We start from the raw sequence: 115,343 nt of genomic DNA, 5'->3' as shown, positions 1-115,343 counted from the left end.
CCTGACGTGAAGGCCTTCGACCCGCCCGCCCCGATCGCAAAGCAAATGAAGATTGTACCGGTTCCAGGTCAGGTTGCGGTGTTCTTCCCGGCCGAGAAAGAAACATCCGGCCTGCGGTTCCATCTTCATGCTCCATTTGTACCGGAACTAAGCCGAGCGAGCATCAAGGAGACACCTGCAAACGAACCGCTGTTCGAGCAACTGGCAGGTCTCGCCGCAGCTTCCCTTCACGAGGTCCGCGACCATGGCTTGCTGACGTTGGATTTTTTGTCGGTCTTGCCGAACAAGCAGGATTCAATCCCTGCTCGATATCAAGCGATACGGACGGCAATCTTTGATGAAATGAACAATGAGGCGCTTACGCCTACGCACGGAAAGTCTCACGCTCCCGCCAAAAGGCTTTTGCAGGCGAGGGCGTCATTGAAAAGCCTTCTCTCCGAGAAAGATCTCGAGTTTCTTGTCGGAGATGCTGATGCACCTCTCATCTGGTCAGTTGGCGCAACGCAAAAGAACACCAATGCGGACCGATTTCTCGAATCGCTGGAAATTCAGGAATGGGGACTGGAAGAGTTCGTTGATCTTCTCACTGATCGCACATCGCACGGCCAGCGCTATGTGCCTCACCCACCATATTGGGTGAGTGGCCCAGACGGCGAATTCATGAAGTGGCTTTCCTCAAAGCCGAATGATTGGCACCAGCAGCTCTACGCCCTCCTATATAGTGAGCTCGCAAGCGAAGGTGGACTTTATCAGTTCAGGAATTCAAAGATCGTTAGAGCCTGATCCGAAATTAAGTTGAGTGGTATCAGCGGGTTAGCTTGACAGCGTTCCCTATCGGTGATTCAGGGGTTTCGCCAAAAACAACCGTGCATCTCCGATGTGGACTGATACCACCCGCGCCCTTCATGCCCGCAACGGCCTGGCTTTGCCAAGCGATTTGACCGATGCGGAATGGTCTTTGTTGGAACCGCTGCTGCCTGCTGCGTCCGCCGTAGGCAGGCCACGCAAATGGCCGCTGCGCCGGATCGTCGAGGCGATCCTTTATCTGCTTCGGGGCGGCCTGCCGTGGCGGATGCTGCCACCTTGTTTCCCGCCGGTCTCGACGGTGCGGCGCTGGTTCTACCTGTGGCGTGACAATGGTCTGTGGCTCACGGTCAACCATGTCTTGCTGATGGCGATGCGCGAGCAACAAGGCCGTGATGCCAGCCCAACCGCCGGCGTGATCGACAGTCAGAGCGTCAAAACCACGGAATCCGGCGGCCCGAGGGGATATGACGCGGGCAAGAAGATAAAGGGGCGTAAGCGCCATATCCTCACCGACACCCAAGGTAATCTCGTCCATGCCGTGATCCATACCGCCGATATCCAGGATCGTGATGGCGCACCGCTGGTGCTGGCCGAAATCGTCAAACCCTTCCCGTGGCTGCGGCACGTCTTCGCCGATGGCGGCTATGCCGGGGACAAGCTCAAAGACGCGTTGCGCCGCATTGGAAAATGGACCATCGACATCATCAAGCGATCCGACACAGCCCAAGGCTTCCAGGTCTTGCCACGACGCTGGGTCGTCGAACGCACCCTGGCATGGCTCAACCGAAACCGACGCTTGGCCAAAGACTTCGAGCAGACTATCGCTTCCGCAACAGCCTGGATCTTCATCGCCTCCGTACAAACCTTCGTCAGGCGTATCGCAAGGCATTGATGCAATTCAGATTAATTTCGAATCAAACTCTTAGACTTTCTTTTCACAAACCCCTGGTCAGGGCGCACCAGTCCGAAGGAACCATGCTCCGTCTCCCGCACGGTTCGCACGAATTCCAGGATTGAAATCTGCTCGTCGGCGCGATCCAACACATCGTGCAACTCGGCATATTCGTGTGTGCCTTTACGAAGGGCATGCGCCACCTGCAGAAGTTGTTCCGCCTTAACAAGGAATGCACGGCCCTCCGTTCTTGCATGCCATGCGAGCGCTGCACGGCGCTGGAAATAGGTGGATTTCGACTGGCTGCCTGCCACGACAACCGTTTGTAAGGCCCCCCAAAGGTCCCAAGCCTGGCCTGCGCGTACCAGTGCCCGGGCTTGTTCATGAAGGCGGTGCGCCACGGATTCATAGGTGCTGATCGTTGCCGGTGCCAGTTCCCCGGCGGGCGTGAATGCTGCGAGCCGGTTGTCTAGCGTCCGATATCGGACTGCTGGGTTGCTGAAAGGCGGAGGGCATCCTTGGAGCATAGTTAATCTCCGGTCCTGCCAAAATGTGCGTGTGAGAATGTGGGGGCAAGATCGACAACATAATCGGTGTTAACTTTTGCATTGACAATAGGGAATTTTCTGAATTTACATCATGTATGTTGTGTACATGATATGCAATGAAGTATTTTAAGAATTGATCAGGTGTAATTCAATGAATTTGGTTTTCATTTTTACTCATTGACTGGGTCGGGCTCGGATCAGGAGTAATTTAGGGCCCGACAGAATTTACCGAACCGTTCCATCAGCCCACCGCGTGCATGGGTGAGGCATGGCGCGTCCGTCGAAGTGACCGCTGCGGTCCGATCATGACGTCGAATTCTGAATGCCGGCCGGTGATCCGGATCGGACAGCGTACGCGGACGGGACATGGTTCACATCTTGGCCAGTGCTGCGGCCGGATACCAGCGCCGACCTAGCCATAGCGCCAACTGCACCATCAGGATCAGCACCGGCACCTCGACCAGTGGCCCGATGACGGCGGCGAAGGCCACGGGGGATGCCAGCCCGAAGGCGGCGATGGCGACCGCGATGGCCAGCTCGAAATTGTTACCCGCTGCCGTGAAGGCCATGGCGGTAGCCCTGGGATAGTCCGTTTCGATCAGCCGGCCCATGGCGAAGCTGACCAGAAACATGATCAGGACCGCCGCTGCCGGGCGATCTGGGCCGCCCCATCCTGGAACACCAGCGACGCCACGGTGCGGGAACGGACTGGCCGCCCACGGAGCCATCGCATCAGCCGAGCCCGGAACAGGTTCAGGCGAACCAGGCCCGACAATCCGGTCTGTTCTTCCGCAGCGAGCCGGAAACGGTGCCGTCCGCATCGGAAACTCGGAATCCGGCGATGCTGTCCGGCCCCAGTTTCATCGCAGATGCTGCCATGGCCGAACCGGATGCGCAGCAGCGCAAGCTGGACTTCCTGGCCCGTCCCGACGCGGCCGGCATCTATAATCCATACGCCGAGCAGCGGCCGGTATCGCCCAACCAGATCATGGCTGGCAGCGTCATTGCTGCGGCGCTGGTGACGGGCCTGAATTCCGACCTGCCGGGCACGGTCGTGGCTCAGGTGACGGAAAACATCCATGACAGCGTCACCGGCCAAATCCTGCTGATCCCCCAGGGCTCCCGGCTCATCGGCACCTATGACAGCCGGGTCAGCTTCGGGCAGGAGCGTGCCCTGCTGGTCTGGCAGCGGCTGATCCGTCCCGACGGTTCGTCGCTACAACTGGACAACCTGCCGGCCAGCGACACGGAGGGGCAGTCGGGTCTGGCCGACCGGGTGAATTTCCATACCGGCCGCTTGCTGAAGGGTATCGTTCTGGCGACCCTGCTGGGCGTCGGCACGGAACTGACCTTCGGGCAGCAGGAAAGCGAGCTGGTCCGCGCCGTCCGGGAATCCATGCAGCAGAACGCCGACCGCGCCGGCCAGCGCCTGGTTGAGCGCAACCTCGACATCCAGCCCACCTTGACCGTCCGGCCCGGCTGGCCGCTGCGCATCATCGTGTGGCGGGACGTGATCCTCTCCCCCTATCGAGGAGGCTGATCCATGCTGAAGCTGCCCAAGCTCCCCGACCGCACGCCCGTGAAACTGACTGCCACGCTGAGCCCGGATCTACACCAACGGCTCCTTTCTTATGCCGCCCTTTATAGGGCAACCTATGGCGTGGACGAGCCGGTGGCTGACCTGATTCCCTATATGTTGGACGCTTTCCTGAACAGCGACAGCGCCTACGCCAATGCCCGCAAGGAAGACCTGCCACCCATCAAGGAAGTCACCCGCCGCCGGGGGGCACCAGAAGGCAGGTGATACCGGCACCGTGACCGCAACAGAGGCCTGAGCCATGAGCATCATCGGTCATTTCAAGCTGGCCAAGGACGGTGGCTGGACGGGCGTCATCCGGACCCTGACCATCAACGCCAAGGTTCGCTTAGTTCCCAACGACAACCGCGACCAGGAGAATGCACCTGCCTACCGGCTGCTGATCGGTTACAACCGCATCGGTGACGCCTGGGAAGCAATCACCACAGGGGAAGAACCACGTTCCTATCTGCGAGTCCGCTTCGATGACCCGGTGCTGGCTGGTCCGTTCAGTGCCGCCCTCTTTCCGAGTGAAGATGGTATGTCGGCGAAACTTGTATGGAATCGCCGCTGACAGCAAGTTGCTCGATTATTTGGGGGCTTGGAGCTACTCGAGATAGGCTGGTTATTCGTTAAAATGTGCGCTGCTGTCAATCGTGGCTGGATGGAATGAACCTGTTGGCACCATGGGGGACGGAATGCTCACCATGGTTTGGATCTGGCACATGCGCCACACTCTCATGCGGTTGACATCGCGGGCAGGGATGGCTCATGAGCTGCTTCCAGTGCCGCTCCGTCCCGCGTTTGCATTGTCCGATCGGCACTGCGACCTGACTTCAGCTTTCATCCATTCCCTCAAGTTTTGCGATCTGACCGTCTGTTTCATTCGATGATGCAAAAAAGCCGGTGGAGCCACACGGAGTCAGTTCCAGCTGACTCTGCGCCGGAACCCTGTTGTTGAGGGCTGATCACGGACGAGATGGACCTGCATAACATGCATTCGTTAATTGGTGTAGAGTATTTATGAAAACTCACGAACAGATGAATGGAATTCTGTAATATTTAGAGAATCAAAATCTAAATTTGGAGTCGTATTAGAATATTTACTGAAAATCAAACAAATGCTACCGGTCTCATATTTCCGTTTTCATTTTTGGCTGGCGTTCGGCATCGTCCAGATTGGTACGCCGGTCATATCGGGAAGCCTGTGGGCGATGCCCTTGTGACAATCGATGCAGGTCGCTTGACCCGTGAACAGGAAACGCTGGTGCGCTTCGGCTCCACGTGCGCCCTGGCGGGTAATGTCCATGGAATCCGCACTGTGGCAGTTGCGGCATTCCAGCGAATTGTTGGCCTTCAGCCGTGCCCATTCATGGGAGGCCAGTTCCTTGCGCTTGGCCTCGAACTTTTCCGGTGTGTCGACCGTACCGAAAACCTTACCCCATACCTCTTTGGAGGCCTGCATCTTGCGGGCAATCTTGTCTGTCCAGTTATGTGGGACGTGACAGTCGGGGCAGGTTGCCCGCACGCCGGACCGATTGGAATAGTGGATCGTCTGTTTCAGGTCCGCATAGGGGTTTTCCCGCATCTCGTGGCAGCCGATGCAGAAAGCTTCCTTGTTGGTCATCTCCAGGGCGGTGTTGAAGCCGCCCCACCACAGCACGCCGGCCACGAAACCGCCAATGGTGAGGAACCCGATACCCAGATGTCCGGCCGGGCGGTTGAAGATTGCCCAGGCTATGTTGGCCCAGCCCAGGACGCGCCGAGTGATACCCATCATTTCCCCTCCCCGGTTGGGGGACCGTTCCCACGGATGACGCTGTCAACGTCGCGGAAGGTATTGGCCACGCGAGGTTGCGCGTCCGTCTGTGGCACATGGCATTGCAGACAGAAATAACGGCGCGTGGAAACAGCACCCAGGACCTGTCCATCGCGGTCCTGGAAATGGGTGACGGAGATCATGGGTGCCTGGCTGTCGCCCGTGAATTCACGGGCGTGGCACGTCAGGCATTTGTTGGCGCGCAGGTCCAACTGATAACCGACGACAGCATGCGGGATGACCGGTGGTTGTTCGGGATAATTGCGTTGGCGGCGCTGATCATCTGTCACGTCCTTGGGCATTGGGGGGGCCGCCTGTACGGTCAACCCATCGGCCCCGGAAAAAGCGGGACGGCCGCTGGCCTTGACATCGCGCGTGGTGGCTGCCGCGGGAACGGGATCGGTGGCCAGAGCCTGCCGGGCCAGCGGCATCGCCAGCAAAGGCAAGGCCGACAACAGGGCCAGGATTAAGGGGAGCTGGCGCTTTTTCATGTCTCAGGCCTCCCTGACCGGTGTGATGCGCACGGCGCATTTCTTGAAATCGGTCTGTTTGGAGATCGGGTCGGTGGCATCCAGCGTGACCCGATTTATCAGCACATCGGCATCGAACCAGGGCACAAATATCAGGCCGCGCGGCGGCTTGTTGCGGCCCCTTGTTTCCACCCGTACCCGCACCTCACCTCGGCGGGAAGCCACCAGCACCTCCTGTCCGCGTCGCACCTTCAATGCTTGGGCGTCATCGGGATGCATATAGCAAAGGGCCTGCGGGACCGCCTTGTGCAGTTCCGGCACACGGCGGGTCATGGAGCCAGAATGCCAATGTTCCAGTACACGGCCCGTACTCAGCCAGAACGGATATTCTGCATCCGGGCTTTCGGCCGGCGGTTCGTAGGGCAAGGCGAAGATACGGGCTTTGCCATCCTTGTAACCATAGAACCGGATGCCTTCGCCGGCCGGTACATAGGGATCGCTACCTTCACGAAAACGCCAGCGCGTTTCCTGACCATTCACCACCGGCCAGCGTAGGCCGCGTTCTTGGTGATAGGTGTCGTAGGAAGCCAGATCATGGCCATGTCCACGGCCAAAGCTGGCATATTCCTCGAACAGGCCCTTCTGAAGGTAGAAGCCGAACGCCTTGGCCTCCCGGTTTTCATAGGCCGGATCGCACTCGGTTGTGGGAAATTGGTCGACCTGCCCGTTGCGGTAGAGGATATCGTACAGCGTCTTGCCGCGATACTCCGGTGCCTTCGCCAGCAACTCCTCCGGCCACACTTCCTCCATCTTGAACCGTTTGGAGAATTCCACCAATTGCCAGAGGTCGGACTTTGCGTCGCCGGGTGCGTCCACCAATTGATGCCAGACCTGGGTGCGGCGTTCGGCATTGCCATACGCCCCTTCCTTTTCAACCCACATGGCGGCGGGCAGGACCAGATCAGCGGCCATGGTGGTGACGGTGGGATAGGCGTCCGATACGACGATGAAATTATCCGGATTGCGGTATCCGGGCCAGGTCTCGTTCCCGGAATTGGGAGCGGCCTGCATGTTGTTGTTCACCTGCACCCAGTAGCAGTTCAACTTGCCGTCCTTCAGCATCCGATCTTGCAGGACGGCGTGGAAGCCGGGCTTCGCCGGGATGGTGCCCTCCGGCAGTTTCCACAGATGTTCGGCGTGGGCACGGTGCTCGGGGTTGGTCACCACCATATCGGCCGGCAGACGATGGGAGAAAGTGCCCACCTCACGCGCAGTGCCGCAGGCGCTGGGCTGGCCGGTCAGGGAAAAGGGGCTGTTACCCGGCTCCGAGATCTTTCCGGTCAACAGGTGGATGTTGTAGACGAGGTTGTTCGCCCAGACACCGCGCGTATGCTGATTGAACCCCATGGTCCAAAAGCTGGTGACCTTGATCTTCGGGTCGGCGTAAAGTTCTGCCAGCGCCTTCAGTCGGGCCGCCGGCACGCCCGATTGTGCCGCAACCTTCTCCAGCGTGTAGGGGGCAACGAAGGCCGCATATTCGGCGAAGCTGATCGGGTCGGATTCATTGGCCTTGGCGGCGTTCTTGGCCGCCATTTCCAGCGGATTGTCGGGACGCAGCCCGTACCCGATATCGGTGCGGCCCTTCACGAACAAGGTGTGCTTATCCACGAATTCTTGGTTCACCCGCCCGGTCTGGATGATGTGGTTGGCAATATAATTCAGGATCGCAAGATCGGTTTGCGGCGTGAACACCATGGGGATGTCCGCCAACTCGAACGACCGGTGTTCGAAGGTCGACAGCACGGCCACCTTGACGTCCGGATTGGATAAGCGGCGATCGGTGACGCGGGTCCACAGGATGGGGTGCATCTCCGCCATGTTGCTGCCCCACAGGACGAAGGCATCGGCGGCTTCGATATCGTCGTAGCAGCCCATGGGTTCGTCGATACCGAAGGTGCGCATGAAGCCACCGACGGCGGATGCCATGCAATGGCGTGCGTTGGGGTCGATATTATTGGAACGGAAGCCAGCCTTCATCAGCTTGGATGCGGCATACCCCTCATGCACCGTCCATTGACCGGAACCGAACATGCCGATGGCTTCCGGCCCCTTGGTTTTCAGCGTGGCCTTCCACTTCTCGGCCATGATATCGAAGGCCCGATCCCAAGTGACCGGGGTGAAATCACCATCCTTGTCATACCGACCATTCTTCATCCGCAGCAGGGGTGTGGTCAGCCGATCCCGTCCATAGATGATCTTGGACAGGAAATAGCCCTTCACACAGTTCAGGCCGCGATTGACCTCCGCCTTTTGATCGCCGTGGGTGGCAACGATCTGTCCATCCTTCACGCCGACCATGACGGAACAGCCTGTGCCGCAGAAGCGACAGGGGGCCTTGGACCATTTCATCTTCGCATCCAGGCCTGCAGGCAATTGCGTGGCACCGGACTGCAGGGTCAGGCCGGCAGTGGCCGCAGCGGTCGCTGCCGCCTGGGCCTTCAGATAGTCGCGTCGGGTCAGGGGCATGGCATCGGCTCCGCGAGGGCTGCCGTTTGTTCGGCATGGTGGTAGACGGGCAAGGCGCTGTAGACACCGGGCAGGGCATTGATGGCGTCCAGAGCCTCGGCCACGGCACGGGTGCTGGAACGCTCGATCAGCACGATCAGACGACTGGCGTCCCCTTGGGTGGGGACGATTTCGCAACTCAACGCCAACAGATGGCGTGACAGGTCCGCCACGGTATCGGGGCGGGCGTGGACGATGACGCTGGAAATATGGCTTTCACCGCTCACGTACATGGCTCCACCTCGCCCGTCAGTTTGACGGCGTCAACCGGACAGGAGGCCAAGCAGTCGCCACAGCCGGTGCAGCGGTCGGTCTCGACATCTGCCCGCGCCCGCCCGCGCGGCAACAGATGGAAGCGGATGGCCCCTTCCGGGCAGGTTTCGGCACAAGTCCGGCAATAGGCACCATTTTCCGCCAGACACGTGCTAGCGATAACGGCCAGTCGCGTGGCGGATTGCGGCGCGGTAGAGGCCACGCGGGTGAACAGCGTGCGGCGGGAAAGAGATTGTTCCATCAGGTGGCCTTCCCTCATATGCCCGGTGGGCCGGCGACAAGCTGGTACATCCAGACGGCAAAGCCGTAGGCACCGACCACGCCAATGGAGAGGACGGGAACCAGTACGAAGGCGAGGAAGAGGAAAGTCAGAAATTCCATTCTTCTGCTTTCCGATTTGGGAAGGGCGCTCATGACATCCTGCCAGCAAGATTGTTTGCTTGGGAAACCAATGTGGCGAATAATGACTGGCGAGCGTTGATCTGGATCAAGTCCATGATGATGTATACAGAAAATATGAGCAGAGATCATCTGATAACGATTCTAAGTTAATTTGAAATTTGATAAATTCATTGTCCATAATTGATAAAAGTCAATTATGGACAGATAAAGTAATCAAGAATGAGTATTTTCTCTGGCCGATGGCGAAGTGAGCGTGGGGCGGCGGGTATGTCCACCCGCCGCAGCCCGCGTCGTTAGTATCCGGCCTCAGTCAGTAGCTTACCCATGCGCTCCTTGGCCTTCCCGGGCAATTTGGCCGCTTTGACTGCATCCAAGTTGACCTTGCCATCACCGACCACAATCAGCGCTACCATGCCCATGGGGTAATGAGGTTTGCATTCCACGCCATAGAGTCCGGGGGCCTTGACGGTGATTGTGTAGCTCTTGTTGATCTCGCCAGCGAAGGTCTCAGCTCCTGGCGGCAACAACCCGGTGATGGCCTGCGCATTGTGTCCTTTGTCCGTAATGGTAAATGTGATGGTGTCGCCGGGAGCCGCCCTTATCAACGCGGGTTCGAAAACCATCATGCCGTCGGTCCCCTTATTCAGGGCCTTGATCTCATGCTGGGCGGCCGAAGCCGCCGACAGGGAGAGGGCGTTGGCGAAGAAGGCCAGGAAAAGCAGTAGCAGACGCATGTCAAAACATCCTTGGTCAGGAGGAAAACCGGCCGCCGCTGACGGCCATTGGGGTAGTCGGCCGGTCAAACAGCCGCTTGCGGGATCAGGGTGATGCCACCCAGCTGCCCGGCCAGTCCTGCTGCGGCTGATGGCGGCATCAGGAGGAACGCGGTGGACAATGCATCAGCACGGCTGGCCGTGCCGGCCCGCACGCTGACTTGGCGTGGGCCGGGAGCGGGACGGCCGCTTCGCGGATCGAGAATATGGCCGAAGCGCCCTCCGGGGTCGAAGCAAGTGCCGTTGGTGGCGGAAGTGGCGAGTGCGCCGGTCAGATCCAATGACGGGCCGTCATTGTTGACCTGTCGTATCGATACGCGCCAGGGTCGGCCCGCGGGATGCCGGCCGAGGGCCCGGACTTCCCCCATATCCACCAGGACGTCGCTAAGCCCTTCATTCAACAACAGCTCGGCGATACGATCGGTGATATAGCCCTGGGCAATGCCGTTCAACGTGACGGCCATGCCTGGTCTGGCGAAAGTGATGCGTGACGGTTCCACCTCTACGGCGCGGAAATCGATCAGTGCCTGCACCGCTGCCACGGCAGAGACCGGTGGTCCCGCAGCATCAGCACCGTTCGTTGCGAAATGTTCAGCGTACAACGTCCACAGCGGCTGCGTCGTAATGTCGAAGGCGCCATCTGTCAGATGGCCGTAGGTTACCGCCTCCTGCATTACGCGCACCAGATCGGCGGGCGGCGCGTCAAGCCGGCCTTTGTGGTTCAGTTGGACAAGGGCGCTATCGGGACGGAAGAGGCTGAGCGCCCTTTCCAGGCGTGTCACTTCCTGCAGACAACGTTCAACCAGTCGATCTGCCATGCGCTCACTCAAACCAACGAGTTGGAGGCTCGCATCGGCACCCAGGGCCGTGCCCTGCCAACGGCGAATGCCGTCCCCGGCCAGAACGCGAGAGGAAGGCAGGAGGGCGGCTCCCGATGCGGCTGCGGCAATGGTCAGGAATTGGCGGCGGTCAGCGCGCATCTGACCCTCCTTGTGAAATAGAGGATGTCTCCATATCGCCACCGAGTACATCGTCGGGCCGGATGTCGGCGAAGCGGCGAAGCTGCCCGCCATAAACATGGATGAAGTCTCGGGCGTCGGCTTCCTTGGAAAAGGGGTAAAGTTCCGCTCCCGTCATGGCGGCCGGCGCCTCTGCCCCCGCGACGTACCAAGCTTCCTGCACGGCGACCCAACGTGTCGGGTCGGCTTTATCCGGACCGGTGGTACCGCCCATGTCGGATACAAAGGCGGCGCGGACATTCTTCGGTTCATCCGGCAGCATCAGGAAGGCGAAAGTGTCACGCACCGATGTCAGCCAGACGGGTGTCCCCCGGCTACGCAGATGCACCTGACCCTTGGGACCGGGATGATCGGACAGGTTCATACCGCAATATTGGCCAACGGCGTCGGCGGTGATTGCGGCGGGAACGACTGGCGGCTCATGCGGCGGTTCGGCGCCACACCCCGACAGGAACCCCATGCCGAGCAGCATGGCGGCAAGCATTTGGGACTTCATATCTGTCTCCGTGAAAGCACCAGGCCGGCAAGGGCCAGGGGCGCCAATGTCCAGGCGGCCAGGGCACCCAGTAATGGCAGGGGGCCAAGTGTAGCCCGTGCCGCCAGCCCGGCCATGCCAGCGTGGCGACCGACGTCGGCAAAGCCGGTCAGATTGAATAGACGGTAGGCGTCGGCGGGATTGGCCAACAGAAGGGTGTTCAACAATCCTTCACCCAACCCTTGGCCGCCGGTTGCGACCAGCAGCCCCAGCAGCCCCATGTCGTACAGCAGCACGAACAACAGCCAAAGGGCAACGGCAATGCCGGCGGCGGTGCCCCGGTCACGCACAAGCGTGCTGGCCAGATAACCCATGGAAACGAACGCTGCCCCTAATAGCACGCTGGACCCGATCATCGCGGCGAAGGCAGCCCAGGGCTCTCCGCCGTCCGGTGCCAGCAGATGCAGTACCAACCCCGCCATCCCATAACCGATGATGGTGGCGAAGGCGATGATGGCAACATGGCCCAGGAATTTGCCCAGCAGTGCCTGCCAGCGCGCCACGGGATAGCTGAGCAACAGCAACATGGTACCGCGGTCGATCTCCCCAACAATGGCATCGAAGGACAGCAGCAGGGCCAGCAGCGGCAGGAGGAAGATCGTCAGGCTGGACAGGCTGACGATTGTCACCTCCAGCCGGCCAATACCAACCGTGCCGGTCGGAGCGCTGCCAAGAAAGGCGAGTGTCACGGCCAGGGCTGCCATCAGAAGGGTGGTGGCCGCGACCCAGCGGTTGCGCAGGCCGTCGCGGATTTCCTTGGCTGCGATGATCAGGATGGTTCTCAAGCCGCGTCCTCCCGGGACAGGAAATGAGCGTAAATCTCATCCAGGCTGGGCTGGACCAGTTCCAGGTCGGTTACGGAATCCGATGCCAGCAGGGTGCGGATCAGTTCCAGCTTGCGCGACCGCTCGCAGGGAATGTTGACGCGATGCCTGCCGTCTACCGGTAGAGCTAGGCGATGAAGAGCACAGAGCCGGGTCGCAGCCTCGGCAGTCTGCAGGGTCACGGTCAGGCGTTGGGGCAGATCGGCCAGCATGCGCAGCGTATCCAGGCTGCCTTCCGCCACCTTGCATCCCCGGTTCATCACCACGACCCGGTCAGCCTGACCTTCCAACTCCGTCAGGGCGTGGCTACACAGCAGGATGGTCACGCCCTGATCACGCAATTCCCGCACGATGGCATAAAATCCTTGGCGCAGCGCCGGGTCCAGACCCGTCGTGGGTTCGTCAAGGAACAGCAGGCGCGGGTCACCCAACAGTGCCTGGGCTAAGCCCAGACGCTGTCGCATGCCCTTGGAATATGTAGAAATCCTCTGCCGAGATGCCGCCTCCGGCAGCCCGACACGGGCTAACAGCGCTGCATTGCCGGCTGGCGTCACGCCTTTCAGCCGCGCATAGAAGTCCAGGCATTCGTGACCCGTCATGCCGGGATGCAGGGCCACGTTTTCCGGCAGGAAGCCGATCCGGCGGCGCATGCCGGCTGCAGCCCGCCCGGCTGGGTCGTGACCCAGCACAGATAATTGACCGGCATCGCGGTATGTCAGCCCCAGCATCAGCTTGATCAGGGAGCTTTTGCCTGCGCCATTATGACCGACCAGGGCAACGCATTCGCCGGGTATCAAGGTCAGGTCCAGGTTGTGCACGGCGCGCTTGCCCCCGTAATGCTTGGCAAGTCCGCGCGCCTCGACGGTTGGCTGGTCGTTCATGGAGAAGCCTCCTGCTTAGTGGGGGCTGGAAGGGCAACGGGATCGGTCATCAGCGGGGCGCTGTCGGTTACGCCGCCGGGATGCAGGGCCGGGAACTGCTTCTGCGCCCAGCGGATCATCTGGATGCCGGGGCTGTTCAGCAGCAGCTTGGCCTGCGGGTGAGCCCAGATGATGCGGTCTACGACATCGTTGGGGCGATAGGGTTCATCGGCAATGCCATCGCCATCCAGGTCAAAGGCCGCATTGTCACTCCAGAAATTGCCCCGGCCAGCGTCTGACCAGTCCAACGCGCGGGTGCCAACATATTTCACCTGGGTACGGTTGGCGACAAAGGCATTGCCGGCGATGATGTTGCGTTCCGAACCCGCCGTGAAATGCACACCGATCTCACAGCCGGAGAAACGGTTACCCGTCAGCCGGTTCTTGTTGGCATTGTAGATGAAGACGCATTTGCCTGTGCCAGTACGCGGGGCAGTGGGATCCAGGTCGTCGGCCGGCATGTCTCGATCGCCTGACTCTTCGGTCCCGGCCGCTGTGCGAAGCTCGGGAAACCGCCCGTCAATGATGTTACCGCTGATCTGAGAACCATTGGTGTAGTTCAGCAGTAGTCCGTGCAACCGGTCGTGGCGGGAGATGTTGTCGCGCACTGTTAAGCGCTGCGAATACATGATGGCGTAGCCGACATGGTTGCCCTCCGACAGATTGCCGGAGACCTCGCTGTCGTTGGTATACATGTAGTGGATAGCGAAGCGGACACCGGTAAAGCGGTTGTCCTGGAACAGATTATGGTGGGAGGTGGTGACAAAGATGCCGTCGCGCCCTCCCTCCACTCGGTTGCCAATTACCCTCGTGCCCGGCGCGTTCCAGAGCTGGATGCCGTTACCGCGCTCGGACAGGCGGAGGTCGCTGCGGCCAATGATGTGGTTGTCGCGGATAACGACCTCGGCTGCTCCCCAATCATAGATGCCGATCAGGTTACCGACCAGATGGTTACCCTCCACCACGGTTGCTGTGGCTCCCTTGTCCAGGAAGATTCCGGCGTTCTGGTCGAACAGGCTGCTGCCGGAATTACGGATTTCCAATCCGCGCAGGACGACCCTGGGGGCCGTGACGATCAGGCTGTTGCCCTGACCGCCGCCATCAATAACGGCGCCCGGGTCGGCCGTCAGCGTCAAGGTCAGGTCCACCCGTACCGGCCCCGGATGGGTGCCCGGCAGCAGTCGCAGCACGTCACCCGGCCGGGCCTGCGCCATGGCCGCGGTCAGTCCTCCCGGTTTCACTGCCAAGGTGGCGGCAGGTGCGGGGACGGCAAAGAGACATGCCGCTGCCAGGATGAGGATGCGTGGGGACAAGGGATGATCCTGCGGGGATTAGGGTGGGCCGTTCCCGCCCGATGTCCCGGGCGGGAACGGTATCGTCGAGGCCAGAAGGCGGTGGTCAGGCGCTCTTCGGCTCAACGATCATGCGGCCGCCCATTTCCATATGCAGGGCGTGGCAGAACCACTGGCAATAGTACCAGTAGACACCAGCACGATCGGCCGTGAAGGTGACGGAGGACGTCTGCTGCGGCCCGATCTCCATGGCGATGCCATGGTTGGTCAGGGTGAAGCCGTGGGTCAGGTCGTCAACATCATCAATGTTGGTGACGTAGACTGTCACCTCGTCACCCTGGCGGACCGTGAATTCCTCCAGCCCAAAGGCAGGGGCGGAGGAGTACATATAGACGCGCACCTTGTTGCCGTCGCGGACCAGTTTGGTGTCGGTCTCCAGCGTCACACCGTCGGCGGCAGCCTGCTTCACGGCGTCGGCAAACATGGGGTCTGCGCGGTCATAGATGTTGCGCGGGTTCACCTTGGAGCGGTGGACGATCAGTGTATCATGCGGTTCAGCGAAGGTGGGGCCGTCATGGACCAGCTTCATCTCGTCGCCAGAAATATCAATGAGTTGATCGTTTTCCGGCTTCAGCGGCCCAACATTCAGGAACCGGTCCTTGGAGAATTTGTTCAGCACCATCAGCCACTTTCCGTCGGCCTCCTTGGTCTGCCCCATGGATGAATGCAGGTGGCCGGGCTGGTAGTGCACATCCAGCTTCTGGACAATGGGGGACACCTGCTCCCCCTTGTAGGCACGCTTGGCGGCTTCGATGTTCCATTTCACCACCTGGCTGTCCAGGAACAGCGTGGTGTAGGCGTTGCCACGCCCGTCATAGGCCGTGTGCAGGGGGCCGAGACCCAACTGCGGTTCCGCTACCACCGTGTCACGCGGTTTGATCTTATCGTCGAAAAGATCATCGAACCTACGCACGTCGAACACGGTGGCGGTAGGTGACAACTTGCCGTTGGCAGTGGCATGGATGCCGTCAGGCGCCATGTTGATGCCATGCGGGCTGTTCGGAACGGGGATGTAGCGAGTGTAGGGGGAACCCTTGCGCCCGTCGAGCACAGGTACCCCGTTTATCATCTGGGCCTTGCCGGCCTTCACAGCAGCTTCGATCCGCTTGAGATTGAAGACGACCAGCCAATCCTGCTCGTTAGCGGTCATTTCCGCCAGGGTCACGCCCTCTTCCGAGTTGTAGCAGGTGGACATGGCATATTTGCCCTGATAATCCGCCTCCGTATTGTCGAGATTGCCATCCACCCAGATCTGCCAGGCGACCTTCATCGTATCGCCGTCGATGGCGCTGAAATGAGAGCGGTATTTCTTGGGGTCATTGAGGTCGCGCCCGTCATTGGGGGTGGGTACCCGCTGTTCGCCATTGGCGAAGATGTAGCCCGTACGTGGATATTTCTGCAGACGCAGGCCATGGATGGCGGCGGCGTTGGGAATTTCAATAACCTTATCGACCTTCATGATGTCGCAGCGCACGCGCGCCACACGGGTATTGGCCTTGTCATTGCAGAACAGATAGCGCCCGTCATATGTGCCGTCGGTGAAGGACATGTGTGGGTGGTGTAGATCGCCGTTCAGATAGGTGCCACCGCGCTTTTCCAGAAATTTCCTGGTTTCCGGCAACAGACCTTCCGTGAGAATTTTGCGGCTTTCATTGGTTAGCCCCCATCCGGTGGCTGAACAACGGTTGAAGACGGGAATGCGCATGAATTCGCGCATGGAAGGCACGCCCATGATGCGAATTTCCCCCGACTGGCCGCCAGAATGGAAAACATAATATTCGTCCAGATCGCCGGGTTTCACCTCTGTACTATTCCTGCCGCTGGTGGCGGCGTCAGCGGCGCCGGGGGCCAGCAGCAAGCCGCCCGTGGCGCCTGCGCCCATGGCGGCTCCCAAGCCTGCAAGCGTCGCGGCCTTGGCGGTCCCGCCCAGCAGGGAGCGGCGGTTCATTCCCTGTATCGTATCGATATACTCCGACATCTCTCGGCTCCGTGTGTTGTCCCGTGATCGCACGGGGGAGTGAAAAAAAGGGGGGATCAGAGGGTCGCCGGCGGCACCGGATACTTGGCGCGCCTGGGATCGCTGGTCATTACGGCGGCTTGGCGTTCGGCCTTCTTCAACCGCGCCACCACCACCGGACAGATCTGGGTGTGGTTGTAGAGGACCTGGCAATGCAGGCATTGAATGCATTCATTGGGATTGATACGGCCGTCAGGATGTATGGCCTGTACCGGGCATTCGATGGCGCAACGATGGCACGGGTTGCCGCATTCGCGGTAGCGGCGAAGCCAGTTGAACATTCGAACGCGGCCTGGAATGGCCAATGCAGCCCCCAGCGGGCAAAGATAGCGGCAGAAGAAGCGTTCGATGAACAGGCCGGCCAGCAGCAAGGCGACGGCAAAGATCACATACCACCAGTCGCGGATGAAATGCAGGATGATGGCCGTTTTGAATGGTTCCACCTCCGCGGCGCGCTCTGCGTCGGCGAGACTGTGCAGCGACAGGCCAAAGATCACCATGAAGATGATGTATTTCAGCGGCCAAAGCCGTTCGTGTATAGCGAACGGCACCTTCACCTGCGGCACCCGCAGCTTTCTCGCCAATTTGTTGGATAACTCCTGCAAGGCGCCAAACGGGCACAGCCAGCCACAGAACGCGCCACGGCCCCAGAACAGCAGTGACGCCGTCACCGAAAACCACAGAATGAACAGCAGTGGATCCATCATGAAATAGTCCCAGCGGAAATCGTGACGCATGGCGTCCACGAAGGTCAGGACATTGACGACGGAAAGCTGTGCATGGGCATACCAACCAAGATAGAGCAGCGTGAACAGCAGGACGGAGATGCGCGTGCGCTCATACAGCTTTGGCCGGCGAACCAGAGCATCCTGAAAGAAGAAGATGGCTGTGACCGCCAGGACGGCCAATGCTGTCAGCACGATATCCACCCGGCGGTTGTCCCAGACGCGTTGCCACAGCGGCATGTCCGCCAGTGCATCGACCTGCGCAGCGGAGGCCGGAGGAGGGCTTATGGTGGCCGGAGCGGCTGTCAGGTATTTCTCCGGTGGGATGTAACCCAGGTCGAAGGTGACGAAGCTCTTGTCCAGCGCGGCCGTGGCCCGTTGTACCAGCAATTGCAGCCGCCAAGGCTGGGTTGGGTCGAACGCCATGTTGTCGGGGATCGTGAACAACGCGATCTCCGGAAGGTTTGGTGCGCCCGCCGCGATCAGGGAGCCTATTCGCCGATGGTTCTTGTCGCGAAAGCGGGTGCTGGCTTCTCCCTGGATCAGTTCGATCCGGTCGAAAATGCCACCGCGCACATAGCCAGATCCCTTGAAGGAATAGCGGCCCCGGCTGGCGATCAGCAGGGCCTGCTGGCCAGGCTTCAGTCGGGCACGTAGCGCCTCGTATTCCGCATCCCCCAGCAGGTTGCGGCCGATGGTCGGGATGGTGGCGAGCCCGGCATAAAGCTCAATAAAGCTGTCATCATCGGGGCCGGGTTCCGGCCGAGCGGCGGCGGCCGCATTGCCGGAGCGGGTAAAGGCAGCGTTGATGTCCGCCACGCTCAACACCAGCCGACGCAGCGAGCCATCGCCGACCAGGGTCTCCCAATCTGCCTGGTCCTGGCGGCTTTTATCGATCTGACGGGTCGGGGATGTCGATGATTGGAGGGTTGCACGCGTCAATATCTGTGACAACTTGCGGCCTGATCGCAACAGGCTGTCGCCAATCACCATGACCGTGACCGTGGCGCCCGACACGATATCAACCGGTGGCTTGGCGCCGTTGGTCAATTGCGGGTCGAAGACGTTGCGCCCGACATAGCCCTGGATAAAGGCCTCCACCCTCGCCACGGGTATGCCGACCAGCACGATGGGCTCGTGATGGCCGACCAGCTTGGCGCCCTTGATTACGCCCTCGGCGGTCAACCCGACCATCACGTCGATCGGTCGCCCGGAATAGCCCGTTGTGTCGACAAGATCGCTGGAGAGATAGGCGTAGCCCAGCAGTGTTTCGCCCTTAAAGACGGAATAGGCCGGGGCCCGTTCGCTGCGGGGGCCGAAACGCTCTCCATCCGGGAAAAGGTCACTGGGTTGAACCTTGTCAAGGTAGGTGTCGATGCGGAAATCTTTAGAATACGACGATGATGAGAATAATGTGAGTGACAGTAAAATAAATAATATGGCCAAAGATAAACTCAGGCCAGAACGTAAATTCAAAAAAGTCAACGACGGCATTGACATTTGTCAAGCACTCCAATCATCATGACAGTGAAGTTATATTCTTTGTCTACGGAACTGTATTTGATCCTGATCAATTCGCTGATTTGACGTGTTGGGGGCGTCAATCTGCGAACTTTTCCCGATGGACTATCCGATAGCGCGCCAACCCAGCTGGCTCTTTGCGCGCCGACAAATAGATACGAGGTCTACACCGCCTGGGAGGCGATAGCGGGGGCTTCACGGCGTTGTTTGCTCCAGCGCAAGGAAGGTCGGCGCCAGTTCTGCTGGCATGGGGCGTGTTGCCCTTAATTTTCCACTCAGGTGTCAGCATGAAAACTCAGCTTGTCCACTTTCGGCGCGATGTCGCTCACGGTCTGGCGCCGCCCGACAGCCCGCTAGGCTCACAAGCCGACGGCTCCATCATTTGCGCCATCAAGGATTGCCCCGACGCATTACCGCCGGAACGGCTGCTGGACCGTCTGAAAGGGCTTTTCCCGTCATCGAGTGTCAGCAGTGTGTCTTTCAGCGATCTACCCGCGCGCGATGGGGGCTGTTGTGGTGGGCACTGCGGCGGCTGACCTATCCCGTGCAGTGCCGGCTTCGATGGAGCAAGAGACCATCTCGTTGTTGCCCCTGCCCATTTCGTATGTCGATGCTACCGTGCCCACCGCCGCCGCAACGCTGGCTGACCTGTTCGATGCGATCTTGGTGTCATTGATCTTGGGATGGTTCCATACCAGACCCGGCGGGACCTGGACGAACCTCTTCACCTGTCGCAACGTGTGGAGAGCGTGCATAGCCAGCTCCGGCATGTTACGCAGGAGGCAGAGGAACATGTTTAGCTGGAAGACTATGCCCTGTTTCCAAGATTCTCCACCGAGGCGATGGCTGCGGCCGTCGCCTCGTGACATGGCGGCCATGGCCAGGGATGGTTGACGTCGGCCGGGGCGTGTTCCTATGCTGACTTCCTGCTGCTGGTATCCTGCCTCTATCTGATGATCGGCATCGATCCGTCACTATCCACCTTACCATTCCCAGTCCGGCCATGAGATCTGAAGACCTGACCCTGATGCGCAGCCTTCCTATGTTCGGCAAGGTGACGGAGGACCAACTCGCAGCGTTGGTGCCGCGTGGGTCGCTGCAGCGCTATCCGCGTGGCACCCTGCTGTTCCGGGAAGGGGACCAGGCCGATTTCCTTATGGTGTTGCTGGAAGGTGGCGTTGAGCTGTTCGCCCGCGACCATGATGAGAACGAGGCTGTGGTCGAGACGTTGTTCCCCGTCGACAGTTTCATCCTGGCCGCTGCTCTGACGGGGGCGCCCTATCTGATGTCGGCACGGACATTTCTTCCCTCGCGCGTGCTGTTGCTGGACGCAGAGATATTCCGCCGTGCCGTGGCGGCCGACCCCGATCTTTCCGCCCCCGTCATGGCAGAATTGGCTCAGCATTTCCGTCGCTTGGTTCGGCAGATCAAGAATCTGAAACTGCGCACCGGTGTTCAGAGATTGGGCTGTTATGTGCTGGGCTTGGCGGGGGCAGCTGACGAGGTTCTGCTGCCATTCGATAAGCGTACCCTGGCGTCGCGGCTGGGGATGACGGCGGAGAACCTGTCGCGCGCGTTTTCAACCTTGCGTGCTCACGGGTTGTCGACACAGGGCAACCGCGTATTGATCCAAGACCGTGAAAGGCTGGTCGCCTTTTCCAGGCCCGATCCCCTGATCGACGCATCCGACGGGCCGCTGTCCCTGACCGAATAGGTCATGCCGGAAGGTGCAGGTCCTCCGCGATGGCCACCAAGCTGTCAGGCTTGATCACTACGATCTGTTGCCGCCCGCCGGCCGTAATGCCCCCATTCTCCCATGAGGAGAGGATGCGACTGACTGTGTGCAGCGTTGTGCCCGTCATTTCCGCGAGATCCTGGCGCGTGAGGGGGAAGCTGATCTCCACGCCTGCCGATACTTCGCGTCCGGCCTGACGTGCCAGACGCAGCAGCGCATAGGCGACGCGGCGCTCCACACGTTGGGTGGACAATTGCCGTACACGGGTCTGCAGGTCTTCCAGCCGATCGCCCAGCATGGCCATGGTGTTCATGGCGATCTGAGGATAAGCCAGCATCAGTGCCTTCATCGTCTCAACGGACCACATCAGGTCGACACTGTCGGTCACGGCCAGGGCATCGCCTGGATAGCCCGACAGGAACATGGCCAACGTGCCATACATCTCCCCGGGTCCCACGAACTGCACCACCACCTGCTGTCCATCGGACCCTGCCTGCTGGATCTTGATGCGCCCGTCCACCAGAGCATGGCAAGTGGTGGCACTATCGCCTTGTTTGAAGACGATGCTGCCTTTGGCAACGCGTCGGGCCTGCGCCTTGTCCATCACCACACGCAGGGTATCGGCATCCAGCCCCGTGAACATGCGCATGGGTTTAAGCAGCGAGGGGTCGGGTTTAAGTTTTTCCATCGGGTCCGCCTTGGCGCCATTATGGGAAGGCACACCATAGGCCCGACGGCTACGTTCACACCAGACCAGTTCATCCCGGCCGCCCGTCAGCGCGTCGTGTCACCAGGATGGGAGCATAAACCAGAAGGTACAGCAGGAAGGAAAGCAACCAACTGCCCCCGGCCACGTCATAGGCTAAGCCAGCGTCTGGCAGGACCGGCGCCAGCACCCGAACCAGGGCCGCCAGGGTCAGCAGTAGATAGGCGGCGACGGTCGGCCGGGCAGCCACGATATCGCGGCCGGTATGGCCCAGAGCCGCCCGTGTCATGACGGCCAGGATCATGGTAGCGAAAGCACCAGCGGTCAGGGCGTGGATCCACCCCTGTCCGATCTCTGCGCCGGTGAGCAACCAAGAGGACTTCAGCAGCAGGCCGACCGGAATCCAAGCATAGGCCAGATGCAACACCCAGAGGATCGGCTGCGACAGCGTTCGCAGCCCGCGCCAACGGGCCAGCCTTGCCGCATGCGCGATGCTCGCCATCAGCGATGCTATACCCGGCATAGTTCCTTCGGGCTGCATCAAGTCGGCAAGAGCTAACAGGACCAGCGTGGCCAGGGCGGCACGATCGAACCATCCGAAGGTGGGGATTTCTGTCTTGCATCCGATCCGCTTCAAGGTGCTGCTCGTAAACGATGGCACGATACGCCCACCGATCAGCGCCACCATCAGCAGCAGCATGTCGATGGCCAGTGTCCGGCCCCGCTCCCAGGCCCCCGGAAGCCAGCCCAGCCGGTCGACATGATACTGGGCGCTAGCCAGGGTCAGCGTGATCAGCACTAGCAGCAATATATAGTTGCGGCGGTTGCGGGCCTTGACGATGGAGGGCAGCACCATGGCGCAAAGCGCGGGGAAGAAGGCCAAGTCGATGATGGCCGCCGGCAAGATGGGCAGGGGGATGAGAGGATTTAATGCAACGCGACCAGCCAGCCATAGGCCGACAAGTGCAACCAACCGACTCCCAGCATAGCCGCGCTCGCCGGTCCAGTTCGGCACTGCCGTCAGCAGGAAGCCCGCGATGGCTGCCGCCGCGAAGCCGAACAACATCTCATGCCCGTGCCATGCCGCCGGACTCCCCAGGCCATCGGGCCAGCGACCCGTCAACAGCACAGCCAGCCAGATGGTCAGCATGATGATGGCATGTAGTCCGGCAACCAGAAAGAACGGCCTGAACCCGTAGGCGAACAGGGCAAAGCGGGAGGGCCGGAGATGCGACATATCTTCGAAATGAGCGGTCATGGCGGCTTCGATCAACTAAGTGCAGTACGAGCTTTGGTACGTCTTTGACCAAAATCGGTCTTTGCGTTGGCACAAACACAAGGCATTTTTGTGCTGGCCGAAAGTAGTGGAGGACCGCTCGTGAAGAAGTGGCTGTCTGTTAATGCATCGGTTGTTGCAAAAAAGGCAGTTATGGCAATGACGACGCTTCCTCCTTTCAATCAGGCGTTTTCGTCCCGCGTCAGGTCGGCCGCAAGGTACTGGAAGCAGAAATCCTGCGCGAAGCGGCGGAAAAGTCGCGCTCAACAAAAGCCGATCTTGCCTCGCGCGGTCGCCGCTTCCACCCCCATTCCTGACCTCAAAATGCGCTCGCCCTGCGAGTTCATAACGACCTATCGTGAAACCGCCTGACTGTCTGGCCAAACAGGGGCCTGAACCGCGCCGGGATTGTCGGCGGCAAAAGTTCGTGAGTCATGCTGCCATTTGCTGAATGCTCACGGCGTCATGATAGCGTTGTTCGGCCTCTGCGGGCGGGATATTTCCGATAGGCTCGAGCAGGCGTCGGTTGTTGAACCAGTCGACCCATTCGAGGGTTGCGTATTCCACGGCTTCAAAGGATTTCCACGGTCCTCGCCTGTGAATGACCTCCGCCTTGTAGAGGCCGTTGACGGTTTCGGCCAAGGCATTGTCGTATAAATCGCCGACGCTGCCGACCGACGGTTCGATGCCGGCCAGCCCCAGCCGCTCGGTGTATCGGATGGACAAATATTGGCTGCCCCGGTCCGAATGGTGAACCAGTCCGGATTTCCCCTTCGGTCGGCGCTGGTGCAGGGCCTGCTCCAGGGCATCCAGGACAAAACCGGCGTCGGCCGTCCGGGACACTCGCCAGCCGACGATCCGCCGGGCAAAGGCGTCGATGATGAAAGCCACATAGACGAACCCGCTCCAGGTGGACACATACGTGAAATCAGAAAGCCACAGTTGATCGGGCCTGTCCGCCCGGAATTGCCGGTTCACCCGATCCAGCGGACAGGGTAAGGCCTTGTCGGCAATGGTGGTTTTCACCGGCTTTCCACGGATGGCACCGCGCAGGCCCATCTCCCGCATCAGCCGCGCGACCGTGCAGCGCGCCACCTGGATGCCCTCGCGCTGCAACTGCCGCCACACCTTGCGCACCCCATAGACCTGGAAATTCTCTTCGAACACCCGGCGGATAGCGGCCTTCAAGCCGATATCGCGCTGTGCCCGCGCCGGCAGTTTGGCCCGATCAGCGGCGCGGGCCGCATGCCGACGCACAGTTGACGGGGCGATTGGCAAAACCTCGCAAATCGGCTCGACCCCGTATTCCTGGCGGTGGGCATCGATGAAGCCCAGCATCATTTCTGTCGGCGGTCGAGCTCCGCCATCGCGAAATATGCCGATGCCTTGCGCAGGATCTCATTCGCCTGGCGCAGCTCACGGATCTCCCGCTCCTGCGCCTTCAACTTCTCCAGCACATCCAGCGGAATGCCAGCACGGCTGCCGCTTTCTACCTCGGCTCTCTTGACCCATTCATTCAGCGTGTGCGCCGAACACCCGATCTTGGATGCCACGGATGAAACTGCCGCCCATCGCGACGGATGATCCTTCTCGTGGTCCAGCACCAGCCGAACAGCCCGCTCGCGGACCTCAGCCGAAAATTTGTTCGTTGTCTTGCTCATCGTAGCCCCATCCTCTCAGGAGTTGGAGCCGCCGACAATCCCGGACCGGTTCAGAGGCACTCTCAAGCCACAGGCTATGCGTTTGAGCTATAATGTCGATGGTCAGGTCACCTCTAAGGAGTTGGGCACCGTCAACAGCCAATCCGACGCTGACTGGCCCGGGTTCAGCATGGTGCAGCAGGCATCCAGTGGCTATGACGGCATGGGCCGCAAAGTATGGGATGCGATGACCGGCGGTGGCGCCATCCAGGCATTGAGCCAGTACAGCTATGACAGTGCCAGTCGGCCCGATTGCGCCGCAGTGCGCCTGAACCAGGCAGCCTATCTCAGCTTGCCGGGTAGTGCCTGCACGCTGACAGCGGTGGGCGGCGACGGTTCTTATGACCGGATTTCCCAGAACACCTACAACGCCGCCGACCAGGTGACGAAGGTGACGGATGCGCTGGGTACCAGCGGCCTGCGGGGCACCCAGGTCACGACGCAGGAAGCCGTTTATCTGGCGACGGGCGCGGTGGACAAGCTGAAGGATGCCGGCGGCCGCACGACCCAGTATGAATATGACGGGTTCGGCCGCGTCACCAAGATCACCTATCCGCACCCGTCCAGTATCGGGCAGGTGAACAGCGGTGACTACGAGAGCTTCACCTATGACGCCGCCTCGCGCGTGACCGGCATGCGTATGCGCAACGGTGTGAATGCGACGCTGGCCTATGACGCGCTGGGGCGCCTGGCCCAGAAATCCACCCTGCCCGCTTCCGGTGGCGAGACCATCAGCTACACCTATGACAATCTGGGCCGCGTGCTGACCCTGTCGAACGGCAGCCAGACGATCACCTATACCTATGATGCGCTGGGCCGCCGCAAGACGGAGACCGGCCCGCTGGGCCAGGTGGCATCCGACTATGACGTGGCCGGCCGGCGGATCAAGGTGACGTGGCCGGGCGGGTTCCATGTCAATTACGATTACGACACCGCCGGCAACCTGAAGGCGGTGCGGGAGAACGGGGCGACCTCAGGCGCCGGGGTGCTGGTCGGCTTCAGCTACGACAGTCTTGGCCGTCGGACGGGCGCGGCCTTCGGCAACGGTGTGACGACGGGCTACGGCTATGACGCGCTCAGCCGTCTATCCAGCCTGACCCTGAACCCGGCGGGCACGGGCCAGGACCAGCATGTCGGGTTCAGCTACAACCGCGCCGGCCAGATCACGGGCCGCGACAGCAGCAACGAGAGCTATACGCGGCCGATCCCGTCGAAGGTGGACCGTTCCTATGCGATCGACGGGCTGAACCGGGTGACGTCGGTCACCAGCCACCAGACGGGCGGCAACAGCACCGCGCCCCTGAGCTATGGCGGCGGGCAGTCGCTGACCGGCGACGGTTCGGTCAGTTTCGGCTATGATCCGGAGAACCGGCTGACCAGCGGCAATGGCGCCACGCTGGCCTACGACCCGGCGGGCCGGCTTTATCAGGTCAGCAAGTCGGCCACGGCCCGCTTTCTCTATGACGGCCCCGACATCATCGCCGAATATGACGGGTCGGGGAACCTGCTGCGGCGCTATGTGCATGGGACCGGCCTCGACCAGCCGCTGGTCTGGTACGAAGGCAGCGGCACGGGCGACCGCCGCACGCTTTTGGCCGACGAGCGCGGATCGGTGGTGGCCGTGACCAACGGCGGCGGGGTGGCCAGCATCAATACCTATGATGCCTATGGCCAGCCCGGGGCGGCCAACCAGGGGCGGTTCCAGTACACGGGCCAGATCTGGCTGGCCGAGGTTGGGGTTTACCATTACAAGGCGCGGGCGTATTCTCCGACCCTGGGCCGGTTCCTGCAACCCGACCCCATCGGCTATGCCGCCGGCATGAACCTCTATGCCTATGTCGGCAACGATCCGGTCAACAGGATCGATCCATCAGGGTTAACGGATTGTCCGCAGCCGGCGAATGGGGCGACCACGTGCGGCGGAGGAGGCGGCGGTAGCACCTACATTCGCTGGTTTGGAAAATTCTTCGACAATGGCCTGGATTACAGGCAGATGGACGATGACTATGGTGGCGGCGAGGTCAGCATCCCTGATGATGTTTCTAATGCTTCTCAAATCACTCAGGTAGCTCAACAATATGGAATGTGCGAACAAACAGATGGCAATGCCAGAGCTTTGGACTATAGTAAAATGCTTTATAAAAGAGGCTCTCAAAGCGTTCAGGATCATATTATAGAAAGGCATTTGTCTGGAATGATTGGGGTTTCCCAATATTTTCAGAACTCCGGATGGAGAGGAGTTCTAAATAACAACTATTACACGTACCTATTTGGGGCGCAAACTTATGACCCAGTACGTAACCTTCATGTGTTCGATGCTCCTCATCCGCTAGCTTTTCTGGGCTACATTGGTATCAGGGCGGCTTATGGAACTGATGGATCCGGGGCGCCTGCGTATACCAATCACCTCGTGTTAAAAAGTGACTGCCGAACCGTAATAACGTCGTATCCAAAATAATGGGATGAGAACGATGAATAATAAAGAAATACACGCAGATGCAATGGCAATTCCAGTCTCCCCTAAAGGTGAATTGAATGAAGATTTTAGAAATTTAACCACTTATATTTCAAGTATAGGAAAATTCTATAACGAACTTGGTTTGTCTCCTGGTCGGTTCGAAGAATGGACTTCAAATTTTGGTGCAGATTGTTGTGGAATTTCTCCAGATGGAGAATTTCTTATCCCTGAATTTCCGGTTTTCTCTAGGCTTGCTTGGATGGATATAGATCCTGTGGTGTTATTTCACGATGATATTATAAATCTAATTATTGAATGCGACAATCTTATAGAAAAAACAAATAATATTGAAGTATCTTTAGAGGCAGTGAACATTAAGACTCTCGCTCAATCTGCAATAATTAATGATTTTTGTATAAAATTTGATTATGCCCGGCAGTTCTATAAAATGAAACCTAATAATTCTAAGATCTCAACAAAATTATTATGGTTTATATGTGGTATTATTCTCTGTTTGGTGTTTTTTATTCTGTTTATTATTGCTGTTTCAAACCAATTTACAACGGGTCTGTATATATCAATATGGGTGATAATTACTATTATATTTCTATTTATAATGGTGGGCTATTTTGGATGGAAATTATGGCAAAGAAAATAATAAGAAAAGCTGGCTGAGGCCGTTTATCTGGCGACGGGCGCGGTGGACAAGCTGAGGACCGGCCTCGACCAGCCGCTGGTCTGGTACGAAGGCAGCGGCACGGGCGACCGCCGCACGCTTTTGGCCGACGAGCGCGGATCGGTGGTGGCCGTGACCAACGGCGGCGGGGTGGCCAGCATCAATACCTATGATGCCTATGGCCAGCCCGGGGCGGCCAACCAGGGGCGGTTCCAGTACACGGGCCAGATCTGGCTGGCCGAGGTTGGGGTTTACCATTACAAGGCGCGGGCGTATTCTCCGACCCTGGGCCGGTTCCTGCAACCCGACCCCATCGGCTATGCCGCCGGCATGAACCTCTATGCCTATGTCGGCAACGATCCGGTCAACAGGATCGATCCATCAGGGTTAACGGATTGTCCGCAGCCGGCGAATGGGGCGACCACGTGCGGCGGAGGAGGCGGCGGTAGCACCTACATTCGCTGGTTTGGAAGATTCTTCGACAATGGCCTGGATTACAGGCAGATGGACGATGACTATGGTGGCGGCGGTGGCGGTGGTGATATGAGTAATGAGAGTCCGTTGGAAAAGAGCTTACTGGACTACGGCAGGGACATGCTCTGCGGTTTGCCTGCCATCAGCCCAAGCATCGGTGCCGATCTGTATGCCGGGCTGGGAATTTCGCTTAGTGGTGGACCGACCTTCGATCTTGCGCGCGGGCAGTTCGGTGTTTCGTGGTCAGTTGCGGTCGGCGTAGGTTTTGGCGTTGATATTGGCGTAGGACTCGCAGGGGGCCCCACCGAAAGCAACATGATTTCCGCAAATCTCGTGGTGGGAGGAGGCATTGCGATTCCTGTTGGACCTGCATTGAACCTCGGTGGCTCCGTTGGCTACAATGTGCTTGGCACCGATCCAGGCTTGTCCGGTGCTGCCATCGGGCGATTTGGGACGCCGCTCGCCTATGTGAACGGGGGAGTGAATGCCGGCTTCAATACTCCATCGCTCTATAATCTTGATTGCAAAGAATAGACCTTTCGGATTCCAAGGAGATTGATATGAAACCATGGATGTCATGGCTGGTATTTTTCTTGATTTGTGCAATGCTATCTTACTTTCTAGCGGAAGGGTGGCCTTCAAGGGTCCTTCTTTTTCTGATAATGTTTGTGCCAATCACAATTTGGGCTTTCCGGAATTTGAAATAATTTCCGGAAAAGAGCTTTCTGGGCCATGGCAGGGATATTCTCAGTGTCCGTCCGAGAAGGATCTGAATGAGATCAATGCGATATGAAAATGGTTTGCGGGCGGTGACACAATTGTGATTCTTTAATTGGCGTCATCATCAGGACAAAGGTCATGTGGACGCCCGAGAACCGCCCCCTGTACAACCGGGATCACCTTCGTTACCCAAGCGACCTGACCGACGCGGAATGGGTGTTGGTGTCGCCTTTGCTTCCTCCGGCCAAGCATGGAGGGCGCCAGCGCAGTGTGGACCTGCGGGAGGTGGTCAACGGGGTGATGTATGTGCTGGGCACCGGCTGCCAGTGGCGGGCGATCCCGAAGGACTTGCCACCGCGCAGCACGGTTTTCGACTATCTGAGCCTGTGGAGTTGGGACGGGACGCTGGACCGCCTCCATCACGAACTCTATGTCCGGTGCCGTGAGCAGGCTGGCCGCGATGCCAGTCCGACCGCAGCGATCATCGACAGCCAGAGCGTGAAAAGCGCTGAAAAAGGGGGCGCTGCATCGACCCGGCGGGCTACGACGCGGGCAAAAAGATCAAAGGCAAGAAGCGGCTGTCGCTGGCGGGATAAAACTCCCCAGAAGTGGCGAATGAAAAGTCCCCGATTATGGCAGGAAAAAGTACATCACAATAATCACCCCACGCAATGGTGGGCGTATCGTATGACAAGTCAACCCGACTAGGTTGTCCAAGGGAGTGTCGTAGCGATGTGTTCTGCTATGGGAAACGGAGACGGACTCTGCCGTTCGTTCGCCAATTACAGCGACTTGGTATATGGCATAGGCTTGCGAGACAGTGAGATTATACGCCTATCGGCGATCCGGAAGAAAATTCACGATTTGTTCTCATCTTGGGAGAAATCACCCCATTGAAGGTGGACACCGCGCCCAGGAACCGGCTTCGTATCGCCGCGTGATTTGGCAGAGTGGCAGACCGCTCAAGCCGCTATATCGTTGATACTCATGATCCCCGAGATCAGCGCCGCGAAGATTGTCCCGATCAGCCCACCCAGTACCAGCGTTAAGCCTGGCACCAGCAATGCAAGGAGCCTGCCAAGCGCAGTAGTCCGCTCCCGTTCCAGCAGGTTTGCCAGATTCGATAAGGCTCGCGGCAAGGCGGTCGCCTGTTCGGCCAATGCCACCAGCCGTGCCAGCCGCTGCGGGAACAGCGGTTCCGCCGACATGGCCCGGCTGAGCGACGTGCCTCCGCGCACGCGTTCCGAGGCACGTTGGGCAGCACCCGCCAGAGCGCGGTTGGACAGGCAAAGGCCGGCGGTCGCCAGCGCATCCGCAAGTGGTACGCCCCCACCCAGCAGGGCGGCCAACGTCCGGGTATAGACAGCGATCTCCGCGTCCCGAACCAATCGGCCCAGCGGCCCTGTCCGCCTCACTAACCACCCATCCATCGCCAACCTGACCACCGGGCGGCGGCGCAGCCTGACGATCGCAAGTCCTCCCATTGCCGGAAGCAGCAGCAGCCACGGCCCGAATTCCCCAAGGAAACGACCGGCGGCCAGGACCGCCGCCGTACTGGCGGGCAGCCGGGTCCCGCTGCCCTCAAAGAGGTTCTCGAACTGCGGGATGACATAGCCGCTCAGCAGGGCCAGCGCCGCCAGCGTCAGCAGGCCCACCAGCGCCGGATAGATCAAGGCCGAAACCAGCTTCTGCCGGAATGTCGTGCGGCCTTCCTCCAGGTCGGCCAGGTGGGACAGGCTGGCGGCGAGACCACCCGCCTGCTCGCCGGCGGCCACCATGCCCTGGGCCTCCGGCGGGAACAGTCCGCCCTGCGCCACCATAGCCCGAGCCAAACCCTCGCCGGCACGCACGCGGCGGCGCACGTCCTCCACCAGGCCCTGTGCCGATGCCCGTTCCATCTTCTCCCCAACCAACCCCAGGGCGGGCTCCAGCGCGATGCCGGCTTCCAGCAGGTTGGCAAGGTCCCGCAGGAAGGACAACCGCTCCGCCGATGTCAGCGCCGGCGGCCTGAACCAGCTGCGCACCGTCCCGGCTTGGGGAAGGGGCCGCAGGGTGACTGGCGTAAGCCCCCGCGCGCGAAGCTGCTCCAACGCCGACTTGTCGCTGCCCGCCTCCAGATGCCCGGTCTCGCGCGACCCATCGGCCCGCAGCGCCCTGTAGCGGAACGTCGCTGTTTCACCCGGCCTTGGCGACACGCATCACCTCCTCCGGCGTCGTATTCCCGGACGCCACCAATTCGGCACCGGCGCGAAGTCAGTGTCGGGAAGCCGCGCTCCACCATGAGGTGCTCAAGCGTTTCGGCGCCTGTGCCTTCCCGTATCGACGCGCGCACGACCTCGTCCACGGGCAGCCATTCGGCGAGCGCCCGCCGCCCGCGATATCCCGTCCCGCCACAGGCCGGGCAGCCCACCGCGCGCGGGACCGCATGGATACCGCCCGAAAGCCCCAGCGCGCGGATGTCCCGTTCCGTCACCTCGCGGGTACCCTTGCATTGCGGGCACAGCACGCGCACCAGCCGTTGCGCAAGCACGCCGTTGATCGTGGCCGACAGGAGGTACGGATCGACGCCCATGTCCATCAGGCGCGGCAGCGCCCCAGCGGCACTGTTGGTATGCAGAGTGGACAGCACCAGATGGCCTGTCAGCGCTGCCTGGACCGCGATGGCCGCCGTCTCCCCGTCGCGGATCTCCCCCACAAGGATGACGTCGGGATCCTGTCGCAGGAAGGAACGCAGGACGTGCGCGAAGGTCAGGCCGATGGAAGGTTTCACCTGCGTCTGGTTGACCCCATCCAGCACATACTCCACGGGATCCTCGACCGTCAGGATCTTGCGGCTGCCGGCATCCATGCCGCGAAGCCCGGCGTATAGGGTGGTGGTCTTGCCGCTGCCTGTGGGACCGGTAACCAGGACGATGCCATGCGGTCGTTCCAGTTCCGCGGCCAGCGCCTTCTCTACCGCCGGCGGCAACCCCAGCCGGTCCAGGCGCGTCCCTCCACCACCTGCCTGATCCAACACGCGCAGCACCACATCCTCCCCGTGGACCGTGGGCACCGTGGCGATGCGAAAGTCGATGTCGCGGCCGCCATAGGTCTGCCGGATGCGCCCGTCCTGGGGCAGTCGCCGTTCGCCGATATCCAGACCCGCCATGACCTTCAGCCGGCTGACCAGTCCAGCCGCGTCACGGCGGGGCAGGGTCTCCGTCTCGCCCAGCAGACCATCGACGCGGTACCGAACCACCAGACGGTCGGCCATCGGCTCCACATGGATATCGGTGGCGCGCATCTGCAGCGCCTTCTGGACGAGGTCGCCCACCTGGCGGACCACTGGCCCCTCGTTGGCAAGGTCCCGAAGGCGTTCTGCGTCGCCTTCCAACATATCCGCCGCGGAATCGCCCCCGCCATCCTCGGCCGGCAGGATGCGCGAGAGCGCCGCCTCGATTTCCCGCCCGGTCGCCACCGCCCAGTTCGGCGTACTGCCCAGAGCGAATTCCAGCGCCCGACGCAGGCTGGCGTCGAGCGGATCGGCAAGGAGTACTTCCACCCGTCCGTCGGGCCAAGCTAAGGGCAGGGCACGGTTCGAGCGAAGGAAGGCTGGGTTCAGGTGCGTGTCCGGCGGAAGGATCCCCTCCGCCTGGCTCCCGATATCTCGTAACGGCAGGCCAAGGACGGTGCTGTATGCGGCCGCCATGGCGTCGTCCGGCACAAGGCCGAGATCCAACAAGGCACGGTCAATTCTGGCTGAGCTGGTGGCTCGAGCGCGTGCAAGGGATGACGCAGGAAGCTGCCCCCGTTCTGACAACAGCTCCAGGACCCGGTCCAGCGGAGGGCTACCCTGAGCCGGATGGCTCCTTGTCGACATGCCGGTGCTGGTCATCGCGGTGGACATGAGGAATTGTTATCGCATAACGGGAGTCGTTGGCTAGTCTTAAGGAGATTGAGCCCGCTGGCGGACTTCCTGCTGCATTTTCGGGCATATTACTAATGCCAATGCACCGAAAAATGGGTCAAGGTCTGCAGGATCGGACTCCGCACCGGTTCGGTCAGATCGAGATTACGCTCAGCGGCGGCTTGTCCCGGCGCGCTTGCTAATCATCGTGGACACTACGGATATCAATGTTCACGACGTGCCCGGATGGGCCAGAACCCAACGTCGTTTACGTCCCTTACACAGCCAAAACCGCTCCGGGTATTTCCATAATTATCCTTACCGCGCATTTAGTTGTAGGCAAAGTTAAAATGTCAGTCCTGAGCAAGATAGAAATGTCAGTCTCTGGATCGGTTTTGGCCGGTTTTGGGGGCTGTCATGGGCTGGCTGATGATGAGCGATCGGGATGTCCGGCGTGTTGAGGTATTGGCAGAGATCGAGAGTGGTCAGCTTGGGGTTTCGGACGCGGCTGGGATATTGTGACCTGCTCCCTGGAAATGTGCCCGGCGTGAAGTAGAGTCCTTCCGACCGAGGAGGGCTATTTGATGAAGAAGAGCCGTTTCAGCGAGGAACAGATCATCGGGATCCTGCGAGAGCAGGAAGCCGGCCATAAGACGGCGGACATCTGCCGCCGTCATGGGATTTCGGAGGCGACATTTTACGCCTGGAAATCGAAATATGGCGGGCTTGAGGTATCAGAAGCCAAGCGTCTGAAGGGCTTGGAGGATGAGAACAGCCGCCTGAAGAAGCTGCTGGCCGAGGCGATGCTGGACAACGCCATGCTGCGCGAGGTTGCAGGAAAAAAGTGGTAAGGCCCGCCGCGCAGCGCCGGACGGTTGCCCACCTGCGGGCGACGTTCGGGGTGAGCGAGCGGCGGGCCTGTTCTGTCCTGAAGGTGCATCGCCGGACGATCCGCTACCGATCTCGGCGCCCTGATGACGGCGCCCTGCGGCAAAGGCTGCGGGAGCTGGCATCGGAGCGGCGGCGGTTCGGCTACCGACGTCTGGGATGTCTGCTGGCCCGGGAGGGGATGGCGGTGAACCATGGGACTATCGGGAATTTCGTGCTCGGCTGGGCGGTTTGAAATCAGGCGTTCATCGCCTTTGTGAACCTGTCGCCGAACAGGACGGCCATCTGCGCCTTGGCTGCCGTCCATTCACGTGCGGGCATCTTCCATTCTTTCTCGGCCCTGTTCAAGACCAGGAACAGCAATTTCAGCGCCGCCTCGTCATTGGGGAAATGCCCCCTGGCGCGGACGGCCCGGCGGAGCTTTGAATTCAGGGCCTCGATGGCGTTTGTTGTATAGAGTATGCGCCTGACCTCGCGGGGAAAGGCAAAGAACGGGATGACCTCCTGCCAAGCACGGCGCCAGGCCTTGCCGATAGCCTCATATTTCTGACCTCAGGGGCCTTCCTCGAATTCTGTCAGTGCCGCTTCGGCGGCCTTGTCATCCAGGGCGTCATAGACCTTCTTCAGGGCGGCGGCGACCGGCTTGCGGTCCTTCCAGGAGGCGAACTCCATGCTGTGGCGCAGCAGATGGACGATGCAGGTCTGCACGCTCGTCTCCGGGAAGGCGGCAGCGATGGCCTCGGGAAAGCCCTTCAGCCCGTCGACCACGGCCAGCAGGATGTCCTCCACGCCCCGGTTGTTCAGCTCGTTCAGAACCCGCAGCCAGAATTTCGCCCCCTCGTTCTGCTCAATCCACAGGCCCAGCACCTCCTTGGTGCCGTCCGCCCGCACGCCGATGGCGATGTGGATCGCCTTGTTGCGCACCAGACTTTCGTCCCTGATCTTGACCCGCAGCGCGTCCAGGAAAACCAGGGGATAGACCGCTTCCAGCGGCCGGGTCTGCCAGGCCGCCACCTCATCCAGAACCGCGTCCGTCACCGCTGAGATCAGGTCCGCCGACACCTCGATCCCGTACAGTTCCCGCAGATGGCCGGTGATTTCCCGCGTCGACATGCCCCGCGCGTACATCGAGATGATCTTGTCGTCGAACTGAACCGGTCCGGGATTGTCGGCGGCTCCAACTCCTGAGAGGATGGGGCTACGATGAGCAAGACAACGAACAAATTTTCGGCTGAGGTCCGCGAGCGGGCTGTTCGGCTGGTGCTGGACCACGAGAAGGATCATCCGTCGCGATGGGCGGCAGTTTCATCCGTGGCATCCAAGATCGGGTGTTCGGCGCACACGCTGAATGAATGGGTCAAGAGAGCCGAGGTAGAAAGCGGCAGCCGTGCTGGCATTCCGCTGGATGTGCTGGAGAAGTTGAAGGCGCAGGAGCGGGAGATCCGTGAGCTGCGCCAGGCGAATGAGATCCTGCGCAAGGCATCGGCATATTTCGCGATGGCGGAGCTCGACCGCCGACAGAAATGATGCTGGGCTTCATCGATGCCCACCGCCAGGAATACGGGGTCGAGCCGATTTGCGAGGTTTTGCCAATCGCCCCGTCAACTGTGCGTCGGCATGCGGCCCGCGCCGCTGATCGGGCCAAACTGCCGGCGCGGGCACAGCGCGATATCGGCTTGAAGGCCGCTATCCGCCGGGTGTTCGATGAGAATTTCCAGGTCTATGGGGTCCGCAAAGTCTGGCGGCAGTTGCAGCGCGAGGGCATCCAGGTGGCACGCTGCACGGTCGCGCGGCTGATGCGGGAGATAGGCCTGCGGGGTGCCATTCGCGGCAAGCCGGTGAAAACCACCATTGCCGACAAGGCCTTACCCTGTCCGCTGGACCGGGTGAACCGGCAGTTCCGGGCCGACAGGCCCGATCAGCTGTGGTTGTCCGATTTCACCTATGTCTCCACCTGGAGCGGGTTCGTCTATGTGGCCTTCATCATCGACGCCTTTGCCCGTCGGATCGTCGGCTGGCGGGTGTCCCGGACGGCCGATGCCGGTTTTGTCCTGGATGCCCTGGAGCAGGCCCTGCACCAGCGCCGGCCGGCGGGGAAATCCGGATTGGTCCACCATTCCGACAGGGGTAGCCAATATCTGTCCATCCGCTACACCGAGCGGCTAGGCCTGGCCGGCATCGAGCCATCGGTCGGCAGCGTCGGCGACAGCTACGACAACGCCTTGGCCGAAACCGTCAACGGTCTCTACAAGGCGGAGGTCATCCATAGGCGAGGACCGTGGAAATCCTTTGAAGCCGTGGAATATGCAACCCTCGAATGGGTCGACTGGTTCAACAACCGCCGCCTGCTCGAGCCTATCGGAAATATCCCGCCCGCAGAGGCCGAACAACGCTATCATGACGCCGTGAGCATTCAGCAGTTGGCGGCGTGACTCACGAACTTTTGCCGCCGACAATCCCGGCGCGGTTCAAACCCGGGGAACCGGCGCTGATACTTACCGATCAACTGCGGATCAAATGTCGAGGCCCGGTCACGCGGGACCGACAGTTCCACTGCCCCCGTATCCGTCAGCACCGTCTTGCGGCCATAGCCGTTGCGGCGGTTGCCGCTCTCGTCACCGGCAAGATGATGGTCCATCTCCGCCTTCAGCACCCGCTCTGCCAGCGCCTTCTTCAACTGGTCAAGCAGCCCGTTCTGGTCAAAAGCTGCCTTCGCGTCGCCGCCAGCCAGCAACTGGTCCAGAAGCACATCGGGGATAATCGGGTCCTTGCGTCGTGCCATCGTGAAGCTCCTTTCGCATCACTATGGCCCAGCCGAGCACGAAATTCCCGATAGTCCCCCGGGCCGCGTCACCCGGCCCAGGACACGCAAGCCCTTGAGATGCATAAAAAAACTTCGCCGCGCTGGTCGCCGCGGTAATCCCAGACCACGCAAGCGGCAAGCCTCTGGAATTATGGTGGCAGGATGAGGCCCGCGTCGGGCAACAGGGAACGCTAACCTACGCCTGGGCCGACAAGGGCAGCCGGCCCCGCCAGTTGAAGGACACCCGCTATACCTGGGCCTATATCTTCGGTGCTGTCTGCCCCGCACGCGATGTCGGTGCAGCCCTCGTCATGCCCCGCGCCAACGCAGAGGCCATGAATAAGCATCTGGCCGAAATCGCCTCCCAAATCCAGCCAGGAAGCCATGCCGTTCTCATTCTCGACGGCGCCGGGTGGCACCAGACAGGCGGAAGACTGAAGGTCCCCGATACCATCAGCATCCTTCATCTGCCACCCTATTGCCCCGAACTCAATCCCGTCGAAAATATCTGGCAGTACCTGCGCCAGAATTTCCTCGGCAACAGAATATTCAATGATTACGACGATATCGTTGATGCCTGCTGCAACGCATGGAACAGCATCATCGCACAAACAGGGAAAATTCGACAAATCGCTTCAAGGTAATGGGCAACGGTCAATCATTAGGGAGATTGGTATTATTTCGAAGACAAGAAGAAGCTGTTCGACGCCGTCTTCGCCCGCCGCGCCGCCGTAACCAGCGAGCGGCGGATGACGGTGCTGGAAGAGTATGAGAGGACCACCAACGGCAAGCCCACGGTGGAAGGGGCGCTGCACGCCTTCCTGGATACCGACCTGGACCTCTATATCGAGGGCGGGGACGCCTGGAAGAACTACGCGGCCCTGGGTGCGCAGGTGGCCAACACGCCCGAATGGGGGGCGGAGCTGATGGACAAGCATTTCGATCCCGTCGTGCGGCGGCTGATCGATCTGCTGAAGAAGGCCCTGCCCGACCGGGCGGAAGAGGACATCTTCTGGGGCTATCACTTCGTCACCGGGGCCCTGCTGCTGACCCTGGCGCGCACCGGGCGCATGGACAAGCTGTCGGGCGGCCTATGCAAATCCGACGATTTCGCCGCCGTGAAGGCCCGCATGGCCGCAGGCTTCAAGGAAGTGTGCAAGGTGCGGACATGAAATCGGCGGGCGCCTGACCGGGTCAGGCGCCCGTGATCCTCACCGTGCCACCGCCATCACCGGCTGGCTCCAGCCACCGCTGGCCAACTCGCGTTCGGCCTGCATGAAGCCGTAGCCGGGGACCAATTCATCCGCACGGTTTGTGACCTCGTCCAGCCGCGCCACCACGGCGTCGCCCGTGCCGGGACCGCTGCCGATATGGCAGCCCTGGGTCAGGGTGACATTGGCCGCCGCGAAGTGACCGCCGCCGGCGCACAGGATGGTTCGCGTCGGCGCGTCGGCGCCGACCAGCGGCAGCAGCGCCGGGCTGACCAGCGAAGGGTTCAGCCGTTCCAGGCTGTCGCCGGACAGGACGCCGTCGGTCATCTGCGTGGCCGCCGTCGGCGCCAGACAGTTGACGCGGATATTGTACCGCTCCCCCTCGATGGCCAGGGTCTGCATCAGGCCGACCAGCGCCATCTTGGCGGCACCATAATTGGCCTGGCCGAAATTGCCGTAGAGGCCGGAGGAGGAGGTGGTCAGGACGATGCGGCCATGGCGCTGGGTCCGCATGATCTCCCACACCGCCTTGGTGCAGATGACGGCCCCCATCAAATGCACTTCCAGCACCAGGCGGAAATCATCCAGCCCCATCTTGGCGAAGCTCTTGTCGCGCAGGATGCCGGCATTGTTGACCAGGATGTCGATGCGGCCCCACTGATCCATGGTGCGGCCCACCATAGCCGCCACCGCCGCCTCGTCCGTCACCGATCCGGCGATGGCCAGGGCGTCACCGCCCGCCGCCGCAACCTCCGCCGCCACCTTGTCGGCCGCCGCCTGGTTCAGGTCGTTGACGACGACCTTGGCGCCCTGGCGGGCCAGGAACAGGGCATGCTGCCGGCCCAAGCCGCCGCCCGCCCCCGTGACAATCGCAATCCGTCCCTTCAACGCCATTTTACGGCACTCCCTCCTGGTTTTTTCGATGCGTCAATATACGAGACAAAATATTCACTCCCAAGATAGTGAATTATAGGTCGCACCATTCCGGCGACCCCCTATCAGGTCACCCCGCGCTATAGGTGGCACGAAGCTGAAGCTTGTCGATCTTGCCGGTTGATCCGCGCGGCATGCTCGGCACCCGCACCACGGCATCGGGGATCCACCAGGACGCCACCTGCCCGCGCAGCGCGGCGAGCAGCTCCTGGTCGGTGATCTCCTGATCGTCGCGCAGTTCGACCAGCAGCAACGGGCGCTCGCCCCATTTCACGTCGCTGCGGCCGATCACGGCGGCCAGACTGACCTGCGGCAGGGCGCCGACTACCGCCTCGATCTCGGCGGGGTTGATCCATTCCCCGCCCGACTTGATCAGGTCCTTGGCACGGCCGGTGATCATCAGGTTGCCGGCATGGTCGATCCGGGCCAGATCGCCGGTATCGAACCAGCCGTCGGCATTGGTGGCCGGGCTTTCCTGCCCGAAATAGCGGTCGATCACCGCCGCCCCCCGCACATGCAGCCTTCCTTCCTGGTCGCGCTGTTCGGTCAGCGGCGTGCCCTTCTCGTCGGTCAGCATCAGGTCGACGCCCAGAGCCACCCGGCCGGAGATCGCCGCCGGGCGCTTCGGATCGCTCATCACCCCGAAGGTGCCGACCGGCGACAGCTCGGTCATGCCCCAACTGGTCTGGACCGGAATGCCCAACTGTCCCTCGATCCGTTCCATCAGGGCCGGCGGCATCGGCGCGCCGCCAACGGTGATCTGCCGCAGGGAGGGCAGCGCAGCGCCGGTTTCCTCCAGATATTCGCACAGGCCCAGCCACACGGTGGGCACGCCGACCGCGATTGTCACCCCCTCGCCAGCGATCAGCCGCGCCAGACTGGCGCCATCCATGTGCCGGCCGGGCAGGACCAGCTTGGCGCCGGCCGCGGGCACGGCGAAGGGCAGGCCCCAGGCATTGGCGTGGAACATCGGCACCACCGGCATCACCACATCGGTGCTGCGGATGCCCGACATATCGGTCTGCAACAGGCGCAGCGTGTGCAGGAAGCTGGACCGGTGGGTATAGGTCACGCCCTTGGGCGCACCGGTCGATCCGGAGGTGAAACAGAGACCGCTGGGGGCTGTTTCGGCGAAATCACCCCAGACCACACCGCCCGCCCCGGCCTCATCGATCAGTGGGGCCAGCGGCCGGATGGCGATGCCACCATGCGCCTCTATCGCCGTCTCCCCATCGATGACGAAGAGGTGCTTCAGGCCCGGCGCCTCATCCACGATCCGACAAGCCAGACCCAGCAGGTCGGCACTGACGATCAGGATGCTCGCCCCCGACTGGCCCAGCATCCAGGCCAGTTGCGTGGCGGTCAGCCGCGGATTGAGCGTGTGGCACACGGCCCCCATGCCCATGATGGCGAACCAGCATTCGACATGCGCCTGGCTGTTCCAGGCCAGGGTGGCCACGCGCCCGCCGACCTTCACGCCCCGCCCGGCCAGCAGGCTGGAGACCTTGCGGGCCCGGATGCGCAGGTCGGCATAGCCGATGCGGGCGACCGATCCGCCCTCGCGCGCGGTCGCCACCTGAACATCGGGATGCCATTTCGCCGCGTGGTCGAGGATGCGGTCGAGCGTCAGGGGGAAATGCTGCATGCTGCCGTCGTTCACTTGCAGGTCTCCTGTGCGGGCGGCAGCGGCGGTGCGATGAGCCCCATGTTCCAGTTCCAGGGAATGTTCCCGGCGGCGCGGCGGCGGCAGATCACCTGATCATGCAGCGCGTATTGCGCCGGCAGCAGGTCATACGCCACCTGCGGCTTGGCCGCGAACAGCATGTAGCCGGCCTTGGCGCCGTGCGACGGCCAGGAAGGTTGGTTACGGGCGGTGGGCACGCCGGTGCGGGCGAAGCTGGCCCAGTAATCGATCATGGCGTCGGACAGGGCGCGTTCGGTGTCCGTGTCGGGAATCGCCGGCCACTGGGCAGTGACGCGGTCGATCGTGCCGAACATGTAGGGCACTTCCGACGCGTGGAAAGCATGCATGCCGCGATCGTCGGCCGCCGGATAGCCATGGTCGAAATAATAGAGATATGAGGGCTGGCCCAAGGCCGCCTGTTCGCGCACCAGCCGCTGCGAAGTCCAGGCGAAGAACCCGTCACGGGCCGCGGCCAGGATGCTTTCGCGCATGTCGGCCGCCGGATAGAGAGAAAGGAAACGGTCGCCCAGTTCCCCATAATTGGCGCGGATCGCGGCCTCGTACTTCGCCGCGTCGAACTGTCCGGCATCGGGCAGGCCGGGCAGGATGGAGGCCATGGTGCGGATTTCGCCACTGGTGAAACCGGTCATCACCGGCACCCGCGCCTGCTCCCCGCGCTCGAACGTTTCCACCAACTGGCGGGGCAGCAGCTTGCCATCGACGATGGCGGTGGAGACGAAGCGCGCCTTGGTGGCGAGTGCCGTAAGCGTCGGGCCGTCAATGGCGCGCAGGTCGGCCAGCGTTCTGGCACCGAATGCCGTCGCGTAATAGTCGCTTATGGTCTCCGCCGACGGCAGACCGAAACGTGCCTGCTTCAGGTCGGGCAGGTTCATCAAGGACGCGCTCTGCACGATGGCCTTGGTGAACAGGCCATGGGCGCGCGGTGCAGCCAACAGATGCAGAATGGCCAAACCACCGGCGGATTCCCCCGCGATGGTGACGTTGGCGCCATCGCCGCCGAAGGAGGCGATGTTGTTCTTGACCCATTGCAGGGCGGCGATCTGGTCCAGCAGGCCGTAATTGCCGGAAATGCCCTCGGGCGATTCCGCACTCAATTCGCGATGGGCGAAATAGCCGAAGATGCCCAGGCGGTAATTGATCGACACCACCACGATCCCGCGTTTGGCCAGTGCGGCACCATCGAACATCGGCTGGCTGGAGGAACCACGGATCAGATTGCCGCCATGGATCCACACGAAGACCGGCGCGTTCTTCGCCTTGGCCGGGGTCCAGATATTCAGCGACAGGCAATCCTCGCTCATCGCCGGATAGGTTTCGGTATAGATGCTGCCGGCGGGATATCCGGGCTGCTGGCAGGCGGGGCCGAACTGCGTGGCGTCGCGCACCCCGTCCCAGGTCGGCACGGGCTGTGGCGGCTGCCAGCGCCGCTCCCCGACCGGGGGCAGCGCATAGGCGATGCCCTTGAACATCTGCTGCCCGTCGGCCTCGATGCCGCGAACGATACCGGCGGGGGCCTTGACCACAGGCTGGGCGGCGGCCTCAACACTCATGCCAAGACACAGGGCCGCGATCGCCGCGGCAAAACGCGCGAACGTCATTCATTCCTCCCGAACCTTATGTTTTGCGGCAGGACCTTGGGTCCTAGCCGATCACTTTCGTGAGCCGCTGCCAGAGCTGCTCGTCAAACGTCTTACTGTCACCCGCCGCTGCACCGGTGCGCACCACGATCAGCTTGGCACTGGGCACGACATAGAGGCGGCGGTCGAACGCGCCCAGGGCCGCGACCATGTCGGAAGGTGCGGCGGCAATCAGCGGACCCTCACGGCGATTGCCCATCGCACCCAGCGTGTAGGCGCTGCCATTCAGCCACCATAGCCGCCCATAGGCCGGGTTGGTGGCCGTGGGCGCCAGCATCGCCTGCATGCCGGCTTCGGAAACGATGCGCTTGCCGTCGCCGGCCAGCCCGCCGGACAGGATGATGAAGCCGAACCGGGCCGTGTCGCGCGGAGAGGTAACCAGCCCGGTATCATTGCCGATGCTGGCCAGCACCGCAGGCCGCTTGCGCCAGGCGGTATTGCTCATCCCCGCCGGCACGGTCAGCCAGTCGCGGGTGAGCGCATCCAGCGGCTGCTTGGCCGCCGCTTCCAGGATGCGCTTGGTCACGGCATAAACTGGCGTGTTGTAGAAGAAGGTGGTGCCCGACGGGGCGGTATAGGCGAACTTGTCGTCCAGACCCGAACTCATGGTCAGCAGGTCGATGACGCGGATCTTGGCTTCCTGGTCGGGGGCCGCCTTCGACCAGCCCGTGCCGATATAATCGGAAACCGGCTTCTCGACATTGATCAGGCCCTTGTCCACCCCGATCGCCATCAGCACGGCGATAAAGCTTTTCTGCTGGGAGGCCACATCCTCCAGCAGCGCGCCGTCCCCATCGCGCTCATAGGCGAACAGCGCGAACTGGGCATTGCCCTTGGGTGCGGGCCAGTTCTTCTCGATCAGCACCTTGCCGCCCTGGATGACCAGGAAGCCGGTGGTGTTCTGATTGCGCAGGTAATCCAGCAGCCGGGTCATCTCCGCGCTGTCCGCCGCGACAGCCGGCGTTGCGGCGAACGGGACCGCTAGTGCGGCCGGGCTTGCCAGGGCGGCGACAAGCAGCAGTGCCTTCATCGGGGATCGAGCCATTATTCAGCCTCCTTTGACGATGCGCGGCTTGCGGGCCGGGGACAGTGACGCCTCCCGCACCCGTGATCCATGGGCGAGCATGATCCGCGCGACCTCGCTCTGCATGAAATAGAGGATGTCCCGTGCCGCCTGACTGGCCTCGTTGGCATCGCGCTTCACCAGCGCGGCACGCACGCGGCGCCAATGCGCATAGGGACCGGGACCATCGGCGGAAAGCGCCAGGGCGACATAAGAGAAATGGAACCGCGTCTTGCGGCGGATGGACTCGATCATCCGCTGCGCATCGGGGCTGGCCACCTCGGCCATGTCGCTGAAGATCGCCTCGCTGAGCGCAATGATCTGTTCGGCGGAGGCGCCGGTGGCGGCATCGTTCAGCAACTGGTCAATCTTGACCAGCATGGCGCGGATCGCCATGTCCGAGGCGCGCAGGCAGGCGAAGCGTGCGGCAAGGCCGTAAAGGGCGGCACGCACCTCGTAGAGGTCGAACACCTCCTCCACGCTGGTGGATGAGACCCGCGCACCGCGATTTTCCTCAATCTCGATCAGGCCATCATCGGCCAGGGCGCGCAGGGCGCGGCGCACGATCGACCGCCCCACACCGAATTCGTCACAGAGCCGCGCCTCGCGCAGCCATTCGTCGGGTGCCAGTTCCTGGCGCTGGATGCGCCGGCGCAGTACCTGGGCCAGTTCGTCGGCACTGGGCGGGACACCCGCCACGCCCTCCTCCACCTCATCAAGGTTGGGATCGTGATCCGCCGATTTGGCCCTGTTGCTCAACGCCTTGTCCTCTCTGCCGACGCTCGCGTCCGGATGGGTGAATGCCGGTCCCGATGACGTCTTTCTATTGCTCCCACTCTCCCGGGGCAAGCAATTTGTCGTACGTCCAATTGAAAATTGTCGTACAATCCTGTTGACATTGAGACACAAAATGAACGACCACAATATCCGAGGCGCAGCAAAAAACGCCCTTAGGGAGGATCAATGCGACATATTCTGGCCGTCACCACGGCAACCCTGGCGCTCGTCACCACGATGCCCGCCATGGCGCAATCCCCGGCCCCCGGCGCGCAAGGCACCGAGGAGGTCAGCCTCAGCGAGATCATCGTCACCGCCCGCAAGCGTGAGGAAACGCTGCGAGACATTCCCAGCACGATCACGGCGCAGACCGCCGACCAACTGGAAGCCAAGGGCCCCGTCACCGGCGTGGGTGACCTGTTGCAACTGGTACCCGGCGTGCGCTTCAACGGCGTGCAGAGCGAGAACCTGGCTGAAGTGTCGGTGCGCGGATCGGGCACCCAGCGCGCCACCAGTGCCGATTCCGGCGTCGGCCTGTTCGTGAACGGCGCCTATGTCGGCAGCAGCACGCTGGGCGGGCGCAATTTCAAGCGCATAGACTATTTCGACATCGCCCGCGTCGAGGTTCTGGAAGGGCCGCAGGGCGGGCTCTATGGCCGCAATTCGGAATTCGGCACCATCAACATCGTGCTGGCCCAGCCGCAATTCCGCGACACCGGCCGGGTGCAGGCCACCTACAACGCCACCCAGAAGCAATTGCAGTTGGAAGGGATCGTCAACCAGGCGGTCAGCGACACGGTCGCCGTCCGGCTGGGCGCGCAGGTGACCGGCCAGGGCGGCGGCATCTATTACAATCCCAACCAGGACGAATATTACGACCATACCGACGGCTATATCGTCCGCGGCCAGATGCGGTATTCCAGCGGGGCGGTGGATGCCAAGCTGCTGGTCGATGCGATGGACATGAACCTGCCGACCTTCGTCAACCAGTGGGTTCTGCCGCCCGGCATGCTGGCCGCATTGCCGCAGGGCTATACCGGCCCGCGCTACGACGTGCCGTCCGACGTCAAGAATGGCGTCCACCAGAATGTCGTGCGCGCCATGCTGATCGCCGATGTCGATCTGGACGATCTGACCCTGACCTGGACCACGATGGGATCGCGGTCGGAATCGGCGCAGAGCTTCCCGGCGGCAGTCGATCTGGCCACCCAGGCGAATTTCCAGCGGCTGGGCCAGATCGGCCTCTACCCGCTGGGCCAGACCTCCACCTATGCCCGCAACAAGACGCTCTATCAGGACATTCATGTCAGCGGCGGCGACGACTTCATGTGGATGGCCGGCGTCGAAGGCATGATGCAGAACGATTATTACACCCGCGATGCCGTCACCAACCCCTGCCCGCTGACCGCCACGTCCAGCATCTGCGGCGGCACACCGACAACGCCGCTCTGCTACAAGCTGCTGCCGACCTCGCTGAACTGCCCGACCGTGTTCCCGCTGGCCTTCGGCGCCCGCCAGGTCACGCCCAGCAAGTACCGCTCGGCGGCGGCCTATGGCTCGCTGAAGCATGATATCGGCCGCCTGTCGCTGAGCGGCGACCTGCGCTGGTCCTATGACTACAAGGAAGCGACCCAGAGGAATTACCAGCTCTACACCAGCAACCTGTCCGGCACGCCAAGCTCCTTCGATTTCAGCCAGGACAGCATCAGCTATTCGGCCACCGCCAGCTATAATTTCGGCGAAGACCTGCCGATGCTGCTCTATGTCAAGACCGGATCGGGTTATCGCGCCGGTGGCGTCAATAACGGCACCTATATCGCGGCGGCCCCGAACCCGCTGCGCACATCCTATGATAACGAGACGACCACCAGCTATGAGGTCGGATTCAAGGGCAGCTTCACCCGCGACCTGTTCCTGCGCCTGTCGGGCTATATCTCCAACACCGACGATGCCATCACCAGCATCCTGGACGGCTGCACGGTGACCAATGCCTGCGGCCGGGCCGGCACCTATTTCAACCTGAATGGCGGCAAGGTCCGGGTAAAAGGGGTCGAGGCGGCGTTCGACGCCAAGGTCCCGCTGGGTGCGGGCGTGCTGGCCCTGGGCCTTACCGGGGCGCGTCAGGATGCCAAGTTCGTCTCGGTCGCGGCGGGCGTGTCGGGCCTGCCCGTCATCGGTTCCCCCGTGGCGCAGACGCCCGACTGGACCTGGTCGGTCAATGCCAATATCCGCCAGCCGATCGGCGAGAACCTGACCGGCTTCTTCAACGTCGCCTATAATGGTGCCCGCGGCGGCGGGCAGGATACGGTGACCCTGGCCACGCCCTATATCCCGCTGGAAGATATCGACAATGTCGACCTGCGCGCGGGCGTGGAGTTCGAGCGCATGACCTTTGCCGCCTTCGTCAAGAACGCCACCGACAATGTCATCCCGGTCCTGAAGCTTCAGTCGGGCTCCATTCCGCTGACCAACCGCTACAACAATCCGCGCACCTACGGCTTCAGCGCGTCCTACCGCTGGTAATCGCGTGCCGGTGCGGGCGGCCCGCCCGGACCGGCACTCCACCAACGTCAGGAGGAGAGAGACTTTGTCGGATCAGCAGCAGCCCGAGGGCAAGCCCAGCATAAAGGTCGCCGTGATGGCATCCGCCGGCGCCTCGGTCGAATGGTATGATTTCTTCATCTACGGCACCGCCGCCGCGCTTGTCTTCCCCAAGCTGTTCTTCCCGCCCGACATGCCGCTGTTCGTGGCGCAGATCGCGGCGTTCAGCACGTTTGCGGTCGGGTTCCTCGCACGCCCCCTCGGCGGCATGCTGTTCGGCCATTATGGCGACGTGCATGGTCGCAAGGGCGCCCTGGTGCTGGCCATGATGGTCATGGGGCTGGCGACGACCGCCATCGGTCTGCTGCCCACCTATCAGAGTGCCGGGATCCTGGCGCCGCTGGCCCTGATGCTGCTGCGTTTCCTGCAGGGGCTGGCGGTCGGCGGCCAATGGGGCGGCGCCGCCTTGCTGGCCATCGAAAGTGCCCCCGGCAACCGGCAGGGCTTCTATGGCAGCTTCGTCCAGGTTGGCGTGCCGATGGGTGTGGTGCTGGCCAACAGCGTCTTCCTGCTGGCCAGCACCCTGATCGATGCCGACAATTTCCTGGTCTGGGGCTGGCGGATCGGCTTCCTGCTCAGCGTCACGCTGGTCGGCATCGGCCTTTACATGCATTGGCATGTCGAGGAACCCGAGCATGCGGAACCCGTCCCGGCAGTCCAGGAAGCGGCGAAACCTGCCTCGCCCCTGCTCACCGTGCTGCGCAAGCATTGGGGCACGATCCTGCTGGCCGGCGGCGCATTCATCGCCAACAATGTCTGCTTCTACATCGCCATCACCTATGCCATCGCCTATGGCACCACGACGGTGGGCCTGTCGCAGGAGGTGCTGCTGGCGGCGGTGATGATCGGCAGCCTGGTGATGATCCCGGCCCTGATCGGGAGCGGCGCGCTGTCGGACCGTTTCGGACGGCGCGGCATCTTCATGGCCGGTGCCATCCTCTCCGGCATCTGGGCCTTCGCTGTGTTCCCGCTGATCGATGCCGGGTCGCCCGTGACGGTGACCATCGCCGTTTCCGTGGCGCTGATCTTCGTAGCCCTGATGTATGGCCCGCAGGCCGCCCTGTTCGCCGAGCTGTTTCCCCGCCATGTCCGCTATTCCGGTGCCTCGCTGGGCTATCAGGTCGGCACACTGGCCGGCGGTGGCTTCGCGCCCATCATCGCCACCGCCCTGTTCGCCCACTACGGATCGGCCATGCCGATCTCGTTCTATCTCGCCGCGACATGCGCGATCTCGCTGGTATGTGTCATGTTGCTGGGAAGAAATACATTGTCTCGGTGATCGTAACCGATCACCGCCCAATCGCCGGCGCCCACATCCGTTGGCTTGTGTTTTCGAAATGTCAGTAAGATGTGTGATCGCCGGCCGGGGCATGCCCCGGCCGGCGATCCGTCCGGAAGACCGCTCCGTGGAAAGGTAGATCATACACCGTAGCCAAGCATGGTTCTCCGGTCGGCCCCTTCATTGACCCGAACAGTTGCTTGGGGTTGCAGCCCCGTACGTGCAAGGCAGGGAGTATGAAGATGGCACAACAGGACTTTATCATCGCCCTGGACGTCAGCAAGGCCCGTCTGGACGGGTTGGATGCCGAGACAGGAGAGGCTTTCCAAGTCGAGAATGCCGAGGCTGGTTACAGTCTCCTTCGGCGACGGTGTGGCAAGCGCGCCGTGCAGGTCGTCCTGGAAGCCAGTGGTGGCTATGAGCGGCCGGTCATGGAGGCTTTATCGAAAGCCGGCATTCCCGTCCGCCTCGTCGATCCTCGCAAGGTCCGGCATTTTGCCAGGGCGCATGGACGCTGGGCCAAGAATGACCGGCTGGATGCCCGGATGATCGCCGCCTATGCCCAGGCGATCCCCGGAGCCGCCTACCAACCCGATCCGGAACGGGAGGTCCTGGCGGAACTGGCCACCTACCGGCGCCAGTTGCTCGACGAGCAGACCATGGTCAGGAACCAGGCCCAGACCCTGGCGGATCCGGAACTGCGCCGCTTGGCCAAGCGGCGCCTGGATGCCATCGCCCTGCTGATCCTGCGCCTCGACAAGCGCATTGCCGAGCAGATCGCGGCATCCAAAACCTTGAAGGTCAACGACAACCTGCTCCAGTCCATTCCTGCTGTCGGGCCGGTGCTGGCGGCCACCCTGCTGGCCCATATGCCGGAGTTGGGCACACTGACACGACATCAGGTCGCCGCCCTGGCCGGCGTTGCCCCGATGGATAACCAGAGCGGCAAACGCGATGGCCCGCGCAGCATCTACGGTGGAAGGCCCGTTGTCCGAACCGTCCTTTACATGGCTGCCGTCGTCGCCAGTCGGCGAAATCCACCCTTGGCCGCCTTCTATAAAAAACTCATCGCCGCTGGAAAGAAGCCAAAGGTTGCCCTCGTTGCCATCATGCGAAAGATCGTCGTCCTCGCCAATGCCATCATCCGCGATCAGAGAACTTACGCCGCATGAAAACAGTTGCTTGGCTACGCGGCACGAGCCGCGCGGCGGCAGTCGCCGCCGGGTTTCACCTTGTTCACGCGGGAGGTTCCTTCATGCTCAAACCCAGCAGACGCAGCTTCCTGGCGGCCGGTGCCACCCTGCCCGCGGCGTCGGCACTGGCCAAGATGCAGCCGGGGCAGGAGGAAAGGGTCGCCGCCGATCTCGCCCGCTATATCGGCTTCGGCAGCAAGCAGGCTGGCGGGACCGGCGACAATGCCGCCGGGGAGTGGCTGATAGCGGAGTTGGAACAGCTTGGTTTCAAGGTCGAACGGCAAAGCGTGCCCACGCCTTTCTTTGAAACGCAGCGCGCCGAACTGCTGTGTGGCGATGCCAGAGCCGCGGTGTGGCCGCAGCCCATCGTGATGACGACGGGACCCGACGGCGCCACCGGCCCGCTGGTATGCATCGACGTGAATGGACAGGCCGCCGGGCCGCTGCCGGGGGCTCTGGCCCTGATCGAGCTGCCGCATGGCCGCTGGTCCAGCGCGCTGGCCAAGCCGATCCGCGAGCCGATCAATGCCGCCTTCGCCGCCGGGGCCAAGGCGGTGGTGGCGATCACCAACGGCCCGACGGGCAAGGTCATCGCGCTCAATGCCGATGGCCGGGAGCCGATGTTCGCCGGTCCGGTCGCCCTGCTGGCACCCGACGATGCCAAGCCCTTCCGCGCCGCCGCGATCACCCGGCAGCCGGCCACGCTGCACCTGCAGGGGCAGACCGGACGGCGCCCGGCCTTCAATTTCATCGGCCGCATTGATCGCGGCAGGAAGCGCTGGCTGGCCGTATCGACGCCGCGTTCGGGCTGGTACATCTGTGCCGGCGAACGCGGGCCCGGCATCGCGGCCTGGCTGTGGCTGGCGCGGTGGGCCAGCGAAACGGTGAAGGACCATGATCTGGCCTTCGTCTGCCATAGTGGACATGAATATGAGAATTTGGGCGCGTCGGAAGCGTTGAAGGCCATCGCGCCCAAACCTGCGGAAACCCGCTTCTGGCTGCATCTGGGCGCCAATGTCGCGGCGCGCGACTGGCACGAATTGCTGGGCAAATTACGCCCGCTGCCCAGCGTCGACACCCAGCGCTTCCTGTCGGTCAGCCCCGACCTGCTGCCGGTCGCGCGCGAGGTCTTTGCCGGGCATGCCGGGCTGGAGGCAGCCTGGACCACCGATGAGATCACCGCAGGGGAACTGACCGAAATCGTCGGCGCCGGCTACGCCCCGGCCGCCGGCGTGTTCGGCATCCACCGTTACCACCATGTCGCCGAGGATGATGCGCGGTGCGTGTCCGCAGCCAGCGTCGCCGCCACGGCCGCCGCCTTCCAGTGTCTCGTCGAAACGCAGATCCGGGGCTGAACATGATCGAACTCTGGCACTGCGCCGATACGCGTTCGTTTCGGGCACTCTGGGCGCTGGAGGAGATGGGGCTTCCCTATCGCCTGCATCTGCTGCCCTTCCCGCCACGCATCCACCGACCCGACTATTTGGAGATCAACCCGCTGGGCACCGTCCCGTTGCTGGTCGATGGCGATGTGCGGATGACGGAATCCGCCGCGATCACCCAGTATCTCGCCACCCGCCATGGACCGACGCCACTGGCGGTGGCGGCCGATGAACCCGATTACGGGCTATGGCTCGACTGGCTGCATCGCAGCGAGGCGACGCTGACCTTCCCGCAGACGATCGTGCTGCGTTACTCACGGTTCGAGCCGGAGGAGCGCCGGCTGGCGCAGGCGGCCAGCGATTACACGCAATGGTTCCTGTCGCGTCTGCGCCATCTCACCCGGGCGCTGGCCAACCGCGAATGGCTGTGCGCCGGGCGTTTCACCATGGCCGACCTGTGCGTCGGCTTCGCCCTGCTCTCTGCCTGCGACCTGAACCTGGAACACAAGTTCAGCCCGGAAATCGCCGCCTACTGGCACCGCCTGTCCACCCGCCCCAGCTTTCGCGCGGCCAAGGCGGCGCAGACCGGCATGTACTGAGCCGGCGACATTCCTAAGAGTTTGATTCAAAAATAATCTGAACTGTATCAATGCCTTGCGATCCGTCGCACGAAGATTTGCACGGATGCGATGAAGCACCATGCGGTTGCAGATGCGATTGTCTGCTCGAAGTCTTTGGCGAGCCGTCTGTTTCGGTTGAGCCATGCCAGGGTGCGTTCTACGACCCAGCGTCGCGGCAAGACTTCGAAGCCTTGGGCTGTGTCGGATCGCTTGATGATGTCGATGGTCCATTTTCCGATGCGGCGCAGGGCATCTTTGAGCTTGTCCCCAGCATAGCCGCCATCGGCGAAGACGTGCCTCAGCCATGGGAAGGGTTTGACGATTTCGGCCAGCACCAGCGGTGCCCTGTCACGGTCCTGGATGTCGGCAGTGTGGATGAGGGCATGGACGAGATTGCCTTGGGTGTCGGTGAGGATATGGCGCTTGCGTCCTCTGATCTTCTTCCCGGCGTCATATCCCCTCGGGCCGCCGGATTCCGTGGTTTTGACGCTCTGGCTGTCGATCACGCCAGCGGTTGGGCTGGCATCACGGCCTTGTTGCTCACGCATCGCCATCAGCAGGACATGGTTGACCGTGAGCCACAGACCATTGTCACGCCACAGGTAGAACCAGCGTCGTACCGTCGAGACCGGCGGGAAACAAGGCGGCAGCATCCGCCAAGGCAGGCCGCCGCGCAGCAGATAAAGGATCGCCTCCACAATCCGGCGCAACGGCCATTTCCGCGGACGCCCGACAGAGGACGCAGCAGGCGTAACTGCTCACGGGGCTGGCGAAATGAGTTGCGCGCGCTCGTTGGATATGAGTCAACGTTCGGATGGAAGAGCGGTCGCGCTACCGTCTGAGTGAAGCCGAGAAGGACGCCCTGCTTTTGGAGCAGGCGGCGTTGATCGAGCGCTTGGCCGCGCGGATCAAGGAACTGGAGGCGCTGGTCGGCAAGCCGCGCAAGAATTCGTTGAATTCCCACACTCCGCCGTCGCAGGACGGTCCCGGCCGCCCCGGCCGCCCCGGCCGCCCCGGCCGCCCCGGCCGCCCCGGCCGCCCCGGCCGCCCCGGCTCGAAGGCGGTGGCCAAGCGCCGGCACAAGCCGCGCCTGTCCCGTTCTGGCGTATCGCGCCCGCTGGCCGAGGAGCCGGACAAGACGGAACGGTGCCTGGCCGCGATCTGCCCCCATTGCGGGATGGCGGCCTCAGGGCTGCCCCAGCGCTGCCGACACCGCTACGACCACATCGACCTTCCCGTCATCCGCCCGGTGGTGACGCGGGTGGAACTGTTCGGTGGGCGCTGCGGCGACTGCGGGCGGCGCTACCGGGCCGAAGCTCCGGCCATGATGCCGCCGGGCACGCCGTTCGGGCCGGGGATCCGCTCGCTGCTCGCCTACCTTCACCACAGCCATCACGTCGGCTTCGAGCGTCTGTCGCGGATGCTGAAGGAACTGTTCGGGCTGACCATCTCCGAAGGCGCCATCGCCAACAGCTTCCGGCGGATGGGGGCAACGTTCGACACGGCTCGCGCGGCGATCAAGGCCAGGCTGCTGACGGCGCCGGTCATCGCGTCCGATGAAACCACCACGCGGGTGAACGGCGTCACCCAGTGGCAATGGGTCTTCCATTCCGACAAGGCGGTGCTGCACGACATTGTCCCCAGCCGGGCCCGGAGCGTGGCAGCCCAGCTTCTCGGCGATCATCGGCCCGAGGTCTGGGTGTCGGATCGCTATGCCGGGCAGCAGGAACTCGCCCGCGCCCACCAGGTCTGCCTCGCCCATGTCCTGCGCGATGTCCAGTACGCCATCGACTGCGGCGACACCGTCACCGCCCCCAAAATCCGTGACCATCTGCGCTGGGCCATCCGCATCGGCAAGCGACGCCCCACCTTGAAGGATAGCACGCTCAAAGCCTACGCCGCCAGGGCCGACCGCGGCCTCGATGCCCTGCTCGGCGTTCCCGCCGCCCATCCCGCCGGCCGCGACCTGCAACGCCAGATCAAAGCGTGGCGCGGCAAGTTCTTTGTCTTCCTCGACGACCGCCGCGTCCCCCCAACCAACAACGGCAGCGAACGGGAAATCCGACCTTCCGTCATCTTCCGCAAGGTCACCAACGGCTTCCGATCAACCTGGGGGCCCGGCATTCATGCCGGTTACCGATCCGTCACCGGAACCGCTCGCTTGCATGGCCAGTCCCCCTGGAACGCCATCCGCGCGCTCATCGACGGCAACTTCGCCCTCGCCTGAAACCTCCCGCCGCCAGCCACGTGAGCAATTACCAAAGAGCTTCAGCAGGAAGGGAAAAAGGCCGAACAGGCTGGCCATCAGCACGACGCCTCCATCACGATCCTGGATGTCAGCGGCATGGATGATGGCGTGCATCAGGAAGCCTTGGGTATCGACGACGATGTGCCGCTTCTTGCCTTTGATCTTCTTGCCCGCATCGTACCCTGGCGGGTCGATGCAGCACCCCCTTTTTCTGCGCTCTTCACGCTCTGACTGTCGATGATTGCGGCGGTCGGACTGGCATCACGGCCAGCCTGCTCACGACAGCGGACATAGAGTTCATGGTGAATGCGGTCCAGCGTCCCGTCCCAACTCCACAGGCTCAGATAGTCGAAAACCGTGCTGCGCGGCGGTAAATCCTTCGGGATCGCCCGCCACTGGCAGCCGGTGCTCAACACATACATCACACCGTTGATCACCTCCCGCAGGTCCACACTGCGTCGGCGGCCACCGTGCTTGGCCGGGGGAAGGAGTGGCGACACAAGCGCCCATTCCGCGTCCGTCAGGTCGCTCGGATAACGAAGGTGATCCCGGTTATAAAGGGGGCGGTTCTCGGGCGTCCACATAACCATTGTCCAGAAGATGACGCCCGTGAAGGAATCACACCAGCGTAACCGCCTGCAACCCACTTCCTATCTCATTGAACCATTTCGGTAGCTTCCCGGACGGACACTGAGGGAAAGGTGGGCCAGGACGCCGCCTTCGGGGTGGTTGTCGATCTGGAAAAGACCGCCATGCGCGCGGGCTATGGCATCCACGATATGCAGGCCCAGGCCCGTGCCCGGTATGGGGCCGGCATTCGTGGCCCGGAAATAGCGCTTGATGACATCGTCCTTTTCATCCTCGGGAATGCCGATGCCCTGGTCGCGGATATCGATATCCAGTCGCCCGTCATGGCAAGCGCATGAGATCGTGATGGCGCGCGCGGCGTCGGAGAATTTCACGGCATTCTCGATCAGGTTGGAAAGTGCCACCGCCAGCATGTCGGGATCCAGCCACCCGGTCAGTGTCGCGTCCACATCTGTGCGTTTCAGGATGATGTCCCGTTCCGGATGAAGGTGACGGATCCGGTCAAGGATCATATGCAATGTGTGGGCGATGAATACTTCCTGCAGGCGGGCAGTGACGGTACTGCCTTCCATCCGGTCCCGCTGCAAGGATACATCCAGGATCTGGACAAGATCGCGGACGGCCGTCTGGATGCGCCCCACCCTTTCCCGTCCGGCCCAATCATCGGCCTGCATGGTGTGCCGCAGGGCTGTAACGCTGTTGCGGATGACGGCCAGCGGTGTCTTGTACTGATGGCGCACCACATCGATGAAGCGTAGCTGCTCCGACTGGCTTTCCCGCTCGGCGGCCAGGGCGTTTTCGGCTACCTCCTTTGCCGTCTGCAGCTCCCGCGTGCGTACCGCAACCAGTGCCTTGGCCTGTCCTTCCGCGCGTCTGGCCATGCGGATGGTCACGCTCTCCCGCCGCCGCTGCTCCAGCCATCGGGCCTGCAGGATCAGCGACAGGCTCATCAGCAAGGTGAAGGGAACGGCCCCGATCCAGTAGGTATATTCATAGAAGCCGTTGAAATCGGCCCCCCCCACGATCCAGAAGACCAGGATGGCGGCCGTCACGCATTGCACGATGGCGGCCAGGGCTGCCGCCAGGCTGCCAGGCCGGTGATAGCGGGCGCGCAGATGCAGGCAGCCATAGACGAAGAAGCACTGGACCAGCATGCTGGACAGCAGGGCTGGTGCCGCCACGGGGCGATAGAGGCCGAGGAAGGGTGTCAGCAGAGCCAGCGCCTGGAGACCGATCAGAATCTCCAGCCCGCGGTGCACACGTGGGAAATGCCTTCGTGTCTCCAGATATTCCCGGATGAAGATGCAACTGCTCAAGATCACCAGCAGAACCGAACTGCTCATGACCATGTCGTTCAACACGCCGTTGCCTGTCAGCGATCCCAGCTTGAACACGCCGCTATTGGCCAGGATGTAATAGCAATTTGCCAGCAGGTGCAGGCCGAACACCATGAAATGACGGCGGCGGTAATGGAACCAGTAGGTGAAACTGAGTATTGTGGCCCCGAGCGACAGCGCCACGGGCAGCAGTGCCGACACCACGCGGGTCAGGATGATGTCCTGCATCCCTGTGGGCGAGGCGATCCAGCCGCGCAGCACCAAGGCGCTGTCCGTCTGGATCATGACATAGATGTCCACCGCGTCCGCGTCGGGCAGGTGCAATGGCACCGCGTAGGACAATTGAAAGCGGCCCGGCTGGGCGGCCGGAAAGTGGTCGCCGCGCTGATGCAACAGAAAATCCGCCGCCGATGCGGGTGCCGCGACGCGCGGCACATGGATGTCCACGCGATCCAGATAGATGGGGTGGAAATGGAGATAGGGATCTTCCGGCCACCGCCCCCCTTCCCGCTTCACGGTGATTTTCAGCCACAGGGCGTCCGGCCGGTAACCCATGGCCACGTTGCGGGGCAGCGGTTCGAACCGGGATGCCGCCGGGCCGAAGGCCACATCCTGCAAGGTCAGTTCATTGTCGGGATCGACCAGCGCCGCAAAGTGTCCCGACAATTCCACACCGTCCAGCGGGTTGGAAAGTATGACCGGTGGCGCCTGCGCCAGACCTTGTCCGGGTAGCAGGACAGCGGTAAAGATTATTAACCAGATCAAGGATGCAATGACTTGTAAATACCGGCCTTTGCGCCCAGCTTGGGGCCATGCCGGTTCCGGTAGCGGCCCCGGCATGACAGGGCAAAATGGGGGGGGCGGGAGGGCCGCCCCCGGATGATCGGGCTTTACATGGTGCGTCGTGGCAAATGTCATATTGATTGAGGACAATATCTCTTTCCGGAATAGTCTGGCGGATTGCCTGACCATGTTCGGACACACGGTGAACGAGGCGGGCACCGCCATGGAGCTATACCAGCTTCTGGGCTCTGAAACCTATGATGTCGCTGTTGTGGATATCAATCTTCCTCATCATAGCGGGTTTCTGATCACGGAATACCTTTCCCGAAACAGTTTGGCTTCCGTGATCATCACATCGGTACGTGATGCCGTGGAGGACCGTGTGCAGGGCTATCGCTGCGGGGCCGATATCTACATGGTCAAGCCTGTAGAGCCGGAGGAATTGTCGGCGGCCATCACACGCCTAGCGCTGAAACGGCTTTATGGTCCGCCGGTATCGGAACAGGAAAGTTCCTGGTGCTGCGACGTGGATGCACAGCTACTGCACGCGCCCGATGGCACATGCATCAGGCTGACGCCGCGGGAGACGCGGCTGATCGACATTTTCATGGCGATCGGGAGCAATGGCGGCCATCGCGTGACGACGCGCGCCATGGTGCTGGCCCAGATGCAGGAACCCGACAACCGGGAGGCGCGGGGCAAGCTGGACACGCTGTTGAGCCGGCTGCGCACGAAGGTGCAGGCAAAGGCCAACATGCCGCTGCCCATCCTGACGGCCTACAATGCCGGTTTCACCGTTACCGCCCCCATCCATCGTCAATCCCGGGATGGCGGGCCGAACCTGTCCGGCGGGGAAGCCTGACATCCATAGGAAAAGGCGCCCGCCGGATGGCAGGGCGCCTTTTCGGTGGGGGCGTCCGGACCCCGGCTTGCCTGCTACCGGGCGTAGCGGGCGGCGACGGGAGCATAGAGGTCCCAGACCTGCCGGTCGCGGACCGACCGCAACAGCTTCACATATTCGGCGTGGCTCCAGGCCAGCGGCGTGGCGCTGTTCGTCCCCTGCCCCAGCACATAACCCGCAGGCGCCACGCCGACCCCGTCCCACACCTGTTCGGGGATCATAAGCCCTTCATTGGCGAACTTTTCCATGCCCCGCACATAGGTCATGCGGATATGGTCCAGGTCGGCCGGGGTGACGCCGCCGGGCTTCGCCCCGGCGCGGGCCAGTTCGTAATGGCCACGTTCGCCCGTGAAGATGGGCCAGACCCGGCCGCGCTGGCCGACGCCCATGCCGCCTTCCAGTTCGCCCGTGCCATAATTGCCGCCGTTGCGCACATCCTCGCCATAACCGTCATTGCCATAACGGCGCCAGCCCGGATATTCCATCGGGTCGCCTTCGTACCGGAAGACGTACTTCACGCGGAAATGGTCCGGGATGGACATATCGTCCAGTTCTTCCAGGCTGTCGGTGATGCTGGGGGCATCGGGAGAGCGCACGCCATAGCGTACCAGTTCCAGGAACCCGCCATCCAGATAGACATCCTCCGTCAGGCCCTGCTGGCCGTTGGCCGGGTTGACGGGACCCTTGTCGTTGGGATTCTCGTTCTGATTGACACGCAGGAAATAGCGGCCATTGCCATGGCTGCCGGCCGTGGTGAACATCAGCGCCTCGATCCGGTCATTGATCTGGTCCGCCGTGGCACGATAGGCGGCGGCATCTTCAGCCCGGCCCAGCTTTTCCGCCATCTCCCCGGCCGCCACCAATCCCGCCACGATCGCCGCCGTGGTGGAGGGGGAATAGCCTTCCTGTTCCTCCCAGCGTTCCTGCTGGGTGTAGGGCGGCTTGATGCTGGCCTTGTTCCAGTCCAGCCCGACCGTGCCACCCCTGACCAGGAAATCGGCTGCCGGCTTCAGCAACGACGGATACATCTGGTTCAATGCCGCCTCGTCCAGCACGCCGGCCTGCCACAGCTTCCAGCCCAGCATCAGGGGCATCGCCGTCTGGTCGAGCTGTACGGCCATCCATTCACGGGTGCCATCGACATGGGTCTTCTGCAGGAACCAGCCCGTGGCCCCCTTGTTGCCCTTGGTGGCGGCCGACACCTGGATCATCTTCAGATAATTGAAGGCGGCCAGCGGTGTCTCGGTGTCTCCCAGGGCCAGCATTGCCATGGCGCACTGATAGAAGTCGCGCGGCCATACGGCCTTGTACCCGGTCGCCAGCTTCTCCGACGACACGGTATCGCCCCAGGGGGCCGACAGCGAAGCGATCAGGGCGCCGGCATGTGTCTTGTCCTCCTGCGCCTTCAGCACAAGGGCGCTGACATGTGCCAGCCGGCCCCCGTCGGTGGCCATGGCTGCCAGGTCCTTCAGGGGGTCCAGCCCGGCCAGGTAATCCTGCCAGCCGATCCTGTCACCCTCCCCGTTGTAATGGGCCAGAACGGACGGATATCCTGCCTGCAGCGTTGCGTCGGCTGCCATCAGTGCGGCCGCATGGTCCGTACCGAAGCCCACGACGATGTCGTAGGTCGCCGTCTGGCCCTCCGACAGGGTGGGCAGTGCGCCGGCCAGGGCGACATTGCCCTTTCGCGACCCCGTCCTGTCATAAGCCTTCAGCACGCCATCGCGGCGAAGCTGTGTCAGTCCGTCTGATGTTCCGACAAAGCCCACGCTGGCCGTCGTGAAGGGCTGTGACGCCTTGATGACCAGATTGTGCCGTCCCTCCCCCGCGTTCAGCGTGCCCCCCTTCGTGTCCGCCTTGTCGCCATAGCCCGTACCCGCCATTTGCGGGTCGGCCAGCAGCACCGGCGTCAGCGATCCCTTCAGCGCCCGAAAGATGCTGCGCACGAACAGCACATCCCGGTCCGGATCGGTGAAGATATGCTTTTCGATTTCGTATCGGCCATTCCGGTCACGGTTTATAACCCTGTAGGCAAGCGACAGGGGCCGGCCGGCGGCATCGGTATGCAGGTAATCGACATGGCTTTCCATATCGTCATATTCGGTATGGACAAAGCCGTCCCCCTTGACGGCGAACTGCATTTCACGGAGCTGCGCTTCATGGATAAGCCCCTGCATGGTCTCCGTGATGACGCCATGGGCCAGGGAGAACCAGACGCGGGACACAGGACCCGTGGCGCCGCCATCCTGGTAACGCCCCTGCACATAGGCTTCGTAGGAGGTGCCGATACCCTGCTTGCCCGAATAGGCCAGCATCGGCTTTGCGCCCGGCGCTCCCGGTGCGGTCGCCGCCAGGGCCGTTCCGGCCAGCAGCGTGGACGTGAAAGCGGCGGCCAGGGCCGCGTGCCGGATGAAGCCGATGTTCCTGGTCATGTTCTCCCCAACTCCCGCATCTGTCTTGGGGGCCATCGCCGGCCCGTGGATGTTGGGGGCATCATTCGTTCATCCTGCCGCCGCGCGCCGGCTGAATACGTATGTTGTGCGCCGCAACGCGCGGCGAAATACGTATGCGGCACGGCGGCGGCAGGCCGCGTCGGGGGCTATTTTCCCGACATGTCGAGGACGTATATCTGGCCGATCTCCACCACCTGGCGCGCGGCGGCGATCTGGAAGCCGATGACGGCACCTCCCTGGCCGATGGCCCTGTCCGCCCGGGCCCTGACTTCGTGGATCTGCCAGTCGGGGCCGATGGACATCATCTTATCCCCGAACCCGGCATAGGGCGCTTCGTTCATCTGGATGCGCAGCCCCAGCCGTCCGTACCCGTCGGGTGTTTCTGCCGATACGGTCCGCGCCCAGAAGGCGACCGTGATCGGCTGATCCGGGATGACTGGAGCATTGAGCGGGATGTTCACCCCGATATCATAAGGGTTTGCCCCCGCATGGGGGGAGGAGACCTGCAAGGCGATGCCGCCGCCCACGCCCGGCGTCTTGATCCGCCTGTTCTTCTGTCCGCGGCCATAGACGACCCAGTCCATACGGGTGGGGTCATTCATCAGCTTACCCGGCAGGGCCGCCTGCAAGGCGGCCAGTGCATCATCATCACCGGCCGGTGCCGGCAAGGCCGGGCTGGTGATCAGCATGACAGATGCCAGTAATGGCGCAACCAGTTTGCGTAAATACATTGCTTCCTCCCTTCCCCCTGGCCGGGGGTCTTCTTGGTCCGGTCAGTAAACAACCGGAAGGACTGGCATTCAACGATAAATGGGAGCGCTATCAGACGTAGATTGGTGGGGGGTGACGATATCCGGCTTGTCTGAAATGTCCCGCCAGTGACAATAAAAATGACAACGCTATCCGTGCATGGTCCGACATTCTCGTCCGACGCGGGGGCAGATGACAATTCAACCCCTTATCCTGACCCTATGGACGCTTCGGGTCGAATTCCCGCCAGTCACCTCCGATGAGCCCGCGTGTGCCTTGCCGGACGGGTGTGCGGGCCGAAGCGGCGGAACGACCTGGCATCATGCTTGCCTGTGCTGCCGACGGCGTTGCCCGCAGGCTGGCATCACCGGCCGGCTGTTTACGAAATTACCGCCAACCCCCCGATTTTGGGTTGCGTTATTACGTGATTCAGCGGAGAAAGTGACTGTTCCTACAAAACAGTGTCGACAGCGTTGTCATTTTCTGCGACATGTCGACAAAACGAATTCCTTGGGAGGTCGCCTTGGCGCAGTCCGTACCGAATGCCGCATCGGGTGGGAACTCCACCTTCCCGGTGGCCCGCAAGATGCTGCCCTTCACCTTCATGCTGTTCTTCATCGTGGGTTTCGTGACCGTGCTGGTCGACCCGCTGGTGGCGAAGTTCAAGGCGGCTTTCAGCCTCAGCTACGCCGAGGCCATGCTGACCCAGTTCTGCTATTTCCTGGCCTATTTCCTGATTTCGCTGCCGGCCAGCCGGGTGCTGGACAAGTTGGGATATCTGCGCGGCGCCATTACCGGCTTCGTCACGGTCGGCATCGGCATCCTGCTGTTCATTCCCGCCATCGAAATCGCCCAATATTGGGTCTTCCTGGCCGCCCTGTTCGTGATCGCCACTGGCGTCACGATGATCCAGGTCGTCATGAACCCGCTGGCTTCCGGCCTGGGATCGCCCGATACGGCGCCGCAGCGGCTGACGCTGGCCCAGGCGTTCAATTCGGTGGCGACCTTCATCGGCCCGCTGCTGGCCGGTATCTTCATCTTCAACGCGATCACTGAATTGCCGGAAGGCATGGCGGGCACGACGGGTTCGCTGCGCGTGCTGGAAACGCCCTGCATCGTGCTGGCCCTGATCATGTTCGCCATCGCCATCCTGTTCTGGGTCCTGCGCCGGAACGAGACGGTCGTGCGCCGTGAGAGCGCGCATTGGCACATGCCCTCGCTGCGGGAGAATCCGCGTCTGGGCTTCGGTGCCCTGTGCATCTTCTCCTATGTCGGTGCGGAAGTCGCCATCGGCAGCCTGATGATCAATTATCTGGGCCTGGAAAGCACGCTGGGGCTGTCGGAGGAGCAGGCGACCACCTATCTCGCCTTCTACTGGGGCAGCGCCATGGTCGGCCGCTTCATCGGGTCGGCCGTGATGACCAAGGTGTCGCCGGCCCGTGTCCTGGCCTTCTGCGCCCTGATGACGGCGGTGCTGGCCACGACATCGGCCATGACCACGGGTGCCGTGTCGGCCTATACGGCCATCGCCATCGGCCTGTTCAACTCCATCATGTTCCCCACCATCTTCTCCTTGTCGGTGAAGGACATGGACGACCAGACGCCGGCCGCGTCGGGCCTGCTGTGCCTGGCCATCGTGGGTGGGGCGGTCGTGCCGGTGCTGACCGGTGCCTTCGCGGACGTGACCAGCCTGCATATGGCCATGTTCGTCCCTGTGGCCTTCTATCTGGTCATCGTCGCCTTCGGCCTGCTGTGCCTGAAGGGGGCGCTGGAAAACGGCCTGGGCCGGGTCCGGCCTGCCCCGGTCGGTGCCGCGGAATAATCCGCCCACCTTCCCCCTTTCATCGCGGAAGGCGTCGTGACCGGCGGCGGGGTATACGGAAGACCCCGCCGCCGCTTGCGGCTTTTGATGGACCCGGACGGGATTTATGCCGAAAATCAATCGTTCCAACCGGGAGTACCAGATGGCGCAGCCGCATCGCAAACCGACGATCAACGATGTCGCGGCCTTGGCCGAGGTATCGATCAAGACCGTCAGCCGCGTCATGAACAAGGAACCGAACGTCCGCGACGTGGTCCGCCAGCGTGTGCTGGCCGCCATCGCACAACTCGGCTACCAGCCCTCGCTGTCGGCGCGCAGCCTGGCGGGGGAGCGTTCGTTCCTGATCGGCCATTTCTACGGCGACACGGGCGGCCAATATACGCACGATATCCAGCTTGGCATGCTGAACCGCTGCCGTGCCGCCGGCTATCATCTGCTGATCGAGGAAATCGCCTACAACGCCCCGGATGTGGAGGAGCGGGCCGCCGCCCTGGTCAATCAGGTCCGCATGGCCGGCGTCGTCCTGACCCCCCCCGTCACGGACAATCCCGTGGTGCTGGGGGTCTTGCAGCGGGCCGGGGTGCCTTACGTGCGTATCGCGCCCGACCGGGATATCGACACCTCTCCCATCGTCCGGATCGATGAATGGAAGGCCACCCGGGACCTGACCGAACATCTGATCGGCCTGGGCCACCGCCGTATCGGATTCATCAAGGGCAAGGCGCAGCACGCGGCCACCCGCCTGCGCTATGCCGGCTTCTGCGAGGCGCTGGCCGATCATGGTCTGGCCCCCCTTCCCGACCTGATCGAGGTGGGCGAGTTCAATTACGGTTCCGCCCTGCCGGCGGCGCAGCGCCTGCTGGACCGGCCCGACCGGCCGACCGCCATCCTGGCCAGCAATGACGAGATGGCCGCCGCCGCCCTGGCCGTGGCCCACACGCTGGGCATCACGGTGCCCGACCAGCTTTCCGTTGTCGGTTTCGACGACATGCCCATCGCCACCATGGTCTGGCCACAGCTTGTCACCATCCGCCAGCCCGTGATCGACATGGCGGAGGCGGCGGCCGACATCCTGCTGGAACTGATCAAGCGCAAGGATGCCGGTGTCTGGGACAATCCCATGCCGCACCGGCAGCTCGACCACGCGCTGGTCATCCGCGGGTCCACGGGGCCGGCGCCGGACATGCCCGGCGCCGCGCTCCGCCCCATGCGCAGCGCCAGTGCCTGATCCCCTTCCCTTCGCCCTGAAGCCTTCCCGCCTGCCCTGGAACGACACCATGACTGACGGCCCCGCCCCCTTTCTGATCGCCGATATCGGTGGTACCAACGCCCGCTTCGCCCTGGTCGGGGCGACGGGCTCGCCCTTCAATGAACAGGTTCTGCGCTGTGCGGACTATCCGACCCTGCAGGAAGCGGCCCTGGCCTACCTGCAGGCGCAGGATCTGGTGGGGCGGGTGAAGACGGCGACCTTCGCCGTCGCATCACCCATTACCAGCGACCTGGTGCGCATGACCAACCTGGCCTGGGAATTCTCCATCACTGCCGTGGGCCGTGATCTGGGGCTGGACCGGCTGGATGTCATCAATGATTTCACCGCCGTGGCCCTGGGCATCCCCGAACTGGGGCCGGATGATTACACCCAGGTCGGCGAGGGGGAGCCCGTGAAGGGATCGCCCATCGGCGTGCTGGGTCCCGGCAGCGGGCTGGGCGTCTCGGCCCTGGTTCCTGCGGTCGGCGACGGCCATTTCATGGCGCTGGCCACGGAAGGCGGGCACGTCACCATGGCCCCCGTCACCGACCGGGAAAGTGCGGTGCTGGCCCAGCTTCGCAAACAGTTCGAGCATGTTTCGGCCGAACGGCTGGTCTGCGGCCCCGGTCTGGTGAACCTGTATGAGACCTTGTCCTTCCTGGACGGGATCGAGGCGGAGAAGCTGACGGCGGCGGAGATTTCCGATCGGGCGGTATCCAGGCGCTGCACGGTCTGTGTGGAGGCGCTGGACATGTTCTGCGCCATGCTGGGCACCGTGGCCGGTAATCTGGCCCTTTCGCTTGGATCGCGGGGCGGCATCTATATCGCGGGCGGCATCATTCCGCGGTTCCTGACCTGGTTCGGCCACAGCCGCTTCCGCAAGCGGTTCGTTGAGAAGGGCCGCATGCGCGCCTTCCTGGGGCCCATCCCCACCTATGTCGTCACCCACCCCTATCCAGCTTTCCTGGGGCTGGCGGCGCATGTGCGGCGGGTCGGGGTATAAGGCACTTCCGCCTCGATCCCCCCACCGCGACATCATGCGCCGCAATGCTGGCGGATGAAGTCGCGGTGGGTTGGCATGTAATCGGCGGAATTGGCGATGGCCTCGCGAATATGCGCCAGCCTGGTGCGGGTTTCCTCCAGGCTCAGGATATCGGCGACGGGATCGTAGCTTGCAGGCTGCATCAACTGGCCCAGCATGACGGCGAACCAGCTTGTATCGTTGAACAGTTCCTCGTTCTCCCGGAACGTGCGGCCATGGGCCAGGAACACCGCCATCTTCTCGGCCAGACGGTCGGGCACCGGCATGGTGCGGCAATAATCCCAGAAGGGGCTGTCGTCGCGTTCGGTCGCCTTGTAATGCAGGATCAGGAAGTCGCGGATCTCCGCATATTCCGTGGTCAGCACACGGTTGTAGCGGGCGATGGTGGCGGGGTTGAAATCCCGGTCCGGGAACATGGCCATCAGCCGGGACAGCCCGCTCTGGATCAGCCAGATCGACGTGCTTTCCAGCGGTTCCAGAAAGCCGGAGGACAGGCCGATGGCCACGACATTGCCAACCCACAGCCGGCGGCGATGACCCGTCCGGAAGGGCACGATGCGCGGATCGGCCAGCGGCTTGCCGTCCAGGTTGGACAGCAGGGTCGATATCGCCTCGTCGTCACTCATGTAGGCAGAGCAGAAGACATGGCCGTTGCCGGTGCGGTGCTGCAACGGGATGCGCCATTGCCAGCCGGCCTTGCGCGCCGTCGATCGCGTATAGGGCGTCATGGCCTCGGTCCCCTCGCATGGGACGGCCACGGCCCGGTCACAAGGCAGATGATGGGACCAGTCGACATAGCCCGCCTGCATCGCGCCTTCGATCAGCAGCCCGCGGAAGCCGCTGCAATCGATGAAAAGCTCGCCTTCCACCCGGCTGCCATCGGCCAGTTGCACCGACTGCACGAAGCCCGTCTCCGGATGCCGGTGGACGGCGACGATCCGGCCCTCCCGCCGCACGACACCGCGGGCCTCGGCATAGGAACGCAGATAGCGGGCATAGAGGCCGGCATCGAAATGGAAGGCGTAGGCGATGTCCGACAGGGGGGAGCGGCCGGCCTTGATGGCGCGCATGAAGCGCCCGCGCGCGCCGGCCGTGGCCTGCAGGGACCAATCCTCGATCCTGTCCACCAGACCCGCCTGCTTCAGGCGCAGCCAGTAGGCGTGGAAGGACACCCCCTCCATATGCAGCCCGATATGGCCGAACGGGTGGAAATAGGTATGGCCAAGCCGGCCCCAATCCACGAACTGGATGCCCAGCTTGAAGCTGCCCTTCGTGGCGCGCAGGAATTCATCCTCGTCGATGCCCAGCATGCGGTTGAAGGTGGCCATCTGCGGGATGGTCGCCTCGCCCACGCCGACAATGCCGATCTCGTCGGACTCGACCAACGTGATCTCCGCATAGTCCGGCCCCAGGATGCGGGCGAAGGTGGCGGCGCTCATCCATCCCGCGGTGCCGCCGCCGACGATGGTGATGCGGCGGATGCGGCGGTCGCTCATGGGTCTCTCCGTGCGGCGCAATGGCGGGCGATGAACGACCCATGGTCCGGCATGGCATCGGCGGCGCGGGCGAACAGGCTGCGCAGCCTGTCCAGATTATGGCGGACAAGGCGCGGATCGATGGTGTCGGCCACGGGGTCCCAGCGTTCCGGCAGGATGTCCTGGCCCAGCAGGACGGCGATCCAGCTATTCTCGCTGAACAGTTCGTCCTCGAACCGGAACAGCCGCCCGCCCGCCCGGAACAGGGCGATCTTCTCCGCCAGGCTGTCGGGAACGACCATGGCGGCGGCCCGTCGCCAGAAGGGTTCCGGCCGGTCATTGGCCAGGTAATGCAGGATGATGAAGTCCCGCACCTGCTCGAACTGCATCGCCGACAGCCGGTTGTAGGCCGCTTCATGCGCCGGGTCGAAGGATCGGTCGGGAAACAAGGCCAGCAGTTTGGAGATGCCCGCCTGGACCAGATGGATGGAGGTGCTTTCCAGCGGTTCCAGAAATCCGGAGGCCAGGCCCAGGGCCACGCAGTTGCGATTCCACATCCGCCGCCGCCGGCCCGTGGTGAAGCGCAGCATCCGTGGATCGGCCAGGGCCGGCCCTTCCAGATTGGCCAGCAGCGTCTCGGCCGCGCGCGCATCATCGATATCCCGGCTGCAATAGACGTACCCGTTGCCGGTCCGGTGCTGCAACGGGATGCGCCATTGCCAGCCGGCCTCCCGGGCCATGGCCCGGGTATAGGGCGGCGGCGGGCCGGCATTGGCCGACGGCACCGCCAGCGCCCGGTCGCAGGGCAGCCAATGCGTCCAGTCCTCATACCCCGTGTGCAGCGCCCCTTCGATCAGTAATCCCCGGAACCCCGAGCAATCGATGAAAAGGTCGCCGTCGATCCGTCTCCCGTCGGCCAGGATGACAGCGTCGATGAACCCGTCTTCGGCCCTCAGCGGCACGCCGGTCACCTTGCCTTCCACCCGCCGCACGCCCCGCGCCTCGGCATGGCGGCGCAGATAGGCAGCATAGAGGGCGGCGTCGAAATGGAAGGCGTAGGTCACCTGCGACAGGACGGAAGCCGGGTCGGCCGATGGACGCGCGAACCGGCCCTTGTGCGCCATCACCGCGCAGAGATTATAGTCATCCAGCGGGCCGGCCAGCCCCTGGCTGGACAGTTTCAGCCAGAACTGGTGGAACTTCACCGCCTCCATGTCGAAGCCGAAGGACCCGAACGGGTGCAGGTACCGGTGACCGGGCCGTGTCCATCCCTCGAACGCGATGCCCAGCTTGAAGCTGGCATGGGTCCTGGCGACGAAATCATCCTCGTCCAGGCCCAACAGCGCATTGAAGGCGCGGATGGGCGGGATCGTCGCCTCTCCCACGCCGACGGTGCCGATCTCCTCCGACTCCACAAGGGTGATGCGGGTCACGCCATTGCCGGACAGGCGCGACAAGGCGGCTGCAGCCATCCAGCCGGCGGTGCCGCCGCCCACGATGACGATGTCGCGGATGGTATCGGGGGGGCGCATGGGTCAGGTCCCTCCCGACAGATGGGCCAGCGCCCGTACATGAGGCGGCAGCCCACCGGCGGCCCGCAGCAGAAGGGTGCGCAACCGTTCCAGATGCGCCAGGATGGCCGTGTCGGGCAGGGCGGCGGCCTGGATGTCGCAGCGGCGTGCCCGCACACCCTGGCTGTCGAACAGGTTGGCCCAGTCGGACCGGCTGAACAGTTCCCCGTCCAGCAGCGGAATGCGGCCCCGGCTCTCATACAGCGCCATCTTATGGGTCAGGCTGTCCGGCACCGCCATGTCACGCGCGGCATCCCACAGCGGGTCGCCCCGCCGGCCGTTCAGCTTGTATCGCAGGATCAGGAAGTCACGCGCGCGTTCCAGTTCGTCGATCGTCTGCCGGTCGTACTCCCCCGCTTCAGCACCGTTTCGGGGGTCGACGGGGTAAAGCCCGACCAGACGCCCGATGGCCGATAACAGCAAGGAGAGCGACGCGCCGCCGACCGGGTCCAGGATGGCGGCGGCCCCACCCAATGCCAGAACGTTGCCCTGCCAGGGAGACCGGCGCCTTCCGCAGGTGAAGGACCGGGTGGCGGTATCAGCCGGGCCAACCGCACTGGCGGACAGACGCGCCGTCCACGCCCCCCGGCGCAATGGCAGCCGCCGGGTCCATCCCGCCGGCTCCGCCGCATGCAGCCCGTAGGGTGGCGGCGGGCCGTCGGGCGCGACGGGGACAATGGCGACCTTGTCACAGGGCAACCACCGTCCCCAATCCTGCCAGCCATTATCGGGCCGGCACAGCAGGGCCGATGGCCCCGTGGCATCGATGAACCAGTCCCCGGCCAGACGCGCCCCATCGGCCAGCACCAGGGCCGCGACATTGCCGTCCCCCGTCCGTTCCACCCCGGCCAGGGGGGACGATGCCTGCCGTGCGCCCGCCGCCTCCGCCCGCCGGCGCGCCAATGCCGCCAGCCCGCCAAGCTCCAGGAAGGCGCCATACGCCAGGGTGGACAGGACGGATCGCGTGTCCGCCACGGGCAGGCTGAACCGGTCCATCTGGGCGGCAAGGGTGGCCAGTGAATAATCCGTCATGCGCAGCCCCCGGCCGGTCTGACGCGCCCGCCAGACCAGTTGGGTAAAGCCGACACCGTTCAATTCCGCCCCGGTGTCACCGAAAGGCTGAAAGGACACGGATGACGGACCCGCCCAGCCGGTGAAGGCCGTGCCCAGGCTGAAGCCGCCACCGCCGGCCCGCAATACCTCCCCCTCCTCCAGTCCCAGTCGGGCGAAGGCAGCCCCGAAACCCGGCAGGGCCGGGGCGACGGGGCCGAACGGGTCCAGGCTGTCGTCGGGGCCGGACACGGGCACCAGCGTCACCGACCCGCCGCGGCCGGCATGCACCCGCGCCAGGGCGCAGGCCGCCAGCCAGCCGGCAAGACCCGCACCGGCAATCACGATGTCATGCAGCCCGGATTTCATGATGCCATCCCCTGGCGATATCGGGCCAGCACATCGCCATGCAGGGGCATGACGGCCGCCGCACGGCGGCAGCGCTCGGCCTCCGCCGCCATATGCCGGGATATTTCGGCATCAGGCACCAGGCCCGCGCGCGGGTCCACCCGGTCGGGCAGGATGTTCTGCCCCAGATAGACGGCCAGCCAGCTTGGTTCCAGGAACATGCCGTCGCGGTAGGTGACGACCACGCCACGTTCCCGGAACAGGTCCATCTTGGTGGCAAGGCTGTCGGGCAAGGCCATGGTGCGGCAATGGTGCCAGAAAGCTGTGTCGTCGCGCTGGGTGGCCACGTAATGCAGGATGATGAAATCCCGCACCCGCTCATATTCGAGGTCCATCAACCGGTTGAATTCCGCGGCGTCCAGCGGGTCCCAGCCCCCCGGTGCCGGGAACAGGTCCAGCAGACGGCCGATGCCAAGCTGGATCAGGTGGATGGACGTGCTTTCCAGAGGCTCCAGAAAACCTGCCGACAGGCCGATGGCCACGCAATTGCCCACCCATTGCCGCCTGCGCTTGCCCGTGGTGAAGCGCAGGCGGCGGGGGGTGGACGATGTCGGGCTTTCAAGCTGGTCCAGCAATGCCTGTTCGGCGGCATCGTCATCGATGAAGCCGCTGCAATAGACATGGCCATTGCCGGCACGGTGCTGCAGCGGAATGCGCCACATCCACCCCGCCATGCGGGCCGTGGCGCGCGTGTAGGGTGTGACGGGGCCGGCATTGGGGCACGGCACCGCCACCGCGCGGTCGCAGGGAAGCCAGCGGGTCCAGTCCTCGTACCCCGTGTGCAGCGCCTGTTCGATCAGCAGCCCGCGGAAGCCCGAACAGTCGATGAACAGATCGGCCGCAATTTCCTGCCCGTCCGCCATCACGACATGGTTCACGAACCCGTCGGGCCGCAACCGCACGCCGGCCACCTTGCCTTCCGTTCGCACCACGCCGCGCGCCTGGGCGAAGGCGGACAGATAGGCGGCATAAAGGCCGGCATCGAACTGGTAGGCATAGGAATAGGTGGAATAGAGGCTGGCCGGGTCCGGTGACGGGTGGCCGAACCGGCCGGCGCGGGCGGCCTGTACCGGCAGGGACATGCTGTCCAGCCCGGGCGGCACCAGTCCGGCCCGCCGGGCCCGCACCCAGTGATGATGGAACGGCACGCCGCCGATATCCTGGCCGAAGGCCCCGAACGGGTGGATATAACGGTCACCGATACAACCCCAGTCGCAGAACTCGATGCCCAGCTTGAAGGTGGCTTCGGTGCGCGACATGAAGTCGGCCTCGTCGAATCCCAGGCTGGCGTTGAAATGGCGTATGTGCGGCACCGTTGCCTCACCCACGCCGACAGTGCCGATTTCTGCGGATTCCACCAGCCGGATGGACACACCTGTTCCGGCCAGCTTATGGGCCAGCGCCGCCGCCGTCATCCAGCCGGCCGTGCCGCCGCCGACGATCAGCACACGCATGGTCGGCGCAGGACCTGTTCCCTCGTTTCCTGTTTCTTCGTTTATTGTCACGGCCCCTCCCCTTTACTGTATATGTTAACGCTCACGTCTGGATTTCGTCAATGTGTGTGCGCTGCGCCGTGATTTTGTTGCAATGCAAAACGAATAGAGAAAAATTTTGTTAGCCCTAACATCTGGAGACTTGACGCTGATGGGGGCTTTAATTACCAATTAACCTACAGAAGGCGCAAACAACAAAATGCTAGCGCTAACATGGTGGGAGGAAATGGGGATGGGTGTTGTGGTACGCCCCCTGACGGGGGAGCGGCGGCGGCCCGATTTCGGCCTGACGCTGCGGGATGGGGTATCCATTGCAGCCTTGTGCGCCATTGCGGCTGTTCTGCCCGTAAAGGCCCAGCAATCCGCGAGCGGGCAGGATGCGCCCGACACCCTGGTTGCGCAAGCCTCGGGTGACAGCGCTGTCCAGTCCGAATTGCTGGAAGAGATCATTGTCACCGGATTTCGCCGATCGCTGGAAAGCGCGCAGGACCTGAAGCGCTATTCCGAAAGCATCGTCGACAGCGTCACGGCAGAGGATATCGGCGCCCTGCCGGACCGGTCCGTGACGGAAGCGTTGCAGCGCATTCCCGGCGTGACGATCAATCGTTTCGCCGCCGGCATCGATCCGGATCATTTCTCGGTGGAAGGCTCGGGCGTGGTCGTGCGTGGCCTGACCTATGTCCGGTCGGAATTCAACGGCCGCGAGGCGTTCAGCGCCAATAACGGCCGTGCGTTGGGCTTCGCCGACGTGCCGTCCGAACTGATGGGCGGCGTGGATGTCTATAAATCGCCCACCGCCGACCGGATCGAAGGCGGCATCGCCGGCGTCGTCAACCTGCGCACACGCAAGCCCTTCGACAGCAAGGGCACCGTCATGGCGGCCTCGGCCGAGGCTTCCTATGGCGACTTCGTCAAGAAGGCGGCGCCGACGGGCTCCATCCTGCTGTCCGACCGCTGGGAGACGGGGGCCGGCGAGTTCGGCCTGCTGGGCAGTTTCGTGGGCTCCCAGCTCAAGACCCGTGCCGACCGGTTCCAGCTCTCCAGCTTTCGCGTCCGCAACCTTTATTCCGATGGCGACGTCGTCCAGAACGGGTCGGAGGAGGCGCCCAACGCCATCACAGATCAGGTGCTGTTCCCGCGCGGTGCCGTGGTGGGCAGCCAGGAATTCGACCGGCGCCGGTATGGCTATGCCGGAGCCGCGCAATGGCGCAGCCCCGACAACAGGATGGAGGCGGTGTTCACCTTCCTGCGTTCCGACGCGCGGCAGGCCTGGACCGAACATGCGGTCGAAATCGCGACCGACAACGTGGCCAACAACGGCGACAGCCGTCGTGTGCCGGGCACGGAATTGAAGTTCAGCAGCAGCGGCATGTTCGAAAGCGGTCTCATCACCGGGCCCAACGGCTGGCGCGACGATCAGCGGACCGAGGATGCCTGGGGCAATCCCGTGGTGCCGCGCATCACGGAATATGGGCTGCAGAGCAACAATATCCGCCGCGATCATGAAGAAAAGCTAGTCACCAACGATTACGGTCTGAATTTCCGCTGGGATGTCACCGACAATCTGGGCCTCAACTTCGATTACCAGCATGTGAAATCGTCAAGCTGGATCATCGATAACGGGCTTTGGACCTCCAGCTACCAGAATGTCCTGATCGACATGAATGGCGGCAAGGGATATCCGCGCGTCGAGTTCCAGCCGCCGCAGGTCTGCTCCGGCCCCTCCGCCAACTGGGCTTGTTCCGGCGTCCCCGGCAGCACGGGCAGCCCGACCTATTTCGGGGAGGGGCATAACAGCTTTGCCGACCCGTACAATACCTTCTACCGGTCCGCGATGGACCATATCGAGGATAGCACCGGCAATTCCGACGCTGTCCGTATCGATGCCGACTACAAGTTCGAGGATAGCAATTTCCTGAAATCGGTGCAGGTGGGTTACCGCTATGCCGACCGGCAGCAGACGGCACGCTTCTCCACTTACAACTGGGGTCGTCTGTCGGAGCAGTGGGGCAATAACGGCCCGGTGTGGCTGGACGATCCGCTGGATGGCAACCCGCAGACCAACGCCGTCGGCACGCCGGCCACGGCTTATCAATCCTACAAATACCCGAACTTCTTCCGCGGCAAGTTCCCCGATCCGCTGCTGGGCCAGGGCCGGCTGTTCTACTCCGGCAATTCCGCCAAGAACTATGCCGATTACATCGCCTTCGCCAACTCGATCAACCGCGAATGGGAACCGACGGTGACGGGCGAGGATGGCGTGGTGCGCAATGGTGGCTGGAATTCGCTGGCCGACCGGGCCGGGGTGGTGGCGGGCACGCCGTTCCTGCCCGGCGAGATCAATCCCATCCGGGAGGAGAACAACGCCGGCTATATCCTGGCCAAGTTCGACGGCGATATGAGCAATGGATGGAAATTCAGCGGCAATGTCGGGGTGCGCTATACCACCACCGACCGCACGTCCGATGGTTTCCTGGCTTTTCCCACGCCCAGTTCGGCTTTTCCGACCGACCAGAATTGCCTTGAATTGCAGCAGCAGATTGAAGAGACGGGTGAAGGCGCCCTGCCCGCCTTCTGCACTTTCAGTCCGGAGGTGCGGCAACAGGCCCGTAATTATACCAATAACGCGCTGATCCCCTCGCGGGTGAAGATCAACTATGATCACTGGTTGCCGAACCTGAACCTCAAACTGGCCGTGAGTGACGAGTTGCAGTTCCGCGCCGCCTATTTCAAGGGGGTGGCGCCGCCGGCCACGGGCCTGACCCGCAACTATTTCAACGTCAACCTGGAGACGGTCCAGAATGTGAACAGCGACGGCAGTGCCATTCCCGGCAGCTATCGCCTGCAGGGCACCTTCAATGCCGGCAACCCGTTCCTGCGGCCGACCACGGCCGACAATTACGACCTGACGGCGGAATGGTACTTCGCCAATGTCGGTCAGTTGACGGCATCACTGTTCTACAAGGAACTGAAAGGGGTGCTGACGAATGATGTCCGCCGTTATTCGCTGACCAATAACGGCGCCACGTTCGACAGTGTCGTGACCACGCCCGTCAATGCTGATGAGATCGGAAAGATCAAGGGACTGGAACTGGCCTATCAGCAGACCTACGACTTCCTGCCGGGCATCTGGGGTGGTTTCGGCCTGCAGGCCAACTACACCTATGTCCATTCAAAGGGGGTGCCGCAAAGCACATTGTCCGAAACGGACCCGGATGTGGGGGCGGGGCGCGTGACGACGGTGGACATGACCAAGCTGCCGCTGCAGGGACTGTCCAAGCACTCGTTCAACATCACGCCCTTCTATGAATATGGACCGATCTCGGCCCGCATTTCTTATTCCTGGCGGTCGGATTTCCTGCTGACCATCCGGGACGTGATCTTCCCCTATGATCCGATCGTCAATGAAGCAACAGGCCAGTGGGATGCCTCGCTGTTCTACAGCTTCAACGACAATCTGAAATTCGGACTCCAGGGGGCCAATCTGCTGAACGAGGTCACGAAGACCTCAGCCGTGGTTACCGGCCCCGATGGCGAAAATGTGAAGGTGCCGCGCGGGTGGTACATGAACGACCGCCGCATCACGGCCGTCGCGCGCTTCACCTACTAATACATGCGGCGGGCGGCCGGGTTCTTTCCCGGCCACCGGGGGCATGGGTCCTCATCAAGTCTCCTCAAGCAACTTGGGCGCCGTCGTTCCCGCGACGGCGCCATTTTCTTGCCCTCAATTTCCCTGTCGCTATGCCCGGCCATATCACGGCAACCGGTCGATGGGGCCGCCCGTGTCGATCAGGGGGGCGGCGTCGATATCCTCGGCATCCATCAGGCTGCTCAGCCGTTCCAGCATGGCGATGAGCATCGCCTGTTCCCAGTCCGGCAATTTGCGGAAACGGTTTGAAAACTGATTCTGCAGCATGTCCGGCGCGTCCGCCAGCACGTCCCGGCCCCGCGGCGTGATGGCGACCCATACCTGGCGCCGGTCCTGGCTGCCACGGCGGCGGGCGGCCAGACCCAGGCTTTCCAGCCGGTCGACCAGATTGGTCACGGTGGCCTGGCTGAACTGCACGGCTGCGGCCAGCGCACTGGGCGTCGCCTCCCCCCGCCGCGCCACTTCCTGCAGAAGAAGCAGTTGCGACGGCGTCAGGCCCGTGGCGGCGGCCAGCCGCCTTTCAGCCATTTCGGCGGCACGCATGATACGCCTGATGGCACGCAGGGCGGCTTCCGTTCGGGGATCTGACATGGGGGGAATCACTTCGGGGCCTGTCTGTACATTCTGGCTTTACCGGCTGCGAACCCGCCATGCAAGGCTGATTATATTTTTATAGATGAAGGACTTTTTCGGGCGGACATAGCTGCTTCCACCCGCTCTGGAAGCAAAAAGTCGACCCAAAAGGTTGACGTGACCTTGTTTTTGCGTAAGCCTTACCCACCTTCACGGCTCCGACACAGGCATGTGTCTGTGCCAGATGATTCGAATGATAAAATATCAAGGGGGTGAAAAATGGCTTTGCCAGGACACCAGCCCGAAAATGACGCCACCACGCCTTCCCGTCCCGGCCCTGCCCTGCGTTTGCGTCAACCGCTTACCGAAGATGGGGCCGCCATCCATCGGCTGATCGCCGCCTGTCCACCCTTGGACACCAATTCGCTGTACTGCAACCTTCTGCAGGCCAGCCATTTCGCGGATTGCAGCATCCTGGCCGAGGCGGATGGGCGCCTGCTGGGGTGGATTTCCGGATACCGGCTGCCGGCCGATCCGACGACCCTGTTCGTCTGGCAGGTCGCGGTACATCCGGACGCCCGTGGCCTGGGGCTGGGCCGGCGGTTGCTTTCCGACCTTCTGGCCCGTCCGGGCCTGGCTGATATCAAGACCATGGCCACGACGATCACGCCTTCCAACGAGGCAAGCTGGGCCCTGTTCCGCAGCTTTGCCAAATCCCAGGGCGCAGCCTTTCGCCATGACGCCCATTTTGAACGCGACCGGCATTTCGACGGCGCCCATGAGGCGGAACATATGGTCACCATCGGACCACTCCCTTCCGTCCGCGCCGCCGCCTGAGCCGGCCTCGCAAAAACGAGAGACAGATCATGACTATGATGCCGAAACCGACGGCCACCCTGCCCGACGTCTCCACCTTCGACCGCATGGAATCGCGCGTGCGCAGCTATTCGCGCGCCATGCCGCGCCTGTTCACCAAGGCGCAAGGTGTCTGGATGGAAGATGCCCAGGGTGGCCGCTATCTTGATCTTCTGTCGGGCTGTTCCAGCCTGAATTACGGTCATAACCACCCGGTGCTGAAGCAGGCGCTGATGGATTACATCGCCAGCGACGGCGTGACCCACAGCCTGGACCTGCATACCGAGGCCAAGGAGGAATTCCTGGCCGAACTGGAAAGCACGATCCTGGCCCCGCGCGGCCTTTCCTATCGCGCCATGTTCACGGGGCCGACCGGCACCAACGCCGTGGAGGCGGCCCTGAAGCTGGCCCGTAAGGTGACGGGGCGCCAGCATGTGATCGCCTTCACCAACGGCTTCCACGGCATGACGCTGGGTGCGCTGGCCTGCACGGGCAATGCCGGCAAGCGCGGCGGGGCCGGTGTGCCGCTGACCCATGTCAGCCATGAACCGTTCGACGGCTATTTCGGCCCCGACGTCGATACGGCAGAATTGCTGGAACAGCGCCTGTCCGACCCATCCAGCGGTCTGGACAAGCCGGCGGCCATTCTGGTGGAGCCGGTCCAGGGTGAGGGCGGGCTGAATGTGGCCTCCCCGGCATGGCTGCGCCGCATCGCCGATATCGCCAAGCGCCATGGCGCGCTGCTGATCCTGGACGAAATCCAGGCCGGCTGCGGCCGGACGGGTGATTTCTTTGCCTTCGAGGCAGCCGGCATCAAGCCGGATATCGTGACCCTGGCCAAATCGCTGTCCGGCATGGGGTTGCCCTTTGCCCTGACCTTGTTCCGGCCGGAACTGGACCAGTGGAAGCCGGGCGAGCATAACGGCACCTTCCGTGGCAACAACCATGCCTTCATCACGGCCGCGGCGGCCCTGCGCCATTTCTGGCGCGATGGTGCCTTCGAGCGGGAGGTGAAGGCACGGGGCGAATTCCTGGGCAAGTGCCTGCGGGAAATCGCCGCCCCCTATGGCGACCGTGTCCGGCTGAAGGGCCGCGGCATGATGCAGGGTATTGATGTCGGCTCCGGGGAGATCGCCGACCAGATCACCGCCGCCGCCTTTGCCCGCGGTGTGATCATCGAGACCAGCGGCGCGCATGACGAGGTGGTCAAGGTGCTGGCGCCGCTGACCATCACCGAACAGGAACTGGCCACGGGCATGCGCATCCTGCGCGAATGCACGCAGCAGGCCATGGCGCCGGCCTTCCAGGCCGCCGCTGAGTAATCGGACGGATTTTCTGGGAACGACCGGCCGTCGCAGGCGTTATCGATGCGACCCCCGCGCCTATACCGGTCGGGAAGCCGCATGGCTGCATGCATGCGGTGCCCCGCCGGCCGTTCCCGGCCATTCGTCTTCAGGGAATTATCCAGGGAACCAGAAAAATGATCGTACGCAATCTCGCCGACGCACGTTCGTGCGAACGCAATGTCGTCTCCAAGGGTTGGGAAAGCGCCCGGCTGCTGCTGAAGGATGACGGCATGGGATTTTCCTTCCACATCACCACCATCTATGCCGGCGCTGAGTTGCTGATGCACTACAAGAACCATCTGGAGTGCGTTTACTGCATCAGCGGCGAGGGCAGCATCGAGGATCTGGCCACCGGCCAGGTGCATGAGATCCGCCCCGGCACCATGTATGCCCTGAACCTGAACGACCGGCACATCCTGCGCGGACGCACGGAAATGATCATGGCCTGCACCTTCAATCCGCCCGTCACGGGGCGTGAGGTGCATGACGAAACGGGCGCCTATCCGGCGGAAGAAGCGGCATGACCCCAGCGTCCCGACCGCTTTCTCCGGACAACCGATACGAGGCCATCTCATGATCGACCATTATCCTTCCCGACAGACCGACCGCGCCAGCCTGCTGCCGCGGCTGGACCCCGTCGTCCATGGCACCTGGACGCCCCAGGCGCCGCTGACGCAGGAGCAGAGCCGTTTCTTCGATGAAAACGGCTATCTGGTGCTGGAAAACCAGTTCGACGCCGCCGAGATCGCGGCCCTGCAGGCGGAGGCCGCCACGCTGCTGGCCCATCCCGCCGGGCTGAAGCCGGAAACGGTGATCACCGAGCGCAACAGCAAGGAAGTGCGCTCCATCTTCGAAATACATCGCCAGAATGCGATGCTGGCCTGGCTTGCCGCCGATGCGCGGCTGTCGGAGGTGGCCCGTTACCTGCTGGCCGATGATGTCTACATCCACCAGTCCCGCCTGAACTACAAGCCCGGCTTCCAGGGCAAGGAGTTCTACTGGCATTCCGATTTCGAGACCTGGCATGTTGAGGACGGGATGCCGCGCATGCGCGCCCTGTCCATGTCCATCCTGCTGGCGCGGAACACGCCGCACAATGGTCCCCTGATGCTGATCCCCGGATCGCACAAAGAGTATCTGACCTGTGTCGGTGAAACGCCCGACGACCATTACAAATCGTCCCTGAAGAAGCAGGAATATGGCGTGCCGGACGAGGACAGCCTGGCCGATCTCGCCAACCGTCACGGCATCGTGGCGCCCACGGGCGAGCCGGGCACGGTCGTCATCTTCGACTGCAACATCATGCATGGTTCGAACGGCAACATCACGCCCTTCCCCCGGGCCAACGCCTTCCTGGTCTACAACGCCCTGTCGAACCGGCTGGAGAAGCCGTTCGGCCCGGCGACGCCCCGGCCGGATTTCATCGCGGCCCGGAAGGATATCGAGCCCGTCCGGCCCATGGCCGGTCCCCTGAAGCGGAGGGCGGCATGAGCATGGATATGAAAGCGGAGCTGACGGACCCCTCCCCTGTGATGGCCACCATGGCCAACCACACGGTTGAGAAGATCGGCGGCACCTCCATCACTGCCACCGACACCGTCTTGCGCAATGTGCTGATCGGCGGCCGCAGCGGCGATGCCCTCTATCGCCGCATCTTCGTCGTATCCGCCTATGCCGGCATCACGAACCTGTTGCTCGAACACAAGAAGACGGGCGAGCCCGGCGTCTACGCCACCTTCATCAACGATGGCACGGGTGACGAATGGGGGGGGGCGCTGGAACGGCTGAAATCAGCCATGCTGGAACGCAACGCCACCATCTTCACTCCCGGCCCCAGCCGCCATCAGGCCGATGCCTTCGTCGCGGAGCGGGTGGAGGGCGTGCGCCAGTGCCTGGACGATCTGCACCGGCTGCGCAGCCACGGGCATTTCCGTCTGGCCGAACCCCTGGCCGCCGTGCGTGAGATGCTGGCCGGGCTGGGCGAGGCGCACAGTGCGCACAACACGGCCCTGTTGTTGCGCGACAAGGGGATCAATGGCTGCTTCGTCGACCTGACGGGCTGGCGCGACACGGCCCAGCCAGACCTGGACACGCGCATCCGCGACGGGCTGGCCGGGATCGATCTGTCGACCTCCCTGCCCATCGTCACGGGCTATGCCCAGTGCAAGGAAGGCATGGTCGGCCGTTACGACCGCGGCTATTCGGAAATGACCTTCTCCCGTGCGGCCGTGCTAACCGGCGCGGCGGAGGCCATCATCCACAAGGAATTCCACCTGTCCAGCGCCGACCCCAAGCAGGTGGGCGAGGCCAATGCCCGCAAGATCGGCCTCACCAACTATGACGTGGCGGACCAGCTTGCCAATCTGGGCATGGAGGCCATCCACCCCCGGGCCGGGCGCGGGCTGCGTCAGGCGGGGATCTGGCTGCGCGTGAAGAACACCTTCGACCCGGCCGACGACGGCACGCTGATCCGTGGCGACTATGTGTCCGACCGGCCGCGCGTGGAGATCGTCACGGGCCTGCGCAACGGCACCGCGCTGGAGTTCTTCGAGCAGGACATGGTCGGGGAAAAGGGCTATGACGCCGGCATTCTGGAGGCGTTGACCCGCCACCGCGCCTGGATCATCGCCAAGTCCAGCAATGCCAACACCATCACGCATTATTTGCGCGCCAGCGGCACCGCGGTGCGGCGTGTGGTGGAGGATCTGGAAAAGCGTTTCCCCACGGCTGGTATCGCCACGCATGCTGTTTCCGTCGTATCGGTGATCGGCAGCGACCTGAACCGGCCCGGCCTGCTGGCCGACGCGCTGGGGGCTCTGGCACAGGCCGGCATCTCGGTGATGGGCGTTCAGCACCAGATCCGCAATGTGGATGTGCAGTTCATTCTGGCCAGGGATGATTTCGACCGGGCCGTGAAGGCTCTGCATGACCGGCTGATCGGCACCGCCGACAGCACCCCCATGCCCGCCCCGGCCATTGCCGCCTGACGGGATGCTGCCCATCTTGATGACCAGCGCCCGCTTTGAAGGCTTATACCCAGTCCCGGTGATCGCAACCGATCACCGGCCTCAATCGCCGGCGCCCACATCCGTGGGCTGCCGGATGGCGATGGCCGGTGGCGGAGTGGTTGGAAAGGATGGCATGGCGTTGATGGCGAGATTCAAGGTGGCACGATGATGGCGTTGCGTTCCGTCCGCGCGCTGCTGGCCGCCATTTTCCTGGCCATGGCCGGCAGCGGGTTCCTGGCCACGTTGCTGGCGCTGCGTCTGCGCGATGCGGGGGCGGGCCCTGTCACCATCGGCTGGATGGGCACGGCCTATTTCATCGGGCTGGGCCTGGGTTCGCTGCTGGTCTTCCGGATCATCCGCCGCGTGGGGCATATCCGCGCCTTCGCCGCCTTCGTCTCCACCTTTTCCGCCACCCTGCTGGCCTATGCGCTCTACCAGGACACGGTGTTCTGGGCTGTTCTGCGGCTGCTGGACGGGCTGTGCATGGCCGGAATCTTCGTCTGCCTGGAAAGCTGGCTGAACGAGCGTGCCCCATCGGAAGGACGCGGCGGGGTCCTGGCCTTCTACATGATTGCACTCTATGTCGGTCAGGCGGCGGGTCAGCCCCTGCTGACCCTGGGCGATCAGGCCGCGCTGCTGCCCCTGGCGGCGGCGTCGATCCTGATGTCGCTGGCCGTTCTGCCCGTGGTGCTGACCCGCATGCCACCCCCCAGCCTGCCCGAGGGCGGGGCCATGGGCCTGCGTCCGCTGTACGAGGCATCGCCCCTGGGCGTTGTCGGGGCGCTGACCACGGGCATCATGCTGGGCGCCTTCTATGCGCTGGGCGGGCTGTTCGCGGCCGGCATCGGCCTGGACCTGACCGGCACGTCCTGGTTCATGACGGCCGCCATCCTCGGCGGTGTCGTCCTGCAATGGCCGCTGGGCCTGATGTCGGACCGTTTCGACCGCCGGCAGGTGATCATCGGCTCACTGGCGGCGGCGGGCATCCTGGCCCTTGTCATCATTCTGGCGGCACTGGCCCTTCCCGCCTTGCTCCTGCCGGCCATCGCGCTGTTCGGCGGCGTGGCCTTCGCCCTTTACCCGCTGTTCGTGGCCCATGCCAATGACCGGCTTTCATCGGAAAACCGGGTGGGCGCCACGGGCGGGCTGGTCATGGTCTATTCCGCCGGGGCCGTGGCGGGTCCGGTCAGCGGGGCGGCAGCCATGGGGCTGGTCGGCCCCTGGGGATTGTTCGCGTTGATCGGACTGGTGGCCGCAGCCACGCTGGGGTTCGCCTTGCGCCGGGCACGCCTGTCCGCCCCTGTGCCATCCGAACAGCAGATGCCCTATCAGATCCTGCCCCGCACCACCCCGGTGGCGGCCAGCGTGCTGGAGGTTCAGGAAATACCGGACCCGGCTGCGGACACGGATGCCGCCGGCCCGGTGGAGAATGTCCCCTCCCCCGGACCCTGATGGCGGCCTTGAAGGGAGTGGTGGTGCCGGGATGCGTGTCTGGGGTAGAAGTCAGCGCATGAGGAGAAGTTGAACGGTCGGCATCGACCAGGAAGCGCCGATGAGCAATGCAGTCGACAAGGCCTATATGGCCATCCGGGATGCCATCCATGCGGGTCGTTTCCCGCCGGGCACGCACCTGAAGGAAGGGGAACTGGCCGACCTGACCGGTGTCAGCCGCACGCCCGTCCGCGAGGCATTGCGCCGGCTGAACGCCGAAGGGGCGGTGCGCTTCCTGCGCAACCATGGTGCCTTCGTGGCTGACTGGTCCATGGCGGAGATCCGGGAGATTTTCGATCTGCGGTCGATGCTGGAGGGATACGCCGCCGAACGCGCCGCCGAACGCGCCACGCCGGCGCAGGTTGCAAGGCTGCGCATCCTGGCAGAGGAGATGCTGGAACTGGGCGGACTGGCAACGCCCGACGCCCTGTCCCGCATCGCCGAGGCCAATGGCGAGTTCCACCGCCTGATCACCCAGGCGGCGGGGACCCAGCGCCTGGCCCTGATGATGACCCAGGTGATCGAACTGCCGCTGGTGCTGCGCACCTTCCACCGTTACAGCACGGAGGCGCTGCATCGCAGCCTGCGCCATCATATGGAGATTGTGGCGGCGTTCGAGGTGCGTGACGGCGCCTGGGCCGGTTCCGTCATGCGCAGCCATATCGCCGCCGCCTGGCATGCGATCGAGATGGGCGGCGCCCGCCAGCCCGAACCGTCACGGGCCGCCGCCGAATGACCGGCCGATCCCGCCCGGGAAGCCGATAATACCAACTTCCGGTGATCGCAACCGATCACCGGCCTCAGGCGCCGGCGCCCACATCCGTTGGCTTGTGTTTTCGAAATGTCAGTAAGATGTGTGATCGCCGGCCGGGGCATGCCCCGGCCGGCGATCCGTCCGGAAGACCGCTCCGTGGAAAGGTAGATCATACACCGTAGCCAAGCATGGTTCTCCGGTCGGCCCCTTCATTGACCCGAACAGTTGCTTGGGGTTGCAGCCCCGTACGTGCAAGGCAGGGAGTATGAAGATGGCACAACAGGACTTTATCATCGCCCTGGACGTCAGCAAGGCCCGTCTGGACGGGTTGGATGCCGAGACAGGAGAGGCTTTCCAAGTCGAGAATGCCGAGGCTGGTTACAGTCTCCTTCGGCGACGGTGTGGCAAGCGCGCCGTGCAGGTCGTCCTGGAAGCCAGTGGTGGCTATGAGCGGCCGGTCATGGAGGCTTTATCGAAAGCCGGCATTCCCGTCCGCCTCGTCGATCCTCGCAAGGTCCGGCATTTTGCCAGGGCGCATGGACGCTGGGCCAAGAATGACCGGCTGGATGCCCGGATGATCGCCGCCTATGCCCAGGCGATCCCCGGAGCCGCCTACCAACCCGATCCGGAACGGGAGGTCCTGGCGGAACTGGCCACCTACCGGCGCCAGTTGCTCGACGAGCAGACCATGGTCAGGAACCAGGCCCAGACCCTGGCGGATCCGGAACTGCGCCGCTTGGCCAAGCGGCGCCTGGATGCCATCGCCCTGCTGATCCTGCGCCTCGACAAGCGCATTGCCGAGCAGATCGCGGCATCCAAAACCTTGAAGGTCAACGACAACCTGCTCCAGTCCATTCCTGCTGTCGGGCCGGTGCTGGCGGCCACCCTGCTGGCCCATATGCCGGAGTTGGGCACACTGACACGACATCAGGTCGCCGCCCTGGCCGGCGTTGCCCCGATGGATAACCAGAGCGGCAAACGCGATGGCCCGCGCAGCATCTACGGTGGAAGGCCCGTTGTCCGAACCGTCCTTTACATGGCTGCCGTCGTCGCCAGTCGGCGAAATCCACCCTTGGCCGCCTTCTATAAAAAACTCATCGCCGCTGGAAAGAAGCCAAAGGTTGCCCTCGTTGCCATCATGCGAAAGATCGTCGTCCTCGCCAATGCCATCATCCGCGATCAGAGAACTTACGCCGCATGAAAACAGTTGCTTGGCTACGCCGCATGTGCGGCGCGGCGGCCGTCGCCGCCGTACCAGATCCCGGTGAGTTGCTCTCACCGGGATCTGGTATCAGCCCTCAGGACAGGAGGCCGATGGTCACGGAAAAGGCCGTCCAGGGCCGGGACCGGCGGGAGACGACGGCAAAACCAAGGCCCCTTGTGCATGCAGATATTCGGCGACCCCGCGGCCAGGGCCGCTGCGCCCGCCGATGACAAGCACATGCATCTGGTCTGGCGCCTGTTCGATTGCCTGTTTCTGTCAAAAATCACCCGCCGCGGAAAGGGGCGTTCCCGCGGCGGGCCCAAGTCGGAGATTACCAGCTTTTGGAGACCTGCAACACGAAGGTGCGGGGGGCACCGGCCAGACCGGCGGGAACCAACCCGTTGGCGGCGACAGTGATCAGGTACTGTTCATCGGCCAGGTTCTTGCCGACGACCTGGACACCCCAGCCGCCCTCGTCACTGTTCCAGCCGACCGAGGCGTTGATCAGGTCATAGGCTTTCTGGGAAAAGATATCGGCGTTGGAGGCATCGTAATAAACCTTGCTCTGCCGGAAATATTCACCGCGGATGAAGGCCGTGCCCGGCCCCACGTCGAAATTATACTGGCCATAGGTGGACAGCGAGCTTTTCGGGGCGGCATTCAGGCGGTTGCCGGTTGCGTCGAAGGTGCGGCTGGCCGCGTTGAAGCGCGGGTCCGTCGCCACGAAATTCACGAGCTGGTTGGGCACGCTGGAGGTTGGGAAGGCCCGGTACTTGGTGTCCAGGAATGACAGGTTGCCGCCCAGTTCCAGGCCGCTGACGGGCCGCGCCGTCAACTCGAATTCCACGCCGCGCACGCGGGCATTGGCGGCGTTGCGGATGGCGACCACGCCGGGCGCAATCAGCGACTGTACCTGCAAATCCTTGTAATCATAATGGAACAGGCTGGTGTTGAAGCGCAGCCGCCGGTCCAGGAGATCGCTCTTGATACCCCCTTCATAGGCCCAGATGGTTTCAGGCGCGAAGGACAGATCGGTGGCGTTGTTGGCGAAGATGCTGGTGCCGCCGCTTTTGAACCCGCGTGTGGCCGATGCGTAGAGCATGATGTCGCTCGTCACCTGGTAATCCAGGCCGAATTTCGGGGTCACGGCATCGAACTTGCGCTTCAGCTCATAGACAAAGGGAAAACCGGGGGTCGATGAACCGGTGGCCAGCGACACGCGGTCGAAATTCTGTTCGATCCGCTTGGTATCCTGGGTGAAGCGCAGGCCGGCCGTAAAGCCCAGATCATCGGTCAGCTTGTAGGTCCCCTGCGCGAAGGCCGCGAAGGAGGTGGTGAAGCTGTCCGGCTCGGTGCGGATATAGAAGGCGTTGGCCGGTGGCAGGACGGGGCTGGCATAGTTGGTAGATTGCAGCAGCGTGCTGGTCTTGTCATGAAAATAGAACAGGCCCAACACACCATTGAAGCGGTCAAAATTGCCTGTCAGGTTCAGTTCCTGGCTGAATTGCCGGGACCATTCATTCTGGTTGCTGGTCTGGGCCAGCAATTCGGTACCATCGCTGTCCACGAACAGGTTGTACCGGCTCTTGCGGAACGCGGTCAGCGACTTCACCGCCAATGCGTCCGTCAGGTCGATGTTCACCTCCTGCGCCACGCCCCACAGCTTGGTGTCGTTGGTCTGCGGTGAATCGAGCGCCACCTTGGAATAATCACCCACGATGCCGGATGCCAGCGGCGTGGGGTTGGCGCCACCGGGCCGGAAGGGCACCAGCAGGTGGCTGTAGCTGTCGAACCGTTCGTCGCTGCGGCTGTAATCGAAACGGGTGATCATCTCGACATTGTCGGCCGGCAGGAAACGTACCTGTCCGCGCAGGCCGCCACGGTTGGCATTGTTGGTGCCGGGCTGGCCAGTGGCAACGATATTGTCGATGTAATCGTCATGGCGGATATAGGTTCCGGACAGGCTGGCCTGCAGCTTCTCCTCCACCAGCGGGCCGCTGACATAGAATTGCGCCTGCCGGCGCTCATAATCGCCGACGGTCAGTTGCAGCTTGCCCGTGGCCTTGTCCGACGGCTTCTTGGAAATGATGTTGATGGTGCCGCCAACGGCGTTGCGGCCGTAAAGCGTGCCCTGGGGCCCGCGCAGCACCTCCACGCGCTGGATATCCACGAAATCCTGAAACTGGCCGAAGGCGCGGGCGATATAGACCCCGTCGATCTGCGTCGTCACGCTGGGGTCGGAACCGCCGAAAACGTTGGAACTGCCGATGCCGCGCATATAGATGACGGCGCTGGCCGTCACCTGCGCCACCGACAGGTTGGGTGTGACGGCCACCAGATCCTTGACGTTCAGGACCAGCGAACTGTCCAGCTTGTCGGCTGAAAAGGCGCTGATGGCCAGTGGCGTCCGCTGCATGGTCGTCTCGCCCGCCTTGGTGGCGGTGACGATGATCTCATCCAGCACGTCGCCGGCCTGGGCGACCTGCGTTTCCTGTGCCTGGACCAGTGTTGGCATCAGCAGGGCCAACGCGCAGACAGCACCCCTCATTCCTTGATGGGCCATCGACTTCCTCCTCCCCAATTTTGATTATTGTCGGTACGGCAGCGCCCCCGATTGCAGGGGTCTGTTCTTCATTTCGGGATCATGCCCGCAGGCGCTCGCCGCCTGTCGCGGGCGTCAGGCCTTCCGGGACCCGCCCCGGGTGGGCGGGTCCCTGCCCTGCGGTTACGGCGCGGTGCGGCCCAGGGGACGGATATCCATGTCCACAGCCAGCCGCTCCGCCCGCCAGCCGGTGATGACGGCCTCATATTCCAGCGGGCCGCCGCCATAGGTGCCGCCGACATAGGTCGGCCGGTCCTTGAAGGCACCCTCGTTGTTCAGGAAGCCGGGTGTGCATTCCTCATAGAAATGCTCATGGTCGACATGTTTGGCCTCCACCTGTTCCAGCCAGCGCTCCTCGGCCTCCGGCGTCGGTTCCAGGGCGGCGACGCCGTTGCGCAGGCCGTAATGAATGATCTCGGCGGCATGGGTGGCCTGGATGTCCAGCGTATGGGTGAAGTTGAAGGCCGTGGTACCCTGTTCCGCACCGCCCACCACATGGAAATTGGGGAAACCGCTGAACATCGTGCCGTGCAGGCAGCGCAGGCCGCCCTGCCATTTGTCCTGGATGGACCGTCCCCCACGTCCCACCACCTGATAGCCGCCAACCTTGTGTGCCGGTGCGCCGACATCGAAACCGGTGGCGAAGATCACGCAATCGACGGGATATTCGCGGCCATCGACGCAGACCCCGGTCGGGGTCATCGCCTCCACCCCGCGCCCGCCGGTATCCACCAGGGTGACATTGGGCCGCTGGAAGGCCGGCAGGTAATCGTCACTGAACAAGGGCCGCTTGCACAGGAAATTGTACCAGGGCTTCAGCGCCTCCGCGGTCTCACCCTCGCCAAGGGTGGCGGTCACACGGGCGCGGATCTGCTCCATCTTCTCGAAATCGGCCTGTTGCATGGCCTGCGGCGGGGACAGCCTGCCCTGGCCCTGCGCCATCAGGGCGCCCATGCGCTCCCAAAGGTCGGTCCAATGATCGCCCACCAGATTTTCCGCCTGCGGCCGGCCGTTCAGGATGGACAGGAAATTTTCCATCCGGCGCCGCTGCCAGCCCTTGGGCTGGGCTTGAAGCCAGGCCGCATCGGTCGGCCTGTTGTTGCGCACTTCGATGGCCGAGGGCGTGCGCTGGAACACCAGCAATTGCATGGCATGCTCGGCCAGGCGCGGCACGATCTGCACCGCCGTGGCGCCCGTGCCGATGATGGCCACGCGCTTGTCGGCCAGCTTGACCTGTCCGCCCGACGCATCGCCGCCGGTATAATCGTAATCCCAGCGGCTGGAATGGAAAATCCGGCCCTTGAAGCTTCTGATGCCCGGAATGCCCGGCAGCTTCACCTTGGCCAGCGGGCCCTGGCTGACGGACACGAAACGGGCACGGATGCGGTCGCCGCGGTCGGTCGTCACGGTCCAGCGGGCTGCCGCCTCGTCCCATTCCAGGCGCTCCACCTTGGTCTGGAACAGGGCATGGTCGTAAAGGCCATAATGCCGGCCGACGGCCTGTGCATGGGCGAAAATCTCCGCGCCCGTGGCGTACTTCTCCGTCGGAACGGTTCCCACCTCTTCCAGCAGCGGCATATAGATATAGGCCTCGATATCGCAGCGGACGCCGGGATAGCGGTTCCAGTACCAGGTGCCACCGAAATCCCCCGCCTGTTCCACGATGCGAAAGGAACGGATGCCCCGGTCGCACAGCTTGGCCGCCGTCAGCAGGCCACCGAAGCCGCCGCCGACCACCAGCACGTCCACATCCTCGGTCACCGCGTCGCGGGTGAAGCCGGGAGCGACATAGGGGTCGTCGGTGAAATGGTTGAATTCACCGGTTGCGTCGAGATACTGGCCTGCCCCGTCGCGGCGCAGGCGCTTGTCCCGTTCGGCTCGATACTTGGCCCGCAGGGCATCGGCATCATAGGCCGGCCCCTGGAAAGGATGATCTTGCATGTGGCGCACTCCCCGTGCCGGTCCGCCTCTGCCATCGGCCGGCTTTCCGTATCAGGACCGGTTGCCCCGACCCTTCGTTACGCGGCGCCGGTGGTCTTGCATCCCCCTACCGGTCCCCGTGGAGTTAATGTCGCACATCACAAACTGGCATGCAAGCATGTCAGTTCACAAAACGAATGGTTATCGCCCTTTCGATCGCAGGCCTGCCGCCACGGCCGATGCCACGCCGGCAATGTGGCTTTCCGACAAGGTGCGGGCGCGTGAAGGCGATTTCGATGCGATGGCCTCGATGATTTCCTCATGCTCCTGCGCGGCACCGCCCATGAAGGCGGAAAAGCCGATGGCCTGGTTGATGAAGAAATCCGACATGTTGAAATTGCTGCTCTGCCGCTCGTCCACGAAGGGGGACTGTGCCATGTCGTGGATCAACTGGTGAAAGGCCCGGTTCAGTTCCAGATAGGCCTGGGCCGCCTCCGGCTGCGCAAAGTCGATGGCACCGATGCGGGCCTGGATGCCACGCAGTTCCTTCAACTGCGCTTCCGTCCGGCGGGCTGCCGCCAGTTCGGCCAGCAACCCCTCCATCCGCTCGAACATCAGGTAGAAATCCGCGATCTGATTGTGATCCGGGCTGATCACCTCGCACCCCACCTGGGGAATGATCCGCACGAATCCTTCCGCCGACAGGCGGTTCAGCGCGGCCATGATCGGCTGACGGCTGGCGCCCGTGTCTGCGGCAACTTCCTTCACCGACAGTTTCTGGCCGAACCTGTAATCTGCCCCGACCAGCCGGCCGACCAGCAGTTCATAGACTTCGTCCTTCTTGTTCACGATCAAATCCCCTCAACAGGCGCCTCCTTAAATCCGTATCAAGCCAGAGTGCTAGGATGCAACATTGAAATGGCTGCCTGACGGAAAAGCCAGATTCGGTTACGATTTGCTCTTCCATTCCTCGCGCCATGGCGCGAGGAAGCCCTGGCCCTGTGCGCCTGGCAGGCGGGATAGGGGCGTCAGACCCGATAGCCGTGATGCCAACCCTTTGCCCCGCATCCGGCACCAGCGACACAAATTCTCTCTATCATATTGATAAATATAATGGAGATTCAATGATGTCTCTCGCGAGAAATGCCTTTTCGACCGAGGCTGAAAAACGCGCGTGACAAGCGCGCTCAAAACTTACATGCTAGCGTGTAACAAATATGGAAAGAGGGGGAGGCACAACATGCATCTTTGGCCCGAGATTGCCCGTGGCGCCATCCGCCTGGGCTATGTCCAGGCGGGACCGATCCGCACGCGCTATGTGGAGGCGGGGGATACCGGCGCTGACGAGGCGGTGGTCTTCATCCCCGGCACGGGCGGGCATCTGGAGGCGTTCACGCGCAACCTGCTGCCCCATGCCGAACATTACCGGACCATCGCGCTGGACATGATCGGCCATGGCTATTCCGACAAGCCCGACCATGATTACGAGATCCGGCACTATGTGCAGCATCTGCTGGATTTCTGCGACGCGCTGGGGCTGGCGCGCATCCATGTGCATGGGGAATCGCTGGGCGGCTGGATTGCGGCACAGTTTGCCATCGATCATCCCGACCGTGTGGCGACGCTGACGCTGAACACAGCCGGTGGCCTGAACACCGATCCGGCCGTGATGACCCGCGTCTACAACGTCACCATGAAGGCCGTGGCGGAAGCCAGCCCCGCCACCGTGCGCGCCCGGCTGGAATGGCTTATGCACAAGCCGGAGCGCGTGACCGACGATCTGGTGGAATTGCGCCTGGCCATCTACACCCAGCCCGGCTTCCTGCGCGCCATGGAACATATCTTGTGCTTGCAGAACATGGATATCCGCATGCGCAACGTGCTGACGGATGAAAGCCTGGCGGGCGTGACGGCGCCGACCCTGGTCATCTGGACCGACCATGATCCCACCGCACCCGTCGCGACAGGCGAGCGTTTCGCCCGGGCCATTCCCGACGCGCGGCTGGTGATCATGGATGATTGCGCCCACTGGCCGCAGTGGGAAAAGGCGGATGAGTTCAACCGCCTGCATCTGGCGTTCCTGGCCGAACATGCGCCGGCCGCCTGAAACGGGGAACAACCATGCCATCGCCATTTGCCGAAGCGCGCATGATCTGCGCCTCGCACACGCCTCTCATGGACCATGTGGATGCCGATCCGCTGGTGGATGCCGAGGTCCGGCAGCATTTCGCCCGCCTGGCCGAACAGGTCGCGGTGTTTGATCCGGAACTGATCGTCGAGTTCGCGCCCGACCATTTCAAGGGCTTCTTCTATGACATGATGCCGCCCTTCACCGTCGGCATCCGCGCCACCGCCATCGGCGATTATGATATCGGGGTGCCGGGCGACCGGTTCGACATTCCCGAGGAACTGGCGCTGGATTGTGTGCGGAACCTTTATGCCGCCGATGTCGATGCCGCCCTGTCCTATCGTGCGCAGCTTGACCATGGCTTCGCGCAATTGCTGGTGCTGCTGACGGGCAGCGTGGGCCGCTATCCCGTGCTGCCCATCCACATCAATTGCGCCGGCACACCCCTGCCTTCCTTCAGACAGGTGCGGCGGCTGGGCGACGGGGTCGGCCGCTGGCTGGCGGGCCTGAACAAGCGGGTGCTGATCCTGGGATCGGGCGGACTGTCGCACGACCCGCCGATCCCCACCATTGCCACGGCCCCGCCGCCGGTGGCGGAAATGCTGATCGCCGGCCGCAACCCGCCGATGGAGGCGCGCCGCGCCCGCGAGCAGGCCAATTACGAGACCGCCCGCAAGCTGGCACGGGGCGAAGGCCATGCCACACCGCTGAATGCCGCCTGGGACCGTTCCTTCATGGCGCAGATGGCGGCGCTGGATTTCGACAGCATCACCGCACTGGCGGAAGGGGAACTGACGCAACTGGCCGGCTGCGGCGGGCACGAGGTGCGCAACTGGGTCGCGGCCTATGCGGCCATGGCGGCGCTGGGCCCCTTCACCCATCAGGACATCTTCTACCGCGACATCCCGCAATGGAACGCCGGCATGGGCATCGCCGCGGCCCGGCGCCCGAGCGGACATCAAGCTTAAGGATCAAGCAATGACCAAGGTTCTCGTTCTTTACTATTCCGCCTATGGCCATATGGAAATCCTGGCCGATGCCATTGCGGAGGGCGCGCGCAGGGCCGGTGCCGACGCCGTGGTCAAGCGCGTTCCCGAAACGGCACCGGAGGATGTGGCCAAGGCCGCCCATTTCAAGCTGGACCAGAAGGCGCCCGTCGCCACGGTGGAAGAACTGGGCGATTACGATGCCATCATCGTCGGTTCCCCCACCCGTTTCGGCCGTATCGCCAGCCAGATGGCCGCCTTCTGGGACCGGACGGGGCCGCTCTGGTATCAGGGCGCCCTGCGCGGCAAGATCGGTGCCGCCTTCACCTCCGCCGCAACCCAGCATGGTGGGCAGGAGACGACGCTCTTCTCCATGATCACCAATCTGCTGCATCATGGCATGGTGGTGTGCGGCCTGCCCTATTCGTTCCAGGGCCAGATGCGCATCGATGAGGTGACGGGCGGCTCGCCTTACGGCGCCAGCACCGTCAGCGGCATGAAGGGCGAGCGCCTTCCCTCGGAAAACGAGCTGGAAGGGGCCCGCCACCAGGGGGAGACGGTTGCCCGGCTGGCAGGCCGGCTCAGTGCCTGATGCCAATGGAAGATGGTGCCGGAACAACAAGAAGAACGGGAGGACAGAACGAGATGATCAGGTCGCTGCAATATATGGCCCTGGGTGTGCCGGACCTGGCGCCGGGCGCCGATTTCTATGAAACCTTCGGTCTGTCGGTCGAGAACCGCGCCGACCATCTGGCCTTCCGCTGCAAGGGGCGTGACCAGGACCAGATCGTGCTGGTGGAAACCGGCAAGTCCCGCCGGTTCCACCATATCTCCTTCGGGGCTGATGCGGCCGGGCTCGACGCGGTTGCCAACCGGTTGAAGGCCCGTGGCGGCGCGTTGCTGCCCCGCCCGTTTGCCGGCGCACCGGACGGGCTGTGGTTTCACGATCCCGACGGGCATCTGGTGAATGTGCAAGTGGCCGAAGCGGCCCCCCAGACCCCGGAACCGGCGATCCTGGTCAACAGCCCCGGCCTGACCCCGCGTTCGGGCGTGCGCGGCTGTCCCACCCGCGCCCTGCCCACCAACCCGCGGCGGCTGGGCCATCTGATCCTGTTCACGCCCAATGTCCCGCGGAAGATGAATTTCTATCGCGAGGTGCTGGGCATGAAAGTGTCGGACACGTTGCAGGACGAATATGGCGCCTTCCTGCGCCTGTCCGGCGACAGCGACCATCATGTCATCGGCTTTCTGAACTCCCCTGCCCCCGGCTTCCACCATGCCAGCTTCGAGATGGCATCCATCGACGAGGCGGAACTGGCGGCCGGCAAGCTGTTCGCCAAGGGTTACAAGCATGCCTGGGGGCCGGGGCGCCATGCCATCGGGTCCAACTATTTCCACTATTTCCGCGATCCGTGGAACGGCATGTGCGAATATTATTATGACATGGACCATATCCCGGCGCAGTGCGATTGGGAGGCCATCGACTGGACCAAGAAGGACGGCATGTTCATCTGGTCCGCCGATGGCCCGCCGCCCCCCGATTTCGGCCGCAATTACGAAATCGATTGAGGAAGGGGCCACATCATGGATTTGGGACTGAAGGGCAGGAATGCCATCATCTGTGCCGCCAGCCAGGGGCTGGGCCGGGCCTGTGCCATGGCGCTGGCACGTGAGGGCGCCAATGTCGTCATCAATGGCCGGTCGCAGGAAACGCTGCTGGCCACGGCCGCCGACATCAGGCGTGAGGCGCCCGATGTGACCGTCACCCCCGTGGCGGGCGACGTCACAGAGCCGGCCGTGCGGGCCGCCCTGGTCGCGGCGTCGCCGCAGGTGGACATCCTGGTCAACAATAATGGCGGACCGCCACCCGGCGATTTCCGCGATTGGGACCGCGATGCCTGGATCAGGGCGCTGGATGCCAACCTGCTGACCGCGGTGGAACTGATCCGCATGACGGTCGATGGAATGGGGGAGCGTGGTTTCGGCCGCATCGTCAACATCACCTCGTCCGCCGTCCGCGTCCCCATCCCCGTGATCGGCCTGTCGAATGCCGCACGGTCGGCTTTGACGGGCTTCGTGCTGGGGCTGGTGCCGACCGTGTCGGGCAAGGGGGTGACCATCAACAACCTGCTGCCGGGCCCGTTCGACACCAACCGGCTGCGGCAATCCAAGGCGATCACGCAACATCTGACAAAGAACAATGTGGCCGGCCGTGTCGGCGATCCTGAGGAAATGGGCGCCATGTGCGCCTTCCTGTGCGGTCGCTATGCCGGCTACATCAACGGTCAGAACATCCAGATGGATGGCGGCCTCTATCCTGGAAATTTCTGACGGGCGGGGGGCAATCCCACCCCGACTGCGGCGTCCGCCTCCCCCGGGGGCGGACGCCTTTTTTGTAACTTCGGGGTGCCGCGCGAATGGCCGTGAAGGGGCATGCCCTTCTGTTGGAGAAATCCGGCTCAGCGTCGCCTGATCGACGGATCATGCCGGAACCGGTCCGAGGGGGTCTTGCGGCAGTGCCCTGACGGAGCTGTCGGGCGGCTGGCCGTCTTGTCCCTGCGAACCCGGTTCTGTTCATGACCCCGGCGCCATCCCGGCGAAGCGGTCGGCCACCCAGTCGGCGATATAGCTGCGCACCGGTTCCATGTTGTCGGCGCTGACATGTTCCACCCCGCCCTCGCGGTCGGTGAAGAATTTCAGCTCGCACCGGGGGCTGTTGACTGCCTCATCATGGCTTTGATGGGCATATTCGGCCGGGATCTGCCGGTCCCCGGCGCCGTGGGTGATCAGGAAAGGGACCGTCATGTTCGCGATATGCCCGCGCAACGTCACACGCGGCACGAACTCCATGAATTCATCCAGGCTGTCCTTGCCCCAGACCCACATGACATGGTCCCAGTAATGGGGCACGGGCCGGTCGCCCTCCCGCGCCATGCGGCGGCGCTGCAATTCACCCCAATCATGGTTGGCGCCCCAGGCCACGCACAGCTTGAACCGCTTTTCATAGCAGGCGGCACGCGGCGCGTAATAGCCGCCCAACGACCAGCCTATCATGCCGATGCGGCTGGCATCCACATCCGCGCGCGTCTCCAGATAATCCACGGCGGCCCCGGCCCAGCGCTCGGCCTCCACGATGGCGGGCAGCCCGTTCAGGCGCAGTGCCTCCCCCACGCCGGGTTGGTCGACCATCAGGACGGAGATGCCGCGCACCGCGAAACTGTCGCGGACGGACAGGTAGATCATCTCCTTCACGCTATCCAGCCCATTGCAGAACACCATGCAGGGGCGCGGCCCCTCCCCCTGGCCCGGCACGAACAGGGCGGGAAAGCTGCTGTCGCCATAGGGGATGTCCACCCGCTGGCAATTCAGGCCGCCGACGGAGATCGCCCGCCCCATCGTGTCCAGCATGCGGCGGTACATGGCCTGGCGCGGGGCGTAATGCCGGCTCTGCATGCGTTCGGCCGTCATGTAATAGGCCGTGGCGCGGCAATATTTCTCGGCCGCCGACAAGGGATGGCCAGCCTTTTCAGCCTCCTCCCCCAGGGCGTATACGCGGTCGGCCATGGCGCCCCAGCTTTCGAAGAAGGCTTCGGTACCCTTGTCCTCTCCCTCAGCGGCGATGGCGCGGACCTGGGCGTTGGCCTGGTCCATTTCCCCCATGGCGCCGCCCATGGCGATGCAGATATTGACCGACAGGTTCCAGACATAGTTACCGGGAAACGGCTCGTACATGACGGGTCCTTATTGTTTTGGGGCGGCCGGCGCGTCGTCGATGATGGCGACGGCGCGCGTCCAGCCGGCGGACGCGGCGCGGATTTTCATGGGGAAGCAGGCGATGGTGAAGCCGGTCGGCGGCAAGGCTTCCAGATTATGCAGCTTTTCCAGGTGGCAATAGCCGATATCGCGCCCGGCCTTGTGCCCTTCCCAGATGATGGACGGGTCGCGGTTGGCCAGATAGCGCTCGCGCGTGTGGATGAAGGGGGCATCCCAGCTCCACCCGTCCGTGCCGGTCAGGCGCACGCCGCGTTCCAGCAGGTACATCGTCGCCTCGTACCCCATGCCGCAACCGGTGGTGACATAATCGTCATGGCCATAGCGGGCACCGGCCGCCGTGTTCACCACCACGATTTCGAGCGGCGACAGAACATGGCCGATGCGGGCCAGTTCCGCCTCCACATCCGCCGCCGTGACGACATACCCATCGGGGAAGTGCCGGAAATCCAGCTTCACTCCCGGCTGGAAACACCAGTCCAGGGGCACCTCATCGATGGTGATGGCCCGCTCGCCGCCATTCATGGTGGATGCGTAATGGTAGGGCGCATCCAGATGCGTGCCATTATGGGTGATCAGGGTGATCCGCTCGATGGCCCAGGCTTCCCCATCGGGCAGGTCACCGGCCTTCAGGCCGGGAAAGAAACCGGCCAGATCGGGCACGGATTGTTTGTGGTCGATATACTCGATCACCGGCTTGAACATTGGCGGATCGGAAACGACGTCGTTTTCCAGATAGATGGACAGGTCGATGATGCGTCTGGCCATGGTCAGAACTCCACCCTGTCGCCGCCCTTCAGGGCCAGCATCTGCCGCGCCTCTGCCGGCGTGGCTGGTTCCAGGCCCATTTCGGCCAGGATGCGCACGATCTTTTCCACCTGTTGGGCATTGGACATGGCCAGTTGCCCGCGCTCGATGAACAGGCTGTCCTCCAGCCCCACGCGCACCTGCCCGCCCAGCAGGGCCGCCTGGGTCAGGAACGGCATCTGGTGCCGCCCGGCCGCCAGCACCGACCAGCGGTAATTCTCCTCCCCGAACAGCCGGTCGGCTGTACGCTTCATGAAGACCAGATTGTCCAGGTCGGGTCCGATGCCGCCCAGCACGCCGAAGATCATCTGAACGAAGAAGGGCGGCTTCACCAACCCCCGGTCCACGAAATGGGCCAGATTGTAGAGATGCCCGACATCGTAGCATTCATGTTCGAACCGGGTGCCCGCCTCCCCCAGCGTTTCCAGGATGCTGGCAATGTCGCGGAAAGTGTTGCGGAAGATGTAATCGTCGGAATTGACGACGTAATCCCGCTCCCAGCCGTATTTCCACGTCTCGATGCGCCGGGCTGCCGGGAAGAAGGCGAAATTCATCGACCCCATGTTCAGCGAACACATTTCCGGGCGGAAGCGCCGGGCCGCCGCCAGCCGGTCGGCCAGCGACATGGTGGCCGCCCCGCCCGTCGTGATGTTGATCACGGCGTCCGTCGCCTGCCGGATCACGGGCAGGAAGCGGGCATAGATGTCGGGATCGCCCGTCGGGCGCCCATCCTCGGGCACGCGGGCATGCAGGTGCAGGATGGAGGCCCCGGCCTTGGCAGCGTCGATGGCCTGTTCCGCGATTTCCGCCGGGGTGACGGGCAGCGCGTCCGACATGGTCGGCGTGTGGGCCGATCCGGTGACGGCGCAACTGATGATGACCTTGTTCTTCATGTCAGTATGGCTCCATCAGTGCCAGGGTCGCCTCATGCAGAAGCTGGCCGGGACGGGCGTCGGGATTGTGGATGCCGGCCCATTCCTCCATCTCCCAGGCCAGGATTTGGGCGGAGCTTTCCACCACGTACCGTGCCCGGTCGAACCGGCGGGCCATGAATTCGTCCAGCAGCGGCGGCAAAGGCCCGCCCCGGCCCAGCAGGTCAGCCAGCAGCACCGCATCCTCGATGGCCATGGCGGCGCCCTGGGCCAGATGCGGTGTGGTGGCGTGGGCGGCGTCACCGATGATCAGTGTGCGGCCCTTGTGCCAGGGGGCCGGCAGCAGCAGGTTCTCCAGCGGGCGCAGGACCACGGCGGCGGGATCGGTGATCAGCGTCGCCAGTTCAGCGATCCCGCCACCATAGGCGGCCAGCCGGTCGCGCATCATCCCGGCCAGTTCGGCGGGGGGATAGCGGCAATTCTCCGGCTCCCGCGTCACCACGAACATGTACATCAGGGTCGGTGACAGGGGCACCAGCCCGACCTTGCTGTCGGGCCCGAAATAAAGCTCCCCCCATTCCACGCTGGCCGGGCGCGGCAGGTTATAGCGCCAGACGCACTGGCCCGTGTAACGGGGCCTGACCGCATCACCGAACAGGCGGCGGCGGGTGTCGGAATAGACACCGTCGCAGCCGATGACCAGATCGTAATCCCCTTCCCGTCCATCGTCGAAACGCACATGGACATGGCTGCCGCGGTCATCCAGTTCCGCAACCCGCGTGCCCAGCCGGATGGCGGCACCGGCATCACGCGCACCATCGGTCAGCACCTTGTGCAGCAGGGGACGGGTGATGCCATTGATAGGCGGCAGACCGGGGGCGGCCGCGTCGGTCGCCGCTGCGTCGAACAGGAAGGCGCCGGCCGCGTCATGCATGCGCCAGCCGGGATAGGCCGCCCCCAGTTCCACGCAGCGCCGGGCCAGCCCGATCCGGTCCAGCGCCCGCAGCGTATTATTGGGCTGGATGATGCCGACGCCATAGACGCTGAGATCGGGCTTGCTCTCGATCAGCTCCACATTGATGCCTTGCTGGCCCAGCGCGCAGGCGGCCGTCAGCCCGCCGATGCCACCGCCGATGACCAGGGTTTTCGAAACGGCGGCCATCAATGGTGCCCCTCCTTGGGCTCGATACCGGTGATGTAGTGGAAATCCCAGGCCGGCGGGTTCATCAGGAACGGCGGCAGGTTGTGGACGAAATGGGAGAAGGCGAAGAGCGGGGCCGTCCATTCGCGCGGCACCCAGCCATCATCGACATAGTCGCCGTCGGCGCCATATTCCGCCTCTCCACCCGCCGGGCAGGGGATGTAGTAGAACAGGGCGCTGTCGATCCGGTGCCGGCCCAGGCCCAGATGCGACGCCTCCCACCCCTGGCGCTGCATGTGGTTGGCGCCCACCATGATCTCGTCGATATCTTCCACGGCGAAATTCGCGTGGTGGAACCGGTGTTTGCCATCCATGCCGGGAAAGGGGGCGGAAGCGTTCAGCAGCAGCAGGCTGTGATGGTTGTTGGTGCCGTCGGCCCGCAGATACATGCCGAAGCCGCGCTGATTGTCCGACAGGCGGAAGCCCAGCCGGTCACGCATGAACACATATCCCGCCTCATAGTCAGGGATGGCGAACACGACATGCGCGATCCCCTTGGGACAGGCGCGCAGCCGCCATTTGCGGTGCTGGTTCAGCCTGCGGACATGGCCGGGCGCGTTGAGCGGATCGGGTGCGCAGGTCACCGGCACCTTGTTGAACAGCGTCAGGCCCATGGCCAGCCCGAAATCGGTGACAAAGCGGAAGACACCGTCCGTGCCCTGCGTTACGACGCGGTCGCGGGACAGGTCGGCCACCAGCGCTTCCAATGCCGCCGGGCCGTCCACACCCCATACCACCTCCCGCACCCCGTCCCCCTCCAGGGAGGAGGCGGGCAGCAACGGGTCGTCGCGGTGGCGGATCACCACCTGAGACCCTTCCGGCAGGGTGAAGCGGCGGTGATGATCCCCGCCTGCCGCGGGGCGCAGACCGAAATCCTCGAAGAAGCGTGCGGAGATGTCGATATCCCCCACGCCATAGACCAGTGAATGGATGCCAGTGATGGCCATGGGAAATTCTCCCGTTCTGGATATTTCAGTACCGGCCAAGGTCGGTGGCGACCGTCACCGGTCCCTTGAACTGGTCGGACAGGCCGCGGACATAGCCGTCGGTCGATGTTTCGCTGTCCAGGCCGGGCACCAGATGGGTCAGCACGACGGCCCCAACCCCGGCCCGTGCCGCGATGCGGCCCACCCCTTCTGGGGTCAGGTGATCCTCGTCCATGTGGTGCAGCAGCCCGTCGATGGTGGCCGGGGTCAGGCCCGGTATCTGGCGCAGGGCCAGGGCGATGGCGGGCCGGTCCATCACCTCGCTGACCAGCAGGTCGGCTCCCTGCGCCAGCGCTTCCACCTTCTCCGACGGGCCGGTATCGCCCGTGAAAACGATGGACCGGCCCTTGGCCTCCATCCGGAAGGAATAGGAGCGCTCATTGGCGCCGGGGTCGCCAGGGGCGACGTTGTAATGGCTGTTGGTGACCGCGGTCACCCTCACCACCCCGTCATCATAGATGGTGGCCGGCCTGTCCATGCTGGCCGCCAGATCGCGCGGGCGCACCGTGGCGGCCATGGGCGGGTCGGTCGGCATGCCGAGTGGTGCGCGTTCCGTCGGGGCGAAGGCCGCGACCATGCCGCGCACCATATGGTCGGTGCCGGGCGGGCCGATCACCGGCATGGGCGCCCTGGCCGCCATCACCCAGCGGTTGGCGATAAACGATCCCAGCCCGCCGACATGGTCGAAATGGAGATGGGACAGGAATACCGCCTTCACCCTCTGGATCGGCAGCCCGGCCGCGGCCAGTTGCCGCAAAGTACCGTCGCCGACATCGAACAGATAGACGGTGCCATCCACCACCAGGGCATTGGCCGGCTGCGAACGCTGGACCTGCACGCGCGGCCCGCCGCCCGTGCCCAGCGTGACGAAAGCCACGCCATCGCCCCTTTCTGCCGCCCCGGCCGGAACCGGGGCGGCAGAAAGCATCAGGGAAGCGAACAGGATGGGGATCAGTTTGCGCATCGCACAGGCCTCCGTCAGTAATGCACACCGACCCGCAGCCCATAGGTCCGGGGCGCGCGCAGGATATTGTAGACGGCGGGGATCACGGGCCGTAGGCTGGACCCCGCATAGATCGTGCGATCCTCCAGATTGTTGACGAAACCAGTCACGGACCAGAGCCCGTCGGGGCTGTTCAAGGTCGCGTAAACGTCAGAACTCCGGTAGGATTTCTGGTACTGTTCGGGCAGATACTCCGTTGCCAGATAGCGGCCGGACTCGATCCGCGTGCGGATGCCCACATCCAGCCCGTAGTCATTGGCAAGCTCGAAGGTCCGGGTATAGCCGAGATTGACCGTCCATTTCGGCGAGTTGATCTGGCGGTTGCCCGAGCAATCGACCAGGAAGGGCTGGGCCGGCGGTGCCATGGGCGGGTTGCTGGTCGCTGTGACGGTACAGCCATGGCGCAGCGGTGCCCCGCTGGCCGACACGGCGATGTAATCGAACTTCGTATATTTGCCGTTCAGATACTGGACATCGACGGCAAGCCGGTCGTTGGGCGTCAATTGGAAGTTGATTTCCGTATCCAGCCCATACATGCGCGACTTGCCGGCATTGGTGGTGATCAGGCCGGTGCCATAGGTCGTGGCCGAACTGCGGATCGGGCCGATATAGTTGACCTGTTGGTCGCTATAGTCCCAATAGAACGCCTCGACATTGACCTGCAGGCGATTATCCAGGAACCGGTTCTTGCTGCCCACCGTATAGGCCGTCAGCTTTTCCGGGGAAAAGCTGTTATCCAGGGCCGCAATGAAGAAGCCGCCCGATTTGAAGCCCGTCCCGACATTGGCATAGAGCAGGGAACGCGGGGCCGCGTCATATTCGATGCCGGCTTTCCAGGTGAAGCGGTCGAACTTGGCCTTGCCCGTGAAATCCGAGGTGACGCCCTGCCCGAAGGAGGTTTGTGTCAGGGTCGTATCCTGGGACTTCTCCTCCTTGGTGTAGCGTCCGCCGGCCACCACCCGCAAATTATCGGACAGCGACAGGGTTGCCTGGCCGAAGCCGGCCACGCTTTCATTATGCAGGCGGGTGGTGAAGTTGGTGCGCAGGACAAGACCCTGCGTGAAGTCGTTCAGGTCGACCTGCTTCTCATCGAAGATATAGGCGCCGACGACATAATCCAGAATGCCGCCGCTGTTGGAGGCCAGCCGGACCTCCAGCGACTTCTGCTTGGCCACTTCATCGACGCGGGAACTGTAACCGCCATTATAGGCCAGGAAGTCGGGCCGCGTGTCGCGATAGGCCGGCAGGACCGTCAGGGTCGCGGAACCCAGGTCGGCCTCGAAAGTGCCGGCGATGCCCCAGAAATCATTATCGACAAAGCCATCGGTGCCCGGCGGCTTCACCCGGCCGGAACTGACCATGCCGGGAAACCCCGCTTCCAGGGCCGCGATGCTGCGCGGGTCGGCGCCGCCGATCCGGTCCTTGGGATCGGGTGCTCCCGGCGTCAGCGGACCGGGCACCAGCACGCCACCGCCGCCCTTGCCGCCCTGGTGGAAATAATCCGCCACGATGGTGGCGGTCAGCCAGTCATTGGGCTCCAGCAGCAGGGAGACACGGGCCGCCTGCCCCTTCTCGTCATCATACCCGTCGGACATGTAGGCGTCGCGGTCCCGGATCTGGCCGGCCACGCGCACGGCTGCCTTCTCGCCCAGCGGCAGGTTCAGGGCCGCCATCAGCGCTTTCGTGTCATAGTTTCCGTATTCCGCCGTCATGTCGAAGCCGACCTGATCCAGCTTGGGCCGGGCCGGCAGGACATTGATGGCGCCGCCGGTGGCATTACGGCCATAAAGCGTGCCCTGCGGCCCTTTCAGCACCTCCACCCGCTCCAGGTCATAGAAGGTGCCCAGCGGGGCGGCCGGGCGGGCCACATAGACGCCGCCGAAATTGAAGGCGATGGGGTTTTCCGTGAAGGCATTGGCGGCAAAGCTGCCGACACCACGGATATAGAAGTTGGTCGCCGTGCCCACCGACGGCTGAACCACCAGGGCCGGCACCATCTTGGTCAGGCTGGTCACGTCGGACACGCCGGCGGTGGTCAGCAGATCACCCGTGACCGCAGAAACGGGGATGGCGGCCCGCTGCAGGTTCTCTGCCCGGCGCTGGGCCGTCACCACGATTTCCTCAAGACCGAATGCCGGGGCCGCGTCATCGGGCGCCGCGGCGGCTTCGGCCTGTGCCCAGGCCGCCGGTGCATAGAGACCGCAGGCAAGACCCAGCATCGACGCGCACAGGCGCCTTCCTGTTCCCTTCATGGCTTTTTCCTCTCCTGTTCACCGCTTTGTTCGGCGCGGTTTCTGACAAGAGCTTGCGACAGAGCCGTTTACCGGGGAAATCGTATCGGCGATTGGGAGCCACAAGCGTCACTTGTGGCTCCCGCCGCCTACCAATGCACCATGGGCAGGCCGGGAACGGGGCTGCGGAAGGTGGGAATGCTGGTGCCCAGCAGGCTGCCCAGATGCACCGTGCGCAGATCGGGGCCACCGAAGGTGACGCTGGCCAGCCAGGGGCAAAGCCGGCCCCGTGCCTTCATCAGCAGGTCGAACGGCACGGGCCCGCCGCCCGTGAAGGCTGTTTCCAGGGCCCGGACCGCTTCCGGGTCGCCATCGGCGAACAGTTCCAGCATTTCCCCGTCCGGCGTGATGGCGATCAGCCGGTCGGCGAAGATCATCGTCGCCCACAGATTGCCATAGGCATCAAACGCAATGCCGTCGATCATCCCGTCACCCAGGCTGGCCGGGCCATAAATCTCCCGGTCGGTCAGCGCGCCGTCGGCCTGCACGCGCAGGCGCGTCACGCGCTTGGCCGTGGTTTCTGCGACGTACAGCCATTCCTCGCGCTCATCCAGCCGGATTTCATTGGTGAAATGGAAGCCATCGGCGACGATGCGGGCGCCCTTGCCGTCCAGCAGGATGATGCAGCCATCGGCCAGATCGCGCCGGATGGCGTCGCTCCACGGGTTCACCTGGGTGGAGACGGTGATCCAGATACGATCGCGGCGGTCGCGCAGCACGAAATTGATCTTGCCCGGCGGCCGGCCGTCGACCCGGTCCAGCAGGACGCGCGTAGCGCCGTCGCGGGTCATCACCTCCAGCCGGTCGGTCCCGAAGTTGGAGATCAGGATATCGCCATTGCCGGCGAAGGCCAGGCCATTGGGCAATGTTCCTTCCAGAAGGCTGGCGGCGGCATCGCGGGACACGTCGAAATGCGGGTCCGGCGCCTGGGTGATCAGCCGCTGGCTGCCATCGGATGCAATATGCATGACGCCGCCGCGCGCATCGGCGGCCCACAGGCTGCCGTCTCGTTCGGCCAGGATGCATTCCGGCCGCCGCAGGTCCTGGCCGACCGGGGTGACAACGGCCTCCTCCACCCGGAACCCGATCAGCGGATTGGGGCCTTTTCCCTGCTTGATCACGATCATGCACTTTTCCTCCCATTGTCATCCGCCCGGATGGACGGCCTGTTTTGCGGGGGGAAAGCCTAATGGCCGGGCCGGCCGGCGGGAAATCGGCAGCCATTTTGGCACCAACAAGCCGTGCTTGTGGATGTGGGGGACAGGTTGACCGGCCGGTGATGATCAAGGATAGTGCAGGCCTGCGCGGGATCGGGACCGGCCGCCGCGCGGCGGAAAAGGATGGTGCCGGCGGGGGAATGCCCCATGCGTTTCAGCCATTTCGACCTGAACCTTCTGCGCGTGCTGGACATGCTGCTGACCGAACGCAGCGTGACGCGGGCGGCGGAAAACCTGCATGTCACGCAGCAGGCCATGAGCGGATCGCTGCGCCGGCTGCGGGATTATTTCGACGACCCGCTGCTGGTGCGCATCGGTCGGGAGATGGAATTGACCCCGCTGGCGCAAGGGCTGGTGACGCCGGTGCGCGAGGCACTGCTGACGGTCGAGGGGGCCTTGAACTATCGGCCGCACTTCGATCCCAGGAGGACGGCGCGCACCTTCCGCATCGCCATTTCCGATTATGGCTCCTTCGTCATCATGCCGCCCCTGCTGCGGCTTCTGGCGCGGGAGGCGCCGCAGATCGCGCTGGATGTGCGGGTGCTGATGGGGCATAGCTTCCTGGCGCTGGAACAGGGCGATGTGGATTTCGTCACGACCGCCCACCCGACCGATCTTTACGGCCCCTACCGGCCGGGGGATCTTATCCGGCGGGAGCGGCTTTTCTCCGACGATTTCGTCTGTATCGCCGATCGCAACCATCCGGATATCAGGGGCGGATTGACCCCGGACCTCTACCGCACCCTGCGGCACACCGCCGTCAATTTCGGCCCCAATGTGGAAACCATCGTCGAGCGCGCCTGGAAGGCCCACCATTTCCGGCCCGATATCGGATCGACGGCGCTGGGCTTCGCCACCATGCTTTTCATGCTGCCGGGAACGGTGCTGGTGGCCACGGCACAGCGCAAGCTGGCCGAGGTGCTGGCCCCGCCCCTGAACCTCGCCATCCATGAGGCGCCCATGGCCATCGGCACGCTGGAGGAACATCTATTCTGGCACGAGCGCAGCACGGACGACCCGGCCCATTCCTTCCTGCGCGGCGCCTTCCGGGAGGTGGCCCTGGCCTTGCACCGGTGATCACCCGCCGGGATCGGCCGTGAAATATCGTGCCGCGAACTGCCCCAGGATCGGGGCCAGCATCATGACCAGGACCAGCCGGGTGAACTGCATCGTCATGATGACGGGAAGATCGACGGCGACGCTGGCCCCCATCAGCATCACGACATCGGCGCTGCCGGGGTTGAGCGCCAGACAGGCGGTCAGGAAATCGACCGGCATCAACCGGGTCAGCAGCCATGACAGGCCGGTGCAGAACAGCAGGATGACGGCGATGCCGGCCAGGATGCGGGGGATGAACCGCGCACTGTACAGCAGAGAGGGCCGCGTGAAGCTGAGCCCGACATGCCATCCGATCACCGCGAAGGCGGCTGCCGATGCCAGGGGCGGCACCACCAGCGTGACCCTGCCTGTTGCCTGCAACGCCACCCCGGCGAACACCGGGAACAAAATGATGAAGACGGGGCGGCGAGTGATCAGCGTCAGCGCCATTCCGGCCGCGACCAGCGACAGGGTGGTCGCCAGGGAACGGGGGTCGATGGGTGGAAACCAGGGCGTGGATGGCCCGCCCGGCAACAGGACCATCGGCGGCCCCTCATGCGGGCTGCCCAGCCAGGAACCGAGGGCCACCACCGTCAGCGCCGCACAGACCAGGCGGAGATATTGCATGACGGCAACCAGACGCTTGTCGCCGCCATAGGCCTCCGACAGCATGACCATGGCGCCGGCCGCACCGGGAGACATGCCCCAGATACCGGCCGTGCCCGGATAGAAACGGATGCGTGTGGCTGCCACGCCGATCGCGAAGATCCCCAATATGGACACCAGATTGATGCCCACCAGCACGGGCCAGTGGGGAAAGAACAGGGCCAGAAGGGGCGGCGACAGGGCACAGGCGATAAGACAGCCCAGAACGCCCTGCGCCATCAGCGTTGTCCAGCGCGGCAGGGACGCCCCTGGCCTGTGCAAGGCGGTGACGATGCCGGCCGCCATCGGCCCCAGCATCAGGGCGGCCGGCAGGTGCGCCATGCGCAGGCTGATCGTGATCAGTGGCGTCAACACGATCAGCAACGCCCATGACCCTGCCGGCCATCCTTTCCTGCTGTCTGACATGCCGGACACGCATCCTGCGGTTGGGGCGTTCCCGCCCGGTGTCGGGATCGTGTTTGCGGCGGACTGGAAACACGATCCGGCTTTTCGCTGCCTCGATCACCGGCGCGTGCTGCGCGACGGCGGTCGCTGTCCGCTAAGCAGATTTCCCGAACGCCGCTTATACAGGGACGGCCTCCTGCCGTACCGGATTGGACAGGGTGCCGATGCGGTCCATCTCCACCGTGCAGATGTCGCCGGGTTTCAGCCAGACCGGCGGCTTGCGCATGGCGCCGACGCCGCCCGGAGTGCCCGTGACGATGACGTCGCCGGGGGCCAGGGTCATGGCTTCCGACAGGGTGGCAACCAGATCGGCGATACCGAAGATCAGGTCGTCGGTCGATGCGCACTGCATCACCTCTCCATTCAGGCGCACGGTCAGGGTCAGGCCCTTGCAGCCTTCGGGCAGTTCATCGGGTGTGACCAGTTCGGGGCCGAAGGCGCCGGTGCCGTCAAAGGCCTTGCCCATGGTCCATTGCGGGGTCCTGATCTGGAAATCGCGGACCGACCCGTCATTGAACAGCGAATAACCCGCGACATGGTCCAGCGCCTGGGCCCGGCCGATATGGCGCCCGCCCTTGCCGATGACGGCTACCAGCTCGCCCTCGTAATCGAAAAGATCGGACGCGGCAGGCCGGACCATGGCGGCGCCGTGACCCACCAGGCTGGAGGCGAACCGTGCGAAGACGGTGGGATATGTGGGAACCTCGAACCCGCTTTCGGCGGAATGATCGGCATAGTTCAGGCCGACGCAAATAATCTTGTCCGGTCGCGGAATGGGGGCCAGCAGTTCGATGTCATCCATGTCCAGCAGTGGTGCGCCGGCCAACTCGCGGCCCAGGGCAGCCAAAGCCTGCCCATCATGCAGGGCGCCCTTCAGGTCGCGCCCCAGCACCTGCACCGGCCGGCCGCGATAACCGCCATCCGCGGCGATGCCGACACCTTCGCCCTCTGCCGTCCTGTACGTGATGAATCTCATGACCGTTCCTTTGATCTTGATTGTGAGGGCACCCGGCGCGGATCAGGCCGCGTGGACGGCCCCGGTTATAGTCGCGGCGAAAAGTGCCACGAAGCAAAGCCAGATGGCCCAGGGCCAGGCGAAGCGCTGCAGGGTGCCGATATCGGTGCGCAGCAGGCTGGCGCAGAAATAGATGGGGGCGATCAGCGGGCTCAGCGAATGGCAGGGCATGCCGATCAGGGCGGCCCTGGCCACCACCTCCGGCGGCACGCCATAGGCGGCGCCCGTATGGGCCAGGATGGGCAGTACCCCCAGGAAGAACCCGTCGGTGGACAGGATGACCAGCAGGGGCATGCTGATGACGGCCGTGACGAAGCCGAAATATTCTCCCAGCCCGTCCGGCACGGCGGCGATCATGGTATCGGCCATGGCCTTGACCATGCCCGTGTCGCCGATGATGCCCGTGAAGGCACCGGCGGCCAGCATCAGGGTGACCAGCGTCATCACGGTAGCACCGTGTTCCTTCAGGCGCTCCTGCTGCTCCCTCACGTTGGGCATGTTGACCGTGACCGCCACGGCGAAGGCCAGCATGACCAGCGCCGGCAGGGGTGCGATGCCCAGGCCCATCCCGGCCATCAGGCAGATGGTCAGGATCAGGTTGAACCAGAAATTACGCGGCTGGATGATTTTGCGTGGCTTCAGGTGGCTGCCGCCCTCCCCGCCCGCCGCGATGCCTGTGACCGCCAGCTGTGCCAGCCGGCGCTTTTCCCGCAGGCCCAGATGATAGGCCAGCCCCAGGGTGGCCAGCAGCGAAAGCAGCAGGGCCGGGATCATCGGTCCGACGATATCGTCGATATCGACCTTCAGCGCGATGGCAGCGCGGGCCGCCGGGCCACCCCAGGGCAGCCAGTTCAGAACCGGGCATATCAGGCCCAGCATCAGCGCGATGATCAGCGGATTGATCCCCACCCGGCGATAGATGGGATACATCGCCGTAATGGTGATCAGTACGGCCGTGGCCCCGTCGCCGTCGAACCCGGTGATGATCACCAGCAGCGCCGTGCCGATGACGATCTTGACCGGATCATCGCCCACCACGCCGATGATCTTGCGGATGAATGGTTCGAACAGGCCGGATTCGAACATCACGATGAAATAGAGCAGCGCGAAGACCAGCATCACGGCTGTCGGCGCCGTCTGAACGATGCCGCCCACCATCATCTTGCCGATCTCCGTGCCGAAGCCGGCAAGCACTGCGAAGATGATGGGGATGCCGATCAGGCCCGCGACCGCCGATACCCGGTTTGTCATGACCAGTATCGTGAACAGCGAAATGGTGCTGAAACCCAGCAGAGCGATCACCTGAACAATCCTCCCGGACATGTAACAATGTGCGCCGGGCGCTTCATCGCTACTTTCGTTATTTCACTCAAGCTACGATGGGATGCGCGGGATGGCCAATGTCACGCCCGACAACAACGATGCATGAAACGTATGGTCGCGATCCCCGTAGGGGCCGCGGCCCCTGCCGGGATCGCTGCCGCTCAATGCTGGTTGGCCGGCACCTCGCTGCCGGTCATGCCGACCAGGAAGTCCAGGTCGCAGCCGTCATGCGCCTGGTTCACTGTGTCGACATAGAGCTTCACATAGCCCCGGCCGGCCTTGGGCGCGGGGGCGTGCCAGTCGGCCAGACGCTGTTCCAGCTCCGCGGCCGGTATCAGCAGGTCGAGCCGTCGTGCGGCCACGTCCAGCTCGATCATGTCGCCATCGCGGACCACGGCCAGCGCGCCGCCCGCCGCCGCCTCGGGCGACACATGCAGGACGACGGCACCGAAGGAGGTGCCGCTCATCCGGGCATCGGAGATACGCACGATATCCTTGACGCCGGCCGCCAGCAGCTTGGCCGGAATGGGCATCATGCCCAGTTCGGGCATGCCGGGGAAACCGCGCGGCCCGCAATTCTTCAACACCATGACGCTGTCGGCCGTGATTTCCAGCGCCGGGTCATCGACACGGGTCAGGAGATCCTCCTGATCTGCGAACACCACTGCCGGCCCCCTGTGGCGCAGCAGGCGGGGGTCGGCCGCCGATGGCTTGATGACCGCGCCCTGCGGACACAGGTTGCCCTTCAGGACGGCGATGCCGGAATGCGACTTGAACGGTCTCGCCACGCTCCAGATTACATCCGGGTTCAGGCAACGGGCGGCGGCATTGTTCTCCGCCAGGGACTTGCCGGTCGCCGTGATGGCGTCGCCATGCAGCAACCCCGCCTCGCACAGGTCGCGGATGATGACGGGCAGGCCGCCGGCCTCGTGGAAATCCTGCATCAGATAGCTGCCCGACGGCTGGATGTTCAGCAGCGTCGGAATGTCCCGGGCCAGTTCGTCCCAATCCGTGATGTCCAGCGGCACCTCCATGCGCCGGGCCACCGCCGTCAGATGGATGACGGCGTTGGTGGAACCCCCGATGGCGGCATTGACGCGCACGGCATTCTCGAATGCCTGGCGGGTCAGGACGCGGTCCATCGTCTGGCCCTCGCGCACCATTTCCACGATGCGGCGCCCCGTCAGGCGCGCCAGCACCTTGCGCCGCGCATCCACGGCCGGGATCGTGGCATTGTTGGGCAGGCTCAACCCCAACGCCTCCACGATTGCCGCCATGGTGGAGGCGGTACCCATGACGTTGCAGACGCCGTGGGACCGGTTGATGCAGCTTTCCGCCTCCTCCACATCGGCCAGGGTCGCCCGTCCCCCCCGCACGTCATCGCCCAGGTGCCAGGCATCGCGGATGCCGAACGGCTTGCCGCGCCAGCTTCCGTTCAGCATCGGCCCGGCGGATACGCCGATGGCCGGGAGGTTCACGCTGGCGGCCCCCATCAGCAGGGCCGGCGTGGTCTTGTCGCAACCCATCATCAGCACGACGCCATCAATGGGATTGGCCCGCAACGTCTCCTCCACATCCATGGAGCAGAGGTTGCGCAGCAGCATGGCCGTCGGGCGTGTCAGGGTCTCTCCGGGGGAGGTGACGGGAAATTCCATGGGCACCCCGCCCGCTTCCAGGATGCCTTCGCGCACATGTTGGGCCAGTTCGCGGAAATGCGAGTTGCAGGGTGTGAGTTCCGACCAGGTATTGCAGATGCCGATCACGGGCCGGCCATCGAAATGGTCGCCGGGAACACCCCGACTGCGCACCCAGCTTCTATGCACGAAACCCTTCGGCCCCTTGCCGCCGAACCATTGCTGCGACCGCAGGCCGGGCTTGCTGTCATCGGACATGGTTTTCCATTCCCTGTCTGTTGGGTCGTTTGCGACCCGTTGATCCTGAAGGTCTGCTTCATGGCGCGCGAAGGCGCGCAGCCATGTGCCGGGAGGCAAGCGGCACCCGCCGGCCGACAGCCGGAAGGCGGGTGCCGGAGGCTTGCGATGGGGATGCATAATCCACCGCGGCGCCCCACAGGAATGCGTGAAATCATGCGCCAAACGACTAAGCAGGTTCCTCCAGATCGGGCCACACATGGCCCGGCCTGGAGGAACCTGCCGACTCCATGGTTTGCAAATTCTCCGAGCCCGCCCATCTGTGGGCGGAGTTCGGAAAATCTGCTTAGGACCGGCAGCGCACAGCCATCCCGCGCGGACAGGCGCGGTCAGCGGACAGGCATGGGCAAGGGTGCGGCGACACGTGGGGGGGGCGCCACCCTTGTAACCCATCCTTTCTAAAATCCTACTTGCCGGCCTTGCTGATCCGGCTCCACAGCGCCTCGGCAGCGGGGGCCTGTCGCGCCTTCGGGCGCCACAGCCGGATTTCGATCGGCACATCCTCCTCCACCGGTGCGGCGCGCACCAGGGCACCGGAGGCAAGATCGTCGGCCACCAGGCTCAACGCCGTCCAGGCCACGCCCCTGCCATCCCTGGCCATGGCTGTCAGCACACTGGCCAGATGGGAAGTGAAGATCGGATGCAGCGGCGGCGACCGGCCCTTGGCCGCCCAGGCCGCCGCCAGAATCCGGCCCATGCCGGATTCCGCGGTGAAGCACAGATGCGGGGCCTGGGCCAGGTCCACCCCTTCGGCCAGACGGGGCGAGAGGACAGGCAGCAGCACATCCTCGCCAAGCTGGACCGACCGGAAATCCGAACCCAGCTTGGTGCTGGCCGCCTCATGATGGTGGCACAGCAGGAACTGCGCCCGGCCATCGATCATGATGCGCTCACACGCCACCATGTTGTCGGCCGTCAGTTCCACGGTGACGTTCATGGGCGCTTCCGCTTCCATGCGGCGCAGCCAGGCCGGAAAATAGGTCAGCGACAGCACATGGGTGGACGCGAAGCGCAGGGTTTCTACCGACGCCTTGGAAATGGCCCTTACCTCTTCCCGGCCGACATGCAGACGGCGCAACGTCTCCTCCGCCACCACCCGGAACCGTTCACCGGCCGGGGTCAGGCGCATCGTGTGCGTGCTGCGATCGACCAGGGTTGCGCCGACCCATTCCTCCAGGGAACGGATGCGCCGGCTGAAACTCGGCTGGCTGACGGCCCTTTGCTCCGCCGCGCGGGAGAAGCCGCCACAGTCGATCAGGGCCAGGAAATCGACAAGCCAATCAGAATCCATCAACTCGCTCAATGACCGCAGATCGTGGGCCGGGCGACTATATAGGCGAAACCGGCCTCGATCCAACAGGGATGGTTGGGGCCGGTCCCGTGGTGCCAAACCGGCCTGTCCGTAACGCCCGGCGGACGGCGGCATCCGGCCACGGCCGGTACCGGCGTATGAAATCATACGAACTCCGAATTGGCGGCCTGTGCCGATGATCTTTAGTTCATCAGCGATACGGCGGATGGATTTGGGGGCCGGTCCGCAGCCTGCCCCCCCATGCGGAGAGTAGAGATGACATCAGGGAACCGGCGCGTTGTCGTCACGCAGCGCTTCTTCGATCAGGCCACCATCGATTATCTGACGGCGGCGGGGTGCGAGCCCGTCCAGGCGGAACTGCCGCCCGGGCAGGCGGACGGGAACCTGACGCACCAGGAACTGAAGGAACGCCTGACGGGGGCCGCCGGCTGGATCGTGGGGCACGCGCGTGTGACGCGGGAATTGCTGGCCGAGTTGCCGGATCTGAAGATCATCTCTCGGCGTGGCGTCGGGTATGACCGGGTCGATCTGGCGGCGGCGCGCGATCTGGGCAAGGTGGTCTGCATCGCCGTGGGCGGCAACCATGAATCCGTTGCCGACCATACGATCGCCCTGATGCTGTCCGTCGGCCATCGCTTCCGCGAGACGCAAAACAACATGATCGGCGGTAACTGGGCGATCCTGCTGGGCAGCGATCTCTACCGCAAGACGGTGGGCATCATCGGCCTGGGCCGCATCGGGAAAAGCCTTGTCCAGCGCCTCAGCGGTTTCGAGGTGAAAGTGCTGGCCTACAGCGATGTCCGGGATGATGCCTATGCCGCGCAGACCGGCGTCAGATATGTCGGGCTGGATGAGCTGCTGGCGCGTAGCGACTATGTCAGCGTGCATGCGCCGCTGACACCCCAAACACGTTTCATCATCGGGCGCGACGCTTTGTCGAAGATGAAGCCCGGCGCCTTCCTGATCAACGCCGCGCGCGGCGGCCTGGTGGATGACGCGGCCCTGCTGGAGGCGCTGCGGGCTGGCACGATCGCGGGGGCCGGGCTGGATGTGTATCTGAGCGAGGCCGATCCGGCCCTGAAGCCCGTGACGCAGGCGCTGATCGAACTGCCCAACGTGATCGCCACACCGCATGCCGCCGCGTCCTCCCGCGAAGGGCTGGACCGGACCAACATGGTGGCCGCCCGCTGCGTCGTCGCCGTGCTGGACGGGAGCGATCCGGCCCCGGAATGCGTCGTTGCCGATGGCCGCGTGAAATGACCCCGCAACGCCGCCTGCTGCACGCCATGTTCGACGCGGCGGTGCAAAGCGCACTGCCGCACCATTGCCTGCCGCCGCACCTGCCGGCCCCACCCAGGGGGCGCACCATCGTCGTCGGCGCCGGCAAGGCCGCGGCTTCCATGGCACAGGCGGTGGAGGACAACTGGCCGGGGGACATCCAGGGTGTCGTCGTCACCCGCTATGGCCATGCCGCCCCCTGCCGCAGAATCCGGGTGCTGGAGGCCGCGCATCCCGTCCCGGACCAGGCCGGGATCGACGCGGCGCGCGCCATCCTGGATGCCGTGGCGGGTCTGACGGCGGACGATCTGGTCATCTGCCTGATTTCCGGCGGCGGTTCCGCCCTGCTGCCGGCCCTGCCGGCTTCCATCTCGCTGGAGGATGAGCAGGCCCTGGCCCGCACGCTGCTGCGGTCCGGCGCTGCCATCACCGAAATGAACTGCGTCCGCCGGCATGTCTCGCTGATAAAGGGCGGCCGGCTGGCCGCCGCCGCCCGCCCGGCGCGGGTGGAAACGCTGATCATCTCCGACGTGCCGGGAGATGATCCGGCCGCTATCGCGTCGGGCCCCACCGTTGCTGACCCGTCGACGCGCGGCGACGCCCTGGCGGTGATCGACAAATACGCCCTCGACATTCCCTGGAGCATACGGGCCTGGCTGGAAAACCCCGATTGCGAGACACCGAAGCCCGGCGAACTGGCCAACAGCCGCCATAAGGTCATCGCCACGGCGCAATCAGCGCTGACGGCGGCGGCGGCCGTGGCGGCGGATGCCGGCTATACCCCGCTGATCCTGGGTGACGCCATCGAGGGGGAGGCATCCACCGTCGGTCTGGTGCATGCCGGCATCACGCGCCAGGTTCTGGCGCATGGCCAGCCGGTGCCGGCACCCTGCGTCCTGCTGTCGGGCGGGGAGACCACGGTCACGGTACGCGGCCAGGGGCGCGGCGGGCGCAACGTGGAATTCCTGCTGGGTCTGTTGACCGGACTGCCGGATGTGGCCCGCATCACCGCCATCGCCGCCGATACCGATGGTATCGACGGCACGCAGGACAATGCCGGCGCCATGATCGACAGCACCACCCGGACCAGCACCACGGCCCTGCCCTTCCCGCCGGACACCTATCTGCGCCGCAACGACGCCTACAGCTTCTTCGAGGCGACGGGCGATCTCGTCAGGACCGGCGCCACCCACACCAATGTGAATGATTTTCGCGCCATCCTGATCGAGGCGCGATCCCCGATAGTGGAGTTCCACCCACCATGACAAAATCCACCACGCATCGCATTGCCGTCATTCCCGGTGACGGCATCGGCAAGGAAGTGATGCCCGAGGGGTTGCGTGTGCTGGAAGCCGTATCGGCCCGTTTCGGGTGCCGCTTCCAGTTCGACCATTTCGATTTTGCGAGCTGCGACTATTACCAGCAGCACGGCCGGATGATGCCGGAGGACTGGAAACAACGGATCGGCGGGCACGATGCGATTTTCTTCGGCGCCGTCGGCTGGCCGGAAGCCGTGCCGGACCATGTGTCGCTCTGGGGTTCGCTGATCCAGTTCCGGCGGGAATTCGACCAGTATGTCAACCTGCGGCCCGTCCGGCTGATGCCGGGCGTGCCCAGCCCGCTGGCCGGCCGGCAGCCGGGCGACATCGATTTCTATGTCGTGCGGGAGAATACCGAGGGCGAATATTCCTCCATCGGCGGCAAGATATTCCCCGGCACGGACCGCGAGGTGGTGGTCCAGGAAACCGTGCTGACCCGCATCGGCACCGACCGCATCCTGAAATATGCCTTCGACCTGGCGCAGCGGCGGGACAAGAAGCATCTGACCTCGGCCACCAAGTCAAACGGCATCTCCATCACCATGCCCTATTGGGACGAGCGGGTGGAGGCCATGGCCGCGCATTATCCCGACATACGCTGGGACAAGTACCATATCGACATCCTGACCGCCCATTTCGTGCAGCATCCGGACTGGTTCGACGTGGTCGTCGCCTCAAACCTGTTCGGCGACATCCTGTCCGACCTGGGGCCCGCCTGCACCGGCACCATCGGCATCGCCCCCGCCGGCAACATCAATCCGGAACGCAAGTTCCCCTCGCTGTTCGAGCCCGTCCACGGTTCCGCCCCCGACATCGCCGGACAATGGATCGCCAATCCCGTCGGCCAGATCTGGTCCGCCGCCCTGATGCTCGACCATCTGGGCGAATACCAGGCCGGGGCGGCCATCGTAAGGGCCATCGAAACCGTCCTTGCCCAGCCGCATCTGCGCACCCGCGACCTGGGCGGGCCGGCGGATACCGTAACCTGCGGCAAGGCCATCGCAGACGCGATCGGTCATTGATGCCGGCCGGTGCCAGTTATGACCGGCACATAATCACGACAGACGATAAGGGAGGAAAGATGGCGGAAAGACTGGCCGGAAAAGTCGCGGTCATCACCGGCGCCAGCCGGGGCCTCGGCCAATATTGCGCCCTGGGCTACGCGGCGGAGGGGGCCACCGTGATCGTGGCGGCCCGTTCATCGCAGGAGGCGGGTCCCGGAACCGTGGAAATGATCCGACAGGCGGGCGGCAACGCCTTTGCGGTTTCCTGCGATGTCGGCGACCCGGCATCCATCACGGGGATGGTCGGCACCGTCCTGGACCGGGTTGGACGCATCGACCTGCTGATGACCAATGCGGCCTATTTCGCGCCGGGGACCTTGTCCACCATCGACATGGCCGACTGGGACCGGCAGTTCCGGGTCAATGTGGATGGTGTGTTCCATGCCATCCGGGCGGTATTGCCCGCCATGAATGCGCAGGGCGGCGGCAACATCATCACCGTTTCTTCCGTCGCGGCGCAGAAGGCCAGCCATTACGGCCTGACCAAGCGCGCCGTGGTCGGCATGACCCTGGGCTTCGCGGCAGAGCAACGGCAGAACGGCATCGCCGTGAACGCCCTGCGTCCCGTGGCGGCCATCCGCACCCCCGGCTGGCTGGCCAGCCGCGACCCGGCAGTGCTGAAGACCCGTGAGCATCGGGTGTCGCCGCCCGACAGCTATGTGGAGGCGGCGATCCTGCTGGGCATGCGCACGGCCGACACCTGTACGGGCCGCGAACTGAGCGACGCGGAGGTCATCCGGCTTTTCGGCAAACCGGGCGATTACGAACGCTTCAAGACCATGAATGCGCAGGTTTGGGGCGATGATGCCGCGACCCGCCTGGCGCCGGGAGCCTGCGGATGAACGGCGCACACGCCATTATCGACACATTGACGGGGTGCGGGGTGGAGGTCTGCTTCGCCAATCCCGGCACATCGGAGATGCAGCTTGTCGCGGCCATCGACCGCCAGGACGGGATGCGGGCCATCCTGTGCCTGTTCGAAGGCGTGGTCACCGGCGCCGCCGATGGCTATGGCCGCATGGCGGACAAGCCGGCGGCGACCCTGCTGCATCTGGGACCCGGCATCGGCAACGGGCTGGCCAACCTGCACAATGCCCGCCGGGCGCGCACGCCCGTCCTCAACCTGGTGGGCGAACATGCGACCGACCACCTGCACCATGACGCGCCGCTGACATCGGACACGGCCGCGGTGGCGCGGCCCATGTCCGACTGGCTGCGCCTGTCGCGGTCCGCCCGCGATCTGGCCCAGGCCGGGGCGGAGGCCTATGCCGCTGCCATGACCTATCCGGGCCGGATCG

91 protein-coding genes, 9 pseudogenes and 2 other annotated features (2 of these 102 running past the window's edge) are annotated in these 115,343 nt (G+C 63.5%); of the genes and pseudogenes, 46 read left to right on the top strand and 54 right to left on the bottom strand.

Annotated features, from left to right (window positions below):
* On the top strand, positions 1-783 hold the 3' portion of the coding sequence (locus ABC728_RS04235) for a sacsin N-terminal ATP-binding-like domain-containing protein (protein WP_445376279.1). The gene continues 765 nt to the left of window position 1, outside the view; the window shows 783 of its 1,548 coding nt (coding positions 766-1,548); the start codon falls outside the window, past its left edge; its stop codon occupies positions 781-783.
* A 94-nt stretch (positions 784-877) separates the two neighbouring features.
* Positions 878-1,699, top strand: a complete 822-nt coding sequence (locus ABC728_RS04230) for an IS5 family transposase (RefSeq protein ID WP_445376278.1) — start codon at positions 878-880, stop codon at positions 1,697-1,699.
* Positions 1,700-1,710: 11 nt separating this feature from the next.
* Here ABC728_RS04230 and ABC728_RS04225 read toward each other — a convergent pair whose 3' ends face one another.
* Complete coding sequence (locus ABC728_RS04225) at positions 1,711-2,013, bottom strand: hypothetical protein (protein ID WP_445376277.1); 303 nt, start codon at positions 2,011-2,013, stop codon at positions 1,711-1,713.
* Between the two features lie 605 nt (positions 2,014-2,618).
* Positions 2,619-2,885: pseudogene (locus ABC728_RS04220) on the bottom strand (arsenic resistance protein); the annotation flags it as partial.
* 203 nt (positions 2,886-3,088) lie between these two features.
* Between ABC728_RS04220 and ABC728_RS04215 the strand changes: the two are divergent.
* From ABC728_RS04215 to ABC728_RS04205, 3 genes are read left to right on the top strand one after another with little or no spacing between them, the layout of a single operon-like run.
* The gene (locus ABC728_RS04215; RefSeq protein ID WP_416622150.1) at positions 3,089-3,787 is read left to right on the top strand and encodes a TrbI/VirB10 family protein; all 699 of its coding nucleotides are present in this window, start codon (positions 3,089-3,091) and stop codon (positions 3,785-3,787) included.
* Between the two features lie 3 nt (positions 3,788-3,790).
* A complete protein-coding gene (locus tag ABC728_RS04210; protein WP_416622151.1) occupies positions 3,791-4,051 on the top strand; it encodes a DUF2274 domain-containing protein in 261 nt (86 codons plus the stop codon).
* A gap of 34 nt (positions 4,052-4,085) precedes the next feature.
* Positions 4,086-4,397: a DUF736 domain-containing protein gene (locus tag ABC728_RS04205; protein WP_416622152.1), complete on the top strand. Its 312-nt coding sequence runs from the start codon at positions 4,086-4,088 to the stop codon at positions 4,395-4,397.
* Positions 4,398-4,970: 573 nt separating this feature from the next.
* Here ABC728_RS04205 and ABC728_RS04200 read toward each other — a convergent pair.
* From ABC728_RS04200 to ABC728_RS04135, 14 genes are all read right to left on the bottom strand, one after another.
* Positions 4,971-5,600, bottom strand: coding sequence for a NapC/NirT family cytochrome c (locus tag ABC728_RS04200; protein ID WP_416622168.1), 630 nt, complete (start codon positions 5,598-5,600; stop codon positions 4,971-4,973).
* The gene (locus tag ABC728_RS04195; protein WP_416622153.1) at positions 5,600-6,133 is read right to left on the bottom strand and encodes a nitrate reductase cytochrome c-type subunit; all 534 of its coding nucleotides are present in this window, start codon (positions 6,131-6,133) and stop codon (positions 5,600-5,602) included. Before ABC728_RS04195 ends, ABC728_RS04200 begins: the two co-directional genes overlap by 1 nt.
* Positions 6,134-6,136: 3 nt before the next feature.
* Positions 6,137-8,638: a nitrate reductase catalytic subunit NapA gene (gene napA / locus ABC728_RS04190; RefSeq protein WP_416622154.1), complete on the bottom strand. Its 2,502-nt coding sequence runs from the start codon at positions 8,636-8,638 to the stop codon at positions 6,137-6,139.
* Positions 8,629-8,904: a chaperone NapD gene (locus ABC728_RS04185; protein WP_416622155.1), complete on the bottom strand. Its 276-nt coding sequence runs from the start codon at positions 8,902-8,904 to the stop codon at positions 8,629-8,631. The genes napA and ABC728_RS04185 overlap by 10 nt, the downstream gene beginning before the upstream one ends.
* Positions 8,901-9,191, bottom strand: coding sequence for a 4Fe-4S dicluster domain-containing protein (locus ABC728_RS04180; RefSeq protein ID WP_416622156.1), 291 nt, complete (start codon positions 9,189-9,191; stop codon positions 8,901-8,903). The genes ABC728_RS04185 and ABC728_RS04180 overlap by 4 nt, the downstream gene beginning before the upstream one ends.
* 14 nt (positions 9,192-9,205) lie before the next feature.
* A complete protein-coding gene (gene napE, locus ABC728_RS04175) occupies positions 9,206-9,364 on the bottom strand; it encodes a periplasmic nitrate reductase, NapE protein (protein ID WP_416622157.1) in 159 nt (52 codons plus the stop codon).
* A gap of 281 nt (positions 9,365-9,645) precedes the next feature.
* The gene (locus ABC728_RS04170; protein ID WP_416622158.1) at positions 9,646-10,086 is read right to left on the bottom strand and encodes a pseudoazurin; all 441 of its coding nucleotides are present in this window, start codon (positions 10,084-10,086) and stop codon (positions 9,646-9,648) included.
* A 65-nt stretch (positions 10,087-10,151) separates the two neighbouring features.
* Positions 10,152-11,105 (bottom strand): FAD:protein FMN transferase, encoded by a 954-nt coding sequence (locus ABC728_RS04165; protein ID WP_445376276.1) that lies wholly within the window; start codon positions 11,103-11,105, stop codon positions 10,152-10,154.
* The gene (locus ABC728_RS04160; protein WP_416622160.1) at positions 11,095-11,640 is read right to left on the bottom strand and encodes a nitrous oxide reductase accessory protein NosL; all 546 of its coding nucleotides are present in this window, start codon (positions 11,638-11,640) and stop codon (positions 11,095-11,097) included. Before ABC728_RS04160 ends, ABC728_RS04165 begins: the two co-directional genes overlap by 11 nt.
* A complete protein-coding gene (locus ABC728_RS04155; RefSeq protein WP_416622161.1) occupies positions 11,637-12,464 on the bottom strand; it encodes an ABC transporter permease in 828 nt (275 codons plus the stop codon). The genes ABC728_RS04160 and ABC728_RS04155 overlap by 4 nt, the downstream gene beginning before the upstream one ends.
* Complete coding sequence (locus ABC728_RS04150; RefSeq protein ID WP_416622162.1) at positions 12,461-13,384, bottom strand: ABC transporter ATP-binding protein; 924 nt, start codon at positions 13,382-13,384, stop codon at positions 12,461-12,463. Before ABC728_RS04150 ends, ABC728_RS04155 begins: the two co-directional genes overlap by 4 nt.
* Positions 13,381-14,736, bottom strand: a complete 1,356-nt coding sequence (locus ABC728_RS04145; protein WP_416622163.1) for a nitrous oxide reductase family maturation protein NosD — start codon at positions 14,734-14,736, stop codon at positions 13,381-13,383. Before ABC728_RS04145 ends, ABC728_RS04150 begins: the two co-directional genes overlap by 4 nt.
* A gap of 85 nt (positions 14,737-14,821) precedes the next feature.
* On the bottom strand, positions 14,822-16,753 hold the full coding sequence (gene nosZ, locus ABC728_RS04140; protein ID WP_416622169.1) for a TAT-dependent nitrous-oxide reductase: 1,932 nt from the start codon (positions 16,751-16,753) through the stop codon (positions 14,822-14,824).
* 56 nt (positions 16,754-16,809) lie between these two features.
* Positions 16,810-19,017, bottom strand: a complete 2,208-nt coding sequence (locus ABC728_RS04135) for a 4Fe-4S binding protein (RefSeq protein WP_416622164.1) — start codon at positions 19,015-19,017, stop codon at positions 16,810-16,812.
* Positions 19,018-20,041: 1,024 nt separating this feature from the next.
* On the opposite strand from ABC728_RS04135, the gene ABC728_RS04130 reads away from it, so the two are divergent.
* Positions 20,042-20,752 carry a cyclic nucleotide-binding domain-containing protein gene (locus ABC728_RS04130; RefSeq protein WP_416622165.1) on the top strand — a complete coding sequence of 237 codons (711 nt, stop codon included), beginning with the start codon at positions 20,042-20,044 and terminating at the stop codon, positions 20,750-20,752.
* Position 20,753: 1 nt separating this feature from the next.
* Here the strand turns inward: ABC728_RS04130 and ABC728_RS04125 are convergent, their stop codons facing one another.
* Positions 20,754-21,461 (bottom strand): Crp/Fnr family transcriptional regulator, encoded by a 708-nt coding sequence (locus ABC728_RS04125; protein WP_416622166.1) that lies wholly within the window; start codon positions 21,459-21,461, stop codon positions 20,754-20,756.
* Between the two features lie 70 nt (positions 21,462-21,531).
* Positions 21,532-22,752, bottom strand: coding sequence for an NnrS family protein (locus ABC728_RS04120; RefSeq protein WP_416622167.1), 1,221 nt, complete (start codon positions 22,750-22,752; stop codon positions 21,532-21,534).
* Positions 22,753-22,857: 105 nt separating this feature from the next.
* Between ABC728_RS04120 and ABC728_RS04115 the strand changes: the two genes are divergently transcribed.
* Entirely contained in the window at positions 22,858-23,127 is a 270-nt protein-coding gene (locus ABC728_RS04115) for a hypothetical protein (protein ID WP_416622170.1), read from the top strand.
* 60 nt (positions 23,128-23,187) lie between these two features.
* On the opposite strand, the gene ABC728_RS04110 is transcribed toward ABC728_RS04115, so the two are convergent.
* A protein-coding gene (locus ABC728_RS04110; protein ID WP_445376275.1) for an IS3 family transposase occupies positions 23,188-24,416 on the bottom strand; the annotation gives its coding sequence in 2 pieces (ribosomal slippage) (positions 23,188-24,122 and positions 24,122-24,416; 1,230 coding nt in all).
* Positions 24,019-24,135: a sequence feature (AL1L pseudoknot), on the bottom strand. Its footprint overlaps the gene before it by 117 nt.
* A gap of 76 nt (positions 24,417-24,492) precedes the next feature.
* Between ABC728_RS04110 and ABC728_RS04105 the strand changes: the two genes are divergently transcribed.
* The 5 genes and pseudogenes from ABC728_RS04105 to ABC728_RS04085 form a co-directional block, all read left to right on the top strand.
* The gene (locus ABC728_RS04105) at positions 24,493-26,913 is read left to right on the top strand and encodes an RHS repeat-associated core domain-containing protein (protein WP_445376274.1); all 2,421 of its coding nucleotides are present in this window, start codon (positions 24,493-24,495) and stop codon (positions 26,911-26,913) included.
* A gap of 13 nt (positions 26,914-26,926) precedes the next feature.
* Positions 26,927-27,571, top strand: coding sequence for a hypothetical protein (locus ABC728_RS04100; RefSeq protein WP_416622371.1), 645 nt, complete (start codon positions 26,927-26,929; stop codon positions 27,569-27,571).
* Positions 27,572-27,613: 42 nt separating this feature from the next.
* A complete protein-coding gene (locus ABC728_RS04095) occupies positions 27,614-28,597 on the top strand; it encodes an RHS repeat-associated core domain-containing protein (RefSeq protein ID WP_445376273.1) in 984 nt (327 codons plus the stop codon).
* Between the two features lie 34 nt (positions 28,598-28,631).
* Positions 28,632-28,856 (top strand): hypothetical protein, encoded by a 225-nt coding sequence (locus ABC728_RS04090; protein WP_416622315.1) that lies wholly within the window; start codon positions 28,632-28,634, stop codon positions 28,854-28,856.
* A gap of 65 nt (positions 28,857-28,921) precedes the next feature.
* Positions 28,922-29,361, top strand: a pseudogene (locus ABC728_RS04085) (IS5 family transposase); the annotation flags it as partial.
* A 384-nt stretch (positions 29,362-29,745) separates the two neighbouring features.
* Here ABC728_RS04085 and ABC728_RS04080 read toward each other — a convergent pair.
* Together ABC728_RS04080 and ABC728_RS04075 are read right to left on the bottom strand one after the other, a co-directional pair.
* A complete protein-coding gene (locus tag ABC728_RS04080; RefSeq protein ID WP_445376272.1) occupies positions 29,746-30,807 on the bottom strand; it encodes a type II secretion system F family protein in 1,062 nt (353 codons plus the stop codon).
* On the bottom strand, positions 30,777-32,471 hold the full coding sequence (locus ABC728_RS04075; protein ID WP_445376329.1) for a GspE/PulE family protein: 1,695 nt from the start codon (positions 32,469-32,471) through the stop codon (positions 30,777-30,779). The genes ABC728_RS04080 and ABC728_RS04075 overlap by 31 nt, the downstream gene beginning before the upstream one ends.
* A 782-nt stretch (positions 32,472-33,253) precedes the next feature.
* On the opposite strand from ABC728_RS04075, the pseudogene ABC728_RS04070 reads away from it, so the two are divergent.
* A pseudogene (locus tag ABC728_RS04070) lies at positions 33,254-33,750 on the top strand (transposase); the annotation flags it as partial.
* Positions 33,751-33,794: 44 nt separating this feature from the next.
* Here ABC728_RS04070 and ABC728_RS04065 read toward each other — a convergent pair.
* Positions 33,795-34,706: pseudogene (locus tag ABC728_RS04065) on the bottom strand (IS256 family transposase); the annotation flags it as partial.
* A gap of 54 nt (positions 34,707-34,760) precedes the next feature.
* Here ABC728_RS04065 and ABC728_RS04060 point away from each other — a divergent pair.
* A protein-coding gene (locus tag ABC728_RS04060) for an IS3 family transposase (RefSeq protein ID WP_445376271.1) occupies positions 34,761-35,989 on the top strand; the annotation gives its coding sequence in 2 pieces (ribosomal slippage) (positions 34,761-35,055 and positions 35,055-35,989; 1,230 coding nt in all).
* Positions 35,042-35,158 (top strand) — a sequence feature (AL1L pseudoknot). Its footprint overlaps the gene before it by 117 nt.
* 29 nt (positions 35,990-36,018) lie before the next feature.
* On the opposite strand, the pseudogene ABC728_RS04055 reads toward ABC728_RS04060, so the two are convergent.
* Positions 36,019-36,339: pseudogene (locus ABC728_RS04055) on the bottom strand (transposase); the annotation flags it as partial.
* Positions 36,340-36,402: 63 nt separating this feature from the next.
* Here ABC728_RS04055 and ABC728_RS04050 point away from each other — a divergent pair.
* Together ABC728_RS04050 and ABC728_RS04045 are read left to right on the top strand one after the other, a co-directional pair.
* Positions 36,403-37,004 (top strand): annotated as a pseudogene (locus ABC728_RS04050) (IS630 family transposase); the annotation flags it as partial.
* Between the two features lie 30 nt (positions 37,005-37,034).
* A pseudogene (locus ABC728_RS04045) lies at positions 37,035-37,532 on the top strand (TetR/AcrR family transcriptional regulator); the annotation flags it as partial.
* A 39-nt stretch (positions 37,533-37,571) separates the two neighbouring features.
* Here ABC728_RS04045 and ABC728_RS04040 read toward each other — a convergent pair.
* The 5 genes from ABC728_RS04040 to ABC728_RS04020 form a co-directional block, all read right to left on the bottom strand.
* A complete protein-coding gene (locus tag ABC728_RS04040) occupies positions 37,572-38,465 on the bottom strand; it encodes an SDR family NAD(P)-dependent oxidoreductase (protein ID WP_416622277.1) in 894 nt (297 codons plus the stop codon).
* Between the two features lie 109 nt (positions 38,466-38,574).
* Positions 38,575-40,149 (bottom strand): AMP-binding protein, encoded by a 1,575-nt coding sequence (locus ABC728_RS04035; protein WP_445376328.1) that lies wholly within the window; start codon positions 40,147-40,149, stop codon positions 38,575-38,577.
* Between the two features lie 11 nt (positions 40,150-40,160).
* The gene (locus tag ABC728_RS04030; protein ID WP_416622279.1) at positions 40,161-41,807 is read right to left on the bottom strand and encodes a carboxylesterase/lipase family protein; all 1,647 of its coding nucleotides are present in this window, start codon (positions 41,805-41,807) and stop codon (positions 40,161-40,163) included.
* A gap of 43 nt (positions 41,808-41,850) precedes the next feature.
* A complete protein-coding gene (locus tag ABC728_RS04025) occupies positions 41,851-42,891 on the bottom strand; it encodes a serine hydrolase domain-containing protein (RefSeq protein ID WP_416622280.1) in 1,041 nt (346 codons plus the stop codon).
* Between the two features lie 3 nt (positions 42,892-42,894).
* On the bottom strand, positions 42,895-43,668 hold the full coding sequence (locus tag ABC728_RS04020; protein WP_416622281.1) for a GntR family transcriptional regulator: 774 nt from the start codon (positions 43,666-43,668) through the stop codon (positions 42,895-42,897).
* A 204-nt stretch (positions 43,669-43,872) separates the two neighbouring features.
* Between ABC728_RS04020 and ABC728_RS04015 the strand changes: the two genes are divergently transcribed.
* The 5 genes from ABC728_RS04015 to ABC728_RS03995 all read left to right on the top strand — a co-directional run bounded on the left by ABC728_RS04015 (position 43,873) and on the right by ABC728_RS03995 (position 50,740).
* A complete protein-coding gene (locus tag ABC728_RS04015) occupies positions 43,873-46,209 on the top strand; it encodes a TonB-dependent receptor (protein WP_416622282.1) in 2,337 nt (778 codons plus the stop codon).
* 64 nt (positions 46,210-46,273) lie between these two features.
* A complete protein-coding gene (locus ABC728_RS04010) occupies positions 46,274-47,566 on the top strand; it encodes an MFS transporter (RefSeq protein WP_416622283.1) in 1,293 nt (430 codons plus the stop codon).
* A 236-nt stretch (positions 47,567-47,802) separates the two neighbouring features.
* Complete coding sequence (locus ABC728_RS04005; RefSeq protein WP_445376268.1) at positions 47,803-48,738, top strand: IS110 family transposase; 936 nt, start codon at positions 47,803-47,805, stop codon at positions 48,736-48,738.
* An 83-nt stretch (positions 48,739-48,821) separates the two neighbouring features.
* Positions 48,822-50,114, top strand: coding sequence for a hypothetical protein (locus tag ABC728_RS04000; RefSeq protein WP_416622357.1), 1,293 nt, complete (start codon positions 48,822-48,824; stop codon positions 50,112-50,114).
* 2 nt (positions 50,115-50,116) lie between these two features.
* Positions 50,117-50,740 (top strand): glutathione S-transferase family protein, encoded by a 624-nt coding sequence (locus ABC728_RS03995; protein ID WP_416622358.1) that lies wholly within the window; start codon positions 50,117-50,119, stop codon positions 50,738-50,740.
* Positions 50,741-50,787: 47 nt separating this feature from the next.
* On the opposite strand, the pseudogene ABC728_RS03990 reads toward ABC728_RS03995, so the two are convergent.
* Positions 50,788-51,510: pseudogene (locus ABC728_RS03990) on the bottom strand (IS5 family transposase); the annotation flags it as partial.
* A 65-nt stretch (positions 51,511-51,575) separates the two neighbouring features.
* Here ABC728_RS03990 and tnpC point away from each other — a divergent pair.
* Positions 51,576-52,988: an IS66 family transposase gene (gene tnpC / locus ABC728_RS03985; RefSeq protein WP_445376270.1), complete on the top strand. Its 1,413-nt coding sequence runs from the start codon at positions 51,576-51,578 to the stop codon at positions 52,986-52,988.
* A 27-nt stretch (positions 52,989-53,015) separates the two neighbouring features.
* Here tnpC and ABC728_RS03980 read toward each other — a convergent pair.
* Positions 53,016-53,593: pseudogene (locus ABC728_RS03980) on the bottom strand (IS5 family transposase); the annotation flags it as partial.
* 66 nt (positions 53,594-53,659) lie between these two features.
* Positions 53,660-55,600 carry a sensor histidine kinase gene (locus ABC728_RS03975; protein WP_416622033.1) on the bottom strand — a complete coding sequence of 647 codons (1,941 nt, stop codon included), beginning with the start codon at positions 55,598-55,600 and terminating at the stop codon, positions 53,660-53,662.
* A gap of 238 nt (positions 55,601-55,838) precedes the next feature.
* Here ABC728_RS03975 and ABC728_RS03970 point away from each other — a divergent pair, with 238 nt between their 5' ends.
* Positions 55,839-56,579 (top strand): response regulator transcription factor, encoded by a 741-nt coding sequence (locus ABC728_RS03970; protein ID WP_416622032.1) that lies wholly within the window; start codon positions 55,839-55,841, stop codon positions 56,577-56,579.
* A gap of 74 nt (positions 56,580-56,653) precedes the next feature.
* Here the strand turns inward: ABC728_RS03970 and ABC728_RS03965 are convergent, their stop codons facing one another.
* Together ABC728_RS03965 and ABC728_RS03960 are read right to left on the bottom strand one after the other, a co-directional pair.
* Entirely contained in the window at positions 56,654-59,050 is a 2,397-nt protein-coding gene (locus tag ABC728_RS03965; protein WP_416622031.1) for a glucan 1,4-alpha-glucosidase, read from the bottom strand.
* 167 nt (positions 59,051-59,217) lie between these two features.
* Positions 59,218-59,802 carry a hypothetical protein gene (locus ABC728_RS03960; RefSeq protein WP_416622030.1) on the bottom strand — a complete coding sequence of 195 codons (585 nt, stop codon included), beginning with the start codon at positions 59,800-59,802 and terminating at the stop codon, positions 59,218-59,220.
* 542 nt (positions 59,803-60,344) lie between these two features.
* On the opposite strand from ABC728_RS03960, the gene ABC728_RS03955 reads away from it, so the two are divergent.
* From ABC728_RS03955 to ABC728_RS03945, 3 genes are all read left to right on the top strand, one after another.
* A complete protein-coding gene (locus tag ABC728_RS03955) occupies positions 60,345-61,643 on the top strand; it encodes a sugar MFS transporter (RefSeq protein WP_416622029.1) in 1,299 nt (432 codons plus the stop codon).
* A gap of 106 nt (positions 61,644-61,749) precedes the next feature.
* Positions 61,750-62,871, top strand: a complete 1,122-nt coding sequence (locus tag ABC728_RS03950; protein WP_416622028.1) for a LacI family DNA-binding transcriptional regulator — start codon at positions 61,750-61,752, stop codon at positions 62,869-62,871.
* Positions 62,872-62,920: 49 nt separating this feature from the next.
* Entirely contained in the window at positions 62,921-63,895 is a 975-nt protein-coding gene (locus tag ABC728_RS03945) for a glucokinase (protein WP_416622027.1), read from the top strand.
* A 32-nt stretch (positions 63,896-63,927) separates the two neighbouring features.
* Here the strand turns inward: ABC728_RS03945 and ABC728_RS03940 are convergent, their stop codons facing one another.
* Genes ABC728_RS03940 through ABC728_RS03925 form a run of 4 tightly spaced genes read right to left on the bottom strand, consistent with a single transcriptional unit; the run spans position 63,928 to position 69,892 of the window.
* Positions 63,928-65,430: a tryptophan halogenase family protein gene (locus tag ABC728_RS03940; RefSeq protein WP_416622026.1), complete on the bottom strand. Its 1,503-nt coding sequence runs from the start codon at positions 65,428-65,430 to the stop codon at positions 63,928-63,930.
* A complete protein-coding gene (locus ABC728_RS03935; protein WP_416622025.1) occupies positions 65,427-66,941 on the bottom strand; it encodes a tryptophan halogenase family protein in 1,515 nt (504 codons plus the stop codon). The genes ABC728_RS03940 and ABC728_RS03935 overlap by 4 nt, the downstream gene beginning before the upstream one ends.
* A 3-nt stretch (positions 66,942-66,944) precedes the next feature.
* Entirely contained in the window at positions 66,945-68,399 is a 1,455-nt protein-coding gene (locus ABC728_RS03930; RefSeq protein ID WP_416622024.1) for a tryptophan 7-halogenase, read from the bottom strand.
* The gene (locus ABC728_RS03925) at positions 68,396-69,892 is read right to left on the bottom strand and encodes a tryptophan halogenase family protein (protein ID WP_416622023.1); all 1,497 of its coding nucleotides are present in this window, start codon (positions 69,890-69,892) and stop codon (positions 68,396-68,398) included. The genes ABC728_RS03930 and ABC728_RS03925 overlap by 4 nt, the downstream gene beginning before the upstream one ends.
* 271 nt (positions 69,893-70,163) lie before the next feature.
* On the opposite strand from ABC728_RS03925, the gene ABC728_RS03920 reads away from it, so the two are divergent.
* Positions 70,164-73,541, top strand: a complete 3,378-nt coding sequence (locus ABC728_RS03920) for a TonB-dependent receptor (RefSeq protein WP_445376269.1) — start codon at positions 70,164-70,166, stop codon at positions 73,539-73,541.
* Between the two features lie 144 nt (positions 73,542-73,685).
* Here the strand turns inward: ABC728_RS03920 and ABC728_RS03915 are convergent, their stop codons facing one another.
* Positions 73,686-74,171 (bottom strand): MarR family winged helix-turn-helix transcriptional regulator, encoded by a 486-nt coding sequence (locus ABC728_RS03915; RefSeq protein ID WP_416622021.1) that lies wholly within the window; start codon positions 74,169-74,171, stop codon positions 73,686-73,688.
* Between the two features lie 261 nt (positions 74,172-74,432).
* Between ABC728_RS03915 and ectA the strand changes: the two genes are divergently transcribed.
* The 8 genes from ectA to ABC728_RS03875 all read left to right on the top strand — a co-directional run bounded on the left by ectA (position 74,433) and on the right by ABC728_RS03875 (position 82,808).
* Positions 74,433-74,990, top strand: coding sequence for a diaminobutyrate acetyltransferase (gene ectA, locus ABC728_RS03910; RefSeq protein ID WP_416622020.1), 558 nt, complete (start codon positions 74,433-74,435; stop codon positions 74,988-74,990).
* A 29-nt stretch (positions 74,991-75,019) separates the two neighbouring features.
* A complete protein-coding gene (ectB, locus tag ABC728_RS03905; RefSeq protein WP_416622019.1) occupies positions 75,020-76,330 on the top strand; it encodes a diaminobutyrate--2-oxoglutarate transaminase in 1,311 nt (436 codons plus the stop codon).
* A 158-nt stretch (positions 76,331-76,488) separates the two neighbouring features.
* Positions 76,489-76,878, top strand: a complete 390-nt coding sequence (locus ABC728_RS03900) for an ectoine synthase (protein WP_416622018.1) — start codon at positions 76,489-76,491, stop codon at positions 76,876-76,878.
* Between the two features lie 49 nt (positions 76,879-76,927).
* A complete protein-coding gene (gene thpD, locus ABC728_RS03895; RefSeq protein WP_416622017.1) occupies positions 76,928-77,845 on the top strand; it encodes an ectoine hydroxylase in 918 nt (305 codons plus the stop codon).
* Positions 77,846-77,847: 2 nt separating this feature from the next.
* The gene (locus ABC728_RS03890; protein ID WP_445376327.1) at positions 77,848-79,341 is read left to right on the top strand and encodes an aspartate kinase; all 1,494 of its coding nucleotides are present in this window, start codon (positions 77,848-77,850) and stop codon (positions 79,339-79,341) included.
* 186 nt (positions 79,342-79,527) lie between these two features.
* A complete protein-coding gene (locus tag ABC728_RS03885) occupies positions 79,528-80,814 on the top strand; it encodes an MFS transporter (RefSeq protein ID WP_416622015.1) in 1,287 nt (428 codons plus the stop codon).
* A 100-nt stretch (positions 80,815-80,914) separates the two neighbouring features.
* On the top strand, positions 80,915-81,589 hold the full coding sequence (locus ABC728_RS03880) for a GntR family transcriptional regulator (RefSeq protein ID WP_416622014.1): 675 nt from the start codon (positions 80,915-80,917) through the stop codon (positions 81,587-81,589).
* Between the two features lie 283 nt (positions 81,590-81,872).
* The gene (locus tag ABC728_RS03875) at positions 81,873-82,808 is read left to right on the top strand and encodes an IS110 family transposase (protein WP_445376268.1); all 936 of its coding nucleotides are present in this window, start codon (positions 81,873-81,875) and stop codon (positions 82,806-82,808) included.
* A gap of 334 nt (positions 82,809-83,142) precedes the next feature.
* On the opposite strand, the gene ABC728_RS03870 is transcribed toward ABC728_RS03875, so the two are convergent.
* From ABC728_RS03870 to ABC728_RS03860, 3 genes are all read right to left on the bottom strand, one after another.
* Positions 83,143-85,374: a TonB-dependent receptor gene (locus tag ABC728_RS03870; protein WP_416621940.1), complete on the bottom strand. Its 2,232-nt coding sequence runs from the start codon at positions 85,372-85,374 to the stop codon at positions 83,143-83,145.
* A gap of 162 nt (positions 85,375-85,536) precedes the next feature.
* The gene (locus ABC728_RS03865) at positions 85,537-87,354 is read right to left on the bottom strand and encodes a flavin-containing monooxygenase (protein ID WP_416621939.1); all 1,818 of its coding nucleotides are present in this window, start codon (positions 87,352-87,354) and stop codon (positions 85,537-85,539) included.
* Positions 87,355-87,534: 180 nt separating this feature from the next.
* Positions 87,535-88,182 (bottom strand): GntR family transcriptional regulator, encoded by a 648-nt coding sequence (locus ABC728_RS03860; protein WP_416621938.1) that lies wholly within the window; start codon positions 88,180-88,182, stop codon positions 87,535-87,537.
* Positions 88,183-88,573: 391 nt separating this feature from the next.
* Between ABC728_RS03860 and ABC728_RS03855 the strand changes: the two genes are divergently transcribed.
* Genes ABC728_RS03855 through ABC728_RS03835 form a run of 5 tightly spaced genes read left to right on the top strand, consistent with a single transcriptional unit; the run spans position 88,574 to position 92,778 of the window.
* The gene (locus ABC728_RS03855) at positions 88,574-89,440 is read left to right on the top strand and encodes an alpha/beta fold hydrolase (protein ID WP_416621937.1); all 867 of its coding nucleotides are present in this window, start codon (positions 88,574-88,576) and stop codon (positions 89,438-89,440) included.
* Between the two features lie 14 nt (positions 89,441-89,454).
* Positions 89,455-90,429: a 3-carboxyethylcatechol 2,3-dioxygenase gene (locus ABC728_RS03850; RefSeq protein WP_416621936.1), complete on the top strand. Its 975-nt coding sequence runs from the start codon at positions 89,455-89,457 to the stop codon at positions 90,427-90,429.
* Positions 90,430-90,439: 10 nt separating this feature from the next.
* Complete coding sequence (gene wrbA / locus ABC728_RS03845; protein ID WP_416621935.1) at positions 90,440-91,039, top strand: NAD(P)H:quinone oxidoreductase; 600 nt, start codon at positions 90,440-90,442, stop codon at positions 91,037-91,039.
* A gap of 53 nt (positions 91,040-91,092) precedes the next feature.
* A complete protein-coding gene (locus tag ABC728_RS03840; RefSeq protein ID WP_416621934.1) occupies positions 91,093-92,016 on the top strand; it encodes a VOC family protein in 924 nt (307 codons plus the stop codon).
* 15 nt (positions 92,017-92,031) lie between these two features.
* Positions 92,032-92,778: an SDR family oxidoreductase gene (locus tag ABC728_RS03835; RefSeq protein WP_416621933.1), complete on the top strand. Its 747-nt coding sequence runs from the start codon at positions 92,032-92,034 to the stop codon at positions 92,776-92,778.
* A 243-nt stretch (positions 92,779-93,021) separates the two neighbouring features.
* Here the strand turns inward: ABC728_RS03835 and ABC728_RS03830 are convergent, their stop codons facing one another.
* The 8 genes from ABC728_RS03830 to ABC728_RS03795 form a co-directional block, all read right to left on the bottom strand.
* Positions 93,022-94,179, bottom strand: a complete 1,158-nt coding sequence (locus ABC728_RS03830) for an alpha/beta hydrolase family protein (protein WP_416621932.1) — start codon at positions 94,177-94,179, stop codon at positions 93,022-93,024.
* A gap of 9 nt (positions 94,180-94,188) precedes the next feature.
* Complete coding sequence (locus ABC728_RS03825; protein WP_416621931.1) at positions 94,189-94,986, bottom strand: cyclase family protein; 798 nt, start codon at positions 94,984-94,986, stop codon at positions 94,189-94,191.
* Positions 94,987-94,988: 2 nt separating this feature from the next.
* Entirely contained in the window at positions 94,989-95,918 is a 930-nt protein-coding gene (locus tag ABC728_RS03820) for a BKACE family enzyme (RefSeq protein ID WP_416621930.1), read from the bottom strand.
* 1 nt (position 95,919) lies between these two features.
* Positions 95,920-97,059 carry an FAD-dependent monooxygenase gene (locus ABC728_RS03815; protein ID WP_416621929.1) on the bottom strand — a complete coding sequence of 380 codons (1,140 nt, stop codon included), beginning with the start codon at positions 97,057-97,059 and terminating at the stop codon, positions 95,920-95,922.
* Positions 97,059-98,045 carry a VOC family protein gene (locus ABC728_RS03810; RefSeq protein ID WP_416621928.1) on the bottom strand — a complete coding sequence of 329 codons (987 nt, stop codon included), beginning with the start codon at positions 98,043-98,045 and terminating at the stop codon, positions 97,059-97,061. Before ABC728_RS03810 ends, ABC728_RS03815 begins: the two co-directional genes overlap by 1 nt.
* Before the next feature lie 25 nt (positions 98,046-98,070).
* A complete protein-coding gene (locus ABC728_RS03805) occupies positions 98,071-99,048 on the bottom strand; it encodes an MBL fold metallo-hydrolase (RefSeq protein WP_416621927.1) in 978 nt (325 codons plus the stop codon).
* Between the two features lie 14 nt (positions 99,049-99,062).
* Complete coding sequence (locus ABC728_RS03800; RefSeq protein WP_416621926.1) at positions 99,063-101,339, bottom strand: TonB-dependent receptor; 2,277 nt, start codon at positions 101,337-101,339, stop codon at positions 99,063-99,065.
* A 128-nt stretch (positions 101,340-101,467) separates the two neighbouring features.
* Entirely contained in the window at positions 101,468-102,505 is a 1,038-nt protein-coding gene (locus ABC728_RS03795) for an SMP-30/gluconolactonase/LRE family protein (protein ID WP_416621925.1), read from the bottom strand.
* A gap of 237 nt (positions 102,506-102,742) precedes the next feature.
* On the opposite strand from ABC728_RS03795, the gene ABC728_RS03790 reads away from it, so the two are divergent.
* Complete coding sequence (locus ABC728_RS03790; RefSeq protein WP_416621924.1) at positions 102,743-103,672, top strand: LysR substrate-binding domain-containing protein; 930 nt, start codon at positions 102,743-102,745, stop codon at positions 103,670-103,672.
* Here the strand turns inward: ABC728_RS03790 and ABC728_RS03785 are convergent, their stop codons facing one another.
* The 5 genes from ABC728_RS03785 to ABC728_RS03765 all read right to left on the bottom strand — a co-directional run bounded on the left by ABC728_RS03785 (position 103,673) and on the right by ABC728_RS03765 (position 110,363).
* Positions 103,673-104,722 carry an AbrB family transcriptional regulator gene (locus tag ABC728_RS03785; RefSeq protein ID WP_416621923.1) on the bottom strand — a complete coding sequence of 350 codons (1,050 nt, stop codon included), beginning with the start codon at positions 104,720-104,722 and terminating at the stop codon, positions 103,673-103,675. It lies immediately after the preceding gene.
* 199 nt (positions 104,723-104,921) lie between these two features.
* The gene (locus tag ABC728_RS03780) at positions 104,922-105,779 is read right to left on the bottom strand and encodes a fumarylacetoacetate hydrolase family protein (protein ID WP_416621922.1); all 858 of its coding nucleotides are present in this window, start codon (positions 105,777-105,779) and stop codon (positions 104,922-104,924) included.
* Positions 105,780-105,821: 42 nt separating this feature from the next.
* The gene (locus tag ABC728_RS03775; RefSeq protein WP_416621921.1) at positions 105,822-107,120 is read right to left on the bottom strand and encodes a CitMHS family transporter; all 1,299 of its coding nucleotides are present in this window, start codon (positions 107,118-107,120) and stop codon (positions 105,822-105,824) included.
* Positions 107,121-107,302: 182 nt separating this feature from the next.
* Complete coding sequence (locus ABC728_RS03770; protein ID WP_416621920.1) at positions 107,303-109,033, bottom strand: IlvD/Edd family dehydratase; 1,731 nt, start codon at positions 109,031-109,033, stop codon at positions 107,303-107,305.
* Between the two features lie 445 nt (positions 109,034-109,478).
* Positions 109,479-110,363: a LysR family transcriptional regulator gene (locus tag ABC728_RS03765; protein WP_416621919.1), complete on the bottom strand. Its 885-nt coding sequence runs from the start codon at positions 110,361-110,363 to the stop codon at positions 109,479-109,481.
* Positions 110,364-110,639: 276 nt separating this feature from the next.
* On the opposite strand from ABC728_RS03765, the gene ABC728_RS03760 reads away from it, so the two are divergent.
* The 5 genes in view from ABC728_RS03760 to ABC728_RS03740 are tightly spaced (at most 59 nt apart) and all read left to right on the top strand, a layout consistent with a single transcriptional unit that may run on beyond the window.
* Complete coding sequence (locus ABC728_RS03760; RefSeq protein WP_416621918.1) at positions 110,640-111,644, top strand: phosphoglycerate dehydrogenase; 1,005 nt, start codon at positions 110,640-110,642, stop codon at positions 111,642-111,644.
* Complete coding sequence (locus ABC728_RS03755) at positions 111,614-112,927, top strand: glycerate kinase type-2 family protein (protein ID WP_445376267.1); 1,314 nt, start codon at positions 111,614-111,616, stop codon at positions 112,925-112,927. Before ABC728_RS03760 ends, ABC728_RS03755 begins: the two co-directional genes overlap by 31 nt.
* The gene (locus tag ABC728_RS03750; protein ID WP_445376266.1) at positions 112,924-114,003 is read left to right on the top strand and encodes a tartrate dehydrogenase; all 1,080 of its coding nucleotides are present in this window, start codon (positions 112,924-112,926) and stop codon (positions 114,001-114,003) included. The genes ABC728_RS03755 and ABC728_RS03750 overlap by 4 nt, the downstream gene beginning before the upstream one ends.
* Positions 114,004-114,062: 59 nt before the next feature.
* Positions 114,063-114,887, top strand: coding sequence for an SDR family NAD(P)-dependent oxidoreductase (locus ABC728_RS03745; protein ID WP_416619563.1), 825 nt, complete (start codon positions 114,063-114,065; stop codon positions 114,885-114,887).
* Positions 114,884-115,343: the 5' portion of an acetolactate synthase large subunit gene (locus ABC728_RS03740; protein WP_416619564.1), read on the top strand. 1,091 nt of this gene lie beyond the right edge of the window; 460 of the gene's 1,551 nt are visible here — the first part of the coding sequence; its start codon is at positions 114,884-114,886; its stop codon lies beyond the right edge, outside the window. Before ABC728_RS03745 ends, ABC728_RS03740 begins: the two co-directional genes overlap by 4 nt.

This window comes from Niveispirillum fermenti (genome assembly GCF_052474395.1).
This window is presented reverse-complemented; position numbering and strand designations above follow the sequence as displayed.

What these genes read in the sequence shown, in the direction of transcription:
- ABC728_RS04230 (WP_445376278.1), top strand. Translation starts at nt 878, where the DNA reads ATGTGGACTGATACCACCCGCGCCCTTCATGCCCGCAACGGCCTGGCT.
- ABC728_RS04215 (WP_416622150.1), top strand. Translation starts at nt 3,089, where the DNA reads ATGCTGTCCGGCCCCAGTTTCATCGCAGATGCTGCCATGGCCGAACCG.
- ABC728_RS04210 (WP_416622151.1), top strand. Translation starts at nt 3,791, where the DNA reads ATGCTGAAGCTGCCCAAGCTCCCCGACCGCACGCCCGTGAAACTGACT.
- ABC728_RS04205 (WP_416622152.1), top strand. Translation starts at nt 4,086, where the DNA reads ATGAGCATCATCGGTCATTTCAAGCTGGCCAAGGACGGTGGCTGGACG.
- ABC728_RS04200 (WP_416622168.1), bottom strand. Translation starts at nt 5,600, where the DNA reads ATGGGTATCACTCGGCGCGTCCTGGGCTGGGCCAACATAGCCTGGGCA.
- ABC728_RS04195 (WP_416622153.1), bottom strand. Translation starts at nt 6,133, where the DNA reads ATGAAAAAGCGCCAGCTCCCCTTAATCCTGGCCCTGTTGTCGGCCTTG.
- napA (WP_416622154.1), bottom strand. Translation starts at nt 8,638, where the DNA reads ATGCCCCTGACCCGACGCGACTATCTGAAGGCCCAGGCGGCAGCGACC.
- ABC728_RS04180 (WP_416622156.1), bottom strand. Translation starts at nt 9,191, where the DNA reads ATGGAACAATCTCTTTCCCGCCGCACGCTGTTCACCCGCGTGGCCTCT.
- napE (WP_416622157.1), bottom strand. Translation starts at nt 9,364, where the DNA reads ATGAGCGCCCTTCCCAAATCGGAAAGCAGAAGAATGGAATTTCTGACT.
- ABC728_RS04170 (WP_416622158.1), bottom strand. Translation starts at nt 10,086, where the DNA reads ATGCGTCTGCTACTGCTTTTCCTGGCCTTCTTCGCCAACGCCCTCTCC.
- ABC728_RS04165 (WP_445376276.1), bottom strand. Translation starts at nt 11,105, where the DNA reads ATGCGCGCTGACCGCCGCCAATTCCTGACCATTGCCGCAGCCGCATCG.
- ABC728_RS04160 (WP_416622160.1), bottom strand. Translation starts at nt 11,640, where the DNA reads ATGAAGTCCCAAATGCTTGCCGCCATGCTGCTCGGCATGGGGTTCCTG.
- ABC728_RS04150 (WP_416622162.1), bottom strand. Translation starts at nt 13,384, where the DNA reads ATGAACGACCAGCCAACCGTCGAGGCGCGCGGACTTGCCAAGCATTAC.
- nosZ (WP_416622169.1), bottom strand. Translation starts at nt 16,753, where the DNA reads ATGTCGGAGTATATCGATACGATACAGGGAATGAACCGCCGCTCCCTG.
- ABC728_RS04135 (WP_416622164.1), bottom strand. Translation starts at nt 19,017, where the DNA reads ATGTCAATGCCGTCGTTGACTTTTTTGAATTTACGTTCTGGCCTGAGT.
- ABC728_RS04130 (WP_416622165.1), top strand. Translation starts at nt 20,042, where the DNA reads ATGAGATCTGAAGACCTGACCCTGATGCGCAGCCTTCCTATGTTCGGC.
- ABC728_RS04125 (WP_416622166.1), bottom strand. Translation starts at nt 21,461, where the DNA reads ATGGAAAAACTTAAACCCGACCCCTCGCTGCTTAAACCCATGCGCATG.
- ABC728_RS04105 (WP_445376274.1), top strand. Translation starts at nt 24,493, where the DNA reads ATGCGTTTGAGCTATAATGTCGATGGTCAGGTCACCTCTAAGGAGTTG.
- ABC728_RS04100 (WP_416622371.1), top strand. Translation starts at nt 26,927, where the DNA reads ATGAATAATAAAGAAATACACGCAGATGCAATGGCAATTCCAGTCTCC.
- ABC728_RS04090 (WP_416622315.1), top strand. Translation starts at nt 28,632, where the DNA reads ATGGATGTCATGGCTGGTATTTTTCTTGATTTGTGCAATGCTATCTTA.
- ABC728_RS04075 (WP_445376329.1), bottom strand. Translation starts at nt 32,471, where the DNA reads ATGGCGGCCGCATACAGCACCGTCCTTGGCCTGCCGTTACGAGATATC.
- ABC728_RS04040 (WP_416622277.1), bottom strand. Translation starts at nt 38,465, where the DNA reads ATGGCGTTGAAGGGACGGATTGCGATTGTCACGGGGGCGGGCGGCGGC.
- ABC728_RS04035 (WP_445376328.1), bottom strand. Translation starts at nt 40,149, where the DNA reads ATGCAGCATTTCCCCCTGACGCTCGACCGCATCCTCGACCACGCGGCG.
- ABC728_RS04030 (WP_416622279.1), bottom strand. Translation starts at nt 41,807, where the DNA reads ATGACGTTCGCGCGTTTTGCCGCGGCGATCGCGGCCCTGTGTCTTGGC.
- ABC728_RS04025 (WP_416622280.1), bottom strand. Translation starts at nt 42,891, where the DNA reads ATGGCTCGATCCCCGATGAAGGCACTGCTGCTTGTCGCCGCCCTGGCA.
- ABC728_RS04015 (WP_416622282.1), top strand. Translation starts at nt 43,873, where the DNA reads ATGCGACATATTCTGGCCGTCACCACGGCAACCCTGGCGCTCGTCACC.
- ABC728_RS04005 (WP_445376268.1), top strand. Translation starts at nt 47,803, where the DNA reads ATGAAGATGGCACAACAGGACTTTATCATCGCCCTGGACGTCAGCAAG.
- ABC728_RS04000 (WP_416622357.1), top strand. Translation starts at nt 48,822, where the DNA reads ATGCTCAAACCCAGCAGACGCAGCTTCCTGGCGGCCGGTGCCACCCTG.
- ABC728_RS03995 (WP_416622358.1), top strand. Translation starts at nt 50,117, where the DNA reads ATGATCGAACTCTGGCACTGCGCCGATACGCGTTCGTTTCGGGCACTC.
- tnpC (WP_445376270.1), top strand. Translation starts at nt 51,576, where the DNA reads ATGGAAGAGCGGTCGCGCTACCGTCTGAGTGAAGCCGAGAAGGACGCC.
- ABC728_RS03965 (WP_416622031.1), bottom strand. Translation starts at nt 59,050, where the DNA reads ATGACCAGGAACATCGGCTTCATCCGGCACGCGGCCCTGGCCGCCGCT.
- ABC728_RS03960 (WP_416622030.1), bottom strand. Translation starts at nt 59,802, where the DNA reads ATGTATTTACGCAAACTGGTTGCGCCATTACTGGCATCTGTCATGCTG.
- ABC728_RS03950 (WP_416622028.1), top strand. Translation starts at nt 61,750, where the DNA reads ATGCCGAAAATCAATCGTTCCAACCGGGAGTACCAGATGGCGCAGCCG.
- ABC728_RS03945 (WP_416622027.1), top strand. Translation starts at nt 62,921, where the DNA reads ATGACTGACGGCCCCGCCCCCTTTCTGATCGCCGATATCGGTGGTACC.
- ABC728_RS03940 (WP_416622026.1), bottom strand. Translation starts at nt 65,430, where the DNA reads ATGAGCGACCGCCGCATCCGCCGCATCACCATCGTCGGCGGCGGCACC.
- ABC728_RS03935 (WP_416622025.1), bottom strand. Translation starts at nt 66,941, where the DNA reads ATGCGCCCCCCCGATACCATCCGCGACATCGTCATCGTGGGCGGCGGC.
- ABC728_RS03930 (WP_416622024.1), bottom strand. Translation starts at nt 68,399, where the DNA reads ATGAAATCCGGGCTGCATGACATCGTGATTGCCGGTGCGGGTCTTGCC.
- ABC728_RS03925 (WP_416622023.1), bottom strand. Translation starts at nt 69,892, where the DNA reads ATGCGTGTGCTGATCGTCGGCGGCGGCACGGCCGGCTGGATGACGGCG.
- ABC728_RS03920 (WP_445376269.1), top strand. Translation starts at nt 70,164, where the DNA reads ATGGGTGTTGTGGTACGCCCCCTGACGGGGGAGCGGCGGCGGCCCGAT.
- ABC728_RS03915 (WP_416622021.1), bottom strand. Translation starts at nt 74,171, where the DNA reads ATGTCAGATCCCCGAACGGAAGCCGCCCTGCGTGCCATCAGGCGTATC.
- ectA (WP_416622020.1), top strand. Translation starts at nt 74,433, where the DNA reads ATGGCTTTGCCAGGACACCAGCCCGAAAATGACGCCACCACGCCTTCC.
- ectB (WP_416622019.1), top strand. Translation starts at nt 75,020, where the DNA reads ATGACTATGATGCCGAAACCGACGGCCACCCTGCCCGACGTCTCCACC.
- ABC728_RS03900 (WP_416622018.1), top strand. Translation starts at nt 76,489, where the DNA reads ATGATCGTACGCAATCTCGCCGACGCACGTTCGTGCGAACGCAATGTC.
- thpD (WP_416622017.1), top strand. Translation starts at nt 76,928, where the DNA reads ATGATCGACCATTATCCTTCCCGACAGACCGACCGCGCCAGCCTGCTG.
- ABC728_RS03890 (WP_445376327.1), top strand. Translation starts at nt 77,848, where the DNA reads ATGGATATGAAAGCGGAGCTGACGGACCCCTCCCCTGTGATGGCCACC.
- ABC728_RS03885 (WP_416622015.1), top strand. Translation starts at nt 79,528, where the DNA reads ATGATGGCGTTGCGTTCCGTCCGCGCGCTGCTGGCCGCCATTTTCCTG.
- ABC728_RS03880 (WP_416622014.1), top strand. Translation starts at nt 80,915, where the DNA reads ATGAGCAATGCAGTCGACAAGGCCTATATGGCCATCCGGGATGCCATC.
- ABC728_RS03875 (WP_445376268.1), top strand. Translation starts at nt 81,873, where the DNA reads ATGAAGATGGCACAACAGGACTTTATCATCGCCCTGGACGTCAGCAAG.
- ABC728_RS03870 (WP_416621940.1), bottom strand. Translation starts at nt 85,374, where the DNA reads ATGGCCCATCAAGGAATGAGGGGTGCTGTCTGCGCGTTGGCCCTGCTG.
- ABC728_RS03865 (WP_416621939.1), bottom strand. Translation starts at nt 87,354, where the DNA reads ATGCAAGATCATCCTTTCCAGGGGCCGGCCTATGATGCCGATGCCCTG.
- ABC728_RS03855 (WP_416621937.1), top strand. Translation starts at nt 88,574, where the DNA reads ATGCATCTTTGGCCCGAGATTGCCCGTGGCGCCATCCGCCTGGGCTAT.
- ABC728_RS03850 (WP_416621936.1), top strand. Translation starts at nt 89,455, where the DNA reads ATGCCATCGCCATTTGCCGAAGCGCGCATGATCTGCGCCTCGCACACG.
- wrbA (WP_416621935.1), top strand. Translation starts at nt 90,440, where the DNA reads ATGACCAAGGTTCTCGTTCTTTACTATTCCGCCTATGGCCATATGGAA.
- ABC728_RS03840 (WP_416621934.1), top strand. Translation starts at nt 91,093, where the DNA reads ATGATCAGGTCGCTGCAATATATGGCCCTGGGTGTGCCGGACCTGGCG.
- ABC728_RS03835 (WP_416621933.1), top strand. Translation starts at nt 92,032, where the DNA reads ATGGATTTGGGACTGAAGGGCAGGAATGCCATCATCTGTGCCGCCAGC.
- ABC728_RS03830 (WP_416621932.1), bottom strand. Translation starts at nt 94,179, where the DNA reads ATGTACGAGCCGTTTCCCGGTAACTATGTCTGGAACCTGTCGGTCAAT.
- ABC728_RS03825 (WP_416621931.1), bottom strand. Translation starts at nt 94,986, where the DNA reads ATGGCCAGACGCATCATCGACCTGTCCATCTATCTGGAAAACGACGTC.
- ABC728_RS03820 (WP_416621930.1), bottom strand. Translation starts at nt 95,918, where the DNA reads ATGAAGAACAAGGTCATCATCAGTTGCGCCGTCACCGGATCGGCCCAC.
- ABC728_RS03815 (WP_416621929.1), bottom strand. Translation starts at nt 97,059, where the DNA reads ATGGCCGCCGTTTCGAAAACCCTGGTCATCGGCGGTGGCATCGGCGGG.
- ABC728_RS03810 (WP_416621928.1), bottom strand. Translation starts at nt 98,045, where the DNA reads ATGGCCATCACTGGCATCCATTCACTGGTCTATGGCGTGGGGGATATC.
- ABC728_RS03805 (WP_416621927.1), bottom strand. Translation starts at nt 99,048, where the DNA reads ATGCGCAAACTGATCCCCATCCTGTTCGCTTCCCTGATGCTTTCTGCC.
- ABC728_RS03800 (WP_416621926.1), bottom strand. Translation starts at nt 101,339, where the DNA reads ATGAAGGGAACAGGAAGGCGCCTGTGCGCGTCGATGCTGGGTCTTGCC.
- ABC728_RS03795 (WP_416621925.1), bottom strand. Translation starts at nt 102,505, where the DNA reads ATGATCGTGATCAAGCAGGGAAAAGGCCCCAATCCGCTGATCGGGTTC.
- ABC728_RS03790 (WP_416621924.1), top strand. Translation starts at nt 102,743, where the DNA reads ATGCGTTTCAGCCATTTCGACCTGAACCTTCTGCGCGTGCTGGACATG.
- ABC728_RS03780 (WP_416621922.1), bottom strand. Translation starts at nt 105,779, where the DNA reads ATGAGATTCATCACGTACAGGACGGCAGAGGGCGAAGGTGTCGGCATC.
- ABC728_RS03770 (WP_416621920.1), bottom strand. Translation starts at nt 109,033, where the DNA reads ATGTCCGATGACAGCAAGCCCGGCCTGCGGTCGCAGCAATGGTTCGGC.
- ABC728_RS03765 (WP_416621919.1), bottom strand. Translation starts at nt 110,363, where the DNA reads ATGGATTCTGATTGGCTTGTCGATTTCCTGGCCCTGATCGACTGTGGC.
- ABC728_RS03760 (WP_416621918.1), top strand. Translation starts at nt 110,640, where the DNA reads ATGACATCAGGGAACCGGCGCGTTGTCGTCACGCAGCGCTTCTTCGAT.
- ABC728_RS03755 (WP_445376267.1), top strand. Translation starts at nt 111,614, where the DNA reads ATGCGTCGTTGCCGATGGCCGCGTGAAATGACCCCGCAACGCCGCCTG.
- ABC728_RS03750 (WP_445376266.1), top strand. Translation starts at nt 112,924, where the DNA reads ATGACAAAATCCACCACGCATCGCATTGCCGTCATTCCCGGTGACGGC.
- ABC728_RS03745 (WP_416619563.1), top strand. Translation starts at nt 114,063, where the DNA reads ATGGCGGAAAGACTGGCCGGAAAAGTCGCGGTCATCACCGGCGCCAGC.